96 protein-coding genes and 1 riboswitch (2 of these 97 only partly in view) are annotated in these 114,392 nt (G+C 74.6%); of the genes, 41 read left to right on the forward strand and 55 right to left on the reverse strand.

All coding sequences use genetic code 11. The features are described 5' to 3' along the window. The 3 genes in view from IE305_RS03810 to IE305_RS03820 are tightly spaced (each overlapping or abutting the next) and all read right to left on the reverse strand, a layout consistent with a single transcriptional unit that may run on beyond the window. Positions 1-577, reverse strand: partial view of a precorrin-2 C(20)-methyltransferase gene (locus IE305_RS03810; protein ID WP_190127898.1) — the beginning only. The gene continues 938 nt to the left of window position 1, outside the view; 577 of the gene's 1,515 nt are visible here — the first part of the coding sequence; it begins with the start codon at positions 575-577; the stop codon falls past the left edge of the window. Next, a complete protein-coding gene (locus tag IE305_RS03815) occupies positions 574-1,227 on the reverse strand; it encodes a precorrin-8X methylmutase (RefSeq protein ID WP_190127899.1) in 654 nt (217 codons plus the stop codon). Before IE305_RS03815 ends, IE305_RS03810 begins: the two co-directional genes overlap by 4 nt. Continuing rightward, positions 1,224-2,537 (reverse strand): ferredoxin-like domain-containing protein, encoded by a 1,314-nt coding sequence (locus tag IE305_RS03820; RefSeq protein ID WP_190127900.1) that lies wholly within the window; start codon positions 2,535-2,537, stop codon positions 1,224-1,226. Before IE305_RS03820 ends, IE305_RS03815 begins: the two co-directional genes overlap by 4 nt. A 153-nt stretch (positions 2,538-2,690) precedes the next feature. Next, a riboswitch (cobalamin riboswitch) is annotated at positions 2,691-2,774 on the forward strand. A 48-nt stretch (positions 2,775-2,822) separates the two neighbouring features. Here IE305_RS03820 and cobN point away from each other — a divergent pair. From cobN to IE305_RS03835, 3 genes are all read left to right on the forward strand, one after another. After that, positions 2,823-6,434, forward strand: coding sequence for a cobaltochelatase subunit CobN (gene cobN / locus IE305_RS03825; RefSeq protein ID WP_190127901.1), 3,612 nt, complete (start codon positions 2,823-2,825; stop codon positions 6,432-6,434). A gap of 347 nt (positions 6,435-6,781) precedes the next feature. Further along, positions 6,782-8,038 (forward strand): VWA domain-containing protein, encoded by a 1,257-nt coding sequence (locus tag IE305_RS03830; RefSeq protein ID WP_190127902.1) that lies wholly within the window; start codon positions 6,782-6,784, stop codon positions 8,036-8,038. Continuing rightward, positions 8,038-8,769, forward strand: a complete 732-nt coding sequence (locus tag IE305_RS03835; RefSeq protein WP_190127903.1) for a hypothetical protein — start codon at positions 8,038-8,040, stop codon at positions 8,767-8,769. Before IE305_RS03830 ends, IE305_RS03835 begins: the two co-directional genes overlap by 1 nt. Positions 8,770-8,823: 54 nt before the next feature. On the opposite strand, the gene IE305_RS03840 is transcribed toward IE305_RS03835, so the two are convergent. Then, entirely contained in the window at positions 8,824-9,768 is a 945-nt protein-coding gene (locus IE305_RS03840) for a trypsin-like serine protease (RefSeq protein ID WP_190127904.1), read from the reverse strand. A gap of 151 nt (positions 9,769-9,919) precedes the next feature. Here IE305_RS03840 and IE305_RS03845 point away from each other — a divergent pair, with 151 nt between their 5' ends. From IE305_RS03845 to IE305_RS03865, 5 genes are all read left to right on the forward strand, one after another. Further along, positions 9,920-10,309, forward strand: a complete 390-nt coding sequence (locus IE305_RS03845) for a hypothetical protein (RefSeq protein WP_190127905.1) — start codon at positions 9,920-9,922, stop codon at positions 10,307-10,309. A gap of 213 nt (positions 10,310-10,522) precedes the next feature. Further along, positions 10,523-10,972 carry a helix-turn-helix domain-containing protein gene (locus IE305_RS03850; protein WP_373311506.1) on the forward strand — a complete coding sequence of 150 codons (450 nt, stop codon included), beginning with the start codon at positions 10,523-10,525 and terminating at the stop codon, positions 10,970-10,972. Beyond that, positions 10,969-11,610, forward strand: a complete 642-nt coding sequence (locus tag IE305_RS03855) for a hypothetical protein (protein WP_190127907.1) — start codon at positions 10,969-10,971, stop codon at positions 11,608-11,610. The genes IE305_RS03850 and IE305_RS03855 overlap by 4 nt, the downstream gene beginning before the upstream one ends. Then, positions 11,600-12,829, forward strand: a complete 1,230-nt coding sequence (locus IE305_RS03860; RefSeq protein WP_190127908.1) for an MAB_1171c family putative transporter — start codon at positions 11,600-11,602, stop codon at positions 12,827-12,829. Before IE305_RS03855 ends, IE305_RS03860 begins: the two co-directional genes overlap by 11 nt. 157 nt (positions 12,830-12,986) lie before the next feature. After that, a complete protein-coding gene (locus tag IE305_RS03865) occupies positions 12,987-14,225 on the forward strand; it encodes a cytochrome P450 family protein (protein ID WP_190127909.1) in 1,239 nt (412 codons plus the stop codon). Positions 14,226-14,367: 142 nt separating this feature from the next. Here the strand turns inward: IE305_RS03865 and IE305_RS03870 are convergent, their stop codons facing one another. Both IE305_RS03870 and IE305_RS03875 read right to left on the reverse strand, forming a co-directional pair. Next, positions 14,368-14,958, reverse strand: coding sequence for a YIP1 family protein (locus IE305_RS03870; protein WP_190127910.1), 591 nt, complete (start codon positions 14,956-14,958; stop codon positions 14,368-14,370). 105 nt (positions 14,959-15,063) lie between these two features. Continuing rightward, positions 15,064-16,623 (reverse strand): APC family permease, encoded by a 1,560-nt coding sequence (locus tag IE305_RS03875; protein ID WP_190128207.1) that lies wholly within the window; start codon positions 16,621-16,623, stop codon positions 15,064-15,066. A 196-nt stretch (positions 16,624-16,819) separates the two neighbouring features. Here IE305_RS03875 and IE305_RS03880 point away from each other — a divergent pair, with 196 nt between their 5' ends. The 3 genes from IE305_RS03880 (at position 16,820) to IE305_RS03890 (ending at position 21,620) form a co-directional block, all read left to right on the forward strand. Continuing rightward, complete coding sequence (locus IE305_RS03880) at positions 16,820-19,264, forward strand: excinuclease ABC subunit UvrA (protein ID WP_190127911.1); 2,445 nt, start codon at positions 16,820-16,822, stop codon at positions 19,262-19,264. 236 nt (positions 19,265-19,500) lie between these two features. Continuing rightward, complete coding sequence (locus IE305_RS03885) at positions 19,501-20,706, forward strand: FAD-dependent monooxygenase (protein ID WP_190127912.1); 1,206 nt, start codon at positions 19,501-19,503, stop codon at positions 20,704-20,706. Positions 20,707-20,756: 50 nt separating this feature from the next. Beyond that, positions 20,757-21,620 (forward strand): Fpg/Nei family DNA glycosylase, encoded by an 864-nt coding sequence (locus tag IE305_RS03890; RefSeq protein ID WP_190127913.1) that lies wholly within the window; start codon positions 20,757-20,759, stop codon positions 21,618-21,620. 12 nt (positions 21,621-21,632) lie between these two features. Here IE305_RS03890 and IE305_RS03895 read toward each other — a convergent pair whose 3' ends face one another. Both IE305_RS03895 and IE305_RS03900 read right to left on the reverse strand, forming a co-directional pair. Next, positions 21,633-23,075 carry an amino acid permease gene (locus IE305_RS03895; RefSeq protein ID WP_190127914.1) on the reverse strand — a complete coding sequence of 481 codons (1,443 nt, stop codon included), beginning with the start codon at positions 23,073-23,075 and terminating at the stop codon, positions 21,633-21,635. A gap of 103 nt (positions 23,076-23,178) precedes the next feature. Then, on the reverse strand, positions 23,179-25,536 hold the full coding sequence (locus IE305_RS03900) for a GH92 family glycosyl hydrolase (protein WP_190127915.1): 2,358 nt from the start codon (positions 25,534-25,536) through the stop codon (positions 23,179-23,181). A 180-nt stretch (positions 25,537-25,716) separates the two neighbouring features. Between IE305_RS03900 and IE305_RS03905 the strand changes: the two genes are divergently transcribed. Next, positions 25,717-25,929 carry a dodecin gene (locus IE305_RS03905; protein ID WP_190127916.1) on the forward strand — a complete coding sequence of 71 codons (213 nt, stop codon included), beginning with the start codon at positions 25,717-25,719 and terminating at the stop codon, positions 25,927-25,929. A gap of 20 nt (positions 25,930-25,949) precedes the next feature. Here the strand turns inward: IE305_RS03905 and IE305_RS03910 are convergent, their stop codons facing one another. Both IE305_RS03910 and IE305_RS03915 read right to left on the reverse strand, forming a co-directional pair. Continuing rightward, complete coding sequence (locus tag IE305_RS03910; RefSeq protein ID WP_190127917.1) at positions 25,950-26,753, reverse strand: maleylpyruvate isomerase family mycothiol-dependent enzyme; 804 nt, start codon at positions 26,751-26,753, stop codon at positions 25,950-25,952. Between the two features lie 29 nt (positions 26,754-26,782). After that, positions 26,783-26,953, reverse strand: a complete 171-nt coding sequence (locus IE305_RS03915) for a hypothetical protein (protein WP_190127918.1) — start codon at positions 26,951-26,953, stop codon at positions 26,783-26,785. Positions 26,954-27,096: 143 nt separating this feature from the next. Between IE305_RS03915 and IE305_RS03920 the strand changes: the two genes are divergently transcribed. After that, positions 27,097-28,434: an NsdA family TPR-like regulatory protein gene (locus tag IE305_RS03920; RefSeq protein WP_190127919.1), complete on the forward strand. Its 1,338-nt coding sequence runs from the start codon at positions 27,097-27,099 to the stop codon at positions 28,432-28,434. A 27-nt stretch (positions 28,435-28,461) separates the two neighbouring features. On the opposite strand, the gene IE305_RS03925 is transcribed toward IE305_RS03920, so the two are convergent. Both IE305_RS03925 and IE305_RS03930 read right to left on the reverse strand, forming a co-directional pair. Beyond that, a complete protein-coding gene (locus tag IE305_RS03925) occupies positions 28,462-28,950 on the reverse strand; it encodes a winged helix DNA-binding protein (RefSeq protein WP_190127920.1) in 489 nt (162 codons plus the stop codon). Positions 28,951-28,952: 2 nt separating this feature from the next. Further along, complete coding sequence (locus tag IE305_RS03930; protein WP_190127921.1) at positions 28,953-30,014, reverse strand: phosphatidylinositol-specific phospholipase C domain-containing protein; 1,062 nt, start codon at positions 30,012-30,014, stop codon at positions 28,953-28,955. 109 nt (positions 30,015-30,123) lie between these two features. Here IE305_RS03930 and IE305_RS03935 point away from each other — a divergent pair, with 109 nt between their 5' ends. After that, positions 30,124-30,942, forward strand: coding sequence for an alpha/beta fold hydrolase (locus IE305_RS03935; protein ID WP_190127922.1), 819 nt, complete (start codon positions 30,124-30,126; stop codon positions 30,940-30,942). Here the strand turns inward: IE305_RS03935 and IE305_RS03940 are convergent. Next, a complete protein-coding gene (locus tag IE305_RS03940; protein ID WP_190127923.1) occupies positions 30,916-31,617 on the reverse strand; it encodes a (2Fe-2S)-binding protein in 702 nt (233 codons plus the stop codon). The genes IE305_RS03935 and IE305_RS03940 overlap by 27 nt on opposite strands. Positions 31,618-31,624: 7 nt before the next feature. Further along, complete coding sequence (locus tag IE305_RS03945; RefSeq protein WP_190127924.1) at positions 31,625-32,941, reverse strand: prenyltransferase/squalene oxidase repeat-containing protein; 1,317 nt, start codon at positions 32,939-32,941, stop codon at positions 31,625-31,627. 664 nt (positions 32,942-33,605) lie between these two features. Between IE305_RS03945 and IE305_RS03950 the strand changes: the two genes are divergently transcribed. The 4 genes from IE305_RS03950 (at position 33,606) to IE305_RS03965 (ending at position 38,699) form a co-directional block, all read left to right on the forward strand. After that, positions 33,606-33,944 (forward strand): hypothetical protein, encoded by a 339-nt coding sequence (locus tag IE305_RS03950; protein WP_190127925.1) that lies wholly within the window; start codon positions 33,606-33,608, stop codon positions 33,942-33,944. A 119-nt stretch (positions 33,945-34,063) separates the two neighbouring features. Beyond that, a complete protein-coding gene (locus tag IE305_RS03955) occupies positions 34,064-34,777 on the forward strand; it encodes an ABC transporter ATP-binding protein (protein ID WP_190128208.1) in 714 nt (237 codons plus the stop codon). Positions 34,778-34,905: 128 nt separating this feature from the next. Beyond that, entirely contained in the window at positions 34,906-37,005 is a 2,100-nt protein-coding gene (locus tag IE305_RS03960) for a hypothetical protein (RefSeq protein WP_190127926.1), read from the forward strand. A gap of 50 nt (positions 37,006-37,055) precedes the next feature. After that, on the forward strand, positions 37,056-38,699 hold the full coding sequence (locus IE305_RS03965; protein ID WP_190127927.1) for a glycosyltransferase: 1,644 nt from the start codon (positions 37,056-37,058) through the stop codon (positions 38,697-38,699). On the opposite strand, the gene egtD is transcribed toward IE305_RS03965, so the two are convergent. From egtD to IE305_RS04000, 7 genes are all read right to left on the reverse strand, one after another. Beyond that, a complete protein-coding gene (gene egtD / locus IE305_RS03970) occupies positions 38,690-39,658 on the reverse strand; it encodes an L-histidine N(alpha)-methyltransferase (protein WP_190127928.1) in 969 nt (322 codons plus the stop codon). The two genes, IE305_RS03965 and egtD, sit on opposite strands and share 10 nt — an antisense overlap. A gap of 84 nt (positions 39,659-39,742) precedes the next feature. After that, complete coding sequence (gene egtC / locus IE305_RS03975; RefSeq protein ID WP_190127929.1) at positions 39,743-40,528, reverse strand: ergothioneine biosynthesis protein EgtC; 786 nt, start codon at positions 40,526-40,528, stop codon at positions 39,743-39,745. Beyond that, positions 40,528-41,859, reverse strand: coding sequence for an ergothioneine biosynthesis protein EgtB (gene egtB, locus IE305_RS03980; RefSeq protein ID WP_190127930.1), 1,332 nt, complete (start codon positions 41,857-41,859; stop codon positions 40,528-40,530). The genes egtC and egtB overlap by 1 nt, the downstream gene beginning before the upstream one ends. Continuing rightward, entirely contained in the window at positions 41,856-43,190 is a 1,335-nt protein-coding gene (egtA, locus tag IE305_RS03985) for an ergothioneine biosynthesis glutamate--cysteine ligase EgtA (RefSeq protein ID WP_229890496.1), read from the reverse strand. Before egtA ends, egtB begins: the two co-directional genes overlap by 4 nt. A gap of 108 nt (positions 43,191-43,298) precedes the next feature. After that, positions 43,299-44,054 (reverse strand): bestrophin-like domain, encoded by a 756-nt coding sequence (locus tag IE305_RS03990; RefSeq protein ID WP_190127931.1) that lies wholly within the window; start codon positions 44,052-44,054, stop codon positions 43,299-43,301. A gap of 84 nt (positions 44,055-44,138) precedes the next feature. Continuing rightward, positions 44,139-45,530: a hypothetical protein gene (locus IE305_RS03995; protein WP_190127932.1), complete on the reverse strand. Its 1,392-nt coding sequence runs from the start codon at positions 45,528-45,530 to the stop codon at positions 44,139-44,141. 120 nt (positions 45,531-45,650) lie between these two features. Then, positions 45,651-47,294, reverse strand: a complete 1,644-nt coding sequence (locus tag IE305_RS04000; RefSeq protein WP_190127933.1) for an acyl-CoA dehydrogenase family protein — start codon at positions 47,292-47,294, stop codon at positions 45,651-45,653. Between the two features lie 80 nt (positions 47,295-47,374). Here IE305_RS04000 and IE305_RS04005 point away from each other — a divergent pair, with 80 nt between their 5' ends. Beyond that, positions 47,375-48,130 (forward strand): PaaX family transcriptional regulator C-terminal domain-containing protein, encoded by a 756-nt coding sequence (locus IE305_RS04005; RefSeq protein WP_190127934.1) that lies wholly within the window; start codon positions 47,375-47,377, stop codon positions 48,128-48,130. 27 nt (positions 48,131-48,157) lie between these two features. Here the strand turns inward: IE305_RS04005 and IE305_RS04010 are convergent, their stop codons facing one another. Further along, complete coding sequence (locus IE305_RS04010) at positions 48,158-48,670, reverse strand: hypothetical protein (protein ID WP_190127935.1); 513 nt, start codon at positions 48,668-48,670, stop codon at positions 48,158-48,160. A 206-nt stretch (positions 48,671-48,876) separates the two neighbouring features. Between IE305_RS04010 and IE305_RS04015 the strand changes: the two genes are divergently transcribed. From IE305_RS04015 to IE305_RS04025, 3 genes are read left to right on the forward strand one after another with little or no spacing between them, the layout of a single operon-like run. Further along, on the forward strand, positions 48,877-49,575 hold the full coding sequence (locus IE305_RS04015) for a response regulator (RefSeq protein WP_190127936.1): 699 nt from the start codon (positions 48,877-48,879) through the stop codon (positions 49,573-49,575). Between the two features lie 8 nt (positions 49,576-49,583). Further along, positions 49,584-51,041, forward strand: coding sequence for an ATP-binding protein (locus tag IE305_RS04020; RefSeq protein WP_229890497.1), 1,458 nt, complete (start codon positions 49,584-49,586; stop codon positions 51,039-51,041). After that, a complete protein-coding gene (locus IE305_RS04025) occupies positions 51,038-51,592 on the forward strand; it encodes a hypothetical protein (protein ID WP_190127937.1) in 555 nt (184 codons plus the stop codon). The genes IE305_RS04020 and IE305_RS04025 overlap by 4 nt, the downstream gene beginning before the upstream one ends. A gap of 44 nt (positions 51,593-51,636) precedes the next feature. Here the strand turns inward: IE305_RS04025 and IE305_RS04030 are convergent, their stop codons facing one another. From IE305_RS04030 to IE305_RS04050, 5 genes are all read right to left on the reverse strand, one after another. Further along, positions 51,637-52,143 carry a MarR family winged helix-turn-helix transcriptional regulator gene (locus tag IE305_RS04030; protein ID WP_190127938.1) on the reverse strand — a complete coding sequence of 169 codons (507 nt, stop codon included), beginning with the start codon at positions 52,141-52,143 and terminating at the stop codon, positions 51,637-51,639. 105 nt (positions 52,144-52,248) lie between these two features. Continuing rightward, on the reverse strand, positions 52,249-53,580 hold the full coding sequence (locus IE305_RS04035) for an FUSC family protein (protein ID WP_190127939.1): 1,332 nt from the start codon (positions 53,578-53,580) through the stop codon (positions 52,249-52,251). Between the two features lie 22 nt (positions 53,581-53,602). Then, a complete protein-coding gene (locus tag IE305_RS04040) occupies positions 53,603-54,625 on the reverse strand; it encodes an acyl-CoA dehydrogenase family protein (protein WP_190127940.1) in 1,023 nt (340 codons plus the stop codon). After that, positions 54,622-55,794 (reverse strand): acyl-CoA dehydrogenase family protein, encoded by a 1,173-nt coding sequence (locus IE305_RS04045; protein ID WP_190127941.1) that lies wholly within the window; start codon positions 55,792-55,794, stop codon positions 54,622-54,624. Before IE305_RS04045 ends, IE305_RS04040 begins: the two co-directional genes overlap by 4 nt. Then, a complete protein-coding gene (locus tag IE305_RS04050) occupies positions 55,784-56,653 on the reverse strand; it encodes an enoyl-CoA hydratase (RefSeq protein ID WP_190127942.1) in 870 nt (289 codons plus the stop codon). The genes IE305_RS04045 and IE305_RS04050 overlap by 11 nt, the downstream gene beginning before the upstream one ends. Positions 56,654-56,699: 46 nt before the next feature. Here IE305_RS04050 and IE305_RS04055 point away from each other — a divergent pair, with 46 nt between their 5' ends. Genes IE305_RS04055 through IE305_RS04065 form a run of 3 tightly spaced genes read left to right on the forward strand, consistent with a single transcriptional unit; the run spans position 56,700 to position 59,375 of the window. Next, positions 56,700-57,509 (forward strand): SDR family oxidoreductase, encoded by an 810-nt coding sequence (locus tag IE305_RS04055; RefSeq protein ID WP_190127943.1) that lies wholly within the window; start codon positions 56,700-56,702, stop codon positions 57,507-57,509. A 30-nt stretch (positions 57,510-57,539) separates the two neighbouring features. Continuing rightward, positions 57,540-58,166 carry a TetR/AcrR family transcriptional regulator gene (locus IE305_RS04060; protein ID WP_190127944.1) on the forward strand — a complete coding sequence of 209 codons (627 nt, stop codon included), beginning with the start codon at positions 57,540-57,542 and terminating at the stop codon, positions 58,164-58,166. A gap of 51 nt (positions 58,167-58,217) precedes the next feature. After that, positions 58,218-59,375 carry an acetyl-CoA C-acetyltransferase gene (locus tag IE305_RS04065; RefSeq protein WP_190127945.1) on the forward strand — a complete coding sequence of 386 codons (1,158 nt, stop codon included), beginning with the start codon at positions 58,218-58,220 and terminating at the stop codon, positions 59,373-59,375. Here the strand turns inward: IE305_RS04065 and IE305_RS04070 are convergent. From IE305_RS04070 to IE305_RS04085, 4 genes are read right to left on the reverse strand one after another with little or no spacing between them, the layout of a single operon-like run. Beyond that, entirely contained in the window at positions 59,359-60,477 is a 1,119-nt protein-coding gene (locus IE305_RS04070; protein WP_190127946.1) for an NAD(P)H-dependent flavin oxidoreductase, read from the reverse strand. The genes IE305_RS04065 and IE305_RS04070 overlap by 17 nt on opposite strands. After that, positions 60,474-61,214, reverse strand: coding sequence for a CoA-transferase subunit beta (locus IE305_RS04075; RefSeq protein WP_190127947.1), 741 nt, complete (start codon positions 61,212-61,214; stop codon positions 60,474-60,476). The genes IE305_RS04070 and IE305_RS04075 overlap by 4 nt, the downstream gene beginning before the upstream one ends. After that, positions 61,211-62,059 (reverse strand): CoA transferase subunit A, encoded by an 849-nt coding sequence (locus IE305_RS04080; RefSeq protein ID WP_190128211.1) that lies wholly within the window; start codon positions 62,057-62,059, stop codon positions 61,211-61,213. Before IE305_RS04080 ends, IE305_RS04075 begins: the two co-directional genes overlap by 4 nt. A 23-nt stretch (positions 62,060-62,082) precedes the next feature. Then, positions 62,083-62,853: an enoyl-CoA hydratase family protein gene (locus tag IE305_RS04085; protein WP_190127948.1), complete on the reverse strand. Its 771-nt coding sequence runs from the start codon at positions 62,851-62,853 to the stop codon at positions 62,083-62,085. Between the two features lie 77 nt (positions 62,854-62,930). Here IE305_RS04085 and IE305_RS04090 point away from each other — a divergent pair, with 77 nt between their 5' ends. Further along, positions 62,931-63,716 (forward strand): SDR family oxidoreductase, encoded by a 786-nt coding sequence (locus IE305_RS04090; RefSeq protein WP_190127949.1) that lies wholly within the window; start codon positions 62,931-62,933, stop codon positions 63,714-63,716. Beyond that, entirely contained in the window at positions 63,713-64,633 is a 921-nt protein-coding gene (locus IE305_RS04095) for an SDR family oxidoreductase (protein ID WP_190127950.1), read from the forward strand. Before IE305_RS04090 ends, IE305_RS04095 begins: the two co-directional genes overlap by 4 nt. Positions 64,634-64,664: 31 nt before the next feature. Here the strand turns inward: IE305_RS04095 and IE305_RS04100 are convergent, their stop codons facing one another. From IE305_RS04100 to IE305_RS04140, 9 genes are all read right to left on the reverse strand, one after another. Then, the gene (locus IE305_RS04100) at positions 64,665-65,513 is read right to left on the reverse strand and encodes a DUF2705 family protein (protein WP_190127951.1); all 849 of its coding nucleotides are present in this window, start codon (positions 65,511-65,513) and stop codon (positions 64,665-64,667) included. After that, positions 65,510-68,191: an alpha/beta fold hydrolase gene (locus IE305_RS04105; RefSeq protein WP_190127952.1), complete on the reverse strand. Its 2,682-nt coding sequence runs from the start codon at positions 68,189-68,191 to the stop codon at positions 65,510-65,512. Before IE305_RS04105 ends, IE305_RS04100 begins: the two co-directional genes overlap by 4 nt. Positions 68,192-68,251: 60 nt before the next feature. Continuing rightward, on the reverse strand, positions 68,252-71,290 hold the full coding sequence (locus IE305_RS04110; protein ID WP_190127953.1) for an alpha-mannosidase: 3,039 nt from the start codon (positions 71,288-71,290) through the stop codon (positions 68,252-68,254). A gap of 66 nt (positions 71,291-71,356) precedes the next feature. Then, positions 71,357-73,423: an endo-beta-N-acetylglucosaminidase gene (locus IE305_RS04115; protein ID WP_190127954.1), complete on the reverse strand. Its 2,067-nt coding sequence runs from the start codon at positions 73,421-73,423 to the stop codon at positions 71,357-71,359. Positions 73,424-73,484: 61 nt separating this feature from the next. Then, a complete protein-coding gene (locus IE305_RS04120; RefSeq protein ID WP_190127955.1) occupies positions 73,485-74,732 on the reverse strand; it encodes a glycoside hydrolase 5 family protein in 1,248 nt (415 codons plus the stop codon). Positions 74,733-74,747: 15 nt separating this feature from the next. Beyond that, the gene (locus IE305_RS04125) at positions 74,748-75,587 is read right to left on the reverse strand and encodes a carbohydrate ABC transporter permease (RefSeq protein ID WP_190127956.1); all 840 of its coding nucleotides are present in this window, start codon (positions 75,585-75,587) and stop codon (positions 74,748-74,750) included. Continuing rightward, positions 75,584-76,519, reverse strand: coding sequence for a carbohydrate ABC transporter permease (locus IE305_RS04130; protein WP_229890499.1), 936 nt, complete (start codon positions 76,517-76,519; stop codon positions 75,584-75,586). The genes IE305_RS04125 and IE305_RS04130 overlap by 4 nt, the downstream gene beginning before the upstream one ends. Positions 76,520-76,543: 24 nt before the next feature. Beyond that, complete coding sequence (locus tag IE305_RS04135; protein WP_190127958.1) at positions 76,544-77,857, reverse strand: extracellular solute-binding protein; 1,314 nt, start codon at positions 77,855-77,857, stop codon at positions 76,544-76,546. A 186-nt stretch (positions 77,858-78,043) separates the two neighbouring features. Beyond that, the gene (locus tag IE305_RS04140) at positions 78,044-79,315 is read right to left on the reverse strand and encodes a phosphatase PAP2 family protein (protein WP_190127959.1); all 1,272 of its coding nucleotides are present in this window, start codon (positions 79,313-79,315) and stop codon (positions 78,044-78,046) included. A 239-nt stretch (positions 79,316-79,554) separates the two neighbouring features. Here IE305_RS04140 and IE305_RS04145 point away from each other — a divergent pair, with 239 nt between their 5' ends. The 5 genes from IE305_RS04145 to IE305_RS04165 are packed head-to-tail and all read left to right on the forward strand — an operon-like array spanning position 79,555 to position 84,684. Next, on the forward strand, positions 79,555-81,186 hold the full coding sequence (locus IE305_RS04145) for an ABC transporter substrate-binding protein (RefSeq protein ID WP_229890501.1): 1,632 nt from the start codon (positions 79,555-79,557) through the stop codon (positions 81,184-81,186). 32 nt (positions 81,187-81,218) lie between these two features. Further along, entirely contained in the window at positions 81,219-82,184 is a 966-nt protein-coding gene (locus tag IE305_RS04150) for an ABC transporter permease (protein ID WP_190127960.1), read from the forward strand. Next, the gene (locus IE305_RS04155) at positions 82,177-83,034 is read left to right on the forward strand and encodes an ABC transporter permease (protein ID WP_190127961.1); all 858 of its coding nucleotides are present in this window, start codon (positions 82,177-82,179) and stop codon (positions 83,032-83,034) included. Before IE305_RS04150 ends, IE305_RS04155 begins: the two co-directional genes overlap by 8 nt. Before the next feature lie 32 nt (positions 83,035-83,066). Next, the gene (locus tag IE305_RS04160; RefSeq protein ID WP_190128213.1) at positions 83,067-84,011 is read left to right on the forward strand and encodes an ABC transporter ATP-binding protein; all 945 of its coding nucleotides are present in this window, start codon (positions 83,067-83,069) and stop codon (positions 84,009-84,011) included. Further along, a complete protein-coding gene (locus tag IE305_RS04165; RefSeq protein WP_190127962.1) occupies positions 83,995-84,684 on the forward strand; it encodes an ABC transporter ATP-binding protein in 690 nt (229 codons plus the stop codon). The genes IE305_RS04160 and IE305_RS04165 overlap by 17 nt, the downstream gene beginning before the upstream one ends. Here the strand turns inward: IE305_RS04165 and lysX are convergent. After that, positions 84,681-88,055, reverse strand: a complete 3,375-nt coding sequence (lysX, locus tag IE305_RS04170) for a bifunctional lysylphosphatidylglycerol synthetase/lysine--tRNA ligase LysX (protein ID WP_190127963.1) — start codon at positions 88,053-88,055, stop codon at positions 84,681-84,683. The genes IE305_RS04165 and lysX overlap by 4 nt on opposite strands. 173 nt (positions 88,056-88,228) lie before the next feature. On the opposite strand from lysX, the gene IE305_RS04175 reads away from it, so the two are divergent. Then, complete coding sequence (locus IE305_RS04175) at positions 88,229-88,423, forward strand: hypothetical protein (RefSeq protein WP_190127964.1); 195 nt, start codon at positions 88,229-88,231, stop codon at positions 88,421-88,423. A 46-nt stretch (positions 88,424-88,469) separates the two neighbouring features. Here the strand turns inward: IE305_RS04175 and IE305_RS04180 are convergent, their stop codons facing one another. The 3 genes from IE305_RS04180 to IE305_RS04190 all read right to left on the reverse strand — a co-directional run bounded on the left by IE305_RS04180 (position 88,470) and on the right by IE305_RS04190 (position 92,743). Then, complete coding sequence (locus IE305_RS04180) at positions 88,470-89,876, reverse strand: family 2B encapsulin nanocompartment shell protein (protein WP_190127965.1); 1,407 nt, start codon at positions 89,874-89,876, stop codon at positions 88,470-88,472. 92 nt (positions 89,877-89,968) lie between these two features. Further along, positions 89,969-91,381 carry a family 2B encapsulin nanocompartment shell protein gene (locus IE305_RS04185; protein ID WP_190127966.1) on the reverse strand — a complete coding sequence of 471 codons (1,413 nt, stop codon included), beginning with the start codon at positions 91,379-91,381 and terminating at the stop codon, positions 89,969-89,971. A gap of 141 nt (positions 91,382-91,522) precedes the next feature. Then, complete coding sequence (locus tag IE305_RS04190) at positions 91,523-92,743, reverse strand: phosphodiester glycosidase family protein (RefSeq protein WP_229890592.1); 1,221 nt, start codon at positions 92,741-92,743, stop codon at positions 91,523-91,525. Between the two features lie 215 nt (positions 92,744-92,958). Between IE305_RS04190 and IE305_RS04195 the strand changes: the two genes are divergently transcribed. Next, positions 92,959-93,804 carry a phosphatidylinositol-specific phospholipase C/glycerophosphodiester phosphodiesterase family protein gene (locus IE305_RS04195; protein ID WP_190127968.1) on the forward strand — a complete coding sequence of 282 codons (846 nt, stop codon included), beginning with the start codon at positions 92,959-92,961 and terminating at the stop codon, positions 93,802-93,804. On the opposite strand, the gene IE305_RS04200 is transcribed toward IE305_RS04195, so the two are convergent. Next, a complete protein-coding gene (locus tag IE305_RS04200) occupies positions 93,752-94,258 on the reverse strand; it encodes a hypothetical protein (RefSeq protein ID WP_190127969.1) in 507 nt (168 codons plus the stop codon). The two genes, IE305_RS04195 and IE305_RS04200, sit on opposite strands and share 53 nt — an antisense overlap. A gap of 157 nt (positions 94,259-94,415) precedes the next feature. Between IE305_RS04200 and IE305_RS32805 the strand changes: the two genes are divergently transcribed. Further along, entirely contained in the window at positions 94,416-94,847 is a 432-nt protein-coding gene (locus tag IE305_RS32805; protein WP_229890503.1) for a hypothetical protein, read from the forward strand. A gap of 44 nt (positions 94,848-94,891) precedes the next feature. On the opposite strand, the gene IE305_RS04210 is transcribed toward IE305_RS32805, so the two are convergent. Together IE305_RS04210 and IE305_RS04215 are read right to left on the reverse strand one after the other, a co-directional pair. Further along, on the reverse strand, positions 94,892-95,851 hold the full coding sequence (locus tag IE305_RS04210) for an SWIM zinc finger family protein (protein ID WP_190127970.1): 960 nt from the start codon (positions 95,849-95,851) through the stop codon (positions 94,892-94,894). Position 95,852: 1 nt separating this feature from the next. Beyond that, a complete protein-coding gene (locus tag IE305_RS04215) occupies positions 95,853-98,813 on the reverse strand; it encodes an SCO1167/SCO6262 family helicase (RefSeq protein ID WP_190127971.1) in 2,961 nt (986 codons plus the stop codon). 220 nt (positions 98,814-99,033) lie between these two features. On the opposite strand from IE305_RS04215, the gene IE305_RS04220 reads away from it, so the two are divergent. Then, complete coding sequence (locus tag IE305_RS04220) at positions 99,034-99,216, forward strand: tail-anchor membrane protein (protein ID WP_190127972.1); 183 nt, start codon at positions 99,034-99,036, stop codon at positions 99,214-99,216. A gap of 15 nt (positions 99,217-99,231) precedes the next feature. Here the strand turns inward: IE305_RS04220 and IE305_RS04225 are convergent, their stop codons facing one another. From IE305_RS04225 to IE305_RS04240, 4 genes are all read right to left on the reverse strand, one after another. Beyond that, a complete protein-coding gene (locus IE305_RS04225) occupies positions 99,232-100,302 on the reverse strand; it encodes a TolB family protein (RefSeq protein WP_229890505.1) in 1,071 nt (356 codons plus the stop codon). Beyond that, on the reverse strand, positions 100,299-101,588 hold the full coding sequence (locus IE305_RS04230) for an MFS transporter (protein ID WP_190127973.1): 1,290 nt from the start codon (positions 101,586-101,588) through the stop codon (positions 100,299-100,301). Before IE305_RS04230 ends, IE305_RS04225 begins: the two co-directional genes overlap by 4 nt. A 2-nt stretch (positions 101,589-101,590) precedes the next feature. Next, complete coding sequence (locus IE305_RS04235; RefSeq protein ID WP_229890507.1) at positions 101,591-102,490, reverse strand: alkaline phosphatase family protein; 900 nt, start codon at positions 102,488-102,490, stop codon at positions 101,591-101,593. A 163-nt stretch (positions 102,491-102,653) separates the two neighbouring features. After that, complete coding sequence (locus IE305_RS04240) at positions 102,654-102,938, reverse strand: hypothetical protein (RefSeq protein ID WP_229890508.1); 285 nt, start codon at positions 102,936-102,938, stop codon at positions 102,654-102,656. Between the two features lie 169 nt (positions 102,939-103,107). Here IE305_RS04240 and IE305_RS04245 point away from each other — a divergent pair, with 169 nt between their 5' ends. Continuing rightward, positions 103,108-103,506, forward strand: coding sequence for a roadblock/LC7 domain-containing protein (locus IE305_RS04245; protein ID WP_190127974.1), 399 nt, complete (start codon positions 103,108-103,110; stop codon positions 103,504-103,506). 86 nt (positions 103,507-103,592) lie between these two features. Continuing rightward, the gene (locus IE305_RS04250; RefSeq protein ID WP_190127975.1) at positions 103,593-104,579 is read left to right on the forward strand and encodes a DUF6397 family protein; all 987 of its coding nucleotides are present in this window, start codon (positions 103,593-103,595) and stop codon (positions 104,577-104,579) included. Positions 104,580-104,608: 29 nt separating this feature from the next. Here the strand turns inward: IE305_RS04250 and IE305_RS04255 are convergent, their stop codons facing one another. After that, on the reverse strand, positions 104,609-107,182 hold the full coding sequence (locus tag IE305_RS04255; protein WP_190127976.1) for a DEAD/DEAH box helicase: 2,574 nt from the start codon (positions 107,180-107,182) through the stop codon (positions 104,609-104,611). Positions 107,183-107,255: 73 nt separating this feature from the next. On the opposite strand from IE305_RS04255, the gene IE305_RS04260 reads away from it, so the two are divergent. Beyond that, complete coding sequence (locus tag IE305_RS04260; RefSeq protein ID WP_190127977.1) at positions 107,256-108,047, forward strand: metal-dependent hydrolase; 792 nt, start codon at positions 107,256-107,258, stop codon at positions 108,045-108,047. A 47-nt stretch (positions 108,048-108,094) separates the two neighbouring features. Here IE305_RS04260 and IE305_RS04265 read toward each other — a convergent pair whose 3' ends face one another. Beyond that, positions 108,095-109,876 carry an ABC transporter ATP-binding protein gene (locus tag IE305_RS04265; RefSeq protein ID WP_190127978.1) on the reverse strand — a complete coding sequence of 594 codons (1,782 nt, stop codon included), beginning with the start codon at positions 109,874-109,876 and terminating at the stop codon, positions 108,095-108,097. Beyond that, positions 109,873-111,729 carry an ABC transporter transmembrane domain-containing protein gene (locus IE305_RS04270; protein ID WP_190127979.1) on the reverse strand — a complete coding sequence of 619 codons (1,857 nt, stop codon included), beginning with the start codon at positions 111,727-111,729 and terminating at the stop codon, positions 109,873-109,875. The genes IE305_RS04265 and IE305_RS04270 overlap by 4 nt, the downstream gene beginning before the upstream one ends. Positions 111,730-111,927: 198 nt before the next feature. Between IE305_RS04270 and IE305_RS04275 the strand changes: the two genes are divergently transcribed. Beyond that, a complete protein-coding gene (locus IE305_RS04275; RefSeq protein WP_190127980.1) occupies positions 111,928-113,556 on the forward strand; it encodes a peptide-N4-asparagine amidase in 1,629 nt (542 codons plus the stop codon). A 3-nt stretch (positions 113,557-113,559) separates the two neighbouring features. Here IE305_RS04275 and IE305_RS04280 read toward each other — a convergent pair whose 3' ends face one another. Then, entirely contained in the window at positions 113,560-114,048 is a 489-nt protein-coding gene (locus IE305_RS04280) for a MarR family winged helix-turn-helix transcriptional regulator (protein WP_190127981.1), read from the reverse strand. Positions 114,049-114,206: 158 nt separating this feature from the next. On the opposite strand from IE305_RS04280, the gene IE305_RS04285 reads away from it, so the two are divergent. After that, a protein-coding gene (locus IE305_RS04285; protein WP_190127982.1) for an ABC transporter ATP-binding protein crosses the window boundary here: on the forward strand, positions 114,207-114,392 show its beginning. The gene runs 1,611 nt beyond the window's last position; the window shows 186 of its 1,797 coding nt (coding positions 1-186); the start codon lies at positions 114,207-114,209; its stop codon lies beyond the right edge, outside the window.

A 114,392-nucleotide genomic window follows, 5' to 3' on the forward strand; every position in this document is an offset into this window, starting at 1 on the left:
GGAAGGTGCGCCCCAGCTTCATCACCACCGCCGAGTCCGTGGCGGCCAGACGGGCGGTCAGCTCCTCCTCCGGCAGCGTGCCCGGCAGGATCGTCAGCACCTCCTCGCCCTCCACCAGCGGCTCGCCCAGCCGCGCCGCGGCGGCGCTCACCGACGTCACGCCGGGCACCACCTCGGTCGGGTAGCGGTGCGCCAGACGCTTGTGCATGTGCATGTACGAGCTGTAGAAGAGCGGGTCGCCCTCGGCGAGCACGGCCACGGTGCGCCCCGCGTCCAGGTGCGCGGCGAGCCGCGCCGCGGCCTCCTCGTAGAACTCCTCCATCGCACCCCGGTAACCACCGGGGTGGTCGGTGGTCTCCGTGGTGACGGGATAGACCAGCTGCTCCTCGACCTGCTCCGGGCGCAGGTGCGCCGCGACGATCGAGCGGGCGATGCTGCGGCCGTGCCGCGCGCTGTGGTAGGCCACGACGTCCGCGGCCCGCACGACCTCGACGGCCCGCAGGGTCAGCAGCGACGGGTCGCCGGGGCCGAGCCCCACTCCGTACAGACGGCCGGCCGGCTGGTGCTGCTCGCTCACTCTTCCTCGCTCGCTATCGCGTTGATCGCGGCCGCGGCCATCGCGCTGCCGCCGCGCCGGCCCCGCACCACCAGGTACTCCAGCCCCAGCGCATTGGCCGCCAGGGCGTCCTTCGACTCGGCGGCGCCGATGAAGCCGACGGGGATGCCGAGGACCGCGGCCGGGCGCGGCGCGCCCTCGGCCACCATCTCCAGCAGCCGGAACAGCGCCGTCGGCGCGTTGCCGACGGCGACGACCGCGCCGTCGAGCCGGTCCCGCCACAGCTCCAGCGCGGCCGCGCTGCGCGTGGTGCCCATCCGGCGCGCCAGCTCCGGCACGGCCGGGTCGGTGAGCGTGCACAGCACCTCGTTGCCGGCCGGCAGCCGCTTGCGGGTGACGCCGCTGGCGACCATGTTGGCGTCGCACAGCACCGGCGCGCCGGCCAGCAGCGCCTCGCGGGCGCGCGCGACGACGGCCGGCGAGTACGCCAGGTCGCGGACGAGGTCGGTCATCCCGCAGGCGTGGATCATGCGGACCGCGACCCGGGAGACGTCCGGCGGCAGCCCGTCGAGACCGGCCTCGGCGCGGATGGTGGCGAAGGACTGGCGGTAGATCTCCGCGCCGTCCTTTTCGTAGTCGAACACTGTGCCCTCGGTGCCCTCGTCGTTCATGCCGTGCGTGTGCGTGTGCGTTGGTGTGTACGTGTCGTGGTGCGTGCCCGCGCCACCGCCGTGGCCAGGTCCGCCGCCGGTGCCGCCGCCGGTACCGTCCGGCCGCCGTCCGGTGACGTGACGCGGTAGCCCGCGTCGGTCGCCAGCACGTCGACCCACCGGCCACCGGGGTGGCCGCACCGCCGCTCGCACCCGGACCAGTACACCGGCAGCGCGCCCGGCCCACCAGGGGGCGAGGCCGTCAGGCACGCGGCCGCGTCGGCCCGTACGTCCGCCAGGGACTTGGCGCAGCCCGGGCGGCCGGCGCAGGCGCCCGCGCCGTACCAGGGCGAGGCGGTGGAGGTGACCAGTCCGGCGGCGCCGAGCTCCGTGAGCCGCGCCGGGGCGGTGGCGGCCGGCAGGCCGGGGAGGACGACGCCGCGCCAGGGTGTCACACGCAGTTCGCCGTCGCCATCGCGCCCGGCGGTACGGGCCAGCAGCCGCCACTGCGCGCTGGTCAGCCGGCCGAGGGGCGCGTGCACGGACAGCGCGCACCGCCCGCCGGGCGCGGGCAGCACACCGGGGGCGGGCGGTGGGCCGGCAGTGGCGCCGGCGTGGGGGAGGGGCGTGGAGGTGATGCCGGCGGCGCTCAGGCGCCGCGCCAAGGCGTCGATGCCGGGGCGGTGTTCGGGCGGCAGCTCCCGTACGCGCCAGGCCCGGCGGCCGGTGTCCCGCAGCACGTCCAGGAAGACGGCGGCGGCGAGCACGGCGGCCCGCGGGGCGGCGGGGCCGGGGACGCGCAGCGCGGGGCCGTCGGTGCCGAAGCCGAGGCGGGCGTGGTGGCCGCCGGGCTCTGCGATCAATGTCACATCGGGGGCGAGGGCGACGATGTCGCCGCAGCCGTCGTCGAGGCCGAAGAGGAACCGGCCGGAGAGGGCGGAAAGGTCCGGTTCGCCCGAGCACAACAGGCGGTCCAGCTCCCGCACCCAGGGATGGACGAGGCCCGGGACGGGCGAAGCCACCACATTGCGGACGCGGTCGTGGCGGTCGGACGGCAGCAGCCCGGCGGCGCGCAGGCGTTCGCCGAGCCCGGCGCCGCAGTCGTCCGGCAGGCCGCGGAGCTGCACGTTGCCGCGGGAGGTGAGGTCGAGGTGCCCGTCGCCGAGGGTGTCGGCGAGGCCGGCCAGCGCCTCTGCCTGACGGGCCGTCAGCAGTCCGCCGGGCAGGCGGACGCGGGCCAGCGCGCCGTCGTCGGCGGCGTGCAGCCGCAGGGCGCCCGGGCAGGCGTCGCCGCGCGGGCGGTCGGGCGGGACGTCGGGAGTGCCGGGCATGCGGGGAGCATACCCAGGGGCGCCGGGCCCGCCGGCGGGCGAGGCGCGGAGAGGACGGGCAGAAGACGCGGAGAAAGTGCGGGTCAGGGGCCCGGCCCCGGCGCCGGTGCGACACGCATCGCTACTATGACTCCGCCAGCGACGGCGCCAGGGGAGGAAGCCGGTGGAACTCCGGCACGGTCCCGCCACTGTGAGCCCGGCAGCGCCGCACCGCGCCGCCGTGCGAGTCAGGAACTCCCGCCGTCCTCCCACCGCCCGGGGCGCGGACCCCGAGGAAGGCATGCCGTGATCCTTCTCCTGTCGACGTCCGACACCGACCTGCTCAGTGCCCGTGCGGCCGGCGGCCCCGTGCCCTACCGGCTTGCCAACCCCGCCCGGCTGCCGCTCGAGGACCTCCCGGCGCTGCTGGAGGGCACCGACCTCGTCGTCGTCCGCCTCCTCGGTGGCGTCCGCGCCTGGCAGGAGGGGCTCGACCAGCTGCTCGCCGGCCCCCGGCCCGTCGTCGTCCTCACCGGCGAACAGGCCCCCGACGCCCAGCTGATGGAACACTCCACCGTGCCCATCGGCATCGCCGCCGAGGCGCACGCCTACCTCGCCCACGGCGGCCCCGCCAACCTCGAACAGCTCGCGCGTTTCCTCTCCGACACCGTGCTGCTCACCGGCCACGGCTTCGAGCCGCCCGCCGCCGCCCCCACCTGGGGCGAGCTGGAGCGCGCGGCCAAGCGCTCCGGGGACGGCCCCCTCGTCGCCGTGCTCTACTACCGCGCCCACCACATGAGCGGCAACACCGCCTTCGTCGACGCCCTGTGCGGCGCGATCGAGGACGCCGGCGGCCGTGCCAAGCCGCTGTACGTCGCCTCCCTGCGCGCCCCCGAGCCCGAGCTCGTCGACGCGCTGCGCGACGCCGACGCCATCGTCACCACCGTGCTCGCCGCGGGCGGCACCCGCCCCGCCGACGCCTCCGCCGGCGGCGACGACGAGTCCTGGGACGCCGGCGCCCTCGCCGCCCTCGACGTGCCCGTCCTCCAGGCCCTGTGCCTGACCGGGCCGCGCAGCGCCTGGGAGGAGAACGACGAGGGCCTCTCCCCGCTGGACGCCGCCACGCAGGTGGCCGTGCCCGAGTTCGACGGGCGCATCATCACCGTCCCCTTCTCCTTCAAGGAGACCGACGAGGACGGCCTGCCCGCCTACGTCGCCGACCCCGAGCGGGCCGCCCGCGTCGCCGGCATCGCCGTGCGCCACGCGCTGCTGCGCCACGTACCGCCCGCGGAGAAGCGCCTCGCGCTCGTCCTCTCCGCCTACCCCACCAAGCACTCCCGCATCGGCAACGCCGTCGGCCTCGACACCCCCGCCAGCGCCGTCGCCCTGCTGCGCCGGCTGCGCGCCGAGGGCTACGACTTCGGCGACGAGGCCACCGAACCCGTGCCCGGGCTGGCCTCCGGCGACGGCGACGAACTCATCTACGCCCTCATCGAGGCCGGCGGCCACGACCAGGAGTGGCTGACCGAGGAGCAGCTCGCCCGCAACCCCGTCCGCATCCCCGCCGCCGACTACAAGCGCTGGTACGCCACGCTGCCGCAGGAGCTGCGCGACGCCGTCGAGGAGCACTGGGGCCCGCCGCCGGGCGAGATGTTCGTCGACCGCAGCCGCAACCCCGAGGGCGACATCGTGCTGGCGGCCCTGCGCCGCGGCAACCTGCTGATCCTCATCCAGCCGCCGCGCGGCTTCGGCGAGAACCCCATCGCCATCTACCACGACCCGGACCTACCGCCCTCCCACCACTACCTCGCCGCCTACCGGTGGATCGCCGCCCCGCAGGAGGACGGCGGCTTCGGCGCCCACGCCATGGTCCACCTCGGCAAGCACGGCAACCTGGAGTGGCTGCCCGGCAAGAACGCCGGCTTGTCCGCCGCCTGCGGCCCCGACGCCGCCCTCGGCGACCTGCCGCTGGTCTACCCCTTCCTCGTCAACGACCCGGGCGAGGGCACCCAGGCCAAGCGGCGCGCCCACGCCACGCTCGTCGACCACCTCGTCCCGCCCATGGCCCGCGCCGACTCGTACGGCGACATCGCGCGCCTGGAGCAGCATCTCGACGAGTACGCGCAGATCTCCGCGATGGACCCGGCCAAGCTGCCCGCCATCCGCGCCCAGATCTGGACGCTCATCCAGGCCGCCCGGCTCGACCACGACCTGGGCCTGGCGGACCGCCCCGACGACGACGGCTTCGACGATTTCCTCCTGCACGTCGACGGCTGGCTGTGCGAGGTGAAGGACGCCCAGATCCGCGACGGTCTGCACGTCCTGGGCACCGCCCCGGCCGGCCCCGAGCGCGTCAACCTCGTCCTGTCCATCCTCCGCGCCCGGCAGATCTGGGGCGGCACGACCGCCCTGCCCGGCCTGCGCGAGGCGCTCGGCCTGGACGAGTCCGCCGCGACGCGCACGACGGCCGACGAGGCCGAGGCGCGCGCCCGCGCGCTGGTCGAGGCCATGGAGGAGGCCGGCTGGGACCCGGCGGCGGTCGACCGCGTCGCGGCGGGCCACCCCGAACAGGTCGCGGCCGTCCTCGCCTTCGCCGCCCGCGAGGTCGTCCCCCGCCTGTCCGCCACGACCGACGAGCTCGACCACGCCGTGCACGCCCTGGCCGGCGGCTTCGTCCCGGCCGGCCCCTCCGGCTCGCCGCTGCGCGGCCTCGTCAACGTCCTGCCGACGGGCCGCAACTTCTACTCCGTCGACCCCAAGGCCGTCCCCAGCCGCCTCGCCTGGGAGACCGGCCAGGCCCTGGCCGACTCCCTGCTGGACCGCTACCGCACGGACAACGGCCGCTGGCCCGAGTCGGTGGGCCTGTCCCTGTGGGGCACGAGCGCGATGCGCACGGCGGGCGACGACGTGGCGGAGGCGCTGGCGCTGCTGGGCGTCCGCCCGGTGTGGGACGAGGCGTCGCGCCGGGTGACGGGCCTGGAGCCCGTCCCGCTCGCGGAACTGGGCCGCCCCCGCATCGACGTCACCCTCCGCATCAGCGGCTTCTTCCGCGACGCGTTCCCGCACGTCATCGGCCTGCTCGACGACGCGGTACGGCTCGTGGCAGCGCTCGACGAGGCGCCGGAGGACAACCACGTCCGCGCCCACGCCCAGGCCGACCTGCGGGAACACGGCGACGAACGCCGCGCCACCACCCGTATCTTCGGCTCCCGCCCCGGCACGTACGGCGCCGGCCTGCTCCAGCTCATCGACAGCCGCGACTGGCGCACCGACGCCGACCTCGCCGAGGTCTACACCGTCTGGGGCGGCTACGCGTACGGCCGCGGCCTCGAAGGCCGCCCCGCCCGCGCCGAGATGGAGTCCGCGTACCGCCGCATCGCGGTCGCCGCGAAGAACACCGACACGCGCGAGCACGACATCGCCGACTCGGACGACTACTTCCAGTACCACGGCGGCATGGTCGCCACCGTCCGCGCCCTGCGCGGCACCGCCCCCGAGGCGTACATCGGCGACTCCACCCGCCCCGAAACGATCCGCACCCGCACCCTCGTCGAGGAGACCTCCCGCGTCTTCCGCGCCCGCGTGGTCAACCCCCGCTGGATCGAGGCCATGCGCCGCCACGGCTACAAGGGCGCCTTCGAACTGGCCGCCACCGTCGACTACCTCTTCGGCTACGACGCCACCACCAACGTCGTCCCCGACTGGATGTACGACAAGCTCGCCCAGACGTACGCCCTGGACCCGGAGAACCGCGCCTTCCTCCAGGAGGCCAACCCCTGGGCCCTGCACGGCATCGCCGAACGCCTCCTGGAGGCGGAGAGCCGCGGCATGTGGGCCAAGCCGGACCCGCAGACGCTGGACGCGCTGCGGGAGGTCTTCCTGGAGACGGAGGGCGACCTGGAGGGCGGCGCCGAGTGACGCGGCGCGGGGCCCGGACGGGTGGCGGCACCGCCACCCGTCCGGGCCCCGCGCCCAGCGGCTGTCAGAAGCCGTAGCTGTGCACGACGTCCGACCACGCCTCCAGCCTGACCACGGCGGTGTCGCCCTCGTAGCATGCGGAACTCGGCCGTGTAGCCGGCGTAGGACTCCTCCCGGCACTTCGCGCCGGAGGCGTCCTCCGGCAGCGTCCCGCCCGCGCGCTGCACGACCTTCGTGCAGGGCACGCCGTGCGGGGCGAACGTCGCCCACAGGCCGTAGGACAGGCCTTTGTCCGTCCTTGGCCCGGTGTTTTGAGGCTGCGGCTCCGCTTTCCATAGGATCAGCCGATGATCACTAGGAAACGGCTGGCGGCGGGCGCGTGTGCCCTGTTCGTCGCCCTTGCCGGGGGAGTGGCGCCCGCGAGCGCCGCCGACGGGCCCCCGAAGGACTCGCCCAAGGTCGAACTCGTCCTCGACGTCAGCGGGTCGATGAAGGCGCGGGACGTCGACGGGCAGTCGCGCATGGACGCCGCCAAGCAGGCGTTCAACGAGGTCATCGACTCCGTGCCGCAGGGCGTGCGGCTCGGCATCCGGACGCTCGGCGCGACGTACGCCGGGGAGGACAAGGCCCTCGGCTGCCGCGACAGCGAGCAGCTGTACCCGGTCGGGGCCGTGAACCGGACCGAGGCCAAGAACTCCGTGGCCCGGTTGCAGCCGACCGGCTGGACGCCCATCGGCTACGCGCTGCGCGGCGCGGACAAGGACCTGGACGTCGGGGGCGGCACCCGGCGGATCGTGCTGATCACCGACGGTGAGGACTCCTGCGGGCAGCCCGACCCGTGCGACGTGGCGCGCGAACTCGCCGCCAAGGGCACGCACCTGACCGTCGACACGCTCGGCCTCGCCGCGGACGACAAGACGCGCGAGCAGCTCAGCTGCATCGCCGAGGCCACCGGCGGCACGTACACCACCGTCCACCACACCAAGGAACTGTCGGGGCGCGTCAAGCAGTTGGTCAAGCGCGCCGAGACGCCCGTGGAGACGCCGCGGCCCACGCAGGGCGGCAACGCCTGCGCGACCGCGCCCGAGATCGGCGCCGGCATCTGGACCGACCGCGAGACGTTCGGCGAGCACCGCTGGTACAAGGTCAAGGTCAAGCCCGGCCAGGAGCTGCGGGCCTCGGTGAGCGTCGCCGCGGACCGGGCCGTCGAGCGCGACTACGGCGTGCTCGTACGGGCCGTGGGCGAGGGCGGGCAGGAGCTCGTCCGGGGCTCCGACGCCGGCAGCGGGCGCACCGACGTCATCGCGTCCGGGCTGCGCCACCCCGTGTACCGGGCCGAGAAGGACGACACGCGGGCCCGCACCGTGTGCCTGGAGGTGTCGCAGTCCTTCGCCGCGCCGCCGTCCGTCAAGCGTGACCCCGGCCTGCCCGTCGAGCTGGCCGTCGACGTGGTCAAGGGCCCCGACAACCCGTCGGACCTGGCGGCCTTCGGGCTCGGCCGGGGCTGGGTGCTGCTGCTCGTGCTGGGCGGCACCGGGCTGCTCGCCGGTCTGCTGTTCGGCTGGCTGGCCCGCTGGCGGGTCGCCGTGTGGAGGGAGAACTGATGCGGTTCACCAGGATCACCAGGACGCTGGGCGGCCTGTTGCTGGCCGGGGCCGCGCTCGCCGTCCCGGCCGCGCCGGCCGTCGCCGACGACGAGAAGCCGGCGCCCACCGAGGCCGGCACCGCCTTCCGCACCGCGGTCGCGATCGAGCAGGGGCAGAAGGCCACCGCCGACGCCTCCACGGGCGACTACCTGTACTGGCAGTTCCCGGCCGGTGCCGGGCAGCAGCCCACGGTGAAGGCCACCGTCACGCTGCCCGAGGCGAGCACGCGCAACGGCGACGCCACGTGGCGGCTCGACGTCTTCGACGGGCTGCGCCGCCGCCAGGCGTGCAGCTCGGGCGAGCCGCTGCGGCGCGCGGCGCGCGAGGACGCCTCGGTGACGCTCACGTGCACGCTGCGGACCGTGCGGCCGTGGGCCGAGAAGTGGTCCAACGACCCGCTGCCGGGCGCCTACTACGTACGGCTCACCGTCGGTGACGCACCCGACCGCGACATGGGCCTGCCGGTGAAGGCCGAGGTGGAGGCCACCGCCGAGGACGCCGGCGGGGCGCGGGCGGAGGGCGGGTCGCTGGGCGCGCCGCTGCACGCCAAGGCCGTCGCCGAGCCGGAGGACGGCTGGGACGGCAGCTGGTGGTCCGGCCGCTGGGGCTGGACGCTGGGCGGCGCGGTGCTGTGCGCGCTCGCTGCTGTCGGCGGTTACACGCTGACGCGGCACCCGCGGCGCCGGTGACCCGGCCGTAGGGGGAGGGGCGGCACCCGCGACGGGTGCCGCCCCTCCGTCATGTCAGTCGCCTTCCTCCACTGCCTGGCGGTACAGGGCCAGCAGGTCGTCGGTGAAGTAGGAGCTGTACGAGATGTCCGGCGTGTCGCCCCCGGTGTGGTAACCGCCGATGACGCCGATCACCGACCAGCCGCTGCTGCCCGGTCCGCGGACGAGGAAGGGGCCGCCCGACGTGCCGCCCACGTAGCCGGCGCAGGCGATCTCCAGGAAGTCGCCCGGGGCGCCGGGGTCGGTGCTGGTGTAGCGGTGGGTGGAGGAGGTGCAGTCGAGCGGCTTGGGGTACGTGGTGTCGCTGTTGCCCGGGTAACCGACGAGGCGGACGCGGTCGTGGGTGTAGCCGGGGCGGATCGCCAGCTTGTAGGCGCCCACCGCCCGCTGCACGGTGCGGCCGTCGGCGCGCGGCCCGAGGCGCACCACCGCGAAGTCCCAGCGCGCGCCCTTGCCGGTGCCGAGGTCGTAGTACCGCTGGTCGATGTGGATGGCGCGGACGGGGAAGACGCCGTGCGGCTTGAGGCCGTCGTGGTACTGCGGCACGAACGAGAACTGTTTCTTCGGGTCGGGGGAGCGCAGGCAGTGGGCGGCGCTGACCGCGAGGTCGCCGTGCGGGCTGCGGACGACCGTACCGCCGCAGAAGCGGCCGGTGTTGTGGCCGTCCGTCCAGAAGAACGTGCCGACCTGGGGGAGCCCGTTGAAGGGGTGGCTGGGCGGCACGGGCCCGGCCGGGCGCGCCCCGGGGCGCTCGGTGCCCTCGGCGGGGCGCGCGGCAAGCATGCGCGCGGGGGTCCAGTACGCGTCGGCGGTGAGGGCCTCGCGTTCCTCGCGTACCTCACGTACCCCACCGCCGGCCGCCGCCGCGGGGACGGGGGCCGCCAGGCCCAGAAGGGCCGTGGCGGCCAGCAGGGCGGCGGCCAGAAGGGCCGGCACGGAGCCGGTCCTGGGTCTGTGCATGGTGCCTCCTCGGGCTGGTGCGCGTGAGCGGTGTGGAGGTCGTGCCCCGTGAGCGTGCCATCGACCCCTCGGGTTGTCAGGGGCAGGCGCTAGCCTGGTCGCGCAGGAGGGGGAACGTCCGCAGGGCGGACGCGAGGGAGGGAGTTCCGTCATGGTCGATCCGGTGTCGCTCGACGCCGTCACCACCGCGGTCTCGGCCGCGGCGGGGGCCGCGGGCACGGAAGCGGGCCGCCAGGTGTGGGGCGGGCTGGTACGGCTCGCCCGCCGCGCCGCCGGCCGGGGTGGCCCCGAGGAGGAGCCGGCGGACCTGGCACCGCTGCCGTCCGACCCGGCCGACGCCACCCAGGTCCAGGCCCTGGCTGCCCTCGTCTTCGGCCGCGCCTTCCAGGACCCGGACTTCGCCGCCGAGTTCCGCAGCTGGGCAGAGCAGGCCCGCACGGTCGTGTCGGTGGGCGAGGGCGCCGTCACCAACATCGTCTCGGGCCGGGCGAGGACGGTGCTCCAGGGTCGCGACTTCAAGGACGTGCACCTGGGGCCGTGACGGCCGCCGGGGCCGGGGCTGCGGCCGCGCCCCTCGCCTCAACTCCCGGTTAAGTCCTTCACGAGCCCGTTACCCGCAGCGGGCTAGTGCTCGTCGTTGTGCCGTGACAGGATGCCCCTCGCGGCCGTGCCGGCTTAACTGGCCGTGAGGTACCGCGCGGAACGGCGATGGGACGGGGCGATGGCAGTCGGGGGGGACAGGCCGGCTCGTGACGTGAGCAGTCCGCTCGCGGAGCGGCTCAACTACCTGTTCGCGAACATGCACCCGCCGGGCGCGCCCTACACCAACGGGCACGTGGCCGAGGAGATCAGCCGAGGGGAGGAGTACGGCGACGTCACCCTCACCGAGCAGTACCTGTCGATGCTGCGCAACGGCAGGCGCGTCAACCCCAGCCCCGACGTGCTGCGGGCCCTGGCGAAGTTCTTCGCCGTGCCCGTCGGCTATCTGATGGGCGACCTGTCGGCCGGCCAGGCCGCGCGGGTCGAGGAGGAGGTCCGGTTCCTGGTCGCCATGCGCGACCAGCGGGTACGGGCCATCGCCCTGCGGTCGGTGGGCCTGCCGCCGGAGGTGCAGGACAGCCTGACCACCATCATCGGCCAGTTCCGGCAGCAGATGAACCTGCCGGCGGACCCGCAGGACGCGGGAGGTGAGGTCCGCCCGTGACCCTGGCGACGGACGACCGGCTCTTCACGTACTGGCGGCGTACCGAGGACGAGGACGGTGCAAGCATGCGGGTGGGGCGCATCCGGCGGCGCTGCAAGCAGCTCATCCACGAGCTCGCCCTGCCCGCCGCCACCGACCTGCCGGGCCTGTGCCGTGTCGTCGCCGCCCGCGTGGGCCGGCCCATCCACCTCGTCCCGATGAGCCTGGACGGCGTCGTCTCCGGCATGACGGCCACCACCGACGACGCCTACTGGGTGGTCTACGAGCAGAAGACCTCGCCCTGGCACCAGGTGCACATCGTGCTGCACGAGATCGGCCACCTGCTGCTCGGCCACGACCAGGACCCCGCCGTCACCGAGGACGCGCTGAAGGTGTGGACGCCGTCGGTCGACGTGGCCACCGCCATGCGCCGCCTGGGCCTCACCATGGGCCTCGCCCGCCACCACTGCTACGACAACCTCACCGAGCGCGAGACGGAGATCCTCGGCACCCTCCTCATGGAGAAGGTCGTACCGTCGCCGCCCGGCGAGGACGAGCCGCTGGAGGGCCGCGCCGCCGAACTCGCCGCGTCCCTCGGCCCCGCCCTCCAGCACGTGCGGCAGCAGATCCGGGAGGGAGGCGGAACGGATGTTCTTTGACGTCCTCTACCTCACCTTCTCCGCCGTCACCTGGTGCATCGTCGGCTACAAGGCCCGCGCCTGGTTCCGTGACCGCGGCAACGTCGACCTCGGCCTGACCGCCCTGATGGCCTGTGGCGTGCCCGTCGTCTTCCTCTTCTCCGCGCCGAGTGTCTACCGCGCCTTCGACCGCCTGACCGGCGTCGCCAACCTGGCCATGGTGGTCCTCTACTCGGCCGTCGTGCTCTTCGCCGCCGGCGCCACCGTGCTGCTGCTCCGCTGGACGCACCGCGGCGACGACGCGGCGTCCGACGCCCGCGCCGCCCGCCGCGCCCGCCTCGCCATCGGCGCCGTCGCCCTCGCCTGGACCACGGCCGTCGTCTGCTTCGCGGTCGGCCGTCCGGACGAGGTCGAGCACCCCCGCGACTTCAGCACCGCGTACGCGGACGCGCCCGGAGTGGTTGCTTTCCTGGTGCTGTATCTGGCCATTTTCGGCAGCAGCCTCGCCGGGCTCGGCGTGCTCTGCCCGCGCTACGCCCGCCAGCTGGGCCGCACCTGGCTCGCCACCGGGCTCCGCACCCTGGCCGCGGGCTGCTGGCTGGGCCTGCTGTACTGCGCCTGCAAGCTCGCCGGCTTCGTCCTCACGTGGGCCGGCACCGACGTCTACTGGCTGTCCAACGGGGTCGCGCCGATGAGCGCCTCGGTGGCCGCGCTGCTCGTCCTGCTCGGCTTCACCCTGCCCGCCGTCGGCCCCCGCGCCGCGGCCTGGCGCCGGCTGCGCCGCCTCGACCCGCTGTGGCGCGAGGTCACGGCACACGCCCCGGAAGTCACCATCGAGGAGTCCCGCTGGCGCGCCGGCTGGGCCGTCCGCTGGCCGCTGGCCGACGTCGAGTGGCGGGCCAACCGGCAGATGGCGGAGATCCGCGACATCCAGCGCGGCGTCCGCCGCCACGTGGAACCGGCCGCGCTGGACATCGCCCGCGAGAAGGCCCGCGCCGCCGCCCTCGACGAGCGCCGCACGGCCGCCGTCGTGGAGGCCGCCGCCCTCCGCCGGGGCCTGGCCAACCAGGTCACCGGACACCTGGCGGCACCGCACGCCGACAGCGTCGTCGTCACCTTCAGCTCCGACCCGGCCGAGGAACACGAACACCTGGCACGCGTCGCCGACGTCTACCACGACCCACTGGTCGACGCGGTGCTCACCGAACTGCGCCAACTGACCGCGGCACGCCGTCCCTGACGGCGCGCGGCCCGGACGAGGCGGCCCTGGACGGGGGTCACGGCCGCCTGCGACACCGGCCGGCGCCGGGTGCGCCGGAACCACCACGGTTCCGGTCCACCCGGCGCCGCCAGTGCGACCGCCGGCCGACCGGAACCCCCGTCTAGAGTGCGGAACCATGCAGCCCATCGATGCCGCGTCCCGCGCCGAGTCCGTCGCCGAGTCCCTCGTCACCGACCCGCACGGCACCCTCGCCGCGCTCCGCGAGGAGTCCCCGGTGCACCGCATCACCGGCCCCGACGGCAGGCCCGCCTGGCTCGTCACCCGCCACGGCGACGTCCGCAGCGCCCTGGCCGACCCCCGGTTCTCGCTCGACAAGCGCAACGCCCTGCCGGGCCACTACAGCGGCTTCTCGCTGCCCCCGGCGCTGGACGCCAACCTGCTCAACATGGACCCGCCCGACCACACCCGGGTGCGCCGCCTGGTGGTCCGGGCGTTCACGCCCGGCCGCGTGGAGAAGCTGCGCGGCCCGGTGCGCGCGATCGCCGACGGGCTGCTCGACGCCGTCGAGCCCGGGGGCCGCACCGACCTGCTCACCACGTACGCGGGCCGGCTGCCGCTGATCGTCATCTGCGAACTGCTGGGCGTCCCCGAGGAGGACCGGCCCGACTTCCGGTCGTGGGTCGACGCGCTGCTCACGCCCGACCCGGAGCGGCCCCACCTGATGAAGGAGGCCGTGGTCGCGATGACACGGTTCTTCACCGGCCTGGTGGAGCGCAAGCGGGCCGAGCCCGCCGACGACCTGCTCTCCGACCTGGTACGGGTACGGGACGACGAGGGGGAGGACGGGAAGGACGGGGAGGAGGGGGACGGCCGGGGCCTGTCGCGGGACGAGCTGACCTCACTGGCCTTCCTCGTCGTCCTCGCCGGCTACGAACCCACGGTCCACCTCATCGGCAACACCGTACTGGCCCTGCTGGACCGGCCCGCCCTGCTGCGCCGGGTGCGTACGGATCCGGACGGACTCGCGGCGGCCGTGGACGAGGTCAACCGGTGGGACGGGCCCTACCCGATGGCGATCCGGCGGTTCCCGGTCGAGGACGTGGAGATCGGCGGGGTGACCGTGCCCAAGGGCGAGACGGTGCTGCTGTCGCTGGCCGCGGCCAACCGCGACCCGCGCCGGTTCCCCGAGCCGGACCGCCTCGACCTGGACCGGGACCGGTCGGGGCACCTGGCGATGGGCCACGGCATCCACCACTGCCTGGCGGCGCCGCTGGCCCGGATGGAGGCCGTGATCGCGCTCGAGGTGCTGCTGAACCGCTTCGAGAAGCTGGAACTCGACGTTCCGCGGGCGGAGCTGAGGTGGCGTCCGAGCATGCGCGCACGTGGCTTGATTTCGCTCCCTGTCCGCTGGTAATCGGCAAAGCGAACAGGTTTTTGGTGCATGACCCATCCTTGATGCGGTAGAACTGTTCTGAGCCCGCCCGGTGTGCATCCCCCGTCGCACCGGGCGGGCCTTCGCCGTCACAGCGTTCTCAGGCGCTCTGCGGCGCGGCGGCTCAGCCGCTGCCCGGCGGGAACTTCAGCAGGACCACCGCCGCGAGCATCTGGAAGCTCACCGATGCCGCCGCCCGGTGCGTGGGCAGGTGGTGCTGGCCCCGGATGAGCAGGGTGGCGAGCGCGCAGCCGAAGGCGGCCGTCACCGAGGCCGCCGCCCGCACGGGCACCGAGCCGGCCGGCAGGAAGGTGTCCAGCAGCAGCCGCGGCAGGTCGGAGGTCCAGAACAGCACCACGAACACGCTCGCGGTCGGCCCGAAGCGGCCGTTGCCGCCCAGGCGGCGCGCGATGGCGTGGGTCGCGGCGCCCAGCAGCACGCTCGCCAGCAGCATCACCGCCGAACCGATCCCCAGTGCCTCCAGCGCCAGCACGGGGCTGACCCCCCACTGGGTCCAGAAGGAGTCGTGGCCCAGGGTGCCGAGCGCCCCGCACAGCATCGACAGGAACGCCGCCGCGCCCCACGCACTGCGGTCCCGCAGCTCGTCGAGCACCTCCACGGGCCGGTACCACAGCCCGAATATGAGGCGGTGCCAGAGCAGCCGGCGCGGCTTGGCGGCAGGGGCGGGCGGGGGAACGGAGGTGGTCACGGGCATGGGTGCCGTTCTATCACCGACCGGGCGGGCGGAAGGATTCCGGTCCGGGCCCCGACCGGGCCCGGACCGCCGACGGCCGTTCCCCCGCCCGTCCCTCACGGTCCGTCAGGCGGGCGCCGGCGCCCCGGTGCCGGGGTCAGTCCCCGCCCCCGGCCGGCCGTCCCTGGGCCCGTCCTCCGGGCCATGAGCATCCGGGCCGTCCGCATCCGGGTCGGCCCCGTGCAGGTACTCCTCGCTGATCTCCCGCGGCCCGAACGGCCACACCTTCTCGTACGCCGCCCACAGCACGAACGCCACACAGCCCGCGCCCACCCACGCCAGCGACCACTCGATGGGGTGCTGCCCCGGCGCGCTGCGGTCCGCGTACCCGTAGATGACCAGCCAGCCCACCAGCGCCACCAGGCTCGGCAGCGGGTAGAGCCACATCCGGTACGGGCGGCGCAGCGCCGGCTGGCGGCGGCGCAGCACCGTCACGGCCACCACCTGGGCGAGCGCCTGCACGATCACCATCACCGTCATCAGCAGCTGGATGATGGTGGCCAAGCTCGTATGACGCCCGATCAGGAAGCCCGCGCCGCCGATGACGCCCATCGTCACCAGCGGCAGCACCGGGAAGCGGTGCCGGGGGTGCAGGGTGCCGAAGGAGCGGAAGAAGACCTTCTCGCGGGCGGCGTCGTACGGCACCCGGGAGCCGCCGAGCAGCCCCGTCAGCAGCGAGGCGAAGGCGGTGACGAGGATCAGCCCCGTGACGACCTGCGCGGCGCCCTTGCCCCAGGTGCGTTCCAGCACGGCCGAGGCCACGGACGTGGCGGCCACCGACTCCGGCTCCAGCATCTCCCGCCAGTTCACCACGCCCAGCGTGCCGATCTGGAGCAGCAGGTAGATCACCATGATGCCGAGGATGGACAGGACGATGGCGCGGGGCAGAGTACGGCCCGGCTGCTTGATCTCGGCCCCCATGTACGCGGCGGTGTTGTAGCCGCCGTAGTCGTAGACGCCGATGGTCAGGCCCGCCGCGAACCCCGTCCAGAACGTCTGCGTGGTCAGCGCGAACGCGCCGTCGGGGTAGTCGAAGGCGAGCCCCGGGTCGAAGTGGGTGAAGGCGGCCACGATGACGAGCACCACGGAGAGGATCATCACGCCCCACAGGACGGCGGCGATCCGCGCGATGTTCTCCACCCGCCGCCACAGCAGCAGCACCACCGCCGCCAGCAGCACCAGCCCCGTGACGTCACCCTGCCCCGGGGTCATCGACGGCCACAGGTAGCGCAGGTAGTCCACGAAGCCGACGACGCCGCTGGCCATGGCCAGCGGGATGAACAGCATCGCCGTCCAGACGAACAGGAACGGCATCAGCCGCCCGGTGCGGTACTGGAACGCCTGCCGCAGATAGACGTAACTGCCGCCCGCGCCCGGCAGCGAGGCGCCCAGCTCCGCCCAGACCAGCCCGTCCGCCAGCGCCAGCACCGCGCCCGCCACGAATCCGGTCACGGCCTGCGGCCCACCGAACGCCGCCACCATGAGGGGGATGGTGATGAAGGGCCCGATGCCGCACATCTGGCTCATGTTGATGGCCGTCGCCTGGAACAGCCCGATGCGGCGCACGAACGTCACGCGCCGCTCCGGCCCCTCCGGCCCATCCGGCTCCCGCGGTCCGTGCCGCATGCCCGCTGTGCGCTCTGCCATGGCGGTCAGCCCTTCTGACGGTCCCTCTGGTCGGGGTTCGTCGCATTGTCGCCCCTCACCCCGCTCCCGGACACGGAAGACGTGCGTTCCGCTTGACCTAGACTCGGCGCGTACGGCACCTCTCGTGACAACCCGGGACACCGGCCCGCGGTGAGACCGGCGGAGAAGAGCACCCATGCACCACCCGGCACCCGCCCACCCCGCCCACCCGGCGCATCCCGCCGGCCCCGCGCACGACCCGTACGTACGGGTCCGCGGCGCCCGCGAGCACAACCTCAAGGCCGTCGACGTCGACGTCCCCCGCGACGCCCTCGTCGTCTTCACCGGCGTCTCCGGCTCCGGCAAGTCCTCCCTGGCCTTCGGCACCCTCTACGCCGAGGCCCAGCGCCGCTACCTGGAGTCCGTCGCCCCTTACGCGCGCCGCCTCATCCACCAGGCCGGCGCACCCGCCGTCGCGGAGGTCACCGGGCTGCCGCCGGCCGTCGCCCTGGAACAGCGCCGCTCCGCACCCACCTCGCGGTCCTCCGTCGGCACGGTCACCACCCTCTCCAACGCGCTGCGCATGCTCTTCTCCCGCGCCGGCACCTACCCGCCGGGCGCGCCCCGCCTCGACTCCGACGCCTTCTCGCCCAACACCGCCACCGGCGCGTGCCCCGAGTGCCACGGCCTGGGCCGCGTCCACGAGGTCACCGAGGACTCCCTCGTCCCCGACCCGTCCCTCAGCATCCGGGAGGGCGCGATCGCCGCCTGGCCGGGCGCCTGGCAGGGCAAGAACCTCCGCGACATCCTCGACACCCTCGGCCACGACGTCGACCGGCCCTGGCGCGACCTGCCGCAGGCCGACCGCGAGTGGATCCTCTTCACCGACGAGCAGCCCGTCGTCACCGTCCACCCCGTGCGCGAGGCCGGCCGCATCCAACGCCCCTACCAGGGCACCTACATGAGCGCCCGCCGGTACGTGCTGCACACCTTCGCCGAGTCGAAGAGCGCGGCCCTGCGCGCCCGCGCCGAGCGGCACCTCGTCAGCCGGCCGTGCCGCGCCTGCGGCGGCAAGCGGCTGCGCCCCGAGGCCCTGGCCGTCACGTACGCCGGCAAGGACATCGCCGAGCTCGCCGCACTGCCCCTGGCCGCGCTCGCCGGCGTCGTGCGCCCCGCCGAGGGGACCGACGGGCCCGCCGCGGCCCTCGCCCACGACCTGCTGGCCCGCATCGAGGTCCTCACCGAGCTCGGCCTGGGCTACCTCAGCACCGACCGGCCCACCCCCACCCTCTCCGCCGGCGAGCTCCAGCGGCTCCGGCTGGCCACCCAGCTGCGCTCCGGCCTGTTCGGCGTCGTCTACGTCCTCGACGAGCCGTCGGCGGGGCTGCACCCGGCCGACAGCGCCGCGCTGCTCACCGTCCTGGACCGGCTCAAGGCGGCCGGCAACTCCCTCTTCGTCGTCGAGCACCACATGGAGCTCGTGCGGCACGCCGACTGGATCGTCGACGTCGGCCCCCGGGCGGGCGAGCACGGCGGCCGCGTCCTGTACAGCGGCCCGGTCGAGGGGCTGGCCGGCGTCACGGAGTCCGCCACGCGCCGCTATCTCTTCCCGGACGGCGGCCCCCGCCCGGAGCCCCGCGCCCCGCGTACCCCCACCGGAACGGTGCGCCTGCGCGGCATCACCCGGCACAACCTCCGCGGCCTCGACGTCGACGTGCCGCTCGGCGTCCTCACCGCCGTCACCGGCGTGTCCGGCTCGGGCAAGTCCACGCTCGTCGGCGACGTGCTCGCCGAGACCGTCGCCGCGCACGTGGAGGGGCGCCGGCCCGCGGTGGCCGCCGAGGGCCTGGCGGCCCTGGGCCGCCTGGTCCGCGTCGACCAGAAGCCCATCGGCCGCACGCCGCGCTCCAACCTCGCCACCTACACCGGCCTGTTCGACGCGGTCCGCAAGGTCTTCGCCGCCACCGACGAGGCCCGCGCCCGCGGCTACGGCGCCGGCCGGTTCTCCTTCAACGTGCCCGGCGGGCGCTGCGAGACCTGCCAGGGCGAGGGCTTCGTCGCCGTCGAACTGCTCTTCCTGCCCGGCACGTACGCGCCGTGCGCCGACTGCGGCGGCACCCGCTACAACGCGGAGACGCTGGAGGTCACGTACGAGGGCCGGACGATCGCCGAGGTGCTGGACCTGACCGTGGACGCCGCCGCGGACGCCCTCGCCGGCGTGCCCGGTGCCCGCCGCCCGCTGGGGGCCCTGCGCGACGTGGGCCTGGGCTATCTGCGGCTCGGCCAGCCCGCCACCGAGCTGTCCGGCGGCGAGGCGCAGCGCATCAAGCTCGCCGCCGAGCTCCAGCGCGGCCGCCGCGGCCACACCCTCTACGTCCTCGACGAGCCCACCACCGGCCTGCACCTGGCCGACACGGAGGTGCTGATGCGTCAGCTGCACGGTCTTGTGGACGCGGGCCACACCGTCGTGGTCGTGGAGCACGACATGGACGTGGTGGCCGGCGCCGACCACGTCCTGGACCTCGGCCCGGGTGGGGGCGATGCCGGAGGGCGCGTGGTCGCTTGCGGCACCCCGGCCGAGGTGGCGGTCGCCCCCGGGAGCGCCACGGCGCCGTACCTTGCGCGCGCCCTGGCGCGGTAGGGCGCCGCGGGGACGCCCATGGGGGCTCCCGGCGGCTTCCGGGCGCCTCCGGGAGCCGCCCCTGAGCCGTCCCGGAGCGGGACCCCGAACCGTCCCTGGAGTCGCCGCCGGGAGCTGCCCCCGCCGGCCGGTCCGCCGCTACGCTCGCAGTCAGGGCCCCACAGCCGGCCCGACACCCGGAATCCAGTCCCCAGCCCAGCCCCACCCCACTGGCCCGACGCACAGGACGGAGCACCATGACGCACGTTCTGATCATCGGCGGCGGCATCGCCGGACCCGTGACCGCGATGGCGCTGCGCCGGGCCGGCATCGAGGCGTCCGTCCACGAGGCGTACCCGCGCGGCGCCGACCGGGCCGGTGCCTTCCTCGTCCTCTTCGCCAACGGCCTGGCGGCCCTGGCCGCCATCGGCGCCGACGCCCCCGTGCTCGACCACTCGTTCCCCTCCGGCACGGTGGAGTACCTGGGCGACACCGGCCGCACCCTCGGCGTACGGCCGTTGGCCGGCGCCGGGCCGGACGGGACCGCCCCCCGCACCCTGCCGCGCGCCGTCCTGCACCGGGTGCTGCGCGAGGAGGCCGCCCGCCGCGGCATCCCGCTCGCGTACGGCAGGCGCCTCGTCGACGTCGTCCGCGGTCCGGGCGGCAAGGTCGTCGCGGTGTTCGCCGACGGCAGCCGCGCCGAGGGCGACCTGATCATCGGCGCCGACGGCCTCCACTCCCGCACCCGCAGGGTGCTCGACCCCGACGCCCCCCGCCCGCGCCACACCGGGCAGGTCACCGTCTGCGGCCGCACCCGCGCCCCCGGCCACGCCGCGCCGCCCGGCACGTACCGCATGATGTACGGCAAGCACGGCTTCTTCGGCCAGGTCACCGGCCCCGACGCCACCACCTACTGGTTCGCCAACCTGCCCGCCCCCGAGGTGCCCCGCGCCGCCCTCGCCGGGTACACGCCCGACCGCTGGCGGCGCCGCGTCACCGAGGCGTTCGCCGACGACGGCACGCCCGCCGCCGCGCTCGCCGCCGCCACCGGTGACGACATCGTCGGCATCAACGGCTACGACATCGCCTCCGTGCCCGTCTGGCACGACGACCGCACCGTGCTCGTCGGCGACGCCGCGCACGCCACCGCGCCCAACGCCGCGCAGGGCGCCTCCATGGCCATCGAGGACGGCGTCGTGCTCGCCCGCTGCCTGCGCGACCTGCCCGACGCCGGGCAGGCGTTCGCCGCGTACGAGAGGCTGCGCCGCGAGCGGGTGGAGCGGATCGTCGCCCTGAGCGCGGCCATGGCCGACCGCATCGTCCGTACGGAGGGGGAGCGGCGGGTCCGCGACGCCGAGGTGGAGCGGCGCCTCGCCGCCGACGCGCGCGACGCCCCGGACACCGACGGTTCCGCCGACTGGATCACCGGCTACCGCGTGGACTGGGAGGAGAAGGTGTGCTGACGAGCTGCCGCTGAAGTTGCCGCCGGGGCCGGGTGCGGCAGACTTGAGCCATGCCGGAGCTGCCGGAGGTCGAGGCCCTCGCCGGGTTCCTCGCCGGGCGTCTCGCCGGCCGTACGGTCGAGCGGGTGTTCCCCGCCGCGGTGAGCGTGCTCAAGACGTACGACCCGCCGCTGAGCGCCTTCGAGGGGCACGTGGTGGCCGGTGTGCACCGGCACGGGAAGTTCCTCGACCTGGCCGCCCACGACGGCCCGCACCTGGTGTTCCACCTGGCCCGGGCCGGCTGGCTGCGCTGGAGCGACAGTCTGCCCGCCGTGCCGCCGCGCCCCGGCAAGGGCCCGCTGGCCCTGCGGTTGCGGCTCGCCGAGGGCGACGGCTTCGACCTCACCGAGGCCGGCACGCAGAAACGCCTCGCCGTCCACTGCGTACGCGACCCCGCCGACGTCCCCGGCATCGCCTCCCTCGGCCCCGACCCGCTCGCGCCGGGCTTCACCCTCGCCGCGTTCACCGGGCTGCTGCGCGGCGAGCGCCGCCAGGTCAAGGGCGTGCTGCGCGACCAGGGCGTCATTGCCGGCATCGGCAACGCCTACTCCGACGAGATCCTGCACGCCGCCCGCATGTCACCGTTCAAACTGGCCGCCTCCCTCACCGACGAGGAGGCCGCCGGCCTCTACGAGGCGCTGCGCACCACGCTGCTGGAGGCCGTGGAGCGGTCGCGCGGCCGGGCCGCCGCCGACCTGAAGGACGAGAAGCGGTCCGGGATGCGCGTGCACGGCCGGACCGGGCAGCCGTGCCCGGTGTGCGGGGACACCGTGCGCGAGGTGTCGTTCGCCGACTCCTCGCTCCAGTACTGCCCCACCTGCCAGACCGGCGGCAAGCCCCTGGCCGACCGCCGGCTGTCCCGGCTCCTCAAGTAGGACGCGGCCGGCTCAGTCCTGCGGGATGCCGCGCGCGTCGGCGTGCGCCAGCTCCGAGTGCCGGTAGGAGTACGCGAAGTACACCGCCAGGCCGATCACGAACCACACCGCGAACCGCACCCACGTCTGCCACGCCAGATAGGTGATCAGCCAGATGGAGGCGGCCACGCCGATGCCCGGCACCACCGGCACCCCCGGGCAGCGGAAGCTGCGCGGCAGGTCGGGGCGCCGGTAGCGCAGCACGATCACCGCCGTGCACACCACGGCGAACGCCAGCAGGATGCCGATGTTCGTCAGCTCGGCCGCCTCACCGATCGGCACCAGCCCCGCGATGGCCGCGGACGCCACGCCCACGATCCACGTCACGCGCGTCGGCACGTGCCGCGTGGGATGGGTGTGCGCGAACCACTTCGGCAGCAGCCCGTCGCGCGACATGGCGAACCACACCCGGGTGACTCCCAGCATGAACGTGAACATGACCGTGAGGATGCCGATGATGGCCCCGACCGCGATGATGTCCGCGATCCCGCTCAGCCCCACCGACTTGAACGCCGTCGAGAAGCCGCTCTCCTTGTCGATCTCCGAGTAGTGCTGCATGCCGGTGAGCACCAGGCACGCCAGCACGTACAGCACCATCGAGACGGCCAGCGAGTAGAGGATCGCCCGTGGCATGTGGCGCTGGGCGTCCTTCGACTCCTCCGCCGCGGTCGACATGGCGTCGTAGCCGAACACGGCGAAGAACACCGTGGCCGCGCCCGTGAACGCGCCGCTGACCCCGAACGGGAAGAACGGCGAGTAGTTGGCGGCCTTGATGTGGAAGAAGCCCACCCCGATCACCATCAGCACCACGAGCACCTTCAGCGCCACCACGATCGTCTCGAAGCGCGCCGCGTTCTTGATGCCCATGGTGAGCAGATAGGCGATGAGCAGGCACAGCACCGCCGCGAACAGGTCGATGCGGTGGCCCGGCCCCGTGCCCGGCGCCCCCAGCATCCACGCCGGCAGGTGCGCGCCCGTCTCCCCGACCAGGAAGTTGATGTAGCCCGAGATGCCGATGGCCACCACCGCCACGATCGCGGTGTACTCCAGCAGCAGGTCCCAGCCGATGAACCAGCCGCCCAGCTCGCCCAGGACCGCGTACCCGTAGGTGTACGCCGACCCGGCGCGCGGGATCAGGCCCGCGAACTCGGCGTACGAGAACGCCGCCGCCGCGCTCGCCACCCCCGCGATGAGGAACGACACCAGCACCGCCGGGCCCGCCACACCGTTGGCGATGGTGCCCGCGAGGCTGAAGATGCCGGCACCGATGATGCCGCCCACCCCGATCGCCGTGAGCTGCCACAGCCCCAGCGTCCGGGTCAGGTGCTCACCGTGCGCCTCGGTCTCCTCCGCCTCCTCGATCGTCTCGATCGGCTTGCGGCGCAGCACGCCGCGGCCGACGCCGAGTCCGGCCATGTCTCGTCCTCTCGTCGAGGGGGACGTCGAGCGGGACGTCGTCGGCCATGATGACCGACCCGGGGCGGCGACGGAAGGCGCCGCCCCGGCCCCGCCGGGCGGTTCAGCCGATGGCGGGCGGGGCCGCCCCGGCCCCCGTCCCCCACCCGGACGGCCGCGCACCGACCGTGAACTCCAGCCGGTCCGAGCGGCGCAGCTGCGCCGTCGTCAGGTACGTCCGGTCGTGGGCCCGCCCGTCCAGCCGCACCGCCGTCACGTACCGGTCGGTGCGCGAGGTGCCCGGCGCGCTCACCGTGAACCGGCCGCGCGGGTACCACCTCCGGTCCAGGCGCAGCTCCACCCGGTCGAACACCGGGGTGCTCAGCCCCCACACGTCCGCGCCCGGCTGCACCGGGTAGACGCCGATCGCCGACAGCACCATCCACGCCGACATCGTGCCCAGGTCGTCGTTGCCGGTCATGCCCGACGGCGCGTCCGTGAACAGGGTCAGCGCCGCGTGCACCACGTCGGTGGTCTTCCACGGCCGGCCCGCCGACAGATACGCGTAGGGGGCGATGAGGTCGGGCTCGTTCTGCGGGTTGTACTTGTCCGCGTTGTAGTAGTCGTACGGGCCGTTCACCCACACCTCGCGCGCGGTCCGCGCCGGGTCGGCCAGCAGCCGGTCGAGGGCGAAGAAGGAGTCCAGCCGCTTCTCGGTGGCCGCCGGGCCGCCCAGCAGCCGCACCAGCCCCGGCATGTCCTGCGGCACCAGCCACTGGTACTGCCAGGCCGTGCCCTCGTGGAAGCCGGGGCTGCGCGCCGGGGCGGCGTCGCCGGTGAAGGCGCCGGCGGCGTCACGCGGCCGGAAGAAGCCGGTCGCCGGGTCGAACAACCGTCGGTAGTTCCGCGACCGGGCCGCGTACCGAGCTGCGTCCGCCCGGTGGCCCAGGGCCCGTGCCATCTTCGCCAGCATCCCGTCCGCGAGCGCGTACTCCAGCGTCGCCGACGCGCCCTGCTGCAGGTCCGAGTCGCCCGGCTTGGCCGGCGGACGGCCCGGTTCGTACGGCACGAAGCCGTTCTTCACGTACCGGGCGTTGCCCTCCCGCCCCGCGTACGGTGACCCGCCCGGCGGCACCCCGTCGGCGTTCTTCCGCAGCGCCCGGTACGCCTCCTCCTCGTGGCCGGCCAGCAGACCGTGGTGGAAGGCGTTGGTGAGGTACGGCGTCACCGGGTCGCCGGTCATGATGTTCGTCTCGACCGTCGCGTACCCCCACTTGGGCAGCCAGCCGCCCTCCGCGTCGATCCGCAGCACCGACAGCGCCATGTCCCGCGCCTCGCGCGGCGCCAGCAGGGCCAGCAGCTGCGCCTGGGTGCGGTAGGTGTCCCACAGCGACCAGTTCTGGTAGTACGTGAAGCCCTTCGCGCGGTGGACCCGCCCGTCCCATCCGGTGTAGCGGCCGTCCACGTCACTGCCGGTGTTGGGGGACAGGAAGGCGCGGTAGAGGGACGAGTAGAAGGTACGCCGCAGCTCCGGCGCGCCGCCGGTGACCCGTACGTCCCCCAGGCGCCGCTGCCAGGCGCTGTGCGCCGCGGCGGCCGTGGCGTCGAAGCCGGCCGCCTCCGCCTTCAGGTTGCGCTCGGCACCCGCGGCGTCGACGTAGCTGATCGCGGTGGTCGCCTCCACCGTCCGGTCCCGCGCCGTGTCGAACCGCACCCACGCGCCGTTGCGCCCGCCGGCCGACCGGGAGGCGCGCGAGCCGCTCGTCGTACGGTCGCCGCTCCACGTGCCCCAGGAGGCGAAGGGCCGGTCGAAGCGCGTGAGGGTGTGCACCGTGTACGGGCGGGTGTCGCGGCAGAAGCCGCGTCCGGTGATGGTGGCGCGCACCGTCCGGTCGTCCAGCACCTCGATGCTGGTGGACACGGTGCGGTGCAGCGACTGCCCCGCGTTGAACATCACGTTGGCCCGGTCCGTGGCGGGGAAGGTGTACCGCTGCCGCCCCGTGTGCGCGGTGGCGCTGAGCTCGGCCGTGATCCCGCCGTACGATCCCAGCCGCACCCGGTAGTAGCCGGGACGGGCCGTCTCGTCCTCGTGCCGGAAGGCGGCGGCGTAGCGCGCGTTGTCGGTCTCGGTGACGTCCCCGGTGGTGGGCAGCACGGGCAGGTCGCCGCCCAGCCGGCAGCCCACGCCGGACAGGTGCACGGTGGAGAAGCCCCGGATGTGCGTCTCGTCGTAGTCGTAGCCCGTGCCGTGCCCCGTGTCGGGCGACAGCTGCACCATGCCGAACGGCACGGCCGCGCCGGGGAAGGTGTTGCCCTCGTTCCGCGTGCCGATGAAAGGATTGACCAGGGTGGTGGGGTCCTCGGCCGCAGCCGCCGGCCGCTGCGGACCGAGCGCGGTGGTGCCCAGCACCGCGGTGAGCGCGAGAGCGACGGTGGCGGTGCGGCGCAACAGGTGTGGCAGCGGGTGAACGGTCCGTCTCATACGGGCCTGCCCCTCGGGGGTGGGTGACGTGGGAGTCCGTGTCCGCGCAGAGGCTGGCGCGGCCCGTCGGGGGAGTCAAGGACGCTGCGAACGGTGGGCGTGGTGCGGCCGCGGCGCGGCGGGGACCCGGCCGGGCGTGTCCGCCTCGCGGCCCCGGGCCCGGTGCGGCACGGTGGGAGCATGTCCAACCACACCTACCGGGTGACCGAGATCGTCGGGTCCTCGCCGCAGAGCGTGGACGAGGCGATCCGCAACGGCATCGCGCGTGCCGCGCAGACGCTCCGCAACCTCGACTGGTTCGAGGTGACACAGATCAGGGGGCAGCTGGCTGAGGGCGGGGTCGCCCACTACCAGGTCGGGCTGAAGGTCGGCTTCCGCCTGGAGGACACCTGATGAACCCGATGACAGGCTGATCAGTCGCTGTCGTCCGCCTCCAGCCAGAACCCGGCGCGCTCCCGCCAGACGTGCACCAGCTCCTCGTCCCCGGTGACGTCCACGCCGCCGCCGTCCGGCGCGGCGCGGCCGTAGACGAACAGCAGCAGGTCCGTCAGCGGCCCGCGGACGGTGACGGCCGCCCTGCCGTGCCCGTGGCGCCACCCGGGCCGGTCGCCGGTGAGATCCACCAGCCAGGACGCGTCCGCGTCCGTCGCCCAGAAGCACAGGGTGCGCCCGGGACCCAGCAGCGCGGGCCGGCCGGGCCCGGCCCCGTACGCCTCGGGGAACGCCGCGTACTCCATCCACTCGTCGAGCGCATCGGCCACCACCTCGGCCTCCGCGGCGTACGGCACGCCCGCCGCCAGCGCCGCGTCGAACCGGTGCACGAGCGTCTCGTGCGCCATCCGCCGCGCCCAGAAGTCCGTCGACTCCAGCCCGTCCGCGGGCGTCCACACCCGCGTCCGGGGCCCGGCCCCGCGCAACGCCTCGGCCAGCCGCGCCGCGCCCACGGCCAGCCAGGCGTCCAGCACGTCGGGATCCTCGTCCACGAACCGCGCGACGTCGTTCACCTGTTCGTCGGACACGGGCCCCACGGCCCGCGTACGGACAACCGTCTCGGCCCACCCGTGCGCGCCGCCGACGTGGCGCAGCAACTGCCCGAGATTCCAGCCGGGACACGAGGGCACGGGCGCCCGCAGGTCCGCGCCCCGGACGTGGTCCCTCAACAGGGTGGTCTGCAACAGGATTTCCGCACGGTGGCGCTCGAAGGTCAGCGTGGTCATGCGGCCACCGTATCCGGGTGTGCCGTGCATCAGTGCGCCTCGCGCAGGTGAATGCCCATGCGGGTGGCGGCGGCACGCATGGCGGGCAGATCACCACGGCGCTCGGCGGTGCGACGGTCGTACTTGATCTTGGCGCATACGAGGCAGCGGCGGGGGAGTTCCGGCGCGGGTGCGGTGTTCTCCTGATGCTGCTGGGTCATGGCGGCAGCCCTCTCGTTCCGTCGCAGTGGGTGATCTTTCCTGTGCAACAGGCAACCGGCTGTCCGGCCGTGGCGGTACTGTGACCGACGGGGGCGGCTTTTCAATGCTTTAAACGCTGCTCGGTCGCGAGGAGTTGAGGCCGGTGTCGAAACACACGCCGAACGAGGGCCTGGAGCGGCTGTACCGCGAGGCGAAGTGGACGCTGCGGCAGTTCGCGCGGGAGGTCAACCGCATCGGCACGGAACGCGGCACACCGCTGCGGTACCGCGAGCCGTCCGTGCACCAGTGGCTGCACGGCTACATGCCGCGCGAGGATGTCCGCCCGCTGATCCTGGAGGCGCTGTCGCGGCGGCTGGGCCGCCCCGTGACGCACGCGGAGGCGGGATTCCCGCAGCCGCGCGGGGAGCAGGCGACGCCCGGCACGGTGGAGGGGCTCGTCGACCTGGGGCGCCAGGACATGGACCCGTCGCGCCGCAGCGTGCTCGGGTACAGCCTCTTCTCGGTGGCGCTGACGGTGCCGGGGTGGCCGGACGTGGTCGGGCGGATGGAAGCAGTGCAGACGGGGAAGACGCAGCGGATCGGCATGGCGGAAGTCGACATGGTCATCGCCATGACCGAACGCGTCTCCGAACTGGACGACCAGTTCGGCGGCCGCCATGCGCGGCCGATGGCCGCGGCGTTCCTGGTCAACACGGTGGCCCCGTACTTGCGCGCGGACGCGCCGGACGCGGTGCGGAAGGCGATGATGTCGGCGGCGTCGGATCTGTGTTACCTGACGGGGTGGATGGCCGTCGACGAGGGGTTGCACGGGCTGGCGCAGCAGTACTACGTGAAGGCGCTCGAACTCGCGGGTGCGTCCGAGGACCACCTGACCTACTGCACGACGCTGCGGGGAATGAGCGTCCAGGCCGTGGACCTGGGCCATGGCCCGCAGGCCATGCGGCTGGCCGATGCCGCCGCAGCGGCGGCGCCGCAGGCGGGGCCCCGTATGCGCGCGTTCCTGGCCGGCCAGCAGGCGCACGCGTCGGCGCAGGTCGGCGAGCGCAGCAACGCGTTGCTGTTCCTCAAGGAGGCCGAAACGGCAATGGAGAAGGCGGAGTCGCGCGAGAAGGCGTTCGGCTCCTACGACCCCTCGTCGCTGCACTACCACATCAGCCACGTCTGTCACGAGCTGGGAGATCTGCCGACGGCGGTGGACGCGATGCGGGAGTCGGACAAGCTGTGCCACGCAGTCTACCGCCGGTCCCGCGTCAAGGAGCGCGCCACGCTGGCCGAGTTCCAGATGGAACTCGGCCATCTCGAAGCAGCCTGCGCCACCTGGAACGAGGCGCTCGACGAATACCCGCTGGTGCAGAGCAACAAGGTCGATCAGCGGTTCCGCACCATGCTCGGAATGATCCGCCCGCACCGGAACAACCGCACCGCACGCGCGCTCTACGAGCGCGCCCGGTATGTCGTGCCCGCGGCCGTTCCGGCCTGAACGCTGCTCATACGGGCCTGGGCCCGGTCAGGCCGTGTGGTCCGTGACATTGGCCACCATCGTGCGGAGCACCTTGAGCGCGGCCACGTACTCCTCGTCGCTGATGCCCTGGTGCACCACGGACCGGAGCTCGGTCGCCAGCTCGCGCACCCGGACTCGGGCGGTCTCGCCGGGATCGGTGAGGTGCAGGTGCTGCTCGGCGTCGAGCCGGAGCCAGCCGCGGTGCAGGAGCTGATCGACCACCCGGGCGATCTCGTGTTCGCCGTCGGCCAGCGGGGTCAGCTGGGTGACCACTTCCTCCCGGGTGGGCGGTGTCGTTCCGCCGTTCACGCGGTTGAGCACCCAGTACTGCGGCTGTGTGACGTCGATTTTGGCCATGGCGTCACGCAGGTGCCGGGTGACGGCCGTGTGGACGAGGCCGCTCCAGTAGCCGATGGGCTGCGTGGCCAACTTGTCGTCGGTCATCGCCGGGTCTGCCGGTGCCTGGTCCGTCATGGTGCCGGTCGGCTGCTCCATGGTCACGACGCCTGGCCGCGCGGGAGGACCGTCGACAGGACCTGCGGCAGCGGGTACCAGTCCGCCGTGGCGAAGCTGGCGTGGCCGCGGGCCAGGAGGGCGACGCGGTCGCGGGCCTGGGCCTCGGTGGGGCGGGTGCCGTCGATGGCCGGGGGGACGTTGTGCGCGTCGGTCATGACGACGAGGTAGTGCCGGTCGTCGTACCACGACGTGTCGATGCCGTTCGCGCCGCCGCCGAGGTACGTGGCGGCGTCGCCGTCGAACACGACGAACCAGGGGCGGATCGACGCGTCGGCGTACCGCGTACGCGGGTCACCGGCGGCGGCTCCGTGCACCGCGGGGAACGCGGTGGCGCGGTCGAGGTGACCGGCGGCGGCGAGGTCGCGCAGGTGGGTGGCGTACTCGCGGTCGGTCCAGAGGTGGTCGGCCGGGTTGCGTTCCTCCAGCGTGCCGGGGATGAGTTCGACGACGAACTTGCCGGCGAGGGCGGACCGGGAGGGCCAGGAGCCGGCCCGTACGGCCGCGTCGAGCGTGGCGTGCCGCCCGGTGAGGTCGCCGGGGCGGTAGAGCGCGTCGCCGAGCTTGGAGGTGAGGAGGGCGTCGAACTCGGCGGGCCCGCGGCCGCTGTTGGCGTTGAAGCCGTCCTTCATCTCCACCTTGAGGAGGACCGGGCGGTGCCCGGGGTGGGCGTCGTGCCAGGCGCGGATGTCGGCGAGGCAGCCGTCGAGGGGCTGGTTGCGGGTGGGGTGGGTGCGCAGCTGGGAGGGGGAGCCGGCGCCCTCGCAGTTGTTGTCGTTGCGGAGGGGGTTGCCGTGGGAGACGCGGAAGGACCGGCCGCCGAAGCCGTTCGTCCAGACGTCGAGTTCGAGGAGGGAGGCGCCGGAGTCGAGGGCGTCGGCGAAGTAGGGGTACTTGGCGCGGTCGTAGGCGTTGTGGACGCCGACGGAGGTGGTGGCGGCGTAGTCGCGCGGCTCGGTGGCGCCCACGGGGGTGGTCGCGGCGGCCGTCATTGCTGCTGCGGCGAGGAGCGTGAGGGCGGCGCGCAGCGGCCGTATGCGTCTCATGGGTTCTCCTGGAGCGCTGGTGGGCGGGTGGCCCGGGGGATGAGCGACCAGAAGAGTAACCGGAGGTGATGGTCGGTCAGATGAACGGCCGGTGAGAGAATCACCGACCATGCCCTTCGCACACGCGGCCGACGGCGCCGCACTCCACTACGAGGTCCGCGGCGCCGGTGAGCCGCTGGTGCTGCTGAGCGGGCAGGCCAACGACCACCACTGGTGGGACGCGGTGCGGCCCGCGTTCGAGGCCGAGTTCACCACCGTCGTCATGGACTACCGCGGAACCGGGGCCAGCGACCGGCCCGGGACGGACACGTACAGCACACCGGGGTTCGCCCGCGACGTGCTGGCCGTCCTCGACCATGCAGGGATCGGCCGGGCCCACGTCTACGGCACGTCCATGGGCGGGCGGGTCGCACAGTGGCTCGCCGCCGGCCACCCCGGACGCGTCGGCCGGCTCGTGCTCGGCTGTACGTCGCCGGGGGCGCCGCACGGCGTCGAGCGCGGGCCGGAGGTCCGGCGGGCCCTGGCGCAGCCCGATGCCGTGGCCGCACGGCGCGCGCTGCGCGAACTCATGTACACGCCGGCCTGGCTCGCCCGGCACGCCGGGCCGCTGCACACGCTCGGCGACCCGACGATGTCCGCCGGCGACCGCCGCCGTCACCTGCGGGCGAGCGCCCGCCACGACGCGTGGGACGCACTGCCGCGGATCACGGCGCCGACGCTCGTCGTCCACGGCACCGACGACAGGTTCAACCCGACCGCCAACGCGCCGCTGCTCGCCGAACGCATTCCGGACGCGCGGATGTGCCTCATCCCCGGGGCCCGCCACGCGTACTTCGAGGAGTTCGCGGACATCGCCACCCCGTTGGTGCTCGGATTCCTGACGGACGGGGTGCTGCCGACGCTACCGCCGCGCCGGACCGCGAGCTGAGTGCCGCAGCACGCAGTCGCCGCACATGCCGCCGCCGGTGGGCACGCGGTAGTACAGGCAGCAGGTGCGGCGGACGAACGACACGGCGGGGCGGGTGCGCAGGGTGCCGGTGTCGCGCAGCAACGGGTGCGTGAACAGGGCCCGGGTCAGCGCCACGGCCCGTACGGCGACCTGCGGGCGGCCCTCGGACCGGCACCAGTCGTGGAGGACGCGCGCCGAACCGGCGAGCGACGAACCGGCGTTGCCCCACAGCAGCTGCGCGGAGATCGGCACGACGGCGCGCGTGGCCGCGTGCAGCGGCACGAGAAGGCCGTCGACGACGGTGGCCGCGATGCTCCCGGCGTCCGCCGGGAGCGGCGGCGGGGCGGGGTGGGGCAGCCACAGGTCGTCCGGCGCGGTACGGGCCGGGTGCCACAGCAGCCGGCCGCCGGCCAGGTCGGGCACCCGGCCGGTGAGCACCGCCGCGCCGAGCGCGACGGACAGCAGCCGGCCGGCGATGCCCTGGAACGCGACGGAGGCCGCCACCCGCGTGTCGTCCGTGCCCAGCCGCTCGGCGACGACGGGTACGCGGGCGCGTACGGCGTCGTCACCGAGCGGCAGGCAGCCTCCCGGCGGTCCGTCGGTGCGCAGGGCGAAGAAGGGCCCCACGGCGGCGGGGTCGGGGAGGTGGTGCATGGGCGGCTCAGGAGTCGTTGCGGCGGTGGCGGGAGAGGACGAGGGCCGTGGCACCGGTCAGCAGCAGGGCCGCGGAACCGACGGCGGCGGGCAGGGCGGTGCCCATGCCGGTGGAGGCGAGACTTTCGCTGCCGCCTGTGGTGCCCGTGGTGCCGCCGGTCGGGTAGGTGGTGGGGTAGCCGGTGGGGTCGGGCGACGCGGTGGCGGAAGCGGATGGGGTCGGGGCCGGGGACGGCGTGGCGGTGGGATTCACCGAGGGGGAGACGGAGGGGGCGGGCGTGGGCGTGGGTGAGGGCGTGACGTCGGTGGTCGTGCCGCCCGTGGTCGTGCCGCCCGTGGTCGTCGTGTGCGAGGTGGTCGTCGTCCCGTGGTCCGACGCGCAGCCGACGACGGCATGGCTGCCCTGGGCGCCCTTGCCGTCGATGGCGGCCAGGGACGTGCCGGCGAGGGCGGGGAGCGCGCGGGCGGTGGCGGGGAGCGACTTGTCGACCGAGCCGCGGTCCTCCGCCGTGGCGTCACAGCCCAGTTGCTTGCCGTGCAGCCACTTCTGCCCCTTGGCGACGGCCTCGTGACGACCGCCGGCCGCCAGGGCCTGCACCCCGAGCGCGGTGGACTCGGTGTTGGCCGCGAAGCTGCCGTCGGCCTGCTGCTGCTTCTCCAGCCACTCCAGGGCGGGCTTGGCGTCGTCCTTGCGGTCGGCGGCCAGCAGTGCCTGGACGGCTATGGACGTGGTGCCGAGGTCGGGTGTGCAGTCCGCCCGGCCGGCCGCGCCGGGGAAACCTCCGCCCTGGGGGCAACGGGCCTTGGCGAGGAGGTCGACGGCGTCGGCGGGCGCGCCGCCGTGGCGCTGGAGCGCGAGCACGACCAGCGCCCGGGTGGTGAGGTCCTTGGTGTCCGTCTGCTGCTTGAGCAGCGTCGTCAGGTCCTGCTCGCCGAACTTCCGGGCGTCCCGGTGCTCGACGGCGGCCACGAGCGCGAGCTTGGCGACGGCACGCGGGCCGGTGGCGACGTACGCCTTGGCGTGCGCGGGCGTGGCGAGCCAGTCGGTGGCCTTCGTGGCGGCGTCACCGGCGGTGCCGGAGGCGGCGAGGCCGAGGACGACGTCGGCGGTCAGCTCGTAGTCGTCGCCGGCGTGGGCACCGCCGGTCAGCCGGGAGGCGACCCAGCCGGCGGCCCCGGCAGCCGGCCGGGATCCGGCCCCGGCCGCCTTCTCGGAGGCCGGATGGTTGTCGGCGACGGCCGCACCGCCGGGCAGCAGGAGTGCCGCACCGAGCAGGGCCGCGGGCAGCGCGACGGCTGCCCGGGGGCGCAGGGACGGGGGCATGGGCTCTCTCTCCTCGAGTCAGGTACGCGGAGCGGGAACAACGGCCGGAACCACGGGTTCACGAGGAAGAGCGCCGTCTCGATACCGATGGTGCCGGCAGCGGGCCCGTCCTATTCGAACGAACATCGAATGGCATCGCACACTGTAGCGCCACCCCCGACCTCGAGCCACGGCCGTCGCTGTGTGCTCCGACCCGACATGGCCGGCAGGCTCGGCGGGTTACGGCACGCGGTCGGATTCGGCCGAAGCTCGGGCGTGGCTCCCGGAGGTAACACGGGGGATCAAGCCAGTGCGTACCGAATAACCGAGTGATCACCCTGATTCCCGCCTGGTTCTGCCATGACGTGTGGATCTTAGGTAACGCATCAGCCTCTTTGATTCCGTTTCTTGCCGAGGAAGGTCGATGAATGACCACGCATGGGTGTCGGTGCCGGTTCGGTGGTTTCCGGACAGGGGTGGTTGAGGTGCTGGTGACGGACGTGGCGTGCGTGAATGATGAGGGTGTACACGACAGCGGCAGAGCCGGTGACGGCCGCAGGAATCGCGGCTGTCGGCACTGGAGTCGCAAGAGCCGGGAGGGGAGCTCTGCGGGGGAAAAGCCCGTGGGGCTCGGGCTCTGTCGACCGTCAGGACCGCCCCGTGAGGGGCAGGAGGGGAAACCGAGATGAAGAAATCCGCAGCCAGGGCACTTGCTGGCCTGGCGGTGGCTGGTGTAGCTCTGATCGGGGCTTCGCCAGCGTTCGCCGAAATCCGTGCCTACTCGCCGAACGGCAAGGCATGGGCGGCCACGGGCTACAACGACACCAAGTTGTGGTTGGAGCAGCGGACGGACGGCAAGTCTCACGCCGACTACTACCGCACCGATGACGACTCGCCGTATCACCTCTGGAACAAGAGTGGTGGGGTGGTGTCCAGCTCCCAAGGGGCGACGATCTACAAGGTCAGAGTCTGTGAGTGGGTGCCTGACAACAACGACAACTGTGGTCACTGGCAGAACAATTAGCCTCCACCGGGGCCAGCTGTCCATGCAGTGATGTGAGGCCCTTCGGCGGGAGGCGGCTATGCAGCCGCCTCCCGCCTCCATGCGTTGCCAATGTGCAGAGAAAACGAGAAGAGTACTTCATGGGGCAGGGTGGGGGAGTGCCGAACGAACCGGCACTTCGCGTGGAAGGGCTGTGTTACGAGGTCGGTGGCCGCGTTCTTCTTGACCATGTTGGATTACGTGTGTCGGCCGGCGAGTCGGTCGCCGTTGTCGGTCCGAGCGGTAGTGGGAAGAGCACCCTGCTGGGATGTCTGCTCGGCCTGGTAAGACCCGGAGAGGGTGTGATCTCGGTCGCGGGTCGGGACATTGTGCGTATGCGGCGACGAGAACTGGAACGACACCGCAGCCGGCACATGGGCGTAGTTTTCCAGTTCGGTGAACTGCTACCGGAGTTGACGCCGGTCGAGAACGTCGCGCTCGCTGCTCTGCTGGGTGGTGTCAAAGCACAGCTGGCCTACCGCCGCGCCGAATCCTTACTGAAGGAACTCGAGGTACGTGCTCATGGTATTTCCACGGGACATCTCTCGGGCGGTGAGCGTCAGCGCGTGGCCGTCGCCCGGGCTCTGATCAACGAACCGGCCATCCTGTTGGCCGACGAACCTACCGGTGCCCTTGACTCGGCCACACGTGACAGCGTCGCCCACCTGCTCTTCGACGTGCCCAGGCGCTGGAGCTGCGCGTTGATCGTCGTCACCCACGACAAGACCGTGGCCCAGAGAGCCGATCACTGTCTGGAACTGACCGGCGCCAGCCTGGTCCCGTATGTGGCAGGGATTCCGGGAGGCCGACAGTGACGAGATCCTTCACTGGTCGCCCCCTGTGGGCACAACTCCTGGTGATCGGCCGTGCGGGCGGAAGACGGTCGGAGGGGGGCGGGGTCAGAGCTGTAGCTCTGCTCCTTGCGGCCGCCCTGCTGGCTGTCGTGTTCTCCGCCGTGGTGGCGGTGCATGCCGTGTATGACGGCATTGAGCAACGCTCGCAAGCGCGCGCTCTTCAATACCAGAAGGCGTATCCCGCGAGGAAACCTGTTGCACTCGTGGTGGACAGCTTCGACACGGTAAAGGGGGTACAGCACAGTGTCGTCTTCGTGCGACCTCTCAGCGCCGATGCCCCACTACCACCAGGTGTGGAACGATGGCCCGCGCCGGGAGAAGTGGTGGCATCGCCTGGCCTCGTCCGCGCCCTGGAATCGGAACACGCCCCTGGCAGGTTCGGGAGGATCGTCGGCGAGATCCGCAATAGCGGGCTCGCCAGCCCCGGTGAACGGTTCGCGTACGTCAATCCGACAGAAGTGCAGTTGCGCCGGGCAAGAGTCGAGCCGATCGTCGGATTCGGCTGGCCAGGGCAAGGGATGCCCGGAGACCTCCTTTTCATCGGAGAACGTGCCGGCCTGCTCAACGCGTTGTGCCTCGTGCTCGTGCCGGTTCTCGTCCTCGCCGTCCTCGCCGTCCGCATGGGAGCGTCCGCCCGGGACAAGCGGACTGCGTTGATCAGTGCACTTGGTGGCGGATGGCGGGCACGACTGTGGCTCCACTGGGGAGAAGCGGGGCCTCCTGTCCTGGCTGGCGCGCTGCTCGGTACCCTCCCAGGTCTGATCGTCGCCACAACGGGCGATGTACGCCTGCCGTGGGTCGACTATTGGCTCTCCTCCGCCGACCTGCGCCGGTCGTTCTGGGAACTCCTGGGCATGGGAGGAGTTGCCGCAGCGTTCGTGCTGGCTCTTGTCGGCGTCATGCACCGGGCCGTCTCACGTCGCCGCTCCGTCTCGACCCGAGTGACTGCTCGACGTAGCAAAGTCGTTCACTGGGGAGCCCTCGCCTGTCCGATCCTTCTGTTCGTCACCGTTACGGTGCCCGCGCAGCTTGATCCTGCAGAGCACACCCAGCTGCGGGCCAACCTCTACAACATAGGTATCGGCCTAGTGCTGGTCACCCTGCCGTGTGTTGTCGCGCTCGGTGCCGCCGCCGTGGGCCGCGGACTTGCCGCCGCCACACGACGGACCGGCAGCGGTGGCGCACTGGTGTCCGGGCGCCATACGGAGTCTCATCCGGGGGTGACTGCTCGCTTGGTCGCCGGTGTGGCGGTTGCCCTGGTCGTGGTGACACAGGTGCAGCTGAACAGCCTCCATTTCGGATCTTCCGCTGCGGCTGCCCGGAGGACCGCCGCACAGATCGGCCAGAGTCTGCTGGTCATGGACTTCCGCCCGGAGAAGGTGGACAAGGGGCAGATGGAAGATCTGCTGCGGCGTCTCCCGCCAGGCACAGAGGTACTTGCCGTCCGTCCGGCGGACAGTCCTGCCGCGGCCACCTCGCTCCAGGGGTCGTGCAACGCCCTGCGGTCCGTGCACGTGCAGTGTTCCGGCGCCGCTCTGCGAGTCGACGTCAGGGCCGTCGACCGCCGTATCGCTGAAGCGATCCGCTGGACCGGTCCGAGACCGGATCACCTTGAGGTCAAAGTGGGGCCGGTACTGACCGACAACCTGCTGGAAGGCCCCCGGACTGTGTTTCTGACGTCCTCGGACGGCAAAAACCTTCCCGTCGTCGCCATCAAGCAGCTTGTGCGCGATCATTTGTCGATCAACGCAGCCCAAGTAGGGGTACCCGGTGAGAGCTGGCTCGAAGGGTCCAAGCTGACGGAGAACCACGGCCGGTGGGTGGCGTTCTTCGGAGTACCCGGAATCCTCGTGCTCGCCCTTGCTGTGGCACTCGTCAACCTCGCCGAGTTCCTGCGCTTCGGCAACAGCATGGCGCCGCTGAGCGTGCTCACCGGTCAACGACGGCTCTACTACTCGGCATCGGTGTTCTCCCTCCTCCTGCCCCTGATCGCTGCCATCGCCGTCGGTCTTGTGGCGGCACAGTGGCTGGCGGCACCACAGGAGGTGCCGGCCGAAGGGATCGTTCTTCCCATGTCCGTGGTGTGGAGTGCAGCCGGCGCCTTGGTCGCTCTGTCTGCCGTCACCTCCTGGTGGGGAGCCCGTGCCGCGATTCGTCAAGCGGCTCGGTGGCGTCCGTACGGCGCCTAGCTGCACCTCTGACGGTTCCGGTCGCTTTACATTCGGGAGAGGGGCCTCTGATGGTGGTGTCCACCACGCCGGTGCGGCGTACGGCTTGGGTGATTTCCGTTGCCCTGGCCGTGGCCGCCGTCGTGCAGCAGGTGCTGATCGTCGCCGGGTTCGGGGGGTGGTTGCCGGGGTGGCAGCCGTGGCCCTATTTGCTCGGGGCGGCGGTTGCGTTCGGGGTCAGTGGGGTGGGGCGGGAGGCGGCCGGTGCGGAGTTGCCGGTGCCCCGGGTCGTGTTGCTGCTCCGGCGATTACCCGTCGGCGTGTGGGTCGCCGGGGTGTTCGGGCTCGCCGCTGCCGTCTGGGCGGGGCTTCAGGATCACGAGCCGCACATCGGGCACGAGGAGGCCGTGTACGCCAACAAGGCGCGGTCGTGGCTGGACGGGACGCCCGATGCCGGGTGGGGGACCTATCGGCCCGTTGGGTTACCCGCGTTGGGGTATCTCGCCCTCACCGTGCACAACAGCGTCGGCTCCCTGAGAGTCGTGGCCCTGTGCCTGACCCTCTTCACCTTGGGCGTCACCTACTTCGTCGCCTCCCGGTGGACCACGCCCCGGCGCGCCGTGGTCGTGCTGCTCGTCCTTCTCAGCGGCATCGGGTTCCTCCGCCGCGTGCCCGAGTTCCTCAACGACATCGGCAGCACCGGGCTCGTCCTGCTCGCCGTCTTCCTCGTCACGCGGGCGCAGGAACGCCCCGGTTCGCGAGCCCTCCTGGCGCTTCCCCTCGTCGTCGTCCCCGCCTTCTACCTGCGGTACGGGACCGTCGCCAATCTCCTCGCCGTCGCCCTCGCCGCACTCGTCGCCTACGGGCCCCGGGCCTGGGCTGCGCAGTGGCGGCGGCTCGTGGGCGCCGGGGTACTGCTGCTCCTCGGCCTGGTGCCGCACTTCCTCTACGCCGCGCGGGCCACCGGGTCGCTGCTGGGCGTCATCACCTGGGCCACGTCCCAGGCCAACCGTTCCTTCTTCGCCGACGGACTGCTCTACTACCTCCTCATCTTCCCCTACCGCCTCGCCGGTGACCTCGGTGCCCTGGTGATGGTGGCCGGGCTGGTCGCGCTCGCGGCAGCCGTCCGCCGGCTGGCCGGCCGGCGCGCCCGCGACGAGGACCGGCGGTGCGTCTTCCTCGGGCTCAGCGCCGTCTTCGCGTTCGTCGTCCTCGGCTGCACCTCCCACGGTGAAGCGCGGTTCGTGTACCTGCCCGTCGTCCTGCTGACCGTCCTCGGCGTGCAGGCGGTCGCCGAACGGTGCCGTGGGCGGTCGGCGCCCGTCCTGGCCGGCCTCGCGGCCATGGCGGCGCTGACCGTGCTGGGCACCGCGCACGTCGTGGCGCACGGTGCGATGCGCGGGCCCAGCCGGCTGAGCGAGTCCACCGTGCCGGTGGCCCGCAGCCTGGCCACGGACCGGCCCTGCCTGCTCGTCAGCGGGTACGAGCCGGAAATGGGCTGGTACTCGGGGTGCGACGCCGTCACCTACGCGCAGTACCGCGAGCGCGCCGTGCCACCGCACGTCCAGGTCAGCCTCGTCCTCTTCGACCGCGGGCGATTACAGCCCGGGCCGTCCGCCCTGAAGGCCCTGCTCGACGGCCGCGACGTCACCACCCGTGTCGTCCCCACCGACGGGCCCCTCGGAACGGCACGGGTGCTGACCCTTCACCCCTGAGCAGGCACCGACAGCGACAGTGCGAAGCGTCCCTCGTCGTCCGTCCACCAGTGGCGCAACGTCAGGCCGGCCGCCGCCAGTTCCCGCCGGACACCCTCCTGGCGGAACTTCGCCGACACCTCCGTCCGCAGCTCCTCGCCGCGTTCGAAATGCACCGCCAGGTCCAGCGACGGGATCTTCACCACCGCCGGGCCGCGGGACCGCAGCCGCATCTCGATCCACTCCCGCTCCGCGTCCCACACCGCCACGTGGTCGTACCCCGCCGGGTCGAAGTCCGCGCCCAGCTCACGGTTGATGACCGCCAGCACGTTCTTGTTGAACGCGGCGGTGACGCCGCTCGCGTCGTCGTACGCCGCCACCAGCGTCGCCGGGTCCTTGACCAGGTCCGTGCCCAGCAGCAGCGCGTCGCCGTCGCCGAGGCCGGCGCGCAGTCCGCCGAGGAAGGCGGCGCGTTCGGCCGGCAGGAGGTTGCCGATCGTGCCGCCGAGGAAGGCCAGCAGGCGCGGGCCCGGCACCGGCGGCAGCGCCGGGCCGTGCTCGAAGTCGGCGACCACGGCGTGCACCGACAGCCCCGGGTGCTCGGCGAGCAGCGCCTTCGCGGCGCCCGTGAGCGCGCTCTCGCTCACGTCCACCGGCACGTACGTCTCCAGGGAGGGCAGCGCGGCGATCAGGTGCCGTGTCTTGTCCGACGACCCCGAGCCCAGCTCGACGAGGGTGCGGGCGGGCACGGCCGCGGCGATCTCGGGGGCGCGGTCGCGCAGGATCTGCCGCTCGGCACGGGTCGGGTAGTACTCGGGCAGCCGGGTGATCTCCTCGAACAGCTCGCTCCCGCGGGCGTCGTAGAACCACTTCGGGGGGAGTTGTTTCGGCCAGCGGGTCAGGCCCTCGGTGACGTCCTCGCGCAGCGCGGCAGCGGTTGCGTCCTGGGGCAGGGTACGGGTGAGGGCGAACTGGCTCACGGCACAGGCTCCTTGCGCGGGAAATCGCGGAAATCGCGGAAGGGAACGGTGGGTGGGGTGGGGCTGGAAGAGTTACGCGGGCAGTCACACGGGCCGGTGGGAGAACCGCTCCGGCAGACGTTCGGGCAGGTGGGAGAGGGTCACACCGGCGCGGTCGGCGGTCAGCAGCGTGCGGTCGGGCACCTCGGCCCAGCGCGGGTCGTCGTCGTACGGCTCGGACGCCACGACCGTGCGGCTGCCGCCGGCGCCCTCGGCGAGGTACCACAGCGAATCGCCCCACGCCGTGGCGGCGATCGACACCCCGTCGGTGACCAGCAGGTTCAGCCGTGACCCGGGCGCCGCCTCGGCGACCGTCGCCGCCGTCACCGAGAGCGCCCGGCCCAGGTCGTCACCGGCCCGCAGCCGGTGCTCGGCCAGCGCCCACACGAACGCCGAGTCGCAGCGCGCCGCGAGCCGCAGCAGCGCCCCCGCGGGCAGCAGCGGCACCAGCGGCACCGCGGAGTCCGGCCAGCCGGCCACCGCGCCGTTGTGGCTGAACAGCCAGGGGCCGCCCGCGTACGGTGCCGCGGCCGCCTCGGAGTCGGCGCTCCGCTCCGTGGCGTCCCGCACCGCCGCCAGCAGCGCACGGCTGCGCACCACGCGCGCCAGGTCGGCGAACGACTCGTCGGCCCAGACCGGGCCCGCCCGCCGGTAGCGGGCCGGCCGCGGGTCGCCGGGCGCGTACCAGCCCACGCCGAAACCGTCCGCGTTGACCGTGCCGTTGCGCATGTGCCGGGGCGCCCACGACTGGCGCACCAGCGCGTACGGGGGTGCGACCAGCGTCTCGCCGAGCGGTGCGTCGGGCCCGAGCACCGCGATGTGCCGGCACATCAGCGGCCTTCCGCGTCACGTGCGGTGCGGAAGCCGGCGAAGATCTGCCGCCGCTGCGGCAGGTCCCAGTTGCGGAACGTGCCGCGGCAGGCCACCGGGTCCACGGCGAACGACCCGCCGCGCAGCACCTTGTGGGCGCTGCCGAAGAAGACCTCGGAGTACTCCCGGTACGGGAACGCCCGGAACCCCGGGTACGGCAGGAAGTCGCTCGCCGTCCACTCCCACACGTCCCCGATCAGCTGCCGCACCCCGAGCGGCGAGGCCCCGGCCGGGTACGCGCCGGCGGCGGCCGGCCGCAGATGGCGCTGGCCCAGGTTGGCGTGGCCGGGCCCGGGGTCGTCGTCGCCCCACGGGTAGCGGCGGGAGCGGCCGGTGGCCGGGTCGTGCCGGGCGGCCTTCTCCCACTCCTCCTCGGTGGGCAGCCGCCGCCCCGCCCAGGCCGCGTACGCCGCCGCCTCGTACCAGCTGACGTGCAGCACCGGCTCGTGCGGCGGAACCTCCTCCGTCACCCCGAACCGGCGGCGCACCCACGTGCCGCCCTCGCGGCGCCAGAACAGCGGCGCCGTCAGGCCGTGCCGGCGCACCATGGCCCAGCCGTCGGGGTGCCACCAGCGGGGCTCGGCGTAGCCGCCGTCGTCGACGAACGCGCGGTACGCGCCGTTCGTCACCGGCAGCGTGTCCAGGTGGAACGGCGCCACCTCGCGGACGTGCGCGGGCCGTTCGTTGTCCAGCGCCCACGGCTCGGTGGACGTGCCCATCGTGAACGGCCCGCCCGGCACCAGCACCTCGGCCGGCAGCGCGGCGGCGTCCGGCGACGCGGGCGGGGGCGGCGGCGCGGACAGCGCGGCCGGGCCGCGCCGCAGCTGGTGGGTGATGAGCATGGTCTCGTCGTGCTGCTGCTCGTGCTGGGCGACCATGCCGAACGCGAAGCCGCCGTCCAGCAGCGGCCCCTCGCCGCGCAGCACCCCGCCGTCGAGCGCGTCCAGCACCCGGCCCCGCACCTCCGCGACGTAACCGCGCGCCTCGCGCGGCGGCAGCAGCGGCAGCCCGGGGCGTTCCGCGCGCGGGTGCCGGAACGCGTCGTACAGCGGGTCGATCTCCGGCCGCAGGGCCTCGGCGCCGGCCGCCGCGCGCAGCAGCCACACCTCCTCCTGGTTGCCGATGTGGGCCAGGTCCCACACCAGCGGCGACATCAGCGGCGAGTGCTGGGCGGTCAGCTCGGCGTCGGTGACGCATTCGGTGAGGAGCCGGGTGCGGTCGCGGGCGGCCAGCAGGACGCCCGCGACCTGTTCCCGGAGGGTGTCGGTGCCCGCCCCCGTGGTGCTGCTCATGGCCGGGCCCCCTCGCCGCCGAACCCGCCGAGCCCGCCGAACCCGCCGAGCCCGACGGGCCCACCGGACCCGCCGGCCAGGTCGAGCAGGTCGTCGGCCGGGCACCGGCCCCGCTCCACGTACCGCTCGGTGAACGCGTCTACCGCCGCCACCACCTCCGGCCGGGCACCCAGCCGGGGCAGCGCCTCACGGGCCGCGGCGAAACAGGCCACCGCGGCGGCGTGCAGCTCCGGGTCGGCCAGCCCGTGCCGCGCCGCCCGCCGCCACAGGGCGTTGCGCGGCGGCGGATGCGGGCTCGGCGCGTCCGCCAGCGCCTTCACCGCCCGGAAGGCGGTCTCCGACGCCGACGGATCGTCGAACAGGGCGGCCGTGACCGCCACCGGCACCACCCAGCCGTCCTCGCCCGGCTGCGCGTCGATCATGCGCAGCTCCAGGTGGCCGCGTGGCCTTATGGGCGGGAACAGCGTGGTCAGGTGGTACGCGACGTCGTCCATCGTGGGCGGCCGCGGCCGGCCCGTGCGCATCCACTCCCGCAGCGGCAGCCCGCGCTGCACCGCCCAGGGCGCCTCCTCCGTCCGGACGAACATCACCGGCGCGTCCAGCGCGTACGCCGCCCACGCCGCCCGCAGGTCCTGCCCCTCGGGCGGGGCCAGCGTGCGGAACGGGTCCATCCGGGCGTAGCAGGCCTGCCGGCTGGAGCGCCACCCGGTGGGGCGGCCCAGCAGCAGCGGGGAGTTGGCGAACGCTGCGGAGAGCACCGCCCCCAGCAGGTGGGCCAGGCGCCAGCGCCTGGCGTACCCCAGGGGGCCGGGTCCCTCGTGGCCGGCGTCGACGCAGACCTGGACCGAGGCCGTACGGCACATCACGTTCCGCCCGGCGGCGTTGATCCGGTCGTAGTACACGATCATCGCGTCGTAGCGCGGCGTGTTCCGCACCCGTGGCGGCTCGTACCAGGGCTCCTTGCCGTAGCCCGCCAGGGCCAGGCCGAGCGTGCGGAGCTCCGCGCGGGCGAGCGCGAGGTCGTGCGAGAGTTCGTCCACGCAGGCGGTCAGCGACTCGGCGGGGCTGGAGCTGAACTCCAGCTGGCCGCCGGGCTCGATGGTGAACACCGACCTGAGCGGCAGGGCCCCGACCCGCTCGGCGGCCTCGGCCAGCCGGTGCGGTGCGACGGGGCGCGTCGGGTCGTGCAGATCGTGGACGAGCCATTCCAGCTCGGCCCCGACGAACCGGGGCGGCCCGGTCTTGAAGCAGATGCCGCGCACGAACGCGTCGGCCTCGGACTCGCCCACCGGCCCCGTGAGGGCGTCGTCGTCGGCAAAGCAGTCGGTCACGTTCGCCACCTCCCGTCCGTTGCTCCGTACCCGCAATCGGCGGCGAACAGTCGCGGAGCAGCCGGGACGGGGACAGGGGACGCCCGGAACCGGTCACAGGAGGGGCGGTCAGCCGGGGAAGAGGTCGGTGAAGGCACCCGTGGCGTCGGCCACGTCGCGGCCGAAGGGCAGGTTGAAGTCCCAGATGAGGAACAGCAGGAAGGCGATCATGGCGCTGTAGAGGCCGGCGAGCAGCAGCTCGCGGCCCGAGCGGCGGATCTGCAGGGTGTAGATCAGCCCGACCGCCACCAGCGCCCCGCCGATCAGCCCGAACCACACCACCGCCGGCAGCGTCGGCCCGGCCCCCTGCGCCCGGGCGTTGCGGGCCGTGTCGGCGGCCGTGACCTGGTCGAGCAGCGGCTGGTAGGACTGGCTCTCGTGGTCGTCGCGGGGCTGGTACTCGGTGACGTCCGCCCGCACTTGGTCCAGCAGCTGGGCGCCCTTGTCGGTCAGCTCGCCCTTCGCCAGCATCACGGGCCACTCCTTGTCGACCACGTACGTCACGTACGTCCGGATGTCCTCGCGGGTGCGGTCCCGGGCGGCCGGGGCGTACACCTGCACGCGCTCGGACACCTCGTGCAGGGCCTGGGCCTCGGCGCGGACGGTGTCCTGCGCGGAGTTGCGGGCCTCCCAGACGCCGGCGATGGCCAGTCCCAGAACAATGGCGTAGACCACCCCCACCATCATGGTCATGTACTCGATCACGTCGGGGGTCTCGCTCGGGTCGTCGTCCTCGCCGAGGCGCCGCTCCCGCAGCACGGTGATCGACAGGACGACCGCACAGGCGGCGGCCATCGCGATGGCCAGAACCAGCCACTCGGACAAGGGAACCTCCCACAGGGGACCACGAGGACGACGTGAGGTGACGACGTGAGGTGACGAAGGGGCGGGCGGGACGCGTGGCGGGGGTCAGCGGCCCCGGCCCCGGCTGCCGCGGCTCGACCGCGGGCGCAGCAGCGCCGCGGCCAGCACGGCCGGGGCGGTGAGCACCAGGGTGAGGACGACGACGGAGGTGCCGCCCCGGGGCGGGTGGGCCGCGGCGGCCTGGTGGTACGGGCGCAGGGTGGCGGGCGACCGGTGGGACCGGGCGGGCGGGTGCGCCGCCGCGGGGGGCGCGGGGTTGCTCTGCGACGGGGAGGCGGGGGACGCCTGAGAGGCCGCGGCGGGCGGGGCGGCTGCGGCCGGGGGAGCGGGGGGTGCGGCCGGGGCACCTGGGCTGCCGGGCGCGCCGGGTGCCCCCGGGGCGCCGGGTGCGCCGGGGGCGCCCGCGCCCGGGGGCGCGGGCGCGGGAGGAGCCGGAGCCGGTGGGAGAGCGGGCGGCGGCACGGGGCCCGGCGGGAGCACCACGGGAGGGGCGGGCGGTGCGGGAGGTGCAGGCGGCGCGGGCGGGGCCGGGGCCGGCGGCGCCGGCGGTGCGGGTGCGGGTGCGGGGGGCGCGGGCGCAGGGGGCGCCGGTGCGGGAGGGGCCGGCGCGGGTGGGGCGGCCGGTGGTGGGGCTTCCCCCGGCGGTACGGGTGCCGGAGCCGGGGGTGCCGGAGCCGGCGGGGCAGGCGGTGCGGGGGCGGGCGGTGCCGGGGCCGGGGGTACCGGCGCCGGGGGTGCGGGCGGTGTGCCCGGTGCCGCGTCGCGGCAGCGGCCGAGGCGCAGGGCTGCCTCCAGGCCGCCGCCCGTGAGCCGGCCCCCGGCGCCCAGGCACAGGTCCACGACGCGCACGTTGGCGCCGGCGGCCGTGCCGCCGGGGGCGCCCGGCGGCACGACGACCGCATCGGCGCCCACGAGCCGTACGGCGTGGGCGTGGGCCGTGATGTTCTCGTCCGAGCGGGCCCGTACGCCCAGGAGACCCGGCTCGGTGCGCGGGGGCACGGGGTCCGGCGGGTCGGGCGGCACCGGGGGCCCGGCCGCCGGGCCGGGGCGGCCGGCCCGGGCCCGTACGGTGACGTCGTCGGCGACACGGGCCCGCGCTGACACGGGCCCCGCGGTACGGGCCTGGACGTCGGGTCCGGCCAGGTCGGCTCGGCCACGGGCGAGGCGGCCGGCACCGACGCGCACGGTGCCGCCACGGGCGACCCGGGCACGCGCCGTCACGGGGCCCGCGGTGCGGGCGCGGACGTCGGGGCCGGCCAGGCCGGCATCGGCGCGGGCGAGGCGGCCCGCGCCGACGCGCACGGTGTCGCCGTCGGCGGCGTGCGCGAGCGGCACCGGGCCCACGCCGAGGGTGCTCAGCAGCGCCACCGCCGTCACCCACCCCGCACGTCCCGCCGTACGACCCGTCGTACGTCCCGCCCCGCCCGATGTGTCCACGGGCGTGATCCTCGGGGCACCGCACAGGCCACCCCCGGCCTCCCTCGTCTCATTCGTCCGATGGAGTGAATACCGGTGGGGGTGGCGCGATCAGCGGCTCACGCTGTGCTCGTTCCGTTCCTACGGCTGCTTCTCGCCGGTCGCGCGCTCCAGGACGGCACCGAGGTCGAGGCCGGGCGGCAGCGTGCCGAATGCCTGCCCCCAGTCGCCGGCCAGCCGGGACGCGCAGAACGCGTCGGCGACGGCGGGGGTGCTGTGCCGCACCAGCAGGCTGCCCTGGAGCACGAGCGTCAGTTGTTCGGCGACCCGGCGGGCCGACAGCTGGGCCTGCGTCTCGTCCGCCAGGGTGCCGAGGAGCGCGCGCAGGCGCGCGATGGCGGCGTCCAGCCGGGCGTCCGCGCCCGCCGCGCGCTCCACCTCGGCGAAGTACGCGTCCAGCGCGGCGGGTTCGCGCCGCAGCACCCGCAGCACGTCGAGGGCGGCGACGTTGCCCGAGCCCTCCCAGATGGAGAGCAGCGGCGCCTCCCGGTACAGGCGCGGCATGCCCGACTCCTCGACGTAGCCGTTGCCGCCGAGGCACTCCAGGGCCTCCGCGGCGTGCGCGCTGCCGCGCTTGCACACCGCGTACTTCCCGGCGGCCAGCCCGATCCGGCGCAGCGCCGCCTCGGCGGCATCACCGGCCAGCGACTGGTCGAGGGCCGCCGCCAGCCGCAGGGCGAGGGCGATCGCGGCCTCGGACTCGACGGCCAGGTCGGCGAGGACGGCGCGCATCAGGGGCTGGTCGACGAGGCGGGCGCCGAAGGCGCGGCGGTGCGCGGCGTGGTGCAGGGCCTGGCGGAGCCCGGCGCGCATCCCGGCGGCGGTGCCGAGGACGCAGTCGAGCCGGGTCATGTTGACCATCTCGACGATCGTGCGGACGCCACGTCCCGGCTCGCCGACCGGCCAGGCCACGGCCTGCTCGTACTCGATCTCGGCGGAGGCGTTGGAGCGGTTGCCGAGCTTGTCCTTCAGCCGCTGGAGCCGCAGGGCGTTGCGGGTGCCGTCGGGCAGCACGCGCGGCATGAGGAAGCACGTGAGGCCCTCGGGGCCCTGGGCGAGCATCAGGAAGACGTCGCTCATGGGCGCCGAGGTGAACCACTTGTGCCCGGTGACGAGGTACGAGCCGTCGCCGGCGGGCACGGCGGTGGTGGTGTTGGCGCGGACGTCGGAGCCGCCCTGCTTCTCGGTCATCGACATCCCGGCGATCAGGCCCCGCTTCTCCAGCGGCGGCCGCAGCCCGAAGTCGTAGGTGCGGGAGGCGAGCAGCGGCTCGTACGCGGCGGCCAGCTCCGGCTGGGCGCGGAGCGCCGGGACGGCGGCGTAGGTCATGGACACGGGGCAGCCGTGGCCGGGCTCGGCCTGCGCCCAGGCGTAGAACTTCGCGGCCCGCACCAGGTGCGCGCCCTCGCGCGGCTCGGCCCACGGCGCGGCGTGCTGGCCACTGGCCACCGCGGCGGCCATCAGGTGGTGCCAGGCGGGATGGAAGTCCACCTCGTCGACGCGGTGCCCGAAGCGGTCGTGGGTGCGCAGGACCGGCGGGTACGCCTCGGCGGCGCGGGCCCACTCCTGCACCTCCTCCGCACCGGCGCGGGCCCCCAGCTCGCGCACCTCGGCCTCGCCCCAGGGCGCGTCGCGGCGCAGGGCCTCCAGGAGGGCGGGGTCGTCGGCAGTGCTGAAGCCCGTCAGCGGCGGCGGCTGGTTCAGGACGTCGTGCGTGGCGCTCACGGGCACCTCCGGTGGACGAGGATTACGTTTTCAGGATGCGTGATGCCGGACTGTAATGGAAGGGATAGGGTGAGGCCGTCATGGATGCCAGGGTTCCGTTCGCCGCCCCCGGCCTGCGGCCGCTGACCGCGCGCTCGATCGTGCTCTCGACCCTGCTGGGCCACCACCCGCCCGCACTGCCCGCCCGGGCCCTCGTACGGGTGGGGGCCCTCTTCGGCGTGGCCGAGGGCACGGTCCGTACGGCGCTGACGCGGATGGTCGCCGCGGGTGACCTGGAGCAGCGGGACGGTGCGTACCGGCTCGCGGAACGGCTGGTGGCGCGGCAGGCCCGGCAGGACGACAGCCGTGCGCCGCACACCCGGGACTGGGACGGCGGCTGGGAGCTCGCCGTCGTCACCGGCGCGGCACGCCGGGCCGCACCGGACCGCGCGGCCCTGCGCCAGGCCATGGCCGCGCTGCGGATGGGGGAGCTGCGGGAGGGGTGCTGGCTGCGGCCGGCGAACCTCGTGCGGCGGGAGTGGCCGTCCGTGGTCACCGAGCAGTGCGCGGTCTTCACGGGTGCCGCCCCCGACGGCGACCCCGCCCGCGTCGTGGCGGCCCTGTGGGACCTGCCGGGCTGGTCCCGGCGCGCCCGCGAACTGGAGGAGGCGCTGCACGCCGCCGACGGGGTGGCGGAACGGTTCATGGTCTCCGCGGCCGTGCTGCGGCACCTGCTCGCGGACCCGGTCCTGCCCCCCGCCCTGCTGCCGGCCGACTGGCCGGGGGAGCGGCTGCGCGCGCGCCACGAGGCGTTCGACGCGGACCTGCACGCGGTGCTGCTGCGGCACATCGCGTAGCGGGGCAGCCGCCGGCGGACCCGGTGGTCAGCCGTCCAGGCGTGCGTACTGCCGCTCGACGGCCTTCGAGCTCCACTCTCCCAGCGCCCGGTCGATCGCGTACGACACCGCGAACAGGGCCACGAACTCCGTGGCGAGGAGGGCGGCCGGCCCGGGCGTGCCCTGGACCGCGAAGGGGAGGGCGGAGGTCAGCGCCTGCCGGTCGCCGAGGACGAGGCCGGCGAGGCTGAGGCCAGTGAGGGCCACGGCCGACAGGAGCGCCTCGACCAGGTAGGCGCGCCGCCTCCGGCGACGGCTGGGCGCGTCCGCGCCGGTGGGGAGCTCGATGCCCATGAGGGACCGGGGGGCCTCGGCGCCCAGCACGCGCTGCATCAGCGCGAAGACGCCCGCGGCACCGACGAGGACCACGATCGCCGCCGTGTTCGTCACCTCCTTGGTCCGGGCGTAGTCCCACACCAGTACGCCGAGGGCTGCGACCATGACGACGCCCAGGGTGACGAGGGCCGACGTGCCCGCCTTGAGGCGCTGCCGCTCATCCATGGTGTCCGTGTGCTCCTTCTTCCCAGAACAGGGAGTTGAGATCGGTGTCCAGTGCCCGGCAGATGGCGACACAGAGGCTGAGGGTCGGGTTGTGCGTGCCCGCCTCCGCCGAGTGGCCTGCTCGAATATGAGCAGTCCGTGACAGTTCCCCCGTTCCGCCCGGCCCGCGACAAGATCGTCTGGTACCGCCCCCGATACTGGATCCCATGTCACGCGTGCTGCTGATCGAGGACGACCGCGCCGTCCGGGAGGGCGTCACCCTCACGCTGCGCCGCCGCGGCCACGAGGTGGAGGCCGCGCCCACCGGCGAGGCCGGGCTGGCCGCCCTCGACACCTTCCGCCCCGACCTGGTCCTGCTCGACCTCATGCTGCCCGACAAGAGCGGCTTCGAGGTCTGCCGGCGCATCCGCGCCACCCAGCAGATACCGATCATCATGCTGACCGCGCGCGGCGACGACATCGACGTGGTCCTCGGCCTGGAGGCCGGCGCCGACGACTACATCGTCAAGCCCGCCCGCGGCGAGGTCCTGGAGGCCCGCATCCGCGCCGTGCTGCGCCGCGCCGCCCCCGTCGACGGTGCCGACCGCGAGGAGCGGCCCGCGGCCGCCGAGACCCACGGCGACCTCACCATCGACCGGGCCGGGCTGCTGGTCTCCAAGAACGGCCAGGACCTCGCCCTCGCCCCGTCCGAGATGAAGCTGCTGCTCCACCTGTCGGCCACGCCCGGCCGTGTCTTCAGCCGCCAGCAACTCCTGGAACACGTCTGGGAGCACAGCTACCACGGCGACGCCAGGCTCGTGGACGCCTGTGTGATGCGCCTCCGCACCAAGATCGAGGAGTCCACCCGCTCCCCGAAGTACATCCAGACCGTGCGCGGCTTCGGCTACCGCTTCGGCCCCGTCTGAGCCCGCCCGTGCGCCCACCCGCCCTGCGCGCCCTCGCCCGCGGCCTGCGCGCCCGACTCGTCGTGGCGTTCCTGCTGGTCGCGGCGCTCAGCGCGCTGACGACCGCGGCCCTGACCTTCCGCGAGGCCCGCACCGCCATCCTCAAGCGGACCCAGGACACCGCCGTCAACGCCCTGCGCTCCCAGGTCGACTCGCAGGTGCCCGACCTGCGCTTCCCGCCGCGCACCGGCGACCTGGTCAAGTTCACGCAGGACCTGGACCGGGCCGGCCAGGCCCAGCACTGGGTGGTGCACACCCGCTACAAGGACGGGCCGCTGCTGCCCCAGACGCCCCACGCCTCCCACCGCATCCCGCAGGACGTCCGGGACAAGGTGCGCCAGGGCGTCGCCGCCTTCCAGCGCGTCACCGTCGACGGCGACCCCTGGCTCGTCATCGGCCTCCCCGTCGCCTACCGCGACGACCCCGCCGACCTCTCCGGCCTGGAGGTCTACGCCGAGCTGCCGCTGCGCCAGGACGAGGCCAACGTCCACGCCCTCGTCGAGGCCGCGCAGAGCGGCGCACTGCCCGCCATCGCGCTGGCCGTCGTCCCGGCGCTGGTGGCCGCGCGCGGCGTGCTGCGCCCGGTGCGCGAGCTGCGCCGCGCCACCCAGCGCATCACCGAGGGCGAGCTGGACACCCGGCTGAAGGTCACCGGCAGCGACGAGCTCGCCGACCTGTCGCGCACCTTCAACGACATGGCCGCCGCCCTGGAGAAGAACGTCGCCGAGCTGCGCCGCATGGAGGCCAACTCGCGGCGCTTCGCCGCCGACGTCTCGCACGAGCTGCGCACCCCGCTGGCCGCGATGACGGCCGTCGTCGACGTGCTCGACGAGGACGCCGGCTCCCTCGACCCCGACACGGCCCACGCCGTACGCCTGATCAGCGAGGAGACCGGAAAGCTGGTCCGCATGGTCGAGGACCTGATGGAGATCTCCCGCTTCGACGCGGGCGCCGCCGCCCTGCACCTCGACGAGGTCGACGTCGCCGAGACGCTGCGCAAGACCCTCCAGTCGCGCGGCTGGCAGGACAAGGTCGCCACCGAGCTGCCCGAGGGGCTGCGCGCCCGCCTCGACCCGCGCCGCATCGACGTCGTCGTCGCCAACCTCGTCGGCAACGCCCTCAAGCACGGCGGTGAGCCCGTCAGCCTCTCCGCCCGCGTCGAGGACCGCCCCGACGGCGAGCACCTGCTGATCGAGACGGCCGACCGGGGCGAGGGCATCGACCCCGAGGTGCTGCCGCACGTCTTCGAGCGGTTCTTCAAGGCGGACGCCGCCCGCGTCCGCTCCGAGGGCAGCGGCCTGGGCCTCGCCATCACCATGGAGAACGTCCGCCTGCACGACGGCACCGTACGGGCCGCCAACGGACCCGGGGGAGGAGCGGTGTTCACCGTCGACCTGCCGCTGCGCCGAGGCGGTGAGGAGCAGTGAGGGCCCGGCGCGCCGTGGCCGCCGCGGCCCTGGCCGGGGCGCTGGCCGGCGTCCTGGCGGGCTGCGGCGTGGAGCCGACGGACGTGGTCGAGGTGGGCCGGCCCGCCCAGGGCGCCAAGCGGCCGGGCGCGCCCGTGAAGGAGGCCCGGCTCTACTTCGGCTACCCCGGCGGCCTCATCCCGGTCTCCCGCCCCGCGGACGCCGAGGTCACCGCCGAGGAGGCCGTGCCGCTGCTGCTGCTCGGCCCCAACGAGCCGGAGAAGATCCGCGGCCTGTACTCCGAGCTGCCCCGCATGGCCGGCCGCACGGTGGTCACCACGGGCGAGGGCACCGTCCTCATCCAGCTGCCCCTCGACGTCACCCGCCTCACGCCCACCGCGCGCAACCAGCTGGTGTGCACCGCCGCGCACAACGGCGTCCCCGGCGACCTGCCGCCCGAGGAGGTACGGGTGACGCTCAGCGGCGGCGGCAGGAAGGTGCCGGACCAGCTGTGCGACCGGCGGGCCGGCGTGCCGGGGCAGGCGGCGCCGACGGTGTCGCCGGCGCCCTGACCGGCCCGCTCGCGGCTCTCAGGGCTCTTACAGCTCTCAGGGCTTTACGGCTGGAGGCCGCCGAGCCGGCCCTCCAGCAGCACCAGCAGCTCCGCGAGGATGCCGGCCAGCTCGTCCTGCCGGTCCTTGCCGAGCCCCGACAGCAGCGCCTGCTCGTAGCGGAGCTGGTCGGGGATCAGCCGGTCGATGAGGTCCCGGCCGGCGTCGGTGAGCGACAGGTGCGCCACGCGCCGGTCGCGGTCGTCGGCGCGGCGCGCCACCAGGCCCCGTCCCTCCAGGACACGCAGCCGCTTGGTCACGGCCGCGCCCGAGGCGAACGTCTCCCGCGCGATCTGCCCGGGGGTCAGCTCCCGGCCCGTACGGCGCAGGGTGCCCAGGATGTCGAACTCCGCCCTGCTCAGCCCCTCCCCCACCAGCGGGGCGTCCGTGGCCTGCTGGAGCAGGGCGGCACAGCGGTTGAGCCGGCCGATGACGGCCATCGGCGCGGTGTCGAGCCCCGGGTGGACCTGCTGCCACTGCCGCAGCACGCGCGCGACGATGTCCTCTGCCACGGTTGTCGATCCTCTCCGGTTCGGGGTGCTACGGCCGCCAATTGTGCCGTGGTGCTTTCCGGTGCGGGCCGGTGGTCCTTTCCCTGCTCTCCCCCTCCCACCCGATTACCCGGAAACGCGTCGACGACCGGACATCAGCACGCACGCCAGCAGGCCCACCGTCGCTCCCACCAGCGTGTCGCCGCCGCGGTCCAGGACCGACACCGCCGCGTCCTGCCGGCCGGCGAACTCGCCCAGGAGCAGGGCCATCGGTGTCACGCACACCGTGCCCAGCCAGTAGTTGCGGGTGATGAACGCCTCCGCGCCGGCCAGCAGCGCCACCGTGACGGCGACCAGCGCGATCTCACCCGCCCGGGTGAGCGGCAGCAGCACCGCGAAGAGCAGCAGCCCCACCACGTTGCCCACCACGCGCTGCACCGCGCGGTGGCCGCTCGGACGCACGCCCGCCTGGAAGACGGCCGCCGCCGTCACCACCGCCCAGTACGGGTGCGGGCTGCCGAGCCCCAGCGCGGTCCACCCGGAGAGCGCGGCACCGGCCGTGAGCCGCGCCCCCAGCCGCAGCAGCGCCGCCCACGGCACGGGAGCCGCGACCGGTGCACGGACGGCCGCCGGAGCCGCGGCGTCCGGAGCCGTGTCCGGCAGGCTCGTGCCCCGGCGCAGGGTACGGGCGGCGGCCCGGAGGCGTTCGGCGCCGTCCGTGGCCCGTTCGGCCTCCGCGAGCAGCAGGGCCAGCGTCTCCCGGTGGCGCCGCGCCGCCGCGCCGCGGCCACCCGCCTTGGCCAGGGCCCGGTGGGCGGCCTGCGCGGCGTCGTCCGCGGCCCCGGACGTGCCGGTGCCGTCCACGCGGCGGGCCGCCGCCTCCAGGGCGCGGGCGACCGCGATGCGCTCGGGCCCGCAGGGGCGCACGAGGGCCGGTGCGAGGCAGACCAGCCACGCGAGGGCGCCGCAGCCGAGGGTGAGGGCCGCGTGGGCGGGGACCTCGCCGATCCGCTGCGGCACGAAGAAGGCGGTGGAGGAGACGAAGGTCAACACGACGTTGGCGGGCGGGCCGAGCCGGGTCGCGTCGCACACCGCCTTCTGCAGGGCCGCGACCAGCGCCGCCAGCAGCACCCGCAGCGGCCCCGACCCGGTCAGCGCGGCGCAGAGCAGCCCCGCCGTGACGCCGGCGGTCATGCCGAGGACGACGCCGGCCAGGACGCGGGCGCGCTCCGCGTACGGCCGGTCGTGCGCGTACAGGGCGCACAGCGCGCCGCCGGACGTGTAGAGCACCAGGTCGAGGCGGCCGAGGACGAGCAGCGTGAGGTCGGCCGCCGCCATGACGAGGGCCGCGCTGAGCGCGGGCTTGTGCCAGATGTCACCGGCCGGCCGCAGGGTGAGCGCGCCGCGCACGTGGCGCAGGCCGCGCACGGCGAGGAGCGAGGACGGGGAGGAAGGCATGCCTACGAGATTAACAGGTGTTTTACTCGTGAAATAAGCGCGGGCGGTGCTCTTCCTGGTCGAGGATCCGCCGTCTGCACTCCTCCGGCCCGCCCCACGCCGACCGCAGCGCCCGTGCCTTCCCCAGCCACAGCGACAGGTCGTACTCGGCCGTGTAGCCGAGCGCGCCGTGCACCTGCAACGCCGTGCGGCCCGCCGCGTACGCCGCCTCGCAGCAGGCCAGCTTCGCCGCCGCCACGCCCGTCCCGGCCCCTCCCGCGCCCAGCTCCACCGCCGCGCCGTGGAGCAGCGGCTCCGCGAACTCCAGCGCCACGAGCGTGTCCGCCAGCCGGTGCTTGACCGCCTGGAACGTGCCGATGGGCACCCCGAACTGCACCCGCCGGCGGGCGTGCTCCACCGACCGGGCCAGCAGCGCCCGGCCGGCGCCCAGCGCCTGGGCGGCCGTCGCGAACGCCGCCCAGCGCGCGGCCTCGGCGGCGGCCTCCCGCACCGCCCGCCCCCGGGCGAGCACCGGGCCGCCGGCCCGCGGCCGGGCCGGCCGCCGCGCCGGGTCCAGCGAGCGCCGTACGGAGCCGCAGCCGGGCGCGAGCCGCAGCTCGGTCCCCGTCACCGCCAGCACCGCGTCCGCGACGTCCGCGTCCAGCGCGTACGGGCCCGCCACCGGCAGCGCCAGGCTCAGCCGCGCCCGGCCGGCGGCCACCGCGGGCAGCCACCGTTCCGCGGGCCCCGGCTCGCCCCGCTCCGCCAGCCGCCCCAGCAGCACCGCACCCGCCACGGTCTCCACCACGGGCCCCGGCACGCAGTGCCGGCCCAGCTCGGTGAACGCCACCGCCGTCTCCACGGGCAGCAGCCCCGCACCGCCCCACTTCTCCGCCACGGCGAGCCCGAACACCCCGGCGTCCGCCAGCCGTTCCCACAGCACGCGCCCCGGCCCGTGGTCACCCCCGGCCCAGGCACGGACGGCGGCGGGCGTGTCCGCCGCACCCAGCATCCGGTCGAGGACGCGGCCGAACTCCCGCTGCTCGGCGTCCAGCGCGAACCTCATCGGCGCCGCCCCTTCGGCAGGCCCAGCAGGCGCTCCGCGATCACGTCCCGCTGGATCTCGTTCGTGCCCGCGTACACCGGGCCCGCCAGCGCGAGGACGCAGCCCTCCGCCCACGGCCCGTCGGCCAGTTCGCCGGAGGGTCCCAGCAGATCGAGGGCCGTCTCGTGCAGCGCCAGGTCCAGCTCCGACCAGAAGACCTTCGCCAGGCTCGCCGCCGCCGTCCCGCCGCTGCCGCCCGCGCCCCCGCCCCCGTCCGCGCCTGCGCCGGTCGCCTGCGCGTACCCGTACAGCTGGTACGCGCGGGCCCGGACCACCGCGTCCGCCACCCGGTCGCGCAGCGCCGTGCCGCCGTCCGGGCCGGTGCTCGCGCGCCACAGCGCCACCAGGCGCCGGGCCGCCGCCGTGAAGCGGCCGGGGCTGCGCAACGTCAGGCCGCGCTCGCTGCCCGCCGTGCTCATCGCCACGCGCCAGCCCTGCCCCGGCTCGCCCACCACGTCCGCGTCCGGTACGAACACCCCGTCCAGGAACACCTCGGCGAAGACCGGCCTGCCGTCCAGCCGCGCGACGGGCCGCACCCGCACCCCGTCCGCGCGCAGCGGGAACAGCGCGTACGTCAGCCCCTCGTGCGGCCGGCCCGCGCCGGGATGGCTGCGGAACAGGCCGAACGCCCGGTCCGCGAACGCCGCCCGTGAGCACCACGTCTTGTGGCCCTTCAGCAGCCAGCCGCCGTCCGTGCGGCGCGCCGACGACCGCAGGGAGGCGAGGTCCGACCCCGCCTCCGGCTCGGACCAGGCCTGCGCCCACACCGTCTCGCCGCGTGCCATCGGCGGCAGCAGCCGGGCCCGTTGCTCCGGCGTGCCGTGCTCCAGCAGCGTCGGGGCGAGCAGCTGCACGCCGTTCTGCGAGACGCGTGCCGGGGCGCCCGCCGTGTGGTACTCCTCCTCGAACAACAGCCACTCCAGCAGGGACGCGCCCCGCCCGCCGTACTCCCGCGGCCACGTCACCGCCGACCAGCCGCCCTCGTACAGCGTCCGCTCCCACGCGCGGTGCGCGGCGAAGCCCTCCGCCGTCTCGGGCGGCGCGAGGGGCGTGGGCGGCAGGTGGGCGGCCAGCCAGGCGCGGGCCCGGGAGCGGAACGCGGCCTCCGCGGGCGTCAGGTCAAGGTCCACCCTCCCTGCCCTCCTCCTTCATCGCCTGCACGTCCATGCCGCCGAGCGGGTCGGCGCACGTCTCGGCGTTGTGTGCGTGCGCCAGGTGGTGCAGGGCGAACGCCGCGTCGAGGCCGCCGTGCAGCCCCTGGAGGTCCTCGGCCTGGTTGACGGCCCGTTTGGCCAGGGCCAGGCCCATGCGCGGCATGCGGGCGACGCGCAGGGCCAGCGCCGCCGTCTCGGCGGCCAGGTCCGCCCGCGGCACCACGCGGTTGACCATGCCCACCTCGTAGGCGCGGCGCGCGCTCATCCGGTCGCCGGTGTACAGCAGTTCGCGTGCGACCCGCGGCGGCATCACCCAGGGGTGGGCGAAGTACTCGACGCCGGGCACCCCCATGCGCACCACCGGGTCGGCGAAGAAGGCGTCCTCGCTCGCCACGACGAGGTCGCACACCCACGCCAGCATCAGCCCGCCCGCCACGCAGGCGCCCTGCACGGCCGCCAGCAGCGGCTTGGGCATCTCCCGCCAGCGGCGGCACATGCCCAGGTAGACCTCCGACTCGCGGGCGAACCGCGCCTCCGCGCCCGCCCTGCCCACGTGGTCCCACCACAGCCCCGCGCGGCGCTCGAAGCTGACGTGCGCGTCCCGGCCGGGCGAGCCGATGTCGTGCCCCGCGGAGAAGTGGTCGCCGGCGCCCGCCAGCACCACCACCTTCACCGCGTCGTCGGCCGCGGCCGCCGCGAACGCGTCGTCCAGGGCGTACGTCATCGCGGAGTTCTGGGCGTTGCGGTACGCGGGCCGGTTCATGGTGACCGTCGCGACGGGGCCGGCGCGCTCGTAGCGCACCACCGGCTCGTCGGGGGGCGGGTCAGGGGGCATGGCGCCATCCTTCCCTAACAAGTGTTTGGTAGGTTACCGTGCCGCCATGAGCAGCGTCGAGGAGCCGGGCGCCCCCGAGGCCCCGCCCTACGTCCCCGGGCACGGCCTGCTGGCCGGCCGCAGCGCCGTCGTCACCGCGGCCGCCGGCACCGGCATCGGCGGCGCCACCGCCCGCCGCTTCCTGGAGGAGGGCGCCGACGTCGTCCTCGGCGACGCCCACGAACGCCGCCTCAAGGAGACCGTCGCCGCGCTCGCCGCCGAGTTCGGCGCCCGGCGCGTGACCGGCACGCCCTGCGACGTCACCGACGAGGACCAGGTCACCGCCCTCCTCGGCCTCGCCGAGACCCGGCACGGGCGGCTCGATGTCCTCGTCAACAACGCCGGCCTCGGCGGGACCTGCGAACTCACCGAGATGACCGACGAGCAGTGGCACGCCGTGCTCGACACCACCCTCACCGGCACGTTCCGCTGCACCCGCGCCGCCCTGCGCCGCATGAAGGCCGCCGGCCGGGGCGGCGCCGTCGTCAACAACTCCTCCGTGCTCGGCTGGCGCGCCCAGCGCGGCCAGGCCCACTACGCCGCCGCCAAGGCCGGCGTCATGGCCCTCACCCGCTGCGCCGCCGTCGAGGCCGCCGCGTACGGCGTCCGCGTCAACGCCGTGGCGCCCAGCCTCGCCACCCACCCGCACCTGGAGAAGGTCACCACCCCGGACGTCCTCGCCGACCTGACCCGGCGCGAGGCGTTCGGGCGGGCCGCCGCGCCCTGGGAGGTCGCCAACGTCATCGTCTTCCTGGCCAGCGACTACGCCTCGTACATGACCGGCGAGACCGTCTCCGTCAGCAGCCGCCGCGCCTGACCGGCCCCCGCCGTGACGGACAATGACACCGTGCCGACCAGCAAGAAGACCCCCACCGACGCCCAGGCCCCGGCGCAGGCGCAGGCGCGCCGCGCCGAGCTGCTGGCCACCGCCGCCGAGGTGTTCGCCGCCCACGGCTACAACGCCACCACCGTGCGCAGGATCGCCGAGCGGGCCGGCCTGCTCGCGGGCAGCCTCTACTACCACTTCGACTCCAAGGAGGCCATGCTCGACGAGATCCTCTCCGGCTTCCTCGACGAGCTGTGGGCCCGCTACGAGGCCGTCCTCACCGCCGGGCACAGCCCGCGCGGCACCGTCGAGGCCCTGGTCACCGAGTCGTTCCGGGAGATCGACCGGCACCGCGCGGCCGTCGCCGTCTACCAGCGCGAGGCCGGGCACCTCGCCGCCCTGCCCCGCTTCGCCTACCTCGCCGACTCCGGCCGCCGCTTCGAGGAGATGTGGCTGGCCGTGCTGCGCCGCGGCGTCGCCGACGGCGCCTTCCGCGCCGACCTCGACGTCCGCCTCGCCTACCGCTTCCTGCGCGACACGGTGTGGGTGGCGGCGTCCTGGTACCGGCCCGGCGGCACGCACAGCCCGGAGGAGATCGCCCGGCAGTACCTGTCGATGGTCCTGGACGGCATCGCCGTGCGCGCCTGAGCGCGCGGCCCCGGTCCCGTCCGGGCGCCCGTCCCCGAGGAGGGAACAGCCATGGCCGACGCATACATCGTCGACGCGGTCCGCACCCCCGTCGGCCGGCGCGGCGGCGCCCTGGCCGCCGCCCACCCGGCGGACCTGGCCGCGCACGTGCTGCGCGCCCTCCTCGGGCGCACCGGCGTGGACCCCGGCGCCGTGGACGACGTGGTCCTCGGCTGCCTCGACACCGTCGGCCCGCAGGCCGGCGACATCGCCCGCACCGCCTGGCTGGCCGCCGGGCTGCCCGAGCACGTCCCCGGCGTCACGGTCGACCGGCAGTGCGGGTCCGGTCAGCAGGCCCTGCACTTCGCCGCGCAGGCCGTGCTGTCCGGCACCCAGGACCTCGTGGTCGCGGGCGGCACGCAGAACATGTCCCAGGTGCCCATCGGCTACGCCTTCCACCAGGCCGTCCGCCCGCTCGGCCTGACCGCCGGCCCCTTCGCCGGCTCCGCCGGCTGGCGCGCCCGCTACGGCGGCCTGCCCGTCGACCAGTTCCACGGCGCCGAACTCATCGCCGACCAGTGGGGCATCACCCGGGAGCGGATGGAGGAGTACGCCCTGGAGTCCCACCGGCGCGCGGTACGCGCCCTCGACGAAGGGCGCTTCGCGCGCGAGACCCTGCCGTACGGCGACTGCACCGCCGACGAGGGACCGCGCCGCGACACGTCCCTGGCCAGGATGGCCGCCCTGCCGCCGGTCGTGCCCGGTGGCCGGCTGACCGCCGCCGTGTCCTCCCAGATCTCCGACGCGGCCGCCGCGCTCCTCGTCGCCAACGACCGGGCCCTGCGCACGCACGGGCTGACGCCGCGCGCCCGCATCCACCACCTGTCCGTCCGCGGCGAGGACCCCGTCCGCATGCTCACCGCGCCCATCCCGGCGACGGAACACGCCCTGCGGAAGGCCGGCATGAGGATCGACGACATCGACCTGGTGGAGGTGAACGAGGCGTTCGCACCGGTGGTCCTCGCCTGGCTCGCGGAGACCGGCGCGGACCCCGGGCGGGTGAACGTCAACGGCGGCGCGATTGCCCTCGGCCACCCCCTGGGGGCCACGGGGGCGCGGCTGATGACCACGCTGCTGCACGAACTGGAGCGCACGGGCGGCCGGTTCGGGCTCCAGACGATGTGCGAGGGAGGCGGACAGGCGAACGTGACCATCATCGAACGGGTGTGATCCCCGTTCCGTCGCTGCCGGACGGGCCGGCCAGCGCCGCCAGCACCCGCCGCGCCCCCTCCACCACGTCCCCCACGAGCTCCGCGCACGTCGGCACGTCCTCGATCAGCCCCGCCACCTGGCCCGCCGACATCACGCCCGCCTCCACGCGGCCCTCCACCATCGCCGCCCGCAACAGCATGGGCGTGCTCGCCGCCAGCAGCACCTGGCCCCACGCCAGCCCCCGGACCCGCCGCAGCGCCACACCGTCCCGCACCAGACGCGCCCACCCCGACCCCGACAGGCGGCGGAAGGCCACCGCGTGCCGCGCCGCACGGAGCAGGGACCGGGTGCGCCCCGCACCCTCCAGCCCCTCCACGAACGCCGTGCGCAGCACCCGGTGCGGCAGGCCGTCGACCTTCCGCGTCACCACCACGTCGGCCACCGACGCCGCCAGGTACGCCTCCTTCACCGCCCGCGGCACCGGGCTCTCCGCCGTCAGCAGGAACCGCGTGCCCATGCCCACCCCGCACGCCCCGTACGCCAGCGCCGCCGCCAGGCCCCGGCCGTCGAAGAAGCCGCCCGCCGCCACCACCGGAATCCCCACCGCGTCGACCACCTGCGGCACCAGCACCGTCGTCGCCACCCGGCCCGTGTGGCCGCCGCCCTCCGCGCCCTGCACCAGAACCGCGTCCGCGCCCCACGCCGCGACCTTCTCCGCGTGCCGCAGCGCCCCCACCGTCGGCATCACCACCACGCCCGCGTCCTTCAGCCGGGCGATCAGCCCGCGCGACGGGGCCAGCGCGAACGACGCCACGCGGACGCCCTCCTCCACCAGCACCGCGACCCGCTCGGCCGCGTCGCCCGCGTCCGCCCGCAGGTTCACCCCGAACGGGCGGTCCGTGCGCGCCCGCACGGCCCGTACCGCCGCCCGCAGCTCGTTCGGCGTCATCGTCGCCGAACCCAGGAAGCCCAGCGCGCCCGCCTCCGCCACCGCCGACACCAGGCCGGGGCCGGCCACCCAGCCCATGCCCGTCTGCACGACCGGGTGGCGGACGCCGGTGAGCCGCGTCAAGGCCGTCGGCAGCACCGGGGGCAGCGCCGGGGGCTCCGGGCCGCTCATCCCCGGACCTCGCGCTCCCGCAGCCCCGCCGGGTCCAGCACCTCGCGGATCAGCCGCAGTTCGGCGGTGCCGGGCACGCGCGTGCGCGGCACGTCGTCCGGTACGTCCAGCGGGAAGCCCGTCGCCGCCCGTACGTCCTCCGCCGCCACCCCCGGGTGCAGCGACACCACCCGCATCGTCCGGTCCGGCGTCCCGAAGTCCAGCACCGCCAGGTCGGTGACCACGCGGACGATCCGGTGGTACCGCGCCACCCGCGGCCCCGCGGCCGCCGCCCGGTCGTACCCCACGCCGCACACCATGTCGACCCGCTCGACGAACACGCGCCGCGAGTGCCGCGGCACCCAGTAACTCACGGGGTGGTTCACCGTGTTGGCGGGCGCGCCGCGCACCCCGATCAGCTGCCGGTGCGGCTGCCCCCAGTCGCCGACGCAGCTGATGTTCTGGTTGCCGTGCCGGTCGAGCTGGCTCGCGCCCATCATCGCGTGCCGCCGGCCCCCGTACGACAGCGACAGGTGCCGCCGGTACGGCAGCCAGCCCTCCACCGCACCGCCGCCCGTGACGAGCAGCGCCTCCCCGTCCGTCAGCAGCAGCCGCGGCGCGAACGTCAGCCGGGCCAGCCGCGCCCCCAGCGCCGGGACCAGCCCCCCGACCGGGCTCGCCAGGACCTCGCCGGCCCCCCGCCACGCCTCCGCGCACGCCACCACGCACACCTCGGCGCGCGTCGCCCCGCCGGTCACGCCCCCTCCCGCGCGAAGTCCGCGACCGCCCGCCGGTAGGCGTCCTCGTCGCCCGACAGGAAACGCCCCGCGAACGCCGCCCACGCCTCCGGGTCCGCCGCGGCCTTCGCGTACGCCGTCTGGAACGCCTCGTCGCGCCCGTAGTCCGGGGCGCAGGACGTGAAGTGGGCGCCGCCCGGCGCCTCCACGACCCCCGTCACGCAGTGCCGCTGGACCAGCAGCGTCTGCGGCCCGCCCGCCGCCGCGAACTCACGTGTCTCCACGATGTGCTCGCACGACACGTACGCCTCCCGGGCCGCCTCGCAGAACAGGTCGTCGAAGTACGGGTCGGGGCCCAGGTACTGGCCGTTGCCCAGCGCGTCCGCCCGGTTGACGTGCACCAGCGCCGCGTCGAGGGCGAGCGCGGGCACGGCCACCAGCTCCTCGCCGTCCGCGTAGGGCGACGTGACCGTGCGCAGGGACGGGTTGACGCGCAGCACGTCCGAACCGAGCCCGGCCCGCACCGGCAGGAACGGCAGCCGGTGCGCCGCCGCCGTCAGGCCCCACATCACCATCGACTCGTCGAGCTCCATCAGCTCCAGGGCGCCGCGCTCCCGGGCGGCCCGGAAGTGCGGTTCGAGGGGTACGGAGTCCAGCGTGGCGAACGCGGCGACGAGCCGGCGGACCCGGCCGGCCGCCACCAGCAGCCCCACGTCCGGGCCGCCGAACGAGACGACCGTCAGGTCCGTGAGCGAGGACCGCAGCACGGCCCGCACCAGCGCCATCGGCTTGCGCCGCGACCCCCAGCCGCCGATGCCCACCGTCATGCCGTCCCGCAGCCGGGCCACGGCCTCGTCGGCCGTCATCCGCTTGTCGCCGCCGTCCGCCGTCACGACCGCTCCTCCTCGCGCCGGCGCCCGCCGCCCGCCAGGAACGCGGCGCGGTGCCGCTCCGCGACGCCCGCCACGGCCGCCTCGTAGGTGAAGCCCTGCTCGTAGCGGTAGGCGCGGCGGACGTCCACCGGGTCGATGCCGTTGAGCGCGGCCTTGGCCAGCCGCAGCAGCACGCCGTCCTTCGCGGCGATCTCGCGGGCCAGGGCGCGCGCCGCCTCCGCCAGCCCCGGCCGCGGCACCACCCGCCACACCGAGCCGTGCCCGTACAGCTCGCGGGCGGTGACGGTGCGGGAGGTGAAGTAGAGGGTGCGCATCAGGTGTTGCGGCACCAGGCGCGCCAGGTGGGTGGCCGCGCCCAGCGCGCCCCGGTCCAGCTCGGGCAGGCCGAACACCGCGTCCTCCGACGCCACGACCGCGTCCGCGGTGCCCGCCAGGCCCACCCCGCCGCCCAGGCAGAAGCCGTGCACCGCCGCCACGACCGGCACCGGGCAGTCGTAGACGGCGGAGAACGCCTCCGCACAGCCCTGGTTGGCGCCCAGCAGCGCCCGGTGGCCGGGGGAGTGCTGGATTTCCTTGAGGTCGACGCCCGCGTTGAAGCCGCGCCCGGCCGCCGCCAGCACGACGCAGCGCACCCCGGGGTCGGTGCCCGCCTCGGCCACCGCCCGCGCCAGCGCGTGCCAGCCGTGCACGGGGAGGGCGTTGACGGGCGGGAAGTCCATCGTGACGATGGCGACGCCCGGTTCGGGGCGTGCGGTGGAGATGCCCATCGGGCCACCTTTCCACCAAACGTTTGTTAGGTATCCTCGACCGTACCAGCGGACCGCCCCCAGCGGGAGGAGCGCACGTGAACCCGAGCCCACCACTGGCCGGCCGCGTGGCCGTCGTCACGGGCGGCACCCGCGGCGTGGGCGCCGGCATCGCCCGCGCCTTCCTCGCCGCCGGCGCCGACGTCGTCGTCTGCGCCCGCCGGCCCCCCGAGGAACCGGTCACCGCCGCCGGCCGCACCGCGGAATTCCTGCGCCTCAACGTGCGCCGCCCCGCAGCCGTCGAGGACGTCATCACCCGCGTCCAGGCCACGTACGGCCGTCTGGACGTGCTGGTCAACAACGCCGGCGGCACGCCCCACCGCGCGCTGGCCGACGCGGACGCCTGCCGCCACGCCCGGGTCCTGGAGCTCAACCTCACCGCGCCGCTCACCGTCTCGCTGGCCGCGTACCGCGTCATGCGGGGGCAGGCGGGCGGCGGCTGCGTGCTGATGGTGGGCAGCGTCAGCGGGACGCGGCCGTCGCCGGGGGCCGCGGCGTACGGGGCGGCCAAGGCGGGCCTGGAGAACCTGGCGCGCACGATGGCCGCCGAGTGGGCGCCGCTGGTCCGGGTCAACACGCTGGTGCCGGGGCCCGTACGGACCGGGGCGGCGCGCGCCCACTACGGCGACGAGGACGGCACCGCGGTCGCCCGGACGATTCCCGCCGGCCGCCTGGCCGAGCCGGAGGACATCGGCGCGGCGGCCGTCTTCCTCGCCTCGGACGCGGCGGCCTACATCACGGGCGCGAGCCTGCTGGTGCACGGGGGCGGGGAGTACCCGGCGTACCTGACGGCCCTCGCGGAGCAGGAAGGGAGCGCGGGATGAGCGGGACGAGCGGGATCTGCGCCGGCCGTGTCGTCGCCGTGACGGGCGCCGGGCGCGGCCTGGGCCGGGCCCACGCGCTCGCCCTGGCGGCGGAGGGGGCGGCCGTGGTCGTCAACGACCTGGGGACGGGCCCGGCGGGGGAGGGTGCCTCCGAGGGGCCGGCCCACGCGGTGGTCGCGGAGATCCGTGCCGGCGGCGGCGCGGCGGTCGCCCATACGGGCGACATCGCCACGGATGCGGGCGCGGTGTCCCTGGTCGGCACGGCCCTGGAGGCGTACGGGCGGCTGGACGCGCTCGTCAACAACGCCGGCTTCCTGCGCGACCGCATGCTCGTCAACCTCGGCGAGGACGACTGGGACGCGGTGGTCGCCGTCCACCTCAAGGGCCACTTCCTGCCCCTGCGGCACGCGGCGGCGCACTGGCGGGCCCGCGCCAAGGCCGGGCAGGTGCCCGGGGCGCGCGTCGTCAACACCACGTCGGGCGCGGGCCTGCTGGGCAGCGTCGGGCAGGCCAACTACGCGGCGGCCAAGGCCGGCATCGTCGCCCTGACCCTGGTCGCGGCGGCGGAACTGGCCCGCTACGGCGTCCTCGTCAACGCGGTGGCCCCGGCGGCCCGCACCCGTATGACGGAGGGCCCGTTCGCGGACGCCATGGCCGCCCCCGGCGCGGGTGCCTTCGACGCGATGGCGCCGGAGAACGTGTCACCGCTGGTGGTGTGGCTGGCCTCGCCGGAGTCGGCGGGCGTGACGGGCCGGGTCCTCGAGGCGGACGGCGGCCGCATCACCGTCATGAACGGCTGGCACCGGGGCCCCACGGCGGACAGCGGCACCCGCCGCACGCCGGCGGAAGCGGGCGCCGCGACCCGCCGCCTCCTGGCGCAGGCACCGCCGCCCCTGCCGGTGTACGGGTCGGGCTGAGAAGCGAGGCGCGCGGTCGCCGGTCCCGGCCTTAGGACACCACGTCCTTGCCCCGGAAGTGCCGGAACGCCAGGGCCGTGCACACCAGCGCGTACGTCACCGACACCGCCGTGCCCTTCACCATGCCGCCCCACTCCGCGTGCGGCTGGAGCGCGTCCGCCCAGGCGTACTGCCAGTGGGCCGGGAGGAGCTCGCGCCAGTGGCCGAGCGCCGTCACCGCGTCCAGGACGTTGCCCGCGATGGTCAGGCCCATCGCCCCGCCCACCGCGCCCAGCGGCGCGTCCGTGACCGTCGACAGCCAGAACGCCAGGGCCGCCGTGACCAGCTGGCCCACGAAGACGTACGCCACGACCGCTGTCAGCCGCACCAGCGCCGTGCCCGGGTCCAGGGAACCGCCCGTGGGCAGCCGCAGCGGGCCCCAGCCGTACGCCGCCGTGCCCGCCGCCAGGGCCACCGCCGGCAGCAGGGCGATCGCCGCCGCGCTGAAGGCCAGGGCCACCGTCAGCTTGACCGCCAGCAGGCGGGAGCGCGGCACCGGGGACGCCAGCAGGTAGCGCAGTGACGACCAGCCCGCCTCCGAGGCCACCGTGTCGCCGCAGAACAGCGCCACCGGTACCACGAGCACGAAGCCCGCCGACACGAACACCGCCGTCGCCGCGAAGTTGAGGCCCGACGCGGTGGCGGTGTCCATCAGGGTGATCCGCCCGTTGCGGCCCTTGGGGTCGCCGCCGACGGCGAACGCCGCGATGAGCACGAACGGCAGCACCGCCAGCACCGCGCCCATCACCACCGTGCGCCGCCGCCGCACCTGCCGTGCCGCCTCCACGCGCAGCGGCAGCGTGCCGCCCGCCCGGTAGCCGGGCGCCGCCGCCGTACTCATGCCGTGCCTCCGATCAGGGTCAGGAACGCGTCCTCCAGCCGCCGGTGCGGGCCCACGCCCGTCACCGGCACCTCCAGCCGCACCAGCTCGGCGAGCAGCTCCGGCACCCGGGCGCCGTCCAGGCGCACCACCAGGCCGCCCTCGGCGCGCACCGCCGAGGCCACGCCGGGCAGCCCGGCCACCTTCTCGGCCATGACGTCCGTCACCAGGCCCTCCACGCCGATCAGCAGGGTGTCGCCCGAGCCGGTGATCCGCTCCACCGGCCCGGCGTCCACCAGCCGCCCGCGGTCCATGACCACCAGGTGCGTGCAGGACTGCTCCACCTCGGACAGCAGGTGGCTGGAGACGATGACCGTGCGGCCCCCGGCCGCGTAACGGATCATCACCTCGCGCATCTCCCGGATCTGCGGCGGGTCCAGGCCGTTCGCCGGCTCGTCGAGGATCAGCAGGTCGGGCAGGCCCAGCATGGCCTGGGCGATCGCCAGCCGCTGCCGCATGCCCTGCGAGTACGTGCGCACGGCCCGCTCCAGCGCCGAGCCCAGCCCGGCGATCTCCAGGGCCTCCTCCAGGTGCGCGTCCCCGGCCGGGCGGCCCGTGGCCCGCCAGTACAGCTCCAGGTTGGCCCGGCCCGACAGGTGAGGCAGGAACCCCGCGCCCTCCACGAAGGCGCCCACGCGCGACAGCACCGGCGCGCCGGGGCGCACCGCGTGCCCGAAGACGCGGATCTCGCCCTCGTCCGGCCGGATCAGGCCCATCAGCATGCGCAGCGTCGTGGTCTTGCCGGCGCCGTTGGGCCCCAGCAGGCCGAGCACCTGCCCGCGCTCGACGCGGAAGGACACGTCCCGGACGGCGTACCGGTCGGGGGAGCCGGCGTACCGCTTGCTCAGCCCGGTGATCTGCAACGGCACGTCGGCCAGCGCCGGGTCGGGCGGCGGTACGGCCGTACGGCGGCGGCCGGTCAGCAGCAGCGCCGCCGCCACGACCAGTCCGCCGGCCGGCAGCCCCCACGTCCACCACGGCAGCCCCGCCGCCCCGGTCCGCACCCCGGGCGCGGTGGGGACGCTCAGGGCCCCGCCGGCCAGGGCGACGGTGTACGTGGCGGGGCGGACCGGCGAGGCGTAGCCGAGGTCGGTGGCGGCCAGCACGAGGCGCACCCGGTGGCCGGGCGCGAACGTGTGGTCGACGGCGGGCAGGCGCACCTCCACCGTGCGGCCCTCCCGCGCGCCGGTGACGCGCACCGGCGTCACGAGCCGGCCGGGCAGCTGCTGCCGGCCGTCGGGGCCCACGTCGTACACCTTGGCGAACAGCACCGCCTCGTCGGCGTCCGAGGCCACGGTGACCCGCACCGAGGGGGCGCCCGTCACCCGGACGCCCTCGGTCAGCGGCGCCGAGTCGAAGCGGGCGTACTGGCCGGGGAAGTCGAGTGCCACCCCGGCGCCGAGGTCCGCCAGTTTGCCCAGCGCGCCGAGGCCGGGCACGGCCGAGACGGCGGGCGGTGCGGCACCGGCCGGGTTGGCGACGGTCTGCCGGCGCCCCTTCAGCGGGACGTCGCGGAGCCCGGAGCGCAGCCCGGGGTAGGCGGCGGCGGTGGCGGGCAGCAGCCGTGTGGTGCCGTCGGTGGTGTCGAGGCCACCGGTGCGGCTGACGCGGAAGGCGGGACCGGTGGCGGTGTCCTCCTCGCCCTTCAGGTAGCGGTCGAACCAGGCGCGCGTGCGCCCCGCGATCCGGTCGTCCTCCGCCGTGGTGCCGGTGTCGTGGCCGCCGGCGATCCAGTCGACGGACACGGGCGCCCCGTTGCGGGCGATCGCGCGGGCCGCCGCGTCGGCGTGGTCGAGGGGGAACAGCGAGTCGGCGCGGCCCTGGACGAGCAGCGTGGGCACCTTGATGCGGCCGGCCACGGCGGACGGGCTGCGCTGCTCCAGCAGCTCCCGGGCCGCGTCGTCCGGCCGCCCGGCCACGGCCACGCGCTGGTACATCGCGCACAGGTCCGCCGCGAACCGCCCGCAGGCGGACGCCCCGCCGCGGGGCTTGCGGGACCCCGACGTGAAGAAGGTGCCGGCCCACAGCTTCTTGAACACGTCGTTGGGGAACAGCGCGTCGGAGAGGTTCCAGTACGTGACGGCCGGGACGATCGCGTCGACCCGCCGGTCCCGGCCGGCGGCCAGCAGGGCCACCGCGCCGCCGTACGAGGGGCCGGCGATGCCCACGCGCGGGTCGCCCGCGGCGTCCAGGCGGACGTCGGGGCGGCGCGCGAGCCAGTCGAGGAGCCGGCTGACGTCGGCGACCTCCCGGCCGGGGTCGTTGAGGCCGATGCGGCCGCCGGAGCGGCCGAAGCCGCGCGCGGACCACGTCAGCACCGCGTACCCGGAGCGGGCCAGCTCCTCGGCCTGCTCGCGCTGGTCGGTCTTGCTGCCGCCGAAGCCGTGCGCCAGCAGCACGGCCGGCCGGCGGCCCGGCCCGCCCGCGGTGAAGAACGAGGTGTCGAGGCGCACCTCGCGCCCGCTCCCCGGCTCCTCCGGCACGGACAGCACCCGGTCCTCGCGGTGCACGGATGGGTGGCCGTCCGCGACCGAGGCCGCGGTCCAGGTGCCGGCGCCGGCGAGCACGAGGGCGGCGGCCACAGCGGCCGCCGCCCTCCGGCCGCGCGGCCGGGACAGGCGCGTGAGACGCAGCTTCATGTTCGAAATGCTAAGCGTACGGGTCACGCGTCCTGGGGACGGCCGCCCTCTGGTGCGCCGTCAGGCCCGTACGAGGCGCAGCGTGACGATCTGGAACGGGGTCAGGGAGAGCGGCACCGCGTCGCCGTCGAGCCCGGCGGCACGCAGGGGCCGTTCCAGCAGGTCGCACTCGGACGCCGACGCCACGGCGAACCCGGCGCGCAAGGCCGTGCGCACCCGGCCGCCCAGCGCCTCGTACAGCCGTACCACCACGTCGCCGCTGCCGTCGTCCGCGAGCTTCACCGCCGACACCACCACCGCCTCGTCCGCCACGGACACCAGCGGCTCCACCGCCCCGCCGCCCGGCACGCGCCGCTCCGGCAGGTTGATGCGGTGCCCCTCGCGCACCGCGTCCGCCATGGAGGCGCCCGGCACCAGCGCGTACCGGAAGCGGTGCACCCCCTGGTCGGTGCGCGGGTCGGGGAAGCGCGGCGCGCGCAGCAGCGACAGGCGCACGGTGGTGCCCGTGGTGGCGGCGGTGCCCTCCGCGCGCGGGATGCGGGTCACGTCGTACCCGTACGTCGCGTCGTTCACCAGCGCCACGCCCCAGCCCGGCTCCTCCACCCGGACGAACCGGTGCGCGCACGCCTCGAACTTGGCGGCGTCCCAGCTGGTGTTGGTGTGCGTGGGCCGGTGCAGGTGGCCGAACTGCGTCTCGGCGGCGATGCGGTCCGTGTGCACGTCCAGCGGGAAGGCCACCTTGAGGAACTTCTCCGTCTCGTGCCAGTCCACCTCCGTGGTGAACTCCACCCGGCCCGCGCCCGCCGGCAGCGTCACCGTCTGCTCCACCCGCGAGGCGCCGAAGCTCCGCACCACCCGCAGGGAGTCCGGGCCCACCCGCTCCAGCTCCACCGCACCCGTCAGGTCCGTGACCGTGTTGCGGTAGAAACGGTCCACGTCCCAGGCGTCCCACATCACGGGGAAGTCCTGGTGCAGCTGGAGCAGGTTGGCCGCGCCGCCCGGGGCCAGCGTCTCCCGGCCCGTCCCCAGGTGACGCACCGACACCACCAGGCCCCGCCCGTCGACCTGCACCCGCAGCAGCCCGTTGTCGAGCACGAAACCGCCGCCCTCGCGCCCGGTGACGGACACCTCCGGCGCGACCCCCGCGGCAGTGTCCGCGGCACGCGCCGCACCGAAGGCCGGCACCCCGCCCCGGGCGTGCGGCGCCGCGTTGAACACCAGCACCCCGGTGCCGTCCGCCGCCGCACCGGCCAGCGCGGCCTGCGCCGCCCCGACGACCTCCTCCAGCTCCGCCGCCACCTCCGCGTACGTCCGCGCCGCCTCCCGGTGCACCCAGGCGATCGACGTGCCGGGCAGGATGTCGTGGAACTGGTGCAGCAGCACCGTCTTCCACAGCCGGTCCAGCCGCTCGTACGGGTACGGGAACCCGGCGCGCACCGCGGCCGTCGCCGCCCACAGCTCCGCCTCGTGCAGCAGGTGCTCGCTGCGCCGGTTGCCCTGCTTGGTCCGGGCCTGGCTGGTCAGCGTGGCCCGGTGCAGCTCCAGGTACACCTCGCCCGTCCACACGGGCGCCTCCGCTCCGTACTCGGCGTGCGCCTTCTCGAAGAACGCCGACGGCTTCTCGAAGACCACCCGCGCCGAGCCCTCCAGGTCCGCCAGGCGTTTGGCCCGCGCCACCATCTCGCGCGTCGTGCCGCCCCCGCCGTCGCCCCAGCCGGTGGGCGCCAGCGAGCGCGTGGCGGCACCCTTGTCGCGGAAGTTGCGCACGGCGTGCGCCAGCTCCTGGCCCGACAGCTGCGCGTTGTACGTGTCGATCGGCGGGAAGTGCGTGAACACCCGGGTGCCGTCCAGGCCCTCCCACCAGAAGGTGTGGTGCGGGAAGGCGTTGGTCCGGCTCCACGAGATCTTCTGCGTGAGGAACCACTTGGCGCCCGCCAGCCGCACCAGCTGCGGCAGCGCCGCCGAGTAGCCGAACGTGTCCGGCAGCCACACCTCCTCCGTCTCGACCCCGAACTCCTCCAGGAAGAAGCGCTTGCCGTGCACGAACTGCCGGGCCAGCGCCTCCGACCCCGGCATGTTCGTGTCCGACTCCACCCACATGCCGCCCACCGGCACGAAGCGGCCCTCCGCGACCGCCTTCTTCACCCGCGCGTACACCTCCGGCCGGTGCTCCTTGACCCACGCGAACTGCTGCGCCTGCGACATCGCGTAGACGAAGTCCGGCTCCTCCTCCAGCAGCGCGGTCATGTTGGCGGTGGTCCGCGCCACCTTGCGCACCGTCTCGCGGAGCGGCCACAGCCACGCCGAGTCGATGTGCGCGTGCCCGACCGCGCTGATGCGGTGCGCGGAGGCGTGCGCGGGCGCGGCGAACACGCCGGCGAGGCACTCCCGGGCCCGGGCGGCCGTGCCGCCCACGTCCTGGAGGTCGAGCGCGTCGAGCGCCCGTTCCACGGCCCGCAGCACCTCCCAGCGGCGCGGCGCGTCCTCCGGGAGGCCCGCCATCAGCCCGCCCAGCACCTCCAGGTCCTGCACCAGCTCCCACACGGTGCGGTCCAGGACGGCCAGGTCCATCCGGGCCAGCCGGTAGCGGGGCGCGGCGTCCGCGGTCTCGCGGTCGCCCAGCTCGGTGGGGACGAAGGGACGGTAGTCCATGATCACCGGGTTGGCGGCGGCCTCGACGTGCAGCAGCACCTGCTCGCCGCCCTCCGCCCGGTCGGCGATCCGCACCCAGTGCGTGCGCGGGTTGAGGCCCTTGACCGGCGAGCCGTCCGGCCGGTAGACGAGGCCCTCGCACTGGAACCCGGTCATGTTCTCGTCGAACCCCAGGTCGAGGAGGGCCTCGACGGTCCGCCCGGCCCAGTCGGCCGGCACCGTGCCCGACACGGTGAACCAGCTGGTGCCCCACGCCGGCCCCCATGCGTCCCCCACCGCGACCGGCGTCCGCGGGGCCGCCAGCCCCTCGGCGACGGGCACGGGCTCCCCAGGGGCGTGCCACACCGAGACGTCCAGGGGCACGGACACGGGGTGGACGGCGGGCCGGACACGCTCGTCCAGCACGCGCTGCAGCCGGGCTTCGGTGAGGGCGCGGTCGTGATGCATCGGCGGTCCCTTCGCGGGAGGCGGGACGGGGCGGCGGGTCGGGTGCGGCCGTTCGGGGCCGGCGGTTCAGGGCCGGCCGGTGCCGTGCGGCCGGCGGAGCACGGTGGTGGCGGGGGACGACACGGCGTACAGCTCGTCCACGGCCCGCACCTCGATCCGGGTGGCCGGCTCGCCGGCCGGGCGGTGCAGCGCCGGGACGTAGAAGGCATGCCCAGCCGTGCCGCCGAGGAAGCGGCGGGCTCCGCCGGACAGCACCTGCCGCACCTCGTAGTGCCGCACCGGCCCGGGCGCGGCGTCCCACGCCAGCCGCAGCTCCGTGGTGCCGTCCGGGCGTTCCCGCGCCGCCGTGACGACGGGCCGGCCGGGCGGCGCGGGCGGCGGGGGCACGGCGTCGCGTACGGCCAGCCGGCCCAGCCGCCAGTGGACGGCACCGCCGTCCGGGGCGGTGAGGCGGACGCCGAGGCCGTGCAGGAGCCCGCGGTGCCACAGGGCGCCCAGCGGGACGGTGACCGTGGTCCAGGGGCTGCCGCCCGCGCGGAGCCGGCCGGCGGGCAGCCGGCGGAACCGTTCCCCGCCGCGCCCGCCCGGGGCCGTCGCGGCGGCCAGCTCGACGCGGACGGCGGCCGAGCCGGGGCCGGTGCGGTAGGTGAGCTCCACGACCGTCCGCGGGGAGAGCGGCAACCGCGTCGCGTACAGCTCCAGCGTCGTGGGTGCGGTGAGCTCCCCCGTGAGCAGCAGGCTGCCGCCGCCGTACCAGGCGTCGGCGAAGTCGAAGCCGACGGCGGGCCGGGCGCCCGCCGTATGGACCACCCAGCGGCGGCCCGGCAGCCGGTCCTGGAGGCCCAGGTGGTTCCAGGGCGCGTCCCCCACGCGTACGCCCCCGTCGTACCAGCCCAGGCCATGGCCGGTGTTGAAGACGGTGGCGAAGGGGAGGGAGGTGACGGTGGAGCGGTCGGCGACGGACACGGCCGGGGCCCGCCAGGGGCCCGGGCCCGGCGCCGGGCGGGCCGGGTCGAGGGAGGGCCCGGTCCAGAAGAGGTCGTCGCGCCGGTGGAAGGCGTCCGGGGCGCGCCCGCCGGCGGGCGGCGACGGCAGCGACTTCCACGTCCATTCGGGCCGGTAGAGGCCGAGCGAGGCGGCGTGCGGCCCGTCGGCGGGCAGCAGCGCGTCCCAGTCGACCCGCGTGTCCCAGCCCGCCGCCTCCACGTCGGCGCCCGCCCACAGCTCGTAGCGGTCGCGCCCCAGGGCGCCGGCCCGCGCCGCCGAGGCGGCCAGGCCGGCGCGGTGCCAGCCGAAGTTGAGGAACATGCTGCTCGCCGCGGCGAAGAACGGCGCGTTGTGGTCGTTGAGCTCGTTCTGCCAGGCGATGCCGCCCGACACGGCCATGGCGTCGTACCAGGTCACCCGCAGACCGCCGGGCTCCGCGCGCAGGTACGCCACGAAGTCGCGCATGTCCGCCGCCAGGCGCGCGTCGCCGCCGCCGGTCTCGGCGTTGAGGAACCAGCCGTCGAAGCCGTGGGCGCGGGCCGCCTCCGCCATCTTGTCCGCGACCGGGAAGCGGCCGTCCGGGCCGCGCCGCACCAGGTCGCGCGTCCAGCGCAGCTCGCCGCCGTACGCCACCGGCGGCAGGAAGACCGTGCCGAGGACGGGCACGCCGTGGCGGTGCGCGGCGTCCACGACGGGCGCGTTGGGCGCCAGGATCAGCCCCTCGCCCGCCGAGCCGCCCCAGAAGACCAGCTCGTCGAGGTACGCCCAGTGGGTGAGGGCGTAGTAGTCGGCGGTGGCCGAGCCCTGCGAGGGGTTGCCGGAGGTGGGCGCGAACGAGACGAGGGCGGACACCCGCGCCTGCCCGGCACGGGCGGTGGCGTTGGGCGGCGGGGGAGTGAAACGGGACGCGAGGGGGACGGTGGACCGGTTGAAGGGGAGGTCGGGGTCGGTGGCCGCGGACCAGGCGAGCAGGGTGTCGGGGTACCAGTACCGGGCGAACGGCTGGAGACCCGGCTCCTGTTCCCGCTCCCGCTTCTGCTGCTGTTCCTTCTGCTGCCTTCCCGCCGCTGCCACCGGTGGCGCGGGCAGGGCCAGGCCCGCCGCAGCGGCCAGCACCGTACGGCGGGTGAGCGGTCTCTCGCGCAAGGGGGCTCCTCCGGCGTTCCTCGTTGCTCGTTCCTCGCTTCTCGTTCCTCGGGCCGGGCTGCTACCGGCCGGTCACGTCCGCCACGCGCACCACCTCCTCGATGCCGCGTGCCGCCAGGTACGCCGCGTCCACGGCCCGTTCGGCCGGCACCACAGCCGGCCGGACCCCCTCGGCGGCCACCGCCACCCACGCCTCGAAGAACGCGCCCCCCGGCGCGCACACCCGGCGCCCCGGCGCCTCCTCCGCGCCGCCCACGTCGAGGGCGAGCGCGACCCGGCGCGGCCGCGCCGGCGCGAACGACCCCGCGCGCCACTCCCGCACCACCCGGGCCAGGGCCTCGCCCACCGGCTTGAGCCGCCGGTCCGTGGTGAACAGACCGAGGTCGTACTCCAGTTCCGGGAAGTCGGCCAGGGACCGGTCCACGTCGTGCGAGCACCACCACGTCACGCCCCACAGGTCCGGGCAGTCCAGGACGTGCGTCAGCGTCGCCCGCGTGAAGGCCGCCGCCCGGCCGGGCGGGACGTGCGGGGCCGGCGCGCCCGTCTCCTGGAGCCACACCGGCCGCGCCGGGTCCTCCGCCCACGCCTTCGCCAGTTCGGCCAGGTACGCGGCGTGCAGCTCCGTGGCCGCGCCCCGCGGCCCGTACCGCTGGGCGGTGCCGTTGAACACCCAGGAGTGCACCACCGTCATCGCGCCCAGGAGCGCCGAGTGCGCCGGCGTGAAGGGGTGCGTGCCGTCGTACCAGGCGGCGTCGTACGAGGCATGCACGTGCAGCCGGCCGGGGGCCGCCGCCTCGCACGCGTCCAGCATCCGCCGCAGCCAGCGTCCGGCCTCCGCCGGGGTGACCCGGTCGGGGTCGGGGTGGGGCGGGCCGGAGAACTGGTTCACCTCGTTGCCGACGGTCAGCCCGAGGAAGCCGGGCAGGTCCGCGAGGGTCTCGCCCAGCGCCGCGAGGTAGGCGGCCTGGGCCTCCACCACCGCCTCGTGCGTGAACAGGTTGCGCCGGTGCCAGGTGGTGGCCCACGAGGGCACGAAGTCGAAGCTCGACAGGTGGCCCTGCAAGCCGTCGACAGCCACGTCCAGGCCGCGCTCGGCGGCCGCGTCGGCGAGCAGGCGCAGCTGGTCGAGGGCGCGGGGCCGGATCAGGGTGCGGTTGGGCTGGAAGACGGGCCACAGCGGGAAGACGCGGACGTGGTCGAGGCCGAGCCCGGCGATGTCGTCGAGGTCGGCGCGGATCTCGTCCGGGTCGAAGTCGAGCCAGTGGTGGAACCAGCCGCGGCTGGGGGTGTAGTTGACGCCGAAGCGCATGCGGGGGAGCCCTCCTCAGCCCTTGACGGCGCCTTCGCCGACGCCGCGGAAGAAGTACCGTTGCAGGCAGACGAACATGAGGATCAGCGGGGCCACGGCGATGACGGTGCCGGCGGCCACCAGCCGCGGGTCCTGCGCGAACGTGCCGTGCAGGTGGTTGAGGCCCACGGTGAGGGTGAAGTGCCGGGGGTCCGACAGCACGATCAGCGGCCACAGGAAGTCGTCCCAGGCCCCCATGAACGCGAAGATCGCGACGACGGCGAGCGTGCCGCGCACCGACGGCAGCGCGACCCGTGTGAACCGCTGCCACACGTTCGCGCCGTCCACGACGGCGGCCTCCTCCATCTCGTACGGCACGGCGGCGAAGGCGTTCCGCATCAGCAGCACGTTCAGCGCCCCGACCGCGCCGGGCAGCACCACCGCCACCAGGCTGTCGTTCAGCCGCAGCTCCCGCACCAGGGTGAACTGGGCGATGATCACGGACTCCAGCGGCACCAGCAGCGCCAGGACGAAGGCCAGCCCGGCGGCCCGGCGTCCCCGGAAGCGCAGCCGCGCCAGCGCGTACCCGGCCATGGATGCACCCGCGAGGTTGGTGAGCACACTGGCGACCGCCACCTTCACGGAGTTGAGGGCGTAGTCCCAGACGGGCACGATGCGGGCCACCTCCGCGTAGTTGCCGAGCGTGGGGTGGCGCGGCAGCAGGCGCGGCGGCCAGGTGTAGAGGTCCTCGGTGCCGCCCTTGAGCGACGTGGACAGCTGCCACAGGAAGGGGCCGACGGTGAGGGCGAGGACCGCGGTCATCAGGGCGTAGCGCAGCGCCTTCTCCCAGGGGGAGGTGCGGGTCGTCCACGTCATCGGGCTTCCCCTTCCGGCCCCCTGGTCGTGCGGTCGCGGGCGCCCGCGTACAGCACGAGCAGCATGAGGAGCAGCGCCACGACGAAGACGACCAGGGACAGCGCCGACGCGTACCCGGTCCGGCCGCCGAGCCCGGTGCCCGTGCGCTGGACCAGCATCACCAGCGTGGTGTCCTGCCCGGCCGGCCCGCCGGTGGGGCCCGCCAGCAGGAACACCTCGGCGAACACCTTGAACGCGGCCACCGACGACAACGCGCCGACCAGCACCATCGTGGAGCGCACCGCCGGGACGGTGACGCTGGTGAAGCGGCGCAGCGGGCCGGCGCCGTCCACGGCGGCGGCCTCGTGCAGCTCGCGCGGCACGGTGGCCAGCGCCGCGAGGTAGATGATCATGTAGTAGCCGAGGCCCTTCCAGACCGTCAGCGCCATCGCCGCGAACAGCAGCAGCCACTCGTCCCCGAGGAACGGCACGGGGCCGGCGTCGGCCAGCCGCAGCAGCCCGTTGACCAGGCCGCGGTCGTCGAGCATCCAGTTCCAGATCAGCGCGACGACGACCACCGAGGCCACCACCGGCGTGTAGTACGCCGCGCGGAAGAAGGCCACGCCGCGCAGCGGCTTCTCCACCAGCAGCGCGAGCAGCAGCGGCAGCAGCACGGTGAACGGCACGACGAGCAGCACGTACAGGCCGCTGTTGCGCAGCGCCACCCAGAACTGCTCGTCGGCGGCCATGGCGCGGAAGTTGGCGAGCCCCACCCAGTGCCCCGGGGAGAGCGTGCGGGCGTCGGTGAACGCCCGGCCGACGGTGCTGACGAACGGGTAGAGGGAGAAGACGGCGACGACGGCGAGGCCGGGCAGCAGGAACAGCCAGGGACTGACGGCCCGGTGGGTACGGACGCGGGGGACACGGCGGACGCGCGGGGGGCGTCCGGGCACGGGGCGGAGCACGGCGGCGTCCGCTCAGCCCTGCCGCAGCAGCCGGTCGCTCTGCGCCACCGCGTCGTCCAGGGCCTTCTGCGGCGACTTTTTGCCCTGCAACGCCTTGGCGACCTCGTTGCGCAGGACGGTCTTCATCTCGTCGCTCATCACCACGGGCGTGTAGTTGACGGCGCCCTTGAGCATCCGTGCCGAGGCCACCCGCACCCGGCCCTCGTCGGTGCCGTCGTCCCGCGTCCAGTACGGGTCGTCCAGCGAGCCGCGGGTGCTGGGGAAGACGGCGACCTTGTGCGCGAACGCCTCCTGGTTGCGCCGGTCGGTGACGAAGTGGGCGAACGCGACGGCGGCGGCCTTGTGCGTGCTGCGCTCGCTCACGGCCACGCCCATCACGTACATGTTGGGCTTGCCCGTGTTGTTGGGCGCGTCGACGATGCCCAGCTCACGGTGGAGGCCGGGCGCGTTCTTGCGGAACGTCTCCAGGTCGTGGGCGCTGCCGGGGTTGATGGCGACCTTCTGCTCCAGGAACTTCTGCCCCGACTTCTCGGGCGTGTTGGTGAGCGCCTGCGGGTCGAGCCCGCCCTGGTCGTACAGGCGCTTGTAACGGGTCAGCAGCTCCACGCCCTTGGGTTCGTTGTACGTGAACCGGGTCGCGTCGTCGTTCATCAGCCGGACGCCGTAGCGGCCGAAGTCCTCGATGGAGGGGGCCGCCGCCAGCGTCGCGGTCCTGCCGCCCGACGCCTTCGTCATGCGCTCGGCGACGGCGAAGAGCTCGTCGAAGCTCCGCGGCGGCTTCTCCGGGTCGAGCCCGGAGGACCGGAAGAGCGCCTTGTTGTAGAAGAGCGGCCCGGTGTTGAGGTACCAGGGGAAGGCGTACGTGCCGTGGAGTCCCGGCAGGGCGTTGCCCTGCCAGGACTCGGGCGTGTACTCGTCCTTGAACCGCGCGGCGGCCGGCTCCTTGTCGAGGTTGGTCAGCAGGCCCGCCTTGGCCAGCGGGTACGACAGGTCGGGCGAGACGTTGACGACGTCGGGGAGCGTGCCGCCGGCGGCGTCGGCGCCCAGTTTCTCGGCGTAGTGTTCGGCGGGCTGGTCGACCCAGGTCACCTTGACGCCGGGGTTCTGCCGCTCGAAGTCGCGGACGAGGCCCTCGAAGTAGTCCTTGAAGCGGGCCCGCAGGTTCCAGGTCTGGAAGGTGATGGACCCCTCGGGCCTCCCCCCGGCCCCGGACCCGGCCCCGCCACCACCCCCGTCACCGCTTCCCGCGCCACCGCACCCCGACAGCCCCAGGACGAGCAGCAGGGCCGGCAGGAACGAGCGTGCGGGTCTGCGGACGACCGTCATGCCGACGAGCTCCTTCGATCGGGCCGGGGAGGACCAAGGTGCCGTGCGGTGGTGTGCGGGCGTGCCGGGTGCGTCAGGTGCGGGACCAGTGAAGAACCTGCACCCGTGCGGGGACCGGCGTCAATACCGCCGGACGCGCGAGGGGCCGCCCACGGCGTGCGTGGACGGCCCCTCGTGAGGTCACGGTCAGACCGGTTCGGGCTGGAGTTCCGGGCGGGGTGCCGGGGCGGGCTTGGGGTCCCACTGGCGGGTGACGCGGACGTAGCCGTAGATCACCGAGAGCATGGCCAGCAGGATGAGCGGGCCGGAGAACCAGCGGTGTTCGGCGATCTGCATCGGCAGGTAGCGGAACGCCAGCAGGAGCGTGGTGAAGACCACCGCGGCGTACGCGGCCAGCTGGAGGCCGGCGCGGTCCCAGTCGCGGGTCTGGGCGCGCAGGGCCGCCTCGATCATGAGCGTGAAGATCACGCCGGTGACGATGTCGGTGCCGTAGTGGTAGCCGAAGCCCAGCGTGGCGCCGAGCGTCGCGACCAGCCAGAACGTGCCGCCGTAGCGCAGGAGGCGCGGGCCCTTGCGGGAGTGGATGAAGATGGCGGTGGCCCACGCGGTGTGCAGGCTGGGCATGCAGTTGCGCGGGGTGAAGTCGTTGAACGGCATGTGCTGCGGTGCGGTGAGCGGGGTCACCGTGTTGGGCCACAGGTCGGCCACCGCCCAGTGCCCGCCGTCGGCGCCGTAGGCGAAGATCGGCCCGACCACCGGGTAGATCATGTAGATGCCCGGGCCGAGGAGGCCGATCACCAGGAAGGTGCGCACCAGGTGGTGCTGGGGGAAGCGGCGCTCGGCCGCCACGTTGCGCAGCTGGTACACCGTGACGAGGACCGCGGCCACCGCGAGCTGGATGTACACGTAGTCGAGGATGTGGTTCCCGACCGTACCGGTGGCCTCGACGAGCCGGCCCACCACCCAGGACGGGTTGCCCAGGGCGTGGTCGGCGGTGGCCACGTACTGGTCGAGCACCGTCGGGCGCGTCCTCGACGTGATGAGCAGCCATGTGTCACCGGTCTTGCGGCCGGCCACCAGCAGCAGCCCCAGCCCGACGCCCTTCAGCAGCAGGGCGCGTTCCCGCCCGGTGCGGCGCGTGACGGCGATGACGGCGCAGGCCAGGGTCACCCACAGGGCGCCGTTGCCGAACATCATCTTGGCGTCGACCGCCCAGCGCACCAGGAAGAAGACCACGTCGATGCCGGCGGCGACGCCGAACGCGATCAAGCGCTCCCGCCAGGGGAGCACCACCGACATCAGTGCCATGCCGGCGTAGAGGAGCGGTCCCGACTTGGGTGCGAAGACCACCTCCCGTACCTGGTTGGTGATCGGCCCGCGCATGCCGTAGTGGCGCGCGGCGATCTCCAGCGCGACGAGGAACGCCAGGGCCACCGCGGCAACGCCGGCCCACAGCATCGCCCGTGGTTGACGCCACACCGCGGGCGTCGTTCTGCTGTCTATTCGCGATATCAATGATTCGGCCGTCGTGTGAGGTTCCGGGTGGTCTGGTCGTGAGCCCGAACATGCTATCGGGGTTGTGGTGAGGGCGGGCGGGGGCCGCCGGAAGGTCGTCCCGCACCCCCGGATCATGACCGTACCTTTACGTACTGTTTAATTGCGAGCGGTTCGCAATTGCGGGCCTGTGGTACGAACGCATGAGCACTATCGATCAGGGCGTGATCAGAGGTATGGGCAAGACGGCCCGGTCCGTACGAGGAGCGGCCGCCGCGGCCGTGGCAGGGGTCCTGGTGGCCGGGGGTGCGGGGTGCTCCGCACCCGGCGGGGCCGACGGCGGACGGGCGAAGGACATGCTCGTGGTCGGGCTCGCCGAGGAGCCCGAGACGCTGAGCCCCCTGCTCGGCTACGGCAAGGACGGCAACTCCAAGATCTTCGACGGGCTGCTGCGCCACGACGCCGCCATGCGGCTCCAGCCGGCGCTCGCCACCGCCCTGCCCCGGGTCACCGACGACGGGCGCACGTACACGTACAGCCTCCGCAAGGGCGTGACGTTCAGCGACGGCAAGCCGTTCACCGCCAAGGACGTCGTCTTCACCTACCGCACCATCCTCGACGAGAAGACCAACAACGCCGCCAAGGGCGAACTCGACGCCATCGACCAGGTCACCGCCCAGGGCGACGACACCGTGGTCTTCTCCCTCAAATACCCCTACGCGCCCTTCGCCGAGCGCACCGTCCTGCCCATCGTCCCCGAGCACGCGGCCGCCGGGCAGGACGTCAACACCGGGCCCTTCAACACCACCCCCATCGGTACCGGCCCGTACGTCCTCACCGGCTGGAGCAAGGGCGAGAAGCTCACCTTCAAGGCCAACCCCCACTACTGGGGCGGCGAGCCGAAGATCAAGAAGCTCACCATGGCCGTCGTCAAGGACGACGACGTCCGCGCCACCCGGCTGCGGACCGGCGACCTCGACGGCGCCATCCTGCCGCCCGAGCTCGCCAAGGGCTTCAAGGGCGACAAGAGCCGCACCACGATCACCGCACGGACCACCGACTTCCGCGGCGTGACCCTGCCCACCGGCAACAAGGTCACCGGCGACCTCGCCGTCCGCCGCGCCCTCGACCTCGCCGTCGACCGGCAGGCCATGGTCGACACGCTGCTGGAGGGCGCCGGCCGCGCCGGGTACGGGCCCGTGCCCACCGACAGCCCCTGGTTCGCCAAGGGCACCGAACGCCCCCACGACCTGGAGAAGGCGAAGAAGCTCCTCGACGACGCCGGCTGGAAGGCCGGCGACGACGGCGTCCGCGAGAAGGACGGCACCCGCGCCGCCTTCACCCTCTGGTACCCCGCCGGTGACAAGCTCCGCGAGGAGCACGCCCTCGCCTTCGCCGCCGACGCCAAGAAGGCGGGCGTCACCGTCACGGTCCAGAGCGGCACCTGGGAGGTCATCGAGCCGCGCATGAAGGACGACGCCGTCCTCGCCGGCGGCGGCAACCCCGCCGACCCCGACTTCGACCTCTACAACCTCCTGCACTCCTCCCTCGCCCTCGACGGCTTCAACAACATGGCCGCCTACCGCAACCCCGACGTCGACAAGGCCCTGGAGGAAGGCCGCCGCGGCGGCGATCAGGCAGCCCGCAAGGCCGCCTACGACACCGTCCAGCGCGGCCTCGCCGACAACCCCGGCTACGTCTTCCTCACCCACGTCGACCACGTCTACGTCGTCAAGGACGCCTGGAAGGACCTCACCACCCAGGTCGAGCCGCACGACCACGGCCTGGGCGCCGGCCCCTGGTGGAACGCCGAGGACTGGCAGCCGAAGCAGTGACCCCGCGCCCGGCCGCCCTCCCCTGGGGGCCGATGGCACGCATGACCGGACGGCGGCTCCTGGCCGCCGTCCCGGTGCTCGCCGTCGTCACCTTCGGGGTCTTCGCCCTCGCCGCCGCCTCGCCCTTCGACCCGGCCCGCGCCTACGCCGGCACCGCCGGGCTCGGCGCCCGCCAGGACGTCCTCGACCAGCTGAGCGACAACCTCGGCGCGGACCGGCCCTTCGCCGCCCGCTGGTGGGACTGGCTCCTCTCCGCCCTCACCGGCGACCTCGGCCGGTCGCCCACCCTGCGCCAGCCCGTCGCCGACGTCATCGGCGAACGCCTCGGCTGGTCCGTGCTGCTGTGCGGCGTCGCCTTCGCCGTCGCCGTCACCGCGGGCACCGCGCTCGGCGTGCTCACCGCCCGCCGCCCCGGCCGCCCCCTCGACCGCGCCGTCACCGCCCTCGCCTACACCCTGGAGGCGGCACCGCCCTTCTGGCTCGGGCTGCTCGCCGTCTGGTTCTTCGCCGTCCACCTCGGCGTGCTGCCCGCCGGCGGCCTCACCGACACCGGCAGCGACACCGTCACCGCCGGCCAGGTCGCCTCCCACCTCGTGCTGCCCGCCGCCGTGCTCGCCTTCACCCAGCTGCCCTGGTTCGTGCTGTACGTTCGCCAGGGCGTCGGCGACGCCCTCCGCGAGGACCCCGTACGCGGCGCCCGCGCCCGCGGCCTGAGCGAACGCACCGTCCTCCTCGGCCACGCCCTGCGCTCCGGGCTGCTGCCCGTCCTCACCCTCGTCGGCTCCCGCGTACCCGAACTCATCACCGGCGCCCTGCTCGTCGAGACCGTCTTCAGCTGGCCCGGCATCGCCTCCGCGACCGTCGAGGCCGCCACCAAGGCCGACTTCCCGCTGCTGGCCGCCCTCACCGTGCTCGCCACCGCCGCCGTACTCGCCGGCAACCTGCTCTCCGACCTCCTCTACGGACTCGCCGACCCCAGGGTGGGATTCGATGGCTGACACCACCTGGCGCACCCGTGCGAGCGGCACCCGGCCCGTACGGACGGCCGCCGGCGCCACCGTCCTCGCGGCCGTCGTCCTGGCCGCCGTCCTCGTGCCCTGGCTCGCCCCCGTCGACGACCAGGCCGTCGACCTCGGCGCCAAACTGCTGCCGCCCACCTGGGCCCACCCCTTCGGCACCGACGAGGTCGGCCGCGACCTGCTGCTGCGCACCGCGCACGGGCTGCGCGTCTCGCTCCTCGCGGGCGTCGTCGCCGCGCTGGCCGCCACCGTCGTCGGCACCACCGTCGGCGGCCTCGCCGGCGCCCTCGGCGGCTGGACCGACCGCCTCGTCATGCGCGGCGTCGACCTCTTCTCCTCCGTACCGCACCTGCTGTTCGGCATCGTCGTCGTCGCCCTCCTCCGCCCCGGCACCGGGCCCGTCATCGCCTCCGTGGCCCTCACCCACTGGGTGTCGACCGCCCGCATCGTCCGCGCCGAACTGCTGTCCCTGCGCACCCGGCCGTACGTCGACGCCGCGATCTCCGGCGGCGCGACCCGCCTCCGCGTCGCCGTACGGCACCTGCTGCCCGCCGTCCTGCCGCAGGCCGGGCTCGCCGCGGTGCTGATGGTGCCGCACGCCATCTGGCACGAATCCGCACTGTCGTTCCTCGGCCTCGGCCTGCCCGCGCACGCCGCCAGCCTCGGCACCATGGTCAACAGCGCCCGCGGCTCCCTCCTGGCCGGCCAGTGGTGGCCCACCCTCTTCCCCGGCCTGTTCATCATCGTCCCCACCCTGGCCGTCGCCGCCCTGGCCGCCGCCTGGCGCGAACGCCTCGATCCCCGCGGCCGACCGGAGCCGGCGCTGTGAAACCTGCGAAGCCCCTGCTGACCGTCGACGGGATGTCCGTCCGCTTCCGCATGCCCGGCGGCCGGTACGTCGCCGCCGTCAGCGACGTCTCCCTCACCCTGCACCCCGGCGAGTGCCTCGTCCTCGTCGGCGAGAGCGGCTGCGGCAAGTCGGTGCTGGCCTCCGCCCTGCTCGGCCTGCTGCCCGGCAACGCCGAGACGGCGGGACGGGCCCTGCTCGCCGGAGACGCGCCGCTGGACCTGCTGACCGCGAGCGAACGCACCCTCGCCCGCACCGTCCGCGGCCGCCGCATCGGCCTCGTCCCGCAGAGTCCCGCCGCCCACCTCACCCCCGTCCGCACCGTACGCTCCCACCTCCGCGAGACCGTCCGCGCCCTCACCGGCGTCCGCGGCACCGCCCTGGACCCCGCCGTCGAAGCCGCCGCCGCCCGGGCCGCCTTCCCCACGGACCACCTCGACCGCCACCCCCACCAGCTCTCCGGCGGACTCGCCCAGCGCGCCGCCACCGCCCTTGCCCTCGTCGGCGACGCCCCGCTGCTCCTCGCCGACGAACCCACCACCGGCCTCGACCGCGACCTCGTCGAGCGCACGGCGGACGAACTGCGCCGGCACGTCGACGCCGGCCACGCCCTGCTGATGATCACGCACGACCTGGCGGCCGCCGCACGCATCGCGGACCGGGTGGCCGTCATGTACGCGGGGCGCGTCGTCGAGACCGCCGACGCCGGGCCCTTCTTCGGTACCCCCGGCCCCCGGCACCCGTACGCCCGCCGGCTCCTCGACGCCCTGCCCGAACGGGCCTTCACCCCCATCCCCGGCATGCCGCCCGAGCTGGGCGCACTGCCGGAGGGCTGTGCCTTCGCGCCGCGCTGCGACCGGGCGGAGGCCGCCTGCACCCGAACGGTCCCGGCCCTCTCCGCCGGCGTGGCCTGCCACCACCCCCTGGAGGAGGTGCAGCCCCGTGCTGGAGCTGCGTGACATCACGGCCGGATACGAGCCGGGGCGGCCCGTGCTGCGCGACGTGTCGCTGACCGTCGGCGACGGCGAGGCCGTGGGGCTGCTGGGCCCCAGCGGCTGCGGCAAGTCGACCCTGGCCCGGGTCGCGGCCCTCCTGCACCGCCCCACGGCCGGCACCGTGCTCCTCGACGGCGAACCGGCCCACGGCTGGCGCCACCGCGCGCCACGCGGGCAACGCACAGCCGTCGGCGTCGTCTTCCAGCAGCCGCGCCAGTCCGCCGACCCCCGGCTGACGCTCCACGACGTGATCGCGGAACCGCTGCGCGCCACGGGCCGCCGCGCGGAAGCACCGGCCCGCGTGGCCGGACTGGCGGCGACGACGGGCCTGACGGACGACCTGCTGACCCGCCGCCCGCACCAGGTCAGCGACGGCCAGCTGCAACGCGCCTGCCTCGCCCGCGCCCTGGCCCTGCGCCCGCGCCTGCTCATCTGCGACGAGATGACGGCCATGCTGGACGCGTCCACGACGGCGGCCCTGGTGGGCGTGCTCGAGGCGTACCGCGCGGAAACAGGCGCGGCCGTCCTGGCCGTGAGCCACGACCCGGTCCTGCTGAACCGCTGGTGCGACCGGGTGGTGCGCTGGGACGACATCACCCGGGGCACCACCGCATCCGACCGGCCCCACCCTCTCTAACGGAACCGCACCAGCGGGAACGGCAGCGTCTCGCGGATCGACAGGCCCGTCAGGAACATCACCAGCCGGTCCACGCCCAGCCCCAGGCCGCCCGTCGGCGGCATCGCGTACTCCAGGGCCCGCAGGAAGTCCTCGTCCAGCTCCATCGCCTCCGGGTCGCCGCCCGCCGCGCGCAGCGACTGCGCGGTCAGCCGGCGGCGCTGCTCGACCGGGTCGGTGAGCTCCGAGTACGCCGTGCCCAGCTCCGTGCCGAAGGCCACCAGGTCCCACCGCTCGGCCAGCCGCGGGTCCGCCCGGTGCGGGCGGGTCAGCGGCGAGACGTCGGTGGGGAAGTCCTTGTAGAACACCGGCAGCGTCGTCCGCTGCTCCACCAGCCGCTCGTACAGCTCCAGCACCAGGTCCCCGTGGCCGTCGTCCACGCCGTGCGGCACGCCCGCCGCGTCGCAGTGCGCGCGCAGCGCCGCGACGGTGGTGTCCGGGCCGACCTCCTGTCCCAGGGCCTCCGACAGCGCGCCGTACACCGTGCGCACCGGCCACGCGCCGGAGATGTCGTGCTCCACGCGCCGGCCGTCGGCGTCGGTGCGCACCGCGAGCGGCGCGCCGTGGGCGGCCGTCGCCGCCTCCTGGATCAGTTCGCGGGTGAGGTCGAGCATCACGTCGTAGTCGGCGAACGCCTGGTACGCCTCCAGCATCGTGAACTCGGGGTTGTGCTTGTACGACACACCCTCGTTGCGGAAGGTGCGGCCCAGCTCGAACACCTTCTCCAGGCCGCCCACGCACAGCCGCTTGAGGTAGAGCTCCGGCGCGATGCGCAGGTAGAGATCCAGGTCGTAGGCGTTGATGTGGGTGGTGAACGGGCGCGCGTTGGCGCCGCCGTGCACCTGCTGGAGCATCGGCGTCTCCACCTCCAGGAACCCCCGCTCCAGCAGCCCCAGCCGCAGCGCCTGCACCGCCGCGCTGCGCGTCCGCACGGTGTGCCGCGCCTCGCGCGAGACGGCCAGGTCCACGTACCGCATCCGCACCCGCGTCTCGGGGTCGCCCAGGCCACGCCGCTTGTCGGGCAGCGGGCGCAGGCACTTGGCGGTCATCCGGGCACGCGTGACGAACACCGACAGCTCGCCGCGGTCGGTCGTCCCGATCTCGCCCTCCGCCTCCACGTGGTCGCCCAGGTCGACGTGCGACGTGAAGCGGCGCAGCAGCTCGGGCCCGGAGCCGTCGCGGGTGAACACCAGCTGGAGGTCGCCCGACCAGTCGCGCACGGTGGCGAAGGCGACGCCGCCGTGGTTGCGGGCGAGCAGCACCCGGCCGGCCACGGTGACGCGTTCACCCGTACGGGTGCCGGGCGGCAGGTCCGCGTGGGCGGCGCGGATCGTGGCGAGGGTGTGCGTTCGGTGCGCGTCGACGGGGTAGGGGTCGACGCCGGCGGCCCGCAGCCGTTCCAGCTTGCGGTGCCGGACCCGTACCTGCTCGGGCAGGCCCGCGAGCTCCCCCTCCGCGCCCTCCGCGCCGGCGGCACCGGGCTCCGCGCCCGGTGCGAAGCCCAGTTCGGTGAGCGAGGGCAGGCCGGCCGCGGGGGCGGGGCCGGCGATGCCGGGGGCGCGGCCGCGGCGCCACAGCTTGCCCAGGCTGGGCACGGAGACGAAGCCCTCGGCGATGCCCGCCGCCAGCCCGATCCGGGCCAGCGCACCGGCGTCGGCGTAGCAGAGGAAGCGGGGGTGCCACTCCGGGTTGTACTTCACGTTCGACCGGTAGAGCGCCTCCAGCTGCCACCACCGGGAGAAGAACAGCAGCAGCTTGCGCCACAGCCGCAGCACCGGCCCCGCGCCGATGCGCGCCCCCTCCTCGAACGCCGACCGGAACACGGCGAAGTTGAGCGAGACCCGCCGCACCCCGAACCGGCCCGCCTGCGCGCACAGCCGGGCCACCATGAACTCCATGACGCCGTTGGGCGCCGTCCGGTCGCGCCGCATCAGGTCGAGCGAGATGCCGTCGGTCCCCCAGGGGACGAACGACAGCAGCGCGATCATCGTTCCCTCGTGGTCCAGCGCCTCCACGAGCAGGCAGTCGCCGTCGGCGGGGTCGCCCAGGCGGCCCAGGGCCATGGAGAAGCCGCGCTCGGTCTCGGTGTCGCGCCAGGCGTCCGCGCGCCGGATGACCTCGCCCATCTCCTCGTCCGACAGGGCGGAATGGCGGCGGACACGGACGGTGGCGCCGGTGCGCTCCACGCGGTTCACGGCCTGCCGGGTGACGCGCATCTCCCGGCCGTCCAGGTCGAAGGAGCCGACCTGGAGGATCGCCTCGTCGCCCAGCTGGAGCGCGCCCAGGCCGTGGCGGGCGTACGCGCGGGCGCCCTCCTCGCCCGCGCCCATCACGGCGGGCTGCCAGCCGTAGCGGCCGGCCAGGTCGAGCCACGCCTCGATGGCGGGCGCCCACGCCTCCGGGTCGCCCAGCGGGTCGCCGGAGGCCAGGCACACGCCCGCCTCCACGCGGTAGGTGACGGCGGCCTTGCCGCTCGGCGAGAAGACCACGGCCTTGTCGCGCCGCGTGGCGAAGTAGCCGAGCGAGTCGCGGGTGCCCCAGCGGGCGAGGAGACCGCGGATGCGCAGCTCCTCGTCGCCGTGCAGCGCCGCCTCCAGGCGCTGCGAGCGGAACAGCGCCATGGCGGCGTTGAGCAGCGCCAGCGCGCCGAACAGGCCGAGCAGGAAGTAGATCCAGTGCGGGGGCCGGCCGGCGAAGTGGTGGGTGGGCACCAGCCCGCCGCACACCTTGTTGGCGGCGAACAGCAGCCGGTTGCCGCCGCCGCGCTCCAGGGTGCCGGGGAAGAGCGAGACCAGGCCCCAGCCCAGCAGCGTGCCGACGGCCAGGCCCGCGACGAGGACCAGCAGGGCGCGCAGGAACGCGCCGCGGCGTGACAGGGCGTAGAACTCGCGCCGCGCCAGGAGCAGCAGGCTCATCGCGGCCACGCACAGCACCAGCGACGGCAGGGTGTCCCAGTAGCCCACGGCCAGCAGCAGGGCGTCCGCGAGCAGCAGGAGGGTGAGGTAGGCCAGGACGAACCACAGGGTGACCCGCTTGCGGGCGGCCATGGCGGCCGCGAGCAGCAGCAGGAAGACGGCGTACGCGAGGTTGGCGGCGGTGGGGACGGTCAGCAGGTCCAGCGCGCGCGTGACGGGCTGCAGGGCGCGGCGCAGCGGCGGGACGACGGCGGTGACGGCGCAGTAGGCGCCGAGCAGGCCGAAGAAGACCGCGAAGCCGCCCGGAACGCCGTGCAGGAAACGGCGCCAGGCGCCGGCCCGGGCCTCGTCCGCGGCGGGCGCGCCGGACGGGCCCGCCTGCTGCCCCGAGGGCCCGGCGTCCCGGACAGTGCTCATTCCGTCAGCCTAGGCACGAGCAGGGCTCCGGGCACGCCGAGCGCCGGGAGCGCGGCGCGGAGGGGCCGAATCGGTGATTTCCCACCCGGTTGGAGTACATCTCCTGCCCGGCTCGCGGGGCCACGATGAGCGAGACTGGCGGACGTCCCGCCGCTGTGCCGAGGAGGTTCGCCGTGGCCGTGTCGATTTCCGTGGTCCTGTTGCTCGTGATCCTGGCCGTGGTGTTCATGCGCAGCGGGGGACTGCGCTTCTCCCACGCCCTCGTCTGCGTCCTGCTGGGCTTCCTGCTGGCCAGCACGAGCATCGCGCCGACCATTTCGCACGGCCTGTTCGCCACCACGCAGCTGGTGGGCGGCGTCCGGCCCTGACGGGCACGGGGCTCCGCCGGGCCGGACGCCGCGGGGCGCGGTGGTCCTACCGGCCGATCTCGACGTCCTCCAGGACGCCGAGCGCGTCCGGCACCAGCACCGCCGCCGAGTAGTAGGCGCTGACCAGGTACGAGGCGACCGCCTGCTCGTTGATGCCCATGAACCGCACGTTGAGGCTGGGCTGGTACTCGTCCGGGATGCCGGTCTGGTGCAGGCCGACGACGCCCTGGTTCTCCTCGCCGGTCCGCATGGCGATGATGGAGCTGGTGCCGGTCTCCGACACCGGGATCTTGTTGCACGGCAGCAGCGGAATCCCGCGCCAGGCCCGCACGGACGACCCCAGGACCTCGATGTTCTTCGGGTACAGGCCGCGCTTGTTGCACTCCCGGCCGAACGCCGCGATGGTGCGCGGGTGCGCCAGCAGGTACTGCGTCTTGCGGCGCCGTGCGAGCAGCTCGTCGAGGTCGTCGGGGGTGGGCGGGCCGCTGCGGGTGTGGATGCGCTGGCTCATGGCGGCGTTGTGCAGGAGCCCGAACTCGCGGTTGTTGATCATCTCGTGCTCCTGGCGTTCGCGCAGGGCCTCGACGGTCAGGCGGAGCTGCTGCTCCAGCTGGTTCATGGGCTCGTTGTAGAGGTCGGCGACGCGGGTGTGGACCCGCAGCACGGTCTGCGCGACGCTCAGCTCGTACTCGCGGGGCCGCAGCTCGTACTCGACGTACGTGCCGGGGATGACGGGCTCGCCGCTGTGCCCGGAGGTGATGGCGATGTCGGCCTCGCCGCGCTTGTTCGCGGGCGGGGTGGGGCGCGAGGAGACGTCCGTGACGTGCGCGCGGAGCGACTCGGAGCGGTCGGCCACCTCCTGGAACGCCGCGCGGGGCAGGGCCAGGACCGTGCAGCGCGTGACGGCGCGGACGGTGAAGCCCCAGGTGCCGTCGGGCTCCAGCGGGACGCGCTCGCCGAAGTAGTCGCCGTCGGCCAGGGTGCCGAGCACGGCCTCGTCCCCGTAGGGGCCGCGGCCGGTCTTGGTGAGCTTGCCGTGCGCGATCAGGAACACCTGGTCGGCGGGTTGCCCGGCTTCCACGAGCGTGTCGCCGGCCGCGTACTCGCGCTGCACGAACGCGTCGGCCAGCGCCTCCAGCACCTGCTGGTCCTCGTACCCGCGCAGCAGCGGCAGCTCGCCCAGCTCCGGCGGGATGACGCGGACCTCGGCGCCCGTCGAGATGAACTCGACGCGCCCGTCACCGACGGTGTACGTCAGCCGTCGGTTGACGCGGTACGTGCCGGCCGACACCTGGACCCAGGGCAGCACGCGCAGCAGCCAGCGCGAGGAGATGCCCTGCATCTGGGGGACGGTCTTGGTGGTCGTGGCGAGCTGGCGCGCCGCGTCCGTCCCGAGGCTGAGCCGGGACTGGTCCTGCGGTACGGAGTTCTCCGGCTCCACTGACGTGGTCATGCGAGGTGTTCACCCATCTGTGAGTTCTGCGGACGGACGGACTCGGCGGATTCACGGATACGCGGATTCCCAGATACGGCGAATCCGCGAATTCAGTGGCCCACTTCGACGTTCTCGAGAATTCCCAGGGCGTCCGGTACCAGGACGGCGGCCGAATAGTAGACGCTCACCAGATACGACATGATGGCCTGTTCGCTGATGCCCATGAAGCGCACTGAAAGGCTCGGCTGGTATTCATCGGGAATTCCGGTGCGGTGCAGGCCGATGACGCCTTGGCTCTCCTCGCCGGTCCGCATCAGCAGGACGGAGCTGACACCGGTGTCCGTGACGGGGATCTTGTTGCAGGGGAAGATCGGTACGCCGCGCCAGGCCGGCACCGAGTGCCCGCCGACCTGCGCGCTGTCGGGGTAGACGCCGCGGCGGTTGAACTCCCGGGCGATCGCGGCGATGGCCTTCGGGTGCGCCAGCAGGAAGCCGGGCTCCTTCCACACCGTGGCCAGCAGGTCGTCGAGGTCGTCGGGGGTGGGCGGGCCGCTGCGGGTGTGGATGCGCTGGCCCAGGTCGGCGTTGTGCAGCAGCCCGAACTCGCGGTTGTTGATCATCTCGTGCTCCTGGCGTTCGCGCAGGGCCTCGACGGTCAGGCGGAGCTGCTGCTCCAGCTGGTTCATGGGCTCGTTGTAGAGGTCGGCCACGCGCGTGTGCACCCGCAGCACGGTCTGCGCCACGCTCAGCCCGTACTCGCGGGGCGAGACCTCGTAGTCCGCGAACACACCTGGCAGCGCGGGCTCGCCCGTGTGCCCGGAGGCGACGTCGATGGCGGCCTCGCCGTACGCGTTCTGCGGGCGGCCGGTACGGGCGCGGACGCCCTCGACGTGTGCCCGCAGCTGCGGCGAGCGCTCCATGGCCTGCCGGAACTCGGCGTGCGGCAGCGTGAGGACGGTGCAGGCGGTCACCGCGCGGACGGTGACGTCCCACGTGCCCGGCTCGGGTGCGGCCAGCTCGCGGTCGCCGATGTAGCCGCCGCCGGCCAGCACGCCCAGCACGGCGGGCTCGCCGTACTCGCCCTCGTGCAGCTTCTCGGCCTTGCCGTGCGCGAGGAGGACGACCTGGTCGGCCGGCTGTCCGGCCTCCACCAGCAGTTCACCGGGCCGGTACTCGCGCTGCACGAACCGGCCGGCCAGCTCCTCCAGCACCTCCGCGTCGCCGAAGTCCCGCAGCAGCGGCAGCTCGCCCAGCTCGGCGGGGATCACCCGGACCTCGGCGCCGGTGGTGAAGAACTCCACCCGCCCGTCGCCCAGTGTGTGCGTCAGCCGCCGGTTGACCCGGTACGTGCCGCCGGAGACCTGCACCCACGGCAGCAGCCGCAGCAGCCACCGGGAGCTGATCGCCTGCATCTGCGGCACGGACTTGGTCGTGGTGGCCAGATTCCGGGCGGCCTCCGTGCCCAGGCTCAGCCGGCCGGGCGGATTTTCCGTACCGGCCCCGGACTCCACTGACGTCGTCATTTCGAATGCCCACCCCATCGTCGCGGAACTGCCCGTGCGGCGGCCCCGGGAAAAGGCCCCGGGCGCCCCGCCCGAACCTAGCAGCGGAATTCGGCGGACGGGATCACTCGATCGGATGGGATTAAAAGCTGCTCTCGCGTGTCACGACCCCGAGAAAACCCCGATGCCGTTCGCGACGGCCCGTTCCGCCCCGCCCGACGGATGGTTGCGCACGACCGCGTGCCCGCTGCCCGGGGAGCGCGTGACGAGCGTCGAGGAGCCGCCGCCGTCCAGGTTGAAGGCGTCCACCGACCCCACCGCCCGCATCAGCCGGGCCAGTTCCGTGAGCGTGAGGCCCGGCCGGTACGCGGCCCGCCCGTCCAGCGCCAGCAGGTAGACGCGCTGCCCCCGGTCGGCCAGCCCCGCGGCCGTCCGCACCGCCGCCGTCCGCCCGTCGAGCCCGGACAGCTGCCGGCCCCCGCGCAGCACCGGGAAGCCCCCGATGGCGAAGTCGTAGCCGCGCGCCTTGCGCGCCCGCAGGTACCGGTCCACCGACACCCGGTCGCCCACCGCCAGCCTGCGCAGCTCGCGCGCCCCCTCCTCGCGCCCCACCAGCACCAGCGAGCCCGAGGCGATGGGGCCCTTGCCCGGCCGTGCCGACCGTGCCGCCACACGGCCCCGCCGCACCGTCACCTCGTACGTCTCGTCGCTGCACGGCGCGCCGCGGTGGGCGTCCGTGCCGCACACCGCCCGCTTCCGCGACACCCGGCCCCACGCCGGCGTGAACACGCCGATGCCGTCGACCGGGATCGCGTACTGGTTGAAGCCGCTCAGCGGCAGGTCGTCGTCCTCGGTGCGCACCGAGCCCTCCAGCGAGAGCCGGTCCATGCGCGCCACCCCGTCCCGGTCCACGCCGAAGACGGCCTCGGTGTCCACGCCCCGCGGCATCGCCGGGCCGAACCGCTGCCCGTCGGGCACCGCCGCCTTCAGGGCGTGCCCGTCCGCGACGGCCGGGCCCACCGGCGCGCCCGTCTCCCGCACCCCCGGGTGCTGCACCTCGGTGATGTTGAAGAAGTCGCCGTTCACCCCGCCTACCGCGCCCTGCCGCTCCGTCATGCCGGACACCGTGTCCCGGGCCCCGACGGCGCCCGGGTACAGCAGGTCCAGGGAGACCCGGTCGTCGCGCAGGTCGACGGTGAGCAGGTGGCCGTGGGTGGTGCCGTGACCGCCGTGCCACGACACGGTCCGGTACGTCACGCCGGGCGCCACCCTGCTCGCGGCGCCCAGCCGGGCGGCGACCTGCCCCGTTCCGGCCCCGGCCCACGCGGTGCCCCCGCCGACCAGCGAGACCCAGGCCGTCAGTACTGTCACTGCCGCGCGCAGGCGGCGTCCTCGTCTGCCCACTGTCACCCCAGAGGTCACGTCAATTCCGCTGTGCGCAAGGCTCATTCATGCCCCGGCGAACGACAGGCGACGCCTGGGCGCCGGCTTCGGCACCACGCGTCACGGCTCTGTCCCGCGGCCCGGCGGGCCCCGATACTGGCCCCGACCGTCCCCGTGCCCGTGCCGCCGTTCCCGCCCCGTCCGGAGAAGCCGTCATGTCCCGTACGCGAAGAGCCGCCGTCGCCACCCTCGCCGCCGCACTCGCCGGCACGCTTCCCGCGCCGGCGCAGGCCGCGCCCCGCACTCCCGGGCTGCCGCCCCTGCGCCGTACGCACGCCCACAACGACTACCGGCACCCCCACCCGCTCACCGACGCGCTCTCCCACGGCTTCTGCAGCGTCGAGGCCGACATCTGGCTGGACGACGGCGGCGCGCTGCTCGTCGGCCACGACGCCGGCGACCTCGACCCCCGGCGCACCCTGGAGTCCCTCTACCTGGAGCCCCTGCTGCGCCTCGTCCGCGCCCACCACGGGCGCGTCCACCGCGGCTACGACGTCACCCTGCAACTGCTCATCGACATCAAGACGCCCGGCGACCCCACCTACCGCGAACTCTCCCGCCACCTGCGCCCCTACCGCGCCATGCTCACGTCCTGCGACCGCGGGCACGTCCGGCGCGGGGCGGTCACCGCCGTCGTCTCCGGCGACCGGGGCGCCCGCGGGCCCATGGAGGCGGAACGGACCCGGTACGCGTTCTACGACGGCCGGCCGGCCGACCTGGGCGGACCGCCCGCCTCCTTCGCGCCGCTCATCAGCGACGACTGGACGGCGCACTTCACCTGGCGGGGCACCGGCCCCATGCCTGCGGCGGAGCGGGCCGCGCTGCGGCGGACCGTCGCCACGGCGCACGCCGAGGGCCGCAGGGTGCGGTTCTGGGCCACGCCCGACGAGCCGGGCCCGGCCCGCGAGGCGGTGTGGCGCGAGCTGCTCGCCGCCGGCGCGGACCACCTCAACACCGACGACCTGGCAGGCCTGGAGGCCTTTCTCCGCGCAGGTCGGTGAGCACCCGCCGCAGCTCCGCCCGGGGCACCGACGGCAGCAGCCGGGCGACGGCGTACAACAGCTTGCCGAGCACGAACGTCGTGTCGGGCGTGGCCCGTACGAGGCCGCGCACCGCCTCCGTGTCGCCCCGCCACACGGCCTCCAGCAGCACTGCGACATCCGGCGCGCCCTCCTCGTCCGTCTCGACCCAGCCCGGCTCGTCCGGCACCCGGCGGGCGAGGTGGCGCAGCACGCGGTCGGCGACGTCGGGCCGGTAGGCGGTGCGCACGGCCTCGTTGGCGACCCAGGCGAGCGCGGTGACGAGCTCCCTCGCCTCCTCCGGCGTTGTGTCACGGGCCAGGCAGTCGTCGAACGCCTGCTGATTGCCGTGCCGGTACGCCAGCAGAAGGCTCGCCACCCGGGCCTTGGCCTCGCCGGCCTCGCTGACATGGAGCTGGGTCATCTCGGCAGTCATCGATGGGATCGTACGGTTTGCTGATCGTTGTACCGGTAGCGCCACGCAGGTGCCGATCGGGTGGAAAAACGGGCGGAATGTCGCGTTCCAGAGGGGAACGTGTAGCGGAACCGTCACCGCTGGGTGCGGACCGTGCCGTGCCGGGGACCCTGGCGGTATGACCACGGACCCCGGACCACCGCCCGGCCCTCCGTACGGCCCGCGCGGCCCGTACGGCCCCCGGGGCCCGCACGGGCCCTACGGCTACGGGCCGCCGCCGGCCGGTGGCTTCGGCCCGCCGCCGGGCGGAGGCGACGGGCGGGGGCGCCGCCTGGCGCTCGCCGTGGCGGCGCTGGTGGCGGTGGCCGCACTGGTCGTCGGGGTCCTCCTCGTCAAGGACGGCCGGGGCGGCGGCGCACCGGCCGGCGGCGGATCGCCGGGCGGGCCGGCACCGTCGCTCGGTCTCCCGTCGGGCTTTCCGTCGGAGCTGCCGTCCGGCCTGCCGTCCGGGCTGCCCTCCGGCTTCCCGACGTCGTTGCCGAGCGGGCTGCCGACCGCCCTGCCGTCGGCCCTGCCGAGCGTCCTCCCGTCGGACGTCTTCGGGCTGTAGCGCCGCCCGGGCCCCCGTCGGCGCAGCGGCCCTCGCGCCCGGTTTCAGTCGCCGGACGGTGCCTCGTACGCCGAGGCGAGCCGGTCGGCCATCAGGCCCGGCGGCGCCGACGAGGCCAGGCGCTCGGCATCCTGACGCTCCGTGAGCGGCCGCGGCAGCGGAGTCCGCCCGTGACCGGGGGACAGGGCCGCCGCCAGCAGCCGCCGGGCCCGCCCCGCCGCGTCCGCCGCCAGGAACTCCAGCGCCGCCACGTCCAGGCCCGGCGGCGGCGCGACCTGCGCGGTGAACACCGGCACGAGCTCCGCCGCCTCCACCGGCGGCGGGGGCGCGGGCAGCGGCGGCAGGGCACGGCCGGGCGCGAACGCCTCCCGCGCCGGCACGCCCCGGGGCGCCACCTCCGGCGTACGCTCCGGCGCCCCCGCCGTGCCGCACGCCCTCAGCTCACCCAGCAGCGCCTCCTCCGTACGCCCCCGCACCAGCAGCAGGACGAAGGGGTCCTCGTCCAGCAGCCGGGCCACCTGGTGGCAGAGCGCGGCCGTATGGGCGCAGTGGTCCCACGCCTCGCATGCACACCGCGGGTCGAGGTCGCCCACGCCGGGCATCAGGTCCACGCCCGCCGCGGCCGCGTCCTCGGCCAGGTGCGGCGGCAGGTCCCGGTCCAGGAGGGCCGCCAGGTGCTCCGTACGGCGGGCCACCAGGTCCGTCAGCCGCTCCCAGTCGCCGTCCGGCAGGGGGCGCACGAGCACGTCGGCCCGGTACGCCGTGCCGTCCTTGTCGTGCACGAGCCCCGTGAGCCGCCCGGGGCGTACGGCGACCGCGCCCACCGCCCCGGCACGCGCGTACCCGCGGCCCGCCTTCACCTGCTGCCCGTCCAGGGCCGACTCCTCCAGCGCCGCCAGCCAGGCCCGCGCCCACCGGCCCCGCGCGAACGCCCGGCCGCGCAGCGGCGGCAGGGCTTCGAAGACGCGCTCCTGTGCCGCATCCCTATAGGTGGCCGTCCCCACGTCACATCCCCCTCAGTTCGACCAGTTCCGCCAGTTCCGCGTCCGTCAGCTCGGTCAGCGCCGCCTCGCCGCCGCCCAGCACCGCGTCCGCGAGCGCCTGCTTGCGGCGCAGCATCTCCGCGACGCGGTCCTCGACCGTCCCCTCCGCGACCAGCCGGTGCACCTGCACGGGCTGCGTCTGCCCGATGCGGTGGGCCCGGTCGGTGGCCTGAGCCTCGACCGCCGGGTTCCACCAGCGGTCGAAGTGCACGACGTGCGCGGCCCGGGTCAGGTTCAGGCCTGTGCCCGCCGCCTTGAGCGACAGCAGGAAGACGGGGACCGCGCCCTCCTGGAAGCGGCGCACCATCTCCTCGCGCCGCGCCACGGGCGTACCGCCGTGCAGCAGCTGCACGCCGACGCCACGGCCGGACAGGTGCTGCTCCAGGAGCCGCGCCATCTCCACGTACTGGGTGAAGACCAGCACGCCGGCCTCCTCGGCGAGGATGGTGTCGAGCAGCTCGTCCAGCAGCTCGACCTTCCCCGACCGGCCGGCGAACCGTGGCCCGGCCCCCTGCTGCGCCGCCTGCCGCTCCTTGAGGAACTGCGCCGGGTGGTTGCAGATCTGCTTCAGCCCGGTGAGCAGCTTGACGATCAGTCCGCGCCGTTCGAAGCCGTCCGCGTCCGCGATCTCGGCGAGGGCCTCGCGCACCACCGCCTCGTACAGCCCCGCCTGCTCGGCCGTGAGGGCGACGGGGTGGTCCGTCTCGGTCTTGGGCGGCAGCTCCGGGGCGATGCCCGGGTCCGTCTTGCGGCGGCGCAGCAGGAACGGCCGGACGAGCGCCGCCAGCCGTTCCGCCGCGGCCGGGTCCGCACCGCCCTCGACGGCCTGCGCGTAGCGGCGCCGGAAGGCGGCGAGCGGGCCGAGGAGGCCCGGCGTGGTCCAGTCGAGGACGGCCCACAGCTCCGACAGGTTGTTCTCGACGGGCGTGCCGCTGAGGGCCACGCGGGCCGTGGAGCCGATGGTGCGCAGGGCCTTGGCGGTGGCGGAGGAGGGGTTCTTGACGTGCTGCGCCTCGTCGGCGACGACCAGGTCCCAGGCGGTGGCGGCCAGCGCCGCGGCGTCCAGGCGCATGGTGCCGTAGGTGGTGAGCACGACCTCCCCGTCGGCCAGGCCGTCCAGGGTGCGCGAGGCGCCGTGGAAGCGGTGCACCGGCGTGCCGGGGGCGAAACGTTCGATCTCGCGCTGCCAGTTGCCCATGAGGGAGGTGGGGCAGACGACGAGGGTGGGGCCGCCGGTGCCCGGAAGGGAACGCCGGTGCAGGTGGAGGGCGATGACGGTGATGGTCTTGCCGAGGCCCATGTCGTCGGCGAGGCAGCAGCCCAGCCCCAGGGAGGTCATCCGGTGCAGCCAGGTGAGGCCGCGCAGCTGGTAGTCGCGCAGGGTCGCGGCGAGCGCCGCGGGCTGCGGGACGGCCTCCCGGGCGGCCCCGGGGCCCGGGGATGCTTCGGGGTGGGCAATGCGGTCGCGCAGGGCCGCCAGCGCGCCCGTGGCCCGTACCTCGACGGTCTCGTCGTCGCCCGCCCGTGAGGGGGCGTGGCCGGTCAGGGCGGCCCCGAGCGCCTCGGCCGGTGTGACCGCGCGGTCCCGGCGCTCACGGGCGCGGCGTACGGTCTCGGGGTCGAGCAGCACCCACTGGTCGCGAAGGCGCACGGCGGGGCGGCTGGCCTCGGCCAGCCGGTCCAGCTCGGCGCGGGTCAGCTCCCGGTCGCCGACGGCGAACCGCCAGCGGAAGGCGAGCAGCGCGTCGGCGGACAGCAGGGACGGCAGGCCCGGCGCGCGGACGAAGCGGCCCTCGCCCTCCGCCGCCTGCGGTTCCTCCGTGTCGTCCTCGGGCGGGCCGACGACGGCGTGGGTGGTGAGGCCGCGGGCGATGTCCCGGGGCCAGTGCACCTCGACGCCGGCGCGGTCGAGGGCGGCGGTGGCGGCGCCGAGCAGTTCGCCGACCTCGTCGTCGGCGAGGTCCAGGGCGTGCGGCACCTCGTCGGTGAGCAGCGGCGACAGCGCCGGCCAGGCGTGCGCCGCGCGGCGGAGGGCGAGCAGGGCGTTGACCCGGGCGCGTCCGCCGAAGGAGGCCGGCGCGGTGCCGGACCACACGTCCGCCGCGTCGGCGACCAGGGCGGGGTCGGTGAGGCTGTGCACCTGCGGCACGGCGCGGAAGCGCGGCCCTTCCGGGCCGTCGTTCCCCTCCGCCTCCGCCGGGCCGTGGACCTCGATGCGCAGGGAGAGGCGGACGCCGGCCTCCCGCCCGGACGTCACGTCCTCCGCCCAGGGGCGGTGGTCCGGGACGGCGCGGGGCGCGGGCGAGGCGTACGCGCGCCCGCCGGCGGCGAGTGCCGCGGCCGGGGTGCGGGGCAGGCCGTCGGCCACGGCGTCGAGGAAGGCCAGGACGAGCGTCTCGGGGTCGGGCAGGAGCGGGCCGTCCGCCGCGGTGGGCGCGTCGGGCAGCGGGACGCAGTGCGCCTCGGGCGGCATGGCGGCGGCCAGGTCGCGGACCCGCTGCCGGTCGTCGGGGGTGAGCGGCCCGGCGCGCCAGACGTCGTGGTCCGTGGCGGAGATGCCGGGCAGGAGCCGGCCGCGGGCGGCGAGCTGGAGCGCGAGCACGGCGGCCGAGCCCCAGAAGGCGGCCGTCGCGTCGCCGCCGGCGGCGCGGGCGCGGGTGAGCACGGGCACGGCGTCGCGTACAGGCAGTACGGTCGCCCGTACGGTCGTGGTGGTCACGTCGCCGGGGGTGCCGCCGGGGGCGGGGACGACGACGGTCAGGTCGTCGTCCCCGTCGTGGGCGTCGGGGCCGTCCGTGCCGTCGGGCAGCCAGAAGGCCACGCGTCCGGTGCGGGCGGGGTCGTCGGGGAGGAAGGCGGCCCGGCAGCGGAGGAGCCGGGACAGCTGGGGCGGGGAGGGTGGTGCGGCGGGGAGCGGGGTCACGGCGCTGCGCATTCCTCAAATTTGACTAGCAGGGCGAGCGGCCGAGGGTACAGCAGGCGAACGCCGAACGTGGGGCTGCGTTTCGTGACGCCCGTCACGTCGGTGCATTCTGGAGCCGGGGCGGACGTGAGGACGTGGAACCGGCTTCGCCCGCCGGGCGTTGTCAGCAGAGCGCGGCGGTGGAGTGTCGTCGCGGCCGTCGCCAAGGAGGAGGACGGACATGAGCAACAGGGCCAAGGTGGCCGTCGGCGGCGTGGCGGTGGGAGTGATCCTGCTGTGGCTGCTGCCGTTCTGGGCCGCGCTGCTGGTGATCGTCGGTGTGCCGGTGGTTGCCTACGTGGCGCTCGACCCCTCGCAGCGGAAGCGGCTGGGCAGGGTCACGCGCAAGCAGCTGGACCGGTAGGCCGGCGGCCGGCTGTCAGCGCGCGGTGCCGGCGGGCGTGAAGGCAGGTGCCAGCGCGGCCTTCGTCAGCAGGCGGGGGCTGCCGGAGCCGTCGGCCGGGACGGTCCACAGGTCGGAGCCGAAGTCGCCGGGCAGCGCGTAGAGGAGGGTGCCGTCGTCGCGCCAGACCGCCTGGTCGTCGACGTTGCGGTGCTCGGCGGTGGGGGTCTCGCGCTGCGTGCGCAGATCCAGCACGTACAGCCGCCAGGGAGCGTCGGAGGAGGCGTCCTCGACGCGCTTCTTGTAGGCGACGCGGGTCCCGTCGGGGGAGAGGGAGGGGCATTCGACGTTGGTGTGCAGCGTCTCCAGGGTCTTGGCGGTGCGGTCGCCGCGGACGAGGTGGGTCCGGCCGCCGGTGGCCACGGTCGCGTAGAAGCGGGTGTCGTCGGCGAAGGTGACGCCCCAGACGTTGACGTCGGCGGCGCGGTGCGGCTGCCCGTCGACGATGAGCCGGTAGTCCTCCAGGTTGCGGTCCAGCTCGCCGGTGCGGGTGTCGAGGACGGACGTACGGGTGGAGAAGTTGCTGCCGGCGTACGAGTCGCCGCTGACGAACACCGTCCACGCCACCGTGCGGCCGCTCGGTGAGACGCGGGCGCGGGTGGGGATGCCCGCCAGGCCGTAGTGGCGGGTCTCGCGCAGCCGCACGTCCAGGACGACGGCGCGGTAGCTGTCGCGCAGCCCGCCGCGCACCGCCTGGAGGCAGATGCCGGTGCCGCCGGCGGTGTGGAAGCGCAGGCAGTGCACGCCCGAGGCGGTGCGGGGGCCGGCGGGGTCGCCGGCGGGCACGGAGGTCAGCTCGTCGCGGTGCGGGCCCCAGGCCATGTTGCGGAAGACGGCGCGGCCCGGTTCGTCGAGCGTGACCCGTCCCTGCCGCACCGGAGGGCCGTCCGCCCGGGTGCGGTCCTTCTCGGCGGCCCGCCCGGCGGCGTGCAGGGTGGCGGCGACGGCGACACCGCCCAGCAGGAGGAGGGCGACGGCCAGGACGAGGAGGCGGCGCGCGGTGGAGGAGAGGGCGCGCGGGGTGCGCGGGGCGTGCAGGGCGTTCAACGGGTGGGCTCCGGGGGCGCGTCGGTGGGGGAGGGGCGCAGCAGGACGGTGCCGGCGGCGGCGCAGACGCACAGTCCGGCGGCCGCCGCGGTGAGGGCCGTACGGTCGCCCCAGGCGGTCCAGGCCGCGCCGAAGGCGACCGAGCACAGGAACCGGGCCAGGGCCTGCCCGGTCTGCACCACGGCCAGCCCGCTGCCGCGCGCCTCGGCGGGCACGGCGTCGGCGGTGGCGGCGGCCAGGACACCGTCGGTCGCGGCGTAGAAGGCGCCGTGCAGGGCGAGGACGGCCGGGACGAGGGCGGCCGTGCCGCCGGTGGGCGCGAGCAGCAGGCCGTACGCGGCCAGGAGCGCGAGGTGTCCGCAGAGGAACAGCCGGCGGCGCCCGAAGCGGTCGGCGAGCACGCCGAACGGCACCGCCAGCAGCAGGAACGCCGCGGCCGTACCCAGCGGCAGCAGGGGGAACCACGCCTCGGGCAGCTCCAGCCGGCGCTGCACGGTGAGGTAGAGGAAGGAGTCGCTGACGGTGGTGAGGCCCAGGAGGACGGCGCAGGTGGTGAGCCGGCGCACGGGCCCGCGGCGCAGCAGCGCGCGCAGGGGCTCGGGGGAGGGCCGGGGGCCGTCGCCCGCGGTGGTGTCCCGCGGGGAGCGGCCGGGCACGAAGAGCAGGAGGACGACGACGCCGAGCACGGCCACGCAGCCGCTGGTGACGAAGACGGCGTCGTAGCCGTCGGCGGCCAGACGCAGCAGGGCGAAGGCGAGGAGGGGGCCGAGGAGGGCGCCGGCGGTGTCCATCGCGCGGTGCACGCCGAACGCCCGGCCGCGCGCGGCCGGTTCGGTGGCCAGCGAGATCATGGCGTCGCGGGGCGCGGTGCGCAGGCCCTTGCCGGTGCGGTCGGCGGCGAGCACGGCGCCGCTCAGCGGGAGGCCGTGGACGACGAGCAGCAACGGCTTGCACAGCGCCGACAGGGCGTAGCCGGCGGCGGCCACGGCCTTGTGCCCGCCGGACGGGCGGTCGGCGAGCCGGCCGCCGAGGAGGCGCACGAGTGCGGCGACGCCGTTCTGGATGCCGTCCAGGAGGCCGAAGCCCAGCGGCGACAGGCCCAGTTGGGTGACGAGGTAGAGCGGCAGGACGGCGGTGACCATCTCGGAGGAGACGTCGGTGATCAGGCTGACCGTGCCGAGGGCCACCACCGTGCCGGGCACGGCGGCCCGCCGGCCGCCGGCGGTGCGCCGGCCGGCCGGGCGGGGTGCGGTGTGCGGGGTGGAGCGGCTGTCCGCGACGTACACGGTCAGGTGGTCCAGATGCCGGTGACGTCCTTGGCGTCGGCGGCGTTCCCGGCGTGCGGCAGGCCGTACATGTCCTCCAGGGTGCGCAGCACGTCGTAGTGGTTGTACGTGGTGCCGGAGGTGGAGCCGGGCTTGACGGGCTGGCCGTAGAGGACGGTGGGGATGCGGTTGCCGCTGAGCCGGTTGTCCTCGTCGAAGGTGACGACGAGCAGGCTGTTGTGCGTCTTCGCCCAGTCGGCGTAGGACTTGAGGTTGTTCTTCAGCCAGGTGTCACCGGTGCCGACGGAGCAGTCGTGCATGTCGTTGCACATGTTGGGCACGACGAACGACACCGTGGGCAGCTGCGCGTAGTCCGTGCCCTTCGGGAAGGCCGCGAAGGTGTGCGCGGTGGAGGTGGGCACGTTGTCGAAGCCGAACCAGGGGTTGTGCTTCTGGCGGTACTTGCCGTCGCTGCTCTTGCAGGCCGTGGAACCCTCGGCGGGCAGCGACTCGTTGTAGCTGCCCCAGGTCCGGCCGGCGCCGAGGAGCTCGGAGGCGAGGTTGGGCTCGGCCGAGAAGCCGGGGTCGACGCAGCTGTCGTCGGTGACCCCCTGGGTCTCGCCGGAGAACAGCGCGTAGTAGTTGGGCTGGCTGGGGTGGGTCTCGGCGTAGGAGGCGGTGAGGCTGGCGCCGCCTGCGGCCAGGGAGTTGAGGTAGGGGGCGCTGGAACTGCCCATCACTTGGTCGTAGGCGTGGTTCTCGAAGACGACGACCACGACGTGGTCCGGCGTCGGTACCGCGGCGGGTGCGGCGGCGGAGTCCGAGGCCCACAGGCCCAGCGAGGTGGCGGCCAGGGCGAAGGCCGAGGCCAGGGCCGGCGCGGGGCGGCGGGTGCGGTGGGGGTGACGTGCTGCGGCGCGCACGAAGTCCTCCGTACGGGGCGTTCGGTGGGGTGGTGGGGGTGGGGCGTGGAGGTGCGCAGGAAGCGTAGGACCACGGTGGTGGCATGTACACGACTTTCGCGTGACGAGTTGGGGAACGCGGGGTGGGGGCTGGGAGCGGCGGCCCGCGGCCGGTGGCCGGTGGTCAGGCCGTGGGCAGGCCGAGCAGGGTGCGGGCCACGGTCTGCGGGGACTCGCCGCGTTCGCGCGCCAGGGCTATCAGGGCCCGGCAGGCCAGCTCGTTGACGCCGAAACACAGGGCCTCGGGCGAGACCCAGCGCGCCGCTTCGGCGCTCCTCTCGTAGTCGTTCTCGGCGCAGGCCGCCACATGGACCGCGGCCGCCTCGAACAGATTGGGCCGCCGGTCGGCGGACGGCCGGGGTGCCGGGGGCTGCCGGACCTCGAGGCGCTTGCGGAGTTTGTCGAACACGCGGATCACCTGCCCCGTCGAGCGGCCTTTCCTGCGGTCGTTCAAGTGTGCCCGGGGACCACGGGGTTGAACCCACCCACCGGCCGGACGGCCGGGTTGCCCGGCGCGCCCCCGTGAGCGAGGCTTGCACGGCAGTGACGGGGGGTCGTGCGGAACGGGGAGGCGGAGCATGGTAATGGGCAGGGACGTCGACGTGATGCTGGACGAACTGACCCGGCGCGCCGGGGGGATGCGCCACGCGCTGGTGCTGTCGGGGGACGGAATGGTCACCGCGGCGAGCACCGGGCTGGAGAGAGCGGAGGCCGAGCGGCTGGCCGCGGTCGCGTCCGGCCTGCACAGCCTGGCCCGGGGGACCGGGCAGCGGTTCGGGGCCGGCCGGGTGCGGCAGACGATGGTGGAGTTCGAGCAGGGCGTGCTGTTCGTGACGGCGGCGGGCGAGCGGGACTGTCTGTGCGTCCTGACCGGTCCGGGGGCGGACCTGGGGGCCGTCGCCTACGAGATGACGAGCTTCGTCCGTCGTGTGGGTGAGCTGTTGAAGCCCGGAAACCGGGGTTGTCCACAGGGCTGAGCGGGGCCGGCGATCCACCGCTAACGTCGTCACTGTCCGTGATGCTCGTCGCGGACCGTGAGGAAGCCGAGCGGGAGGGGATCGTCATGACGGTTCGTCAGAAGATGGTGGGCGAGGCCGGGGAGCGGCAGTGGGCCGGCTCCGTCGCGGAGTTCGGGGTGCCGTACGCACGGGCCGCCCGGGAGCTGGAGCTCAAGCCCCGGGAGCTGCTGCTGGCGGTGCAGCTGGGGGAGGTGCGGACCGTCGCCGACGGCCCCGGCGGCCGGCGCCGGGTGCCGCGGGAGGAGGTCGGGCGCCACCGCGCGCAGGAGGGCTTCCCGGACGCCCTGCGCACCCGGCTCCGGACGGTGGGCACGGCCGAGGGCGCCGAGCTGCTCGGCATCAGCCGGGACCGCTTCGCCCGCCTGGCGCGGGGCGGCTGCTTCGCGCCGGTGAACTTCTACGTCAACCGGTACCGGGCCGTCGTCTGGCGGTATCTGGCTTCGGAGCTCGTGGAGTTCGCGGAGCAGAACCCGGAGATGCTCAGGGGGCCGGCGCCCGCCCTGCTGCGTGCCGCGCTGGAGAAGCACCCCGACCGCCGCGCCCGGGGGTGGCGGGCCCGGCGCCTGGCGCAGCTCACGGCCCAGGCCGTGGACCCGTGGGAGTGCGCCGCCGTGCCGGCCGCCGTTCTCGGGCCCGAGGACCTGGCGCAAGCGGTGCCGGACCCGGTGGAGCGGGCCCGGCTCAGGGCGCTCCGGCCGCTGCTCGTCGACCCCCGGCCCGCCGGGACGGCCGTGGGCGAGGTGGTGGAGGAGCTGGTCACGGCCACCGACCGGGACGAGGCCGAGTGGTACCGGTACTGCCTGGCGCTGGCGCTCGACCGGGTGCGGGAGGAGCTGCCGCTCACGGCGCCCTGGCCGGGCCCGGGGGTTCCGGGCCCGGGCGTTCCGGACGCGGGCGTTCCGGCGTGGGCCGGGGCGGGTGCGCGGGTACCCGGGGTGCGGGTGCGGGCGGCGGCCGGCCCCGGTGCCGGTGCGGGGGCGGAGGGGGCGCGGTGGCGCCGGTGGTGGCCGTGGGCCGGCCGGGCGCGGTGAGGCGCCCGGCCGGCGCGGGCCGGGACCGCCTAGAGCTGGCCGACGTCCGTCACGCGGACCACCGCGCGGCCCTCCTCGTCGGACGCCGTGAGGTCGACCTCGGCCGAGATGCCCCAGTCGTGGTCGCCCTTGGGGTCGGCGAAGGTCTGCCGGACCCGCCACAGGCCGTCCTGCGGCAGCTCCTCGATCCGCAGCAGCTTGGGGCCGCGCGCGTCGGGGCCGGTGCCCAGCTCCTCGTACTCGTCCCAGTACGCGTCCATCGCCTCGGCCCAGCGGTCCGCGTCCCAGCCGGACTCGGCGTCCATCTCGCCCAGCTCGTCGACCTTGTCGAGCGCCGCCAGCTCCACCCGGCGGAACAGGGCGTTGCGCACCAGGACGCGGAAGGCACGGGCGTTGGAGGTGACCGGCTTGACCTGGTCGGCCCGCTCCTGCGCCTCCTCCGCGGACTCCTCAGCCGGGTTGGCCAGCTGCTCCCACTCGTCGAGCAGGCTGGAGTCCACCTGGCGGACCATCTCGCCGAGCCAGGCGATGAGGTCCTGCAGGTCGTCGGACTTCAGGTCGTCCGGGACGGTGTGGTCCAGCGCCTTGTACGCGCTCGCCAGGTAGCGCAGCACGATGCCCTCGGTACGGGCCAGGTCGTAGAAGGAGATGAACTCGGTGAAGGTCATGGCCCGCTCGTACATGTCGCGGATGACCGACTTGGGGGAGACCGGATGATCGCCGACCCACGGGTGGCTCTTGCGGTAGACGGAGTAGGCGTGCGTCAGCAGCTCCTCCAGCGGCTTGGGGTAGCCGACGTCCATCAGCCGCTCCATGCGCTCCTCGTACTCCACCCCCTCCGCCTTCATGGCCGCGACGGCCTCGCCGCGCGCCTTGTTCTGCTGGGCGGCGAGGATCTGCCGCGGGTCGTCCAGCGTCGACTCCACGACGGAGACCATGTCCAGCGCGTAGGACGGCGACTCGGGGTCCAGGAGCTCGAAGGCGGCCAGCGCGAACGTCGACAGCGGCTGGGTGAGCGCGAAGTCGGCCTGGAGGTCGACGGTCAGCCGGACGATCCGGCCCTCGGCGTCGGGCTCGTCCAGCCGCTCGACCACGCCGCCGTCCAGCAGCGAGCGGTAGATGGCGATGGCCCGGCGGATGTGCCGCAGCTGGTTCCGGCGCGGCTCGTGGTTGTCCTCCAGGAGCCGGCGCATCGCCTCGAAGGCGTTGCCGGGCCGGGCGATGACCGACAGCAGCATCGCGTGCGTGACGCGGAAGCGGGAGGTGAGCGGCTCGGGCTCGGAGGCGATGAGCTTCTCGAAGGTGTTCTCCGTCCAGTTGACGAAGCCCTCGGGCGCCTTCTTGCGGACCACCTTGCGGCGCTTCTTCGGGTCGTCGCCCGCCTTCGCCAGGGCGCGCTCGTTCTCGACCACGTGGTCGGGCGCCTGGGCCACCACGAAGCCCGCGGTGTCGAAGCCGGCGCGCCCGGCGCGGCCCGCGATCTGGTGGAACTCCCGGGCGCGCAGGGTCCGCACCCGCTGCCCGTCGTACTTGGTCAGCGCCGTGAACAGAACGGTGCGGATCGGGACGTTCACCCCCACGCCGAGGGTGTCGGTGCCACAGATCACCTTCAGCAGGCCCGCCTGCGCCAGCCGCTCCACGAGCCGCCGGTACTTCGGCAGCATGCCGGCGTGGTGCACGCCGATGCCGTGCCGGACGTAGCGCGAGAGGTTCCGGCCGAACTTGGTGGTGAAGCGGAAGTTGCCGATGAGCTTGGCGATCTCCTCCTTCTCCTCGCGCGAGCACATGTTGATGCTCATCAGCGCCTGCGCCCGCTCCACGGCGGCGGCCTGGGTGAAGTGGACGATGTACACCGGCGCCTGCTTCGTCTGGAGCAGCTCCGTCAGCGTCTCGGTCAGCGGCGTCGTGCGGTACTCGTACGACAGCGGCACCGGCCGGGTGGCCGAGCGGACCACGGCCGTAGGGCGGCCGGTGCGCCGCGTCAGGTCCTCCTGGAAACGCGAGACGTCACCGAGCGTGGCCGACATCAGCACGAACTGCGCCTGCGGCAGCTCCAGCAGCGGGATCTGCCAGGCCCAGCCGCGGTCCGGCTCGGCGTAGAAGTGGAACTCGTCCATCACGACCTGCCCCACGTCGGCGTCCTTGCCGTCGCGCAGCGCGATGGAGGCCAGCACCTCGGCCGTGCAGCAGATGATGGGGGCGTCGGCGTTGACGGACGCGTCGCCGGTGAGCATGCCCACGTTCTCGGTGCCGAAGATCTTGCACAGGTCGAAGAACTTCTCCGACACCAGCGCCTTGATGGGCGCCGTGTAGAAGGTGACCTGGTCGTGGGCGAGGGCGGTGAAGTGCGCACCGGCCGCCACCAGGCTCTTGCCGGAGCCGGTCGGTGTGGAAAGGATCACGTTCGCCCCGGAGACCACTTCGATCAGCGCCTCCTCCTGGGCGGGGTACAGCGTGATGCCCCGCTCCTGGGCCCAGGTCGAGAACGCTTCGAAGAGGGCGTCGGGGTCGGCATGGCTCGGCATCTGATCGATAAGGGTCACACCCCCATACTGCCTGGCCCCGGGCCGGATCAGGGAACCGGCCGGTCGGACGAAGATCATCCGGGGATTACGCTGAGTCGCCGACGTGGCGTCAGGAAGAAGGGGCGCCGCCTGGCGAAGAGGTGGAACGACCATGATGGGACCGGCACACTCGCTGTCCGGGGCGGCGGCCTGGCTGGGAGCGGGCGCGATCGCGGCCTGGGCCGGGGAGCCGATGCCGTGGCCGGTGCTCGTGGTGGGCGCGCTGATCTGCGCCGGCGCCGCGCTCGCCCCGGACCTCGACCACAAGTCGGCGACGATATCGCGGGCGTTCGGCCCCATATCCCGGCTGCTGTGCGGCGTCGTGGACGCGCTCTCGCACGCCGTCTACCAGGCCACGCGCACCAAGGCCGACCCGCGCCGCAACGGCGGCCACCGCACCCTGACGCACACGGCGCTGTGGGCGGTGCTGATCGGCGCGGGCGCCTCGGCGCTGGCCGCCACCGGCGACCGGTGGGCCGTGCTGGGCGTCCTCTTCGTCCACCTCGTCCTGGCTGTCGAGGGACTGCTGTGGCGGGCGGCCCGCACCTCGAGCGACATCCTGGTGTGGCTGCTGGGCGCGGCCGGCGCCTGGATCCTGGCCGGGGTCCTGGACCAGCCCGGCAACGGCTCCCACTGGCTGTTCCCCGGGGAGGGCCAGGAGTACCTGTGGCTGGGCCTGCCCATCGTGCTGGGCGCCCTGGTGCACGACCTGGGCGACGCGCTGACCGTCTCCGGCTGCCCCATCCTGTGGCCGCTGCCGATCGCCCGCAAGCGCTGGTACCCGGTCGGCCCGCCCAAGGTCATGCGGTTCCGCGCCGGCAGCTGGGTCGAGGTGAAGGTGCTCACCCCCGCCTTCCTGGTACTGGGCGGCGCCGGCGGGCTGGTGGCCCTCGACCTGGTCTGACCCCCGGCACCGCCCCCGGCCCGGGCCCGCTGCTCCGACGACAGGGCCTAGCGGTGCCAGGAGCGCCACAGCGCGGCGTACGCGCCGCCCGCCGCGACCAGCTCGTCGTGGCTGCCCATCTCGCTGATCCGGCCGTCCTCCGCCACCACGATCAGGTCGGCGTCGTGCGCGGTGTGCAGCCGGTGGGCGATCGCCACCACCGTGCGGCCCTCCAGGACGGTGGCCAGGGACCGCTCCAGGTGCCGGGCCGCACGCGGGTCCAGCAGCGAGGTCGCCTCGTCGAGGACCAGGGTGTGCGGGTCGGCCAGGACCAGGCGGGCCAGCGCGACCTGCTGTGCCTGCGCCGGCGTGAGGGCCGCGCCGCCCGAGCCGACCTCGGTGTCCAGGCCCTCGGCCAGCGCCCGGGCCCAGTCCTCGGCGTCCACGGCCCGCAGGGCCGCCCACAGCTCGCCGTCCCCGGCCGCGGGCCGGGCCAGCAGCAGGTTGTCGCGCAGGGACCCCACGAAGACGTGGTGCTCCTGGTTGACCAGGGCCACGTGCCGGCGCACGTCCTCGGCCGGCATCCGGGCGAGCTCCGCGCCGCCCAGCGTGACCGCTCCGGACCGCGGCCCGTAGATGCCGGCCAGCAGCCGGCCCAGCGTCGACTTCCCGGCGCCCGACGGGCCGACCAGCGCGACACGGGTGCCCGGCGGGACGTCCAGCGTCACCCCGTGCAGCACGTCGCTGCCGGCGCGGTAGCCGAAGCGGACGTCCTCGGCCCGCAGCGCGCGGCCGTCCGGGCGCACCGCCCCGTCGCCGTCCTCGGTGCCGATCTCGTGCACGCCCACCAGCCGGGCCAGCGACACCTGGGCGGTCTGCAGCTCGTCGTACCAGCGCAGGATGATGCCGACCGGCTCGCTCAGCATCTGCGCCAGCAGGGCGCCGGTGGTGAGCTCGCCGACGGTCATCCAGCCGCGCAGGACGCACGCGCCGCCGATGAGCAGCACGGCCGTCAGCAGCAGCACGTGCACCATGTTCACCACGGGGAAGAGCACCGAGCGCAGCCAGAGCGTGTAGCGCTCCCAGGCGGTCCACTGGGCGACGCGGCGGTCGGACAGCTCGACCCGGTGGGCGCCCAGGCGGTGGGCCTCCACGGTGCGGCCGGCGTCCACGGTCTCCGCGAGCGCCGCGGCCACCGCGGCGTACCCGGCCGCCTCGGACCGGTAGGCGCTCGGGGCGCGCCGGAAGTACCAGCGGCAGCCGACGGCCAGCACCGGGAAGGCGACCAGCAGCGACAGCGCCAGCGGCGGCGCGGTCAGCGTCAGCCCGCCCAGCAGCAGCCCCGCCCACACCAGGCCGATCGTCAGCTCGGGCACGGCCTCCCGCATGGCCTCGGACAGCCGGTCGACGTCGGTGGTGATACGGGACAGCAGGTCACCGGTGCCCGCGCGCTCCAGCACCCCCGGCGGCAGCGCCACGGACCGGACGAGGAAGTCCTCGCGCAGGTCGGCCAGCATCCGCTCGCCGAGCACCGCACCGCGCAGCCGCACCATCCGCGTGAACAGCGTCTGCACGGCCAGGGCCACCGCGAACAGCGAGACGGCGCGGCCGAGGTGGAGGTCGCCGGAGCCCTCCGACAGCTCCTCCACCAGGCCGCCCAGCAGGTAGGGCCCGACCATCGAGGCCACCACGGCCACCGCGTTGCACACCACCAGCAGCACGAAGGCGCGCCGGTGGCGGCGCAGCAGGCCGCGTACGTAGCCGCGGACCGTGGCCGGCCCGGCGACCGGCAGGATGGCCGCCGCCTCCGGGGCCGCCGGGTCGTGTTCCGGTGGCGCTACGCCGATCATGCCGATTCCTCCATCCGTTCGCGTCCATCCCGGTCGCCCGACGCCGCGCCGATCGCGCCGGCTTTCAGGGCGTCCCCTTCCCTCTGCCCGTCCGTATCCGAGTCGCGGGTGACGACCGCGCGGTACGCGGGCTCCGAGGCGACCAGCTCCGCGTGCGTGCCCGTCGCGGCCGCCTTGCCGTCACGGACGAACACGACCCGGTCCGCGCGGTCCAGCACCAGCGGGCTGGAGGAGAACACCACGGTCGTGCGGCCGGCGCGCAGCGCCCGGACGCCCTCGGCCACCCGGGCCTCGGTGTGGGCGTCCACGGCCGAGGTCGGTTCGTCCAGCACCAGTACCCCGGGGTCGGTGAGCAGCGAGCGGGCCAGGGCCAGCCGCTGCCGCTGGCCGCCCGACAGCGACCGGCCGCGCTCGGTGATCCGGGCCCGGAAGGCGTCCCCGTCCGCCTCCGGCGAGTGGCGCACCAGAGAGGCGAGCACGTCCTCGCACTGGGCGGCGGCCAGCGCCGCCTCCGCCGTCACCGCGCCCGAACACGGGACGTCCAGCAGCTCGGAGAGCGTGCCCGACAGCAGCACCGGCTCCTTGTCCTGCACCAGCACCGCCTCCCGCGCCGCCGCCAGCGCCGCCGCCAGCGGCAGCTCGTCCAGGGCGGTGCCGCCCAGCAGCACCGAGGGTTCCCCCTCGGCGGCCCGGCCCGGGGCGTGGCCGCCGAGCCGGTCGGCCAGCCGGCCGGCGGCGTCGGGGTCGCCGCACACCACCGCGGTCAGCCGGCCGGCCGGTGCGGTCAGGCCGGAGACCGGGTCGTACAGGTCGCCGCGGAGCCCGCCCGCGGGCGCCGGGCAGCCCTCCGGGCCGCTGGTCCGCTCCAGGGCCAGCACCCGGGCTGCCCGGCGCGCCGACGGCCGGGAGAACGCGAAGGCCTGTGCCAGCTCCTCGAACTGCCGCAGCGGGAACAGCAGGAAGGTGATCACGCCGTAGACGGTGACCAGTTCCCCCACGCCGATGCGGCCGTCGCGGGCCAGCGCCACGCCGTACCAGACGACCGCGATGAGGAGCAGCCCCGGCAGCAGCACCTGCACCGCGGCGATCAGCGCCCACATCCGGGCGCTGTGCACGGCCGCCCGCCGCACCTCCTGGGAGGCCCGGCGGTAGCGGTCCAGGAACAGCTCCTCGCCGCCGATGCCGCGCAGCACCCGCAGCCCGGCCACCGTGTCCGCCGCCAGCTCCGTGGCGTGGCCCGCCTTGTCGCGCTGCTCGTCGGCCCGGCGCGTGGCCGGCGGCAGCAACGGCAGGACGGCCAGGGCCAGGACGGGTACGCCGGCGGCGACGACGAGGCCGAGCGCCGGCTCGTAGACCACCAGCCCCACGCACACCACCACCGTGGTCAGGGCGGCGGCGAGGAAGCGGGAGACACCCTCCACGAACCAGCCGATCTTCTCCACGTCACCGGTCGAGACCGCCACCACCTCACCGGCGGCGATGCGCCGGGTCAGCGTGGCGCCCAGCTCGGCGGTCTTGCGGGCGAGGAGCTGCTGCACCCGTGCGGCGGCCGTGATCCAGTTGGTGACGCTCGCCCGGTGCAGCATGGCGTCGCCCAGCGCGGTCAGCGCGCCGAGCAGCAGCAACAGCCCCGTGGCCAGGGCCAGCCGGGCGCCGGAGCGGTCCACCACGGACTGCACGGCGAGGCCCACGGCCAGCGGGAACGCGGCGGTGCACGCCATGTGCAGGGTGCCCCACAGCATCGCGGCGAGCTGGCCGCCCAGTTGTTCGCGGCCCAGCCAGAGAAGGAAGCGGGAGCCCGACCGTACGTCGGGTCGGCCGGGGTCGGGGAACGGAAGATCGCGGATTCGCATGGCATCCCGGTTCTGCGGCAGCGGAGGGGAGCGGCTCCCCGGTAGCCGTGCAAGGCTGCAATGCGGACCTCGCTATTTTCAACCGGTTTTTGCCGCAAAGGGGTTGAAGGCGCAGGTGCAGGCGAAAGTGAACGCCGAGGTGAACGCGGCCGGAGGCGTACTGGTGTACGGGCGGAGGAGGCGCTTCACTCCTGGCCCATGAGACGACTGTTCCTCGCCCTGTGCGCCGCCACCGCGGCCCTGGCGCTGGGGTCCGCACCGGCCCTGGCCCGGCCCGCAGACCAGCCGCCCACCGAGTTCGGCACGGACTGGCACGACCCGGTCACCGCCGCCCCGCCGGTGGAGCGGCCCGCCACACCCTCCTGCGAAGTGACCGTCGCGCAGACCGAGTTCCGCGACTACACGCCCTACCGCGGCCAGTACGCCCCGCCCGCCCGCTGCGGCGACCGCTGGAGCAAGGTGGTGCTGCGCCTGGACGGCGCCGTGGCCGGCCGGCAGTACGACCGCCTGGGCTACCTCCGCATCGGCGGCGTGGAGGTGCTGCGCACCTCCACGCCCGAGCCGTCCCCCCAGGGCATCACCTGGACCGTCGAGAAGGACGTCACCCGCTACGCCGCAGCGCTGCGCACCGCGCAGCCCGTGGAGATGCTCATCGGCAACACCGTCAACGAGACCTACACCGGCGTCATCAAGGTCAAGGCGACGCTCACGTTCTACACGGCCTCCGGCGCGGTCCCGCCGGCCCGCACCCCCGACAAGGTGCTCACCCTCCAGGGCGCCCAGGAGGGCGGCCCGGTGTACGAGGGCAGCGTGACCACGCCGCGCAACAGCGAGCGGATCGTCGCCGAGGTGTACGCCACCGGATCGGGCGGCGGCTGCGAGGAGTTCTGGTACCTGGCCGTGCCGGACGCGGCCCCGTACTCGTGCAAGGCGAAGGACGGCCCGCACCGCGAGGTGCGCATCGCCGTGGACGGGAAGCCGGCCGGGATTGCCGCGCCGTTCCCGGCCGTGTGGACCGGTGGCTGGTCCAACCCGTTCCTCTGGTACGTCATCCCCGGGCCGCGCGCCTTCGACGTGCGGCCGGTGGAGTACGACCTCACGCCGTTCGCGGGCCTGCTCAACGACGGGCGCCCGCACCGCATCACCGTGTCGGTGGCCGGCGTGCCCGAGGGGCAGGCGGGCTGGTCCACGCCCACCAACGTCCTGGTCTGGCAGGACCCCGGCAAGCAGCACGTCACCGGCGGCCTCCTCGCGCACCGCGAGGGCACCCCGGCGTCCCGGGCCGCGTACGAGCCCCGGGACGGGCACACCGTGCGGGCCGAGGGCGGTCACGCCCTGACGGTCTCCGGGTACACCGACACCTCGCACGGCCGCGTCGTGACCACCGTCAGCCGCAACGTCACCGCGTCCTCCACCCACCACTGGACCGACGGCGAGACCACCGACGGCCTGAAGGCCCGCTGGAACGACGACGAGACGGTCACCACGCTCCCCGGCCACGGGCCGGCGTCCGTCACCACCGCCCACCGCGTCTACACCATGGACGGCGAGACGTCCGTCGACACCGCCGGCCGGCTCCGCACGGTCATGGCCATGGGCGACCGGGCGGACGGCGTCAGCCTGCGGGCCGGTGAGCGCACCGGCTGGTACCGGACGGACGACCGCTACACCGGCGACGCCGCGTACACCATGAACGTGCCCCGCGAGCAGCGGCACGCGGTCGGCGTCTCCCGGGAGCGCTACCGCGTCCAGGGCCCCGGCCTCTGCTACGACCGCACGCTGGCCACCGCCCAGGGCGAACTGACGGAGGACCGGCGGGGCTGCTGAGCCTCAGTCCCGGCCGGCACCCCGGTCGGCACCCCGGCCGCCGGACCGGTCGGCGGGGGACCCGGTGGGGGCGAGCAGCGTGGTCAGCAGGCCCTCCAGGACGTCGCGCTGATCCCCGCTGAGCGGGGCGAGGATGTCCTCGACCGCCGCCCGCCGGGCCTCCCGCAGGGTCCGCAGCGTGGCCCGGCCCTCGTCGGTGATCTCTATCCGGGTGACCCGGCGGTTCGACGGGTCGGGCACGCGCCGTACGGCGCCGCTCGCCTCCAGCGCGTCGACGAGGGTGGTGACCGCCCGGGGGACCACTTCCAGGTGCTGCGCCAGGTCCGCCATCCGGGGCGGGGTCTCGTAGTGCGCGACGGTCCGCAGCAGGCGGGACTGGGCGGGCGTGATGCCCACCGGGTCCAGATAGTGCTTCTGCGCGCGGTGGAGCCTGCGGGTGAGCCGCAGCAGCTGCTCGGCGAGCTGCCCGGAGGACGAGTCGGGGGCGGTCATGATCGTCATCTTATCAGGACCTTGTGCACTGTGAATATAGGTAACAATGAGCTATGCTCTCTTCAGCGTCGTCTTCAGGACGTCATCCCGGCGTCACCGAAGCGTGTCCGGAGCCGGCCGAGCCCCCGCTCGGCCTCGCCACCTCGCTGAAGGAGCCCATGCCTCACGACGAACCGAACTGGACCCCGCCACCCCTGGACCCGGATCAGCCCGCACAGGTGGGGCGCATCCTCCGTCTCTTCCGCCCCTACCGCGGCCGGCTCGCCCTCGTCGGGCTGCTGGTGGCCGCCTCCTCCCTCGTCTCCGTCGCCTCGCCGTTCCTGCTCCGCGAGATCCTCGACGTC

The organism is Streptomyces mashuensis (assembly GCF_014654785.1).
Classification (GTDB): domain Bacteria; phylum Actinomycetota; class Actinomycetes; order Streptomycetales; family Streptomycetaceae; genus Streptomyces; species Streptomyces mashuensis.

Excerpts from the sequence above, each read along its gene's own strand:
- IE305_RS03815 (WP_190127899.1), bottom strand. The coding sequence starts at position 1,227 with ATGAACGACGAGGGCACCGAGGGCACAGTGTTCGACTACGAAAAGGAC.
- IE305_RS03820 (WP_190127900.1), bottom strand. The coding sequence starts at position 2,537 with ATGCCCGGCACTCCCGACGTCCCGCCCGACCGCCCGCGCGGCGACGCC.
- IE305_RS03830 (WP_190127902.1), top strand. The coding sequence starts at position 6,782 with ATGATCACTAGGAAACGGCTGGCGGCGGGCGCGTGTGCCCTGTTCGTC.
- IE305_RS03835 (WP_190127903.1), top strand. The coding sequence starts at position 8,038 with ATGCGGTTCACCAGGATCACCAGGACGCTGGGCGGCCTGTTGCTGGCC.
- IE305_RS03840 (WP_190127904.1), bottom strand. The coding sequence starts at position 9,768 with ATGCACAGACCCAGGACCGGCTCCGTGCCGGCCCTTCTGGCCGCCGCC.
- IE305_RS03845 (WP_190127905.1), top strand. The coding sequence starts at position 9,920 with ATGGTCGATCCGGTGTCGCTCGACGCCGTCACCACCGCGGTCTCGGCC.
- IE305_RS03860 (WP_190127908.1), top strand. The coding sequence starts at position 11,600 with ATGTTCTTTGACGTCCTCTACCTCACCTTCTCCGCCGTCACCTGGTGC.
- IE305_RS03865 (WP_190127909.1), top strand. The coding sequence starts at position 12,987 with ATGCAGCCCATCGATGCCGCGTCCCGCGCCGAGTCCGTCGCCGAGTCC.
- IE305_RS03870 (WP_190127910.1), bottom strand. The coding sequence starts at position 14,958 with ATGCCCGTGACCACCTCCGTTCCCCCGCCCGCCCCTGCCGCCAAGCCG.
- IE305_RS03875 (WP_190128207.1), bottom strand. The coding sequence starts at position 16,623 with ATGCGGCACGGACCGCGGGAGCCGGATGGGCCGGAGGGGCCGGAGCGG.
- IE305_RS03880 (WP_190127911.1), top strand. The coding sequence starts at position 16,820 with ATGCACCACCCGGCACCCGCCCACCCCGCCCACCCGGCGCATCCCGCC.
- IE305_RS03885 (WP_190127912.1), top strand. The coding sequence starts at position 19,501 with ATGACGCACGTTCTGATCATCGGCGGCGGCATCGCCGGACCCGTGACC.
- IE305_RS03890 (WP_190127913.1), top strand. The coding sequence starts at position 20,757 with ATGCCGGAGCTGCCGGAGGTCGAGGCCCTCGCCGGGTTCCTCGCCGGG.
- IE305_RS03895 (WP_190127914.1), bottom strand. The coding sequence starts at position 23,075 with ATGGCCGGACTCGGCGTCGGCCGCGGCGTGCTGCGCCGCAAGCCGATC.
- IE305_RS03900 (WP_190127915.1), bottom strand. The coding sequence starts at position 25,536 with ATGAGACGGACCGTTCACCCGCTGCCACACCTGTTGCGCCGCACCGCC.
- IE305_RS03905 (WP_190127916.1), top strand. The coding sequence starts at position 25,717 with ATGTCCAACCACACCTACCGGGTGACCGAGATCGTCGGGTCCTCGCCG.
- IE305_RS03910 (WP_190127917.1), bottom strand. The coding sequence starts at position 26,753 with ATGACCACGCTGACCTTCGAGCGCCACCGTGCGGAAATCCTGTTGCAG.
- IE305_RS03915 (WP_190127918.1), bottom strand. The coding sequence starts at position 26,953 with ATGACCCAGCAGCATCAGGAGAACACCGCACCCGCGCCGGAACTCCCC.
- IE305_RS03925 (WP_190127920.1), bottom strand. The coding sequence starts at position 28,950 with ATGGAGCAGCCGACCGGCACCATGACGGACCAGGCACCGGCAGACCCG.
- IE305_RS03930 (WP_190127921.1), bottom strand. The coding sequence starts at position 30,014 with ATGAGACGCATACGGCCGCTGCGCGCCGCCCTCACGCTCCTCGCCGCA.
- IE305_RS03935 (WP_190127922.1), top strand. The coding sequence starts at position 30,124 with ATGCCCTTCGCACACGCGGCCGACGGCGCCGCACTCCACTACGAGGTC.
- IE305_RS03940 (WP_190127923.1), bottom strand. The coding sequence starts at position 31,617 with ATGCACCACCTCCCCGACCCCGCCGCCGTGGGGCCCTTCTTCGCCCTG.
- IE305_RS03945 (WP_190127924.1), bottom strand. The coding sequence starts at position 32,941 with ATGCCCCCGTCCCTGCGCCCCCGGGCAGCCGTCGCGCTGCCCGCGGCC.
- IE305_RS03950 (WP_190127925.1), top strand. The coding sequence starts at position 33,606 with ATGAAGAAATCCGCAGCCAGGGCACTTGCTGGCCTGGCGGTGGCTGGT.
- IE305_RS03955 (WP_190128208.1), top strand. The coding sequence starts at position 34,064 with ATGGGGCAGGGTGGGGGAGTGCCGAACGAACCGGCACTTCGCGTGGAA.
- IE305_RS03965 (WP_190127927.1), top strand. The coding sequence starts at position 37,056 with ATGGTGGTGTCCACCACGCCGGTGCGGCGTACGGCTTGGGTGATTTCC.
- egtC (WP_190127929.1), bottom strand. The coding sequence starts at position 40,528 with ATGTGCCGGCACATCGCGGTGCTCGGGCCCGACGCACCGCTCGGCGAG.
- egtB (WP_190127930.1), bottom strand. The coding sequence starts at position 41,859 with ATGAGCAGCACCACGGGGGCGGGCACCGACACCCTCCGGGAACAGGTC.
- IE305_RS04005 (WP_190127934.1), top strand. The coding sequence starts at position 47,375 with ATGGATGCCAGGGTTCCGTTCGCCGCCCCCGGCCTGCGGCCGCTGACC.
- IE305_RS04010 (WP_190127935.1), bottom strand. The coding sequence starts at position 48,670 with ATGGATGAGCGGCAGCGCCTCAAGGCGGGCACGTCGGCCCTCGTCACC.
- IE305_RS04015 (WP_190127936.1), top strand. The coding sequence starts at position 48,877 with ATGTCACGCGTGCTGCTGATCGAGGACGACCGCGCCGTCCGGGAGGGC.
- IE305_RS04035 (WP_190127939.1), bottom strand. The coding sequence starts at position 53,580 with ATGCCTTCCTCCCCGTCCTCGCTCCTCGCCGTGCGCGGCCTGCGCCAC.
- IE305_RS04040 (WP_190127940.1), bottom strand. The coding sequence starts at position 54,625 with ATGAGGTTCGCGCTGGACGCCGAGCAGCGGGAGTTCGGCCGCGTCCTC.
- IE305_RS04050 (WP_190127942.1), bottom strand. The coding sequence starts at position 56,653 with ATGCCCCCTGACCCGCCCCCCGACGAGCCGGTGGTGCGCTACGAGCGC.
- IE305_RS04055 (WP_190127943.1), top strand. The coding sequence starts at position 56,700 with ATGAGCAGCGTCGAGGAGCCGGGCGCCCCCGAGGCCCCGCCCTACGTC.
- IE305_RS04065 (WP_190127945.1), top strand. The coding sequence starts at position 58,218 with ATGGCCGACGCATACATCGTCGACGCGGTCCGCACCCCCGTCGGCCGG.
- IE305_RS04070 (WP_190127946.1), bottom strand. The coding sequence starts at position 60,477 with ATGAGCGGCCCGGAGCCCCCGGCGCTGCCCCCGGTGCTGCCGACGGCC.
- IE305_RS04080 (WP_190128211.1), bottom strand. The coding sequence starts at position 62,059 with ATGACGGCCGACGAGGCCGTGGCCCGGCTGCGGGACGGCATGACGGTG.
- IE305_RS04085 (WP_190127948.1), bottom strand. The coding sequence starts at position 62,853 with ATGGGCATCTCCACCGCACGCCCCGAACCGGGCGTCGCCATCGTCACG.
- IE305_RS04095 (WP_190127950.1), top strand. The coding sequence starts at position 63,713 with ATGAGCGGGACGAGCGGGATCTGCGCCGGCCGTGTCGTCGCCGTGACG.
- IE305_RS04100 (WP_190127951.1), bottom strand. The coding sequence starts at position 65,513 with ATGAGTACGGCGGCGGCGCCCGGCTACCGGGCGGGCGGCACGCTGCCG.
- IE305_RS04105 (WP_190127952.1), bottom strand. The coding sequence starts at position 68,191 with ATGAAGCTGCGTCTCACGCGCCTGTCCCGGCCGCGCGGCCGGAGGGCG.
- IE305_RS04110 (WP_190127953.1), bottom strand. The coding sequence starts at position 71,290 with ATGCATCACGACCGCGCCCTCACCGAAGCCCGGCTGCAGCGCGTGCTG.
- IE305_RS04120 (WP_190127955.1), bottom strand. The coding sequence starts at position 74,732 with ATGCGCTTCGGCGTCAACTACACCCCCAGCCGCGGCTGGTTCCACCAC.
- IE305_RS04125 (WP_190127956.1), bottom strand. The coding sequence starts at position 75,587 with ATGACGTGGACGACCCGCACCTCCCCCTGGGAGAAGGCGCTGCGCTAC.
- IE305_RS04135 (WP_190127958.1), bottom strand. The coding sequence starts at position 77,857 with ATGACGGTCGTCCGCAGACCCGCACGCTCGTTCCTGCCGGCCCTGCTG.
- IE305_RS04140 (WP_190127959.1), bottom strand. The coding sequence starts at position 79,315 with ATGCTGTGGGCCGGCGTTGCCGCGGTGGCCCTGGCGTTCCTCGTCGCG.
- IE305_RS04145 (WP_229890501.1), top strand. The coding sequence starts at position 79,555 with ATGAGCACTATCGATCAGGGCGTGATCAGAGGTATGGGCAAGACGGCC.
- IE305_RS04150 (WP_190127960.1), top strand. The coding sequence starts at position 81,219 with ATGGCACGCATGACCGGACGGCGGCTCCTGGCCGCCGTCCCGGTGCTC.
- IE305_RS04155 (WP_190127961.1), top strand. The coding sequence starts at position 82,177 with ATGGCTGACACCACCTGGCGCACCCGTGCGAGCGGCACCCGGCCCGTA.
- IE305_RS04160 (WP_190128213.1), top strand. The coding sequence starts at position 83,067 with ATGTCCGTCCGCTTCCGCATGCCCGGCGGCCGGTACGTCGCCGCCGTC.
- lysX (WP_190127963.1), bottom strand. The coding sequence starts at position 88,055 with ATGAGCACTGTCCGGGACGCCGGGCCCTCGGGGCAGCAGGCGGGCCCG.
- IE305_RS04180 (WP_190127965.1), bottom strand. The coding sequence starts at position 89,876 with ATGACCACGTCAGTGGAGCCGGAGAACTCCGTACCGCAGGACCAGTCC.
- IE305_RS04185 (WP_190127966.1), bottom strand. The coding sequence starts at position 91,381 with ATGACGACGTCAGTGGAGTCCGGGGCCGGTACGGAAAATCCGCCCGGC.
- IE305_RS04195 (WP_190127968.1), top strand. The coding sequence starts at position 92,959 with ATGTCCCGTACGCGAAGAGCCGCCGTCGCCACCCTCGCCGCCGCACTC.
- IE305_RS04200 (WP_190127969.1), bottom strand. The coding sequence starts at position 94,258 with ATGACTGCCGAGATGACCCAGCTCCATGTCAGCGAGGCCGGCGAGGCC.
- IE305_RS32805 (WP_229890503.1), top strand. The coding sequence starts at position 94,416 with ATGACCACGGACCCCGGACCACCGCCCGGCCCTCCGTACGGCCCGCGC.
- IE305_RS04220 (WP_190127972.1), top strand. The coding sequence starts at position 99,034 with ATGAGCAACAGGGCCAAGGTGGCCGTCGGCGGCGTGGCGGTGGGAGTG.
- IE305_RS04245 (WP_190127974.1), top strand. The coding sequence starts at position 103,108 with ATGGTAATGGGCAGGGACGTCGACGTGATGCTGGACGAACTGACCCGG.
- IE305_RS04250 (WP_190127975.1), top strand. The coding sequence starts at position 103,593 with ATGACGGTTCGTCAGAAGATGGTGGGCGAGGCCGGGGAGCGGCAGTGG.
- IE305_RS04255 (WP_190127976.1), bottom strand. The coding sequence starts at position 107,182 with ATGATCTTCGTCCGACCGGCCGGTTCCCTGATCCGGCCCGGGGCCAGG.
- IE305_RS04260 (WP_190127977.1), top strand. The coding sequence starts at position 107,256 with ATGATGGGACCGGCACACTCGCTGTCCGGGGCGGCGGCCTGGCTGGGA.
- IE305_RS04265 (WP_190127978.1), bottom strand. The coding sequence starts at position 109,876 with ATGATCGGCGTAGCGCCACCGGAACACGACCCGGCGGCCCCGGAGGCG.
- IE305_RS04270 (WP_190127979.1), bottom strand. The coding sequence starts at position 111,729 with ATGCGAATCCGCGATCTTCCGTTCCCCGACCCCGGCCGACCCGACGTA.
- IE305_RS04275 (WP_190127980.1), top strand. The coding sequence starts at position 111,928 with ATGAGACGACTGTTCCTCGCCCTGTGCGCCGCCACCGCGGCCCTGGCG.
- IE305_RS04280 (WP_190127981.1), bottom strand. The coding sequence starts at position 114,048 with ATGACCGCCCCCGACTCGTCCTCCGGGCAGCTCGCCGAGCAGCTGCTG.